This is a genomic window from Proteus vulgaris, assembly GCF_016239305.1.
Classification (GTDB): Bacteria; Pseudomonadota; Gammaproteobacteria; order Enterobacterales; family Enterobacteriaceae; genus Proteus; species Proteus vulgaris_C.
The window spans coordinates 1-115,343 of record NZ_JAEHOQ010000003.1; the positions used below are offsets into that span (position 1 = coordinate 1).

Annotated in this window: 93 protein-coding genes and 1 tRNA gene (1 of these 94 running past the window's edge); 28 read left to right on the forward strand and 66 right to left on the reverse strand. The window is 38.7% G+C overall.

Annotation, left to right across the window (positions count from 1 at the left end; genetic code table 11):
• The first annotated feature begins 230 nt into the window (after nt 1-230).
• A complete protein-coding gene (locus tag JEP40_RS02740) occupies nt 231-815 on the forward strand; it encodes a common pilus major fimbrillin subunit EcpA (RefSeq protein ID WP_198622360.1) in 585 nt (194 codons plus the stop codon).
• Between the two features lie 78 nt (nt 816-893).
• On the opposite strand, the gene JEP40_RS02745 is transcribed toward JEP40_RS02740, so the two are convergent.
• The 3 genes from JEP40_RS02745 to JEP40_RS02755 are packed head-to-tail and all read right to left on the reverse strand — an operon-like array spanning nt 894 to nt 5,871.
• A complete protein-coding gene (locus tag JEP40_RS02745; RefSeq protein ID WP_198622361.1) occupies nt 894-2,171 on the reverse strand; it encodes a sigma-54-dependent transcriptional regulator in 1,278 nt (425 codons plus the stop codon).
• Entirely contained in the window at nt 2,149-4,524 is a 2,376-nt protein-coding gene (locus JEP40_RS02750) for an ATP-binding protein (RefSeq protein ID WP_198622362.1), read from the reverse strand. Before JEP40_RS02750 ends, JEP40_RS02745 begins: the two co-directional genes overlap by 23 nt.
• Nucleotides 4,525-4,581: 57 nt before the next feature.
• On the reverse strand, nt 4,582-5,871 hold the full coding sequence (locus tag JEP40_RS02755; RefSeq protein WP_198622363.1) for an ABC transporter substrate-binding protein: 1,290 nt from the start codon (nt 5,869-5,871) through the stop codon (nt 4,582-4,584).
• A 312-nt stretch (nt 5,872-6,183) separates the two neighbouring features.
• On the opposite strand from JEP40_RS02755, the gene JEP40_RS02760 reads away from it, so the two are divergent.
• Both JEP40_RS02760 and pyk read left to right on the forward strand, forming a co-directional pair.
• Nucleotides 6,184-7,521 carry an MFS transporter gene (locus JEP40_RS02760; protein WP_198622364.1) on the forward strand — a complete coding sequence of 446 codons (1,338 nt, stop codon included), beginning with the start codon at nt 6,184-6,186 and terminating at the stop codon, nt 7,519-7,521.
• Between the two features lie 65 nt (nt 7,522-7,586).
• Nucleotides 7,587-9,038, forward strand: a complete 1,452-nt coding sequence (gene pyk, locus JEP40_RS02765) for a pyruvate kinase (RefSeq protein WP_198622365.1) — start codon at nt 7,587-7,589, stop codon at nt 9,036-9,038.
• Nucleotides 9,039-9,147: 109 nt separating this feature from the next.
• Here the strand turns inward: pyk and JEP40_RS02770 are convergent, their stop codons facing one another.
• On the reverse strand, nt 9,148-9,549 hold the full coding sequence (locus JEP40_RS02770) for a hypothetical protein (RefSeq protein ID WP_198622366.1): 402 nt from the start codon (nt 9,547-9,549) through the stop codon (nt 9,148-9,150).
• A gap of 270 nt (nt 9,550-9,819) precedes the next feature.
• On the opposite strand from JEP40_RS02770, the gene JEP40_RS02775 reads away from it, so the two are divergent.
• From JEP40_RS02775 to JEP40_RS02790, 4 genes are all read left to right on the forward strand, one after another.
• Nucleotides 9,820-11,007, forward strand: coding sequence for an ROK family transcriptional regulator (locus JEP40_RS02775; protein ID WP_332873033.1), 1,188 nt, complete (start codon nt 9,820-9,822; stop codon nt 11,005-11,007).
• Nucleotides 11,008-11,046: 39 nt separating this feature from the next.
• Entirely contained in the window at nt 11,047-12,345 is a 1,299-nt protein-coding gene (locus JEP40_RS02780; RefSeq protein WP_198622367.1) for a hypothetical protein, read from the forward strand.
• 27 nt (nt 12,346-12,372) lie between these two features.
• Nucleotides 12,373-13,533, forward strand: a complete 1,161-nt coding sequence (locus JEP40_RS02785) for an MFS transporter (protein WP_072064354.1) — start codon at nt 12,373-12,375, stop codon at nt 13,531-13,533.
• 157 nt (nt 13,534-13,690) lie between these two features.
• Nucleotides 13,691-13,957 (forward strand): DksA/TraR family C4-type zinc finger protein, encoded by a 267-nt coding sequence (locus JEP40_RS02790; protein WP_198622368.1) that lies wholly within the window; start codon nt 13,691-13,693, stop codon nt 13,955-13,957.
• A 96-nt stretch (nt 13,958-14,053) separates the two neighbouring features.
• Here JEP40_RS02790 and JEP40_RS02795 read toward each other — a convergent pair whose 3' ends face one another.
• Complete coding sequence (locus JEP40_RS02795; RefSeq protein ID WP_198622369.1) at nt 14,054-15,790, reverse strand: pyridoxal phosphate-dependent decarboxylase family protein; 1,737 nt, start codon at nt 15,788-15,790, stop codon at nt 14,054-14,056.
• Between the two features lie 694 nt (nt 15,791-16,484).
• Between JEP40_RS02795 and JEP40_RS02800 the strand changes: the two genes are divergently transcribed.
• Entirely contained in the window at nt 16,485-16,934 is a 450-nt protein-coding gene (locus tag JEP40_RS02800) for a hypothetical protein (protein WP_198622370.1), read from the forward strand.
• 86 nt (nt 16,935-17,020) lie between these two features.
• Here the strand turns inward: JEP40_RS02800 and deoD are convergent, their stop codons facing one another.
• The 11 genes from deoD to JEP40_RS02855 form a co-directional block, all read right to left on the reverse strand.
• Nucleotides 17,021-17,737 carry a purine-nucleoside phosphorylase gene (deoD, locus tag JEP40_RS02805; RefSeq protein ID WP_036934279.1) on the reverse strand — a complete coding sequence of 239 codons (717 nt, stop codon included), beginning with the start codon at nt 17,735-17,737 and terminating at the stop codon, nt 17,021-17,023.
• A 77-nt stretch (nt 17,738-17,814) separates the two neighbouring features.
• Complete coding sequence (gene deoB, locus JEP40_RS02810; protein ID WP_072069000.1) at nt 17,815-19,041, reverse strand: phosphopentomutase; 1,227 nt, start codon at nt 19,039-19,041, stop codon at nt 17,815-17,817.
• 66 nt (nt 19,042-19,107) lie between these two features.
• On the reverse strand, nt 19,108-20,430 hold the full coding sequence (deoA, locus tag JEP40_RS02815) for a thymidine phosphorylase (RefSeq protein ID WP_198622371.1): 1,323 nt from the start codon (nt 20,428-20,430) through the stop codon (nt 19,108-19,110).
• 67 nt (nt 20,431-20,497) lie between these two features.
• Nucleotides 20,498-21,277 (reverse strand): deoxyribose-phosphate aldolase, encoded by a 780-nt coding sequence (deoC, locus tag JEP40_RS02820; RefSeq protein ID WP_198622372.1) that lies wholly within the window; start codon nt 21,275-21,277, stop codon nt 20,498-20,500.
• A 520-nt stretch (nt 21,278-21,797) separates the two neighbouring features.
• Nucleotides 21,798-23,099, reverse strand: coding sequence for a NupC/NupG family nucleoside CNT transporter (locus JEP40_RS02825; RefSeq protein WP_198622373.1), 1,302 nt, complete (start codon nt 23,097-23,099; stop codon nt 21,798-21,800).
• Between the two features lie 353 nt (nt 23,100-23,452).
• A complete protein-coding gene (locus JEP40_RS02830; RefSeq protein ID WP_198622374.1) occupies nt 23,453-24,235 on the reverse strand; it encodes a TatD family hydrolase in 783 nt (260 codons plus the stop codon).
• Between the two features lie 2 nt (nt 24,236-24,237).
• The gene (locus tag JEP40_RS02835) at nt 24,238-25,293 is read right to left on the reverse strand and encodes a patatin-like phospholipase family protein (RefSeq protein WP_198622375.1); all 1,056 of its coding nucleotides are present in this window, start codon (nt 25,291-25,293) and stop codon (nt 24,238-24,240) included.
• 128 nt (nt 25,294-25,421) lie between these two features.
• Nucleotides 25,422-25,766: a BON domain-containing protein gene (locus JEP40_RS02840; RefSeq protein ID WP_198622376.1), complete on the reverse strand. Its 345-nt coding sequence runs from the start codon at nt 25,764-25,766 to the stop codon at nt 25,422-25,424.
• Between the two features lie 709 nt (nt 25,767-26,475).
• A complete protein-coding gene (prfC, locus tag JEP40_RS02845) occupies nt 26,476-28,065 on the reverse strand; it encodes a peptide chain release factor 3 (protein ID WP_072069007.1) in 1,590 nt (529 codons plus the stop codon).
• Nucleotides 28,066-28,768: 703 nt separating this feature from the next.
• Nucleotides 28,769-29,215, reverse strand: coding sequence for a ribosomal protein S18-alanine N-acetyltransferase (rimI, locus tag JEP40_RS02850; RefSeq protein ID WP_198622377.1), 447 nt, complete (start codon nt 29,213-29,215; stop codon nt 28,769-28,771).
• Complete coding sequence (locus tag JEP40_RS02855) at nt 29,184-29,594, reverse strand: DNA polymerase III subunit psi (RefSeq protein ID WP_198622378.1); 411 nt, start codon at nt 29,592-29,594, stop codon at nt 29,184-29,186. The genes rimI and JEP40_RS02855 overlap by 32 nt, the downstream gene beginning before the upstream one ends.
• Before the next feature lie 129 nt (nt 29,595-29,723).
• Between JEP40_RS02855 and rsmC the strand changes: the two genes are divergently transcribed.
• Nucleotides 29,724-30,740: a 16S rRNA (guanine(1207)-N(2))-methyltransferase RsmC gene (rsmC, locus tag JEP40_RS02860; protein ID WP_198622379.1), complete on the forward strand. Its 1,017-nt coding sequence runs from the start codon at nt 29,724-29,726 to the stop codon at nt 30,738-30,740.
• A 178-nt stretch (nt 30,741-30,918) separates the two neighbouring features.
• Here rsmC and JEP40_RS02865 read toward each other — a convergent pair whose 3' ends face one another.
• The 9 genes from JEP40_RS02865 to serB all read right to left on the reverse strand — a co-directional run bounded on the left by JEP40_RS02865 (nt 30,919) and on the right by serB (nt 43,000).
• Complete coding sequence (locus JEP40_RS02865) at nt 30,919-31,182, reverse strand: DUF1435 family protein (protein WP_198622380.1); 264 nt, start codon at nt 31,180-31,182, stop codon at nt 30,919-30,921.
• A gap of 191 nt (nt 31,183-31,373) precedes the next feature.
• Complete coding sequence (locus JEP40_RS02870; RefSeq protein WP_198622381.1) at nt 31,374-31,922, reverse strand: GNAT family N-acetyltransferase; 549 nt, start codon at nt 31,920-31,922, stop codon at nt 31,374-31,376.
• Nucleotides 31,923-31,924: 2 nt separating this feature from the next.
• Entirely contained in the window at nt 31,925-33,556 is a 1,632-nt protein-coding gene (locus JEP40_RS02875; protein ID WP_198622382.1) for a Na/Pi cotransporter family protein, read from the reverse strand.
• Nucleotides 33,557-33,973: 417 nt separating this feature from the next.
• Nucleotides 33,974-35,413, reverse strand: a complete 1,440-nt coding sequence (gene phoA, locus JEP40_RS02880) for an alkaline phosphatase (RefSeq protein WP_198622383.1) — start codon at nt 35,411-35,413, stop codon at nt 33,974-33,976.
• Nucleotides 35,414-35,614: 201 nt separating this feature from the next.
• Complete coding sequence (locus JEP40_RS02885) at nt 35,615-37,144, reverse strand: alpha/beta hydrolase-fold protein (protein WP_232799137.1); 1,530 nt, start codon at nt 37,142-37,144, stop codon at nt 35,615-35,617.
• A 661-nt stretch (nt 37,145-37,805) separates the two neighbouring features.
• Nucleotides 37,806-38,945 carry an ElyC/SanA/YdcF family protein gene (locus tag JEP40_RS02890; protein WP_198622384.1) on the reverse strand — a complete coding sequence of 380 codons (1,140 nt, stop codon included), beginning with the start codon at nt 38,943-38,945 and terminating at the stop codon, nt 37,806-37,808.
• A gap of 385 nt (nt 38,946-39,330) precedes the next feature.
• Nucleotides 39,331-40,575 carry a multifunctional transcriptional regulator/nicotinamide-nucleotide adenylyltransferase/ribosylnicotinamide kinase NadR gene (gene nadR / locus JEP40_RS02895; protein WP_198622385.1) on the reverse strand — a complete coding sequence of 415 codons (1,245 nt, stop codon included), beginning with the start codon at nt 40,573-40,575 and terminating at the stop codon, nt 39,331-39,333.
• A gap of 11 nt (nt 40,576-40,586) precedes the next feature.
• Nucleotides 40,587-41,978 (reverse strand): DNA repair protein RadA, encoded by a 1,392-nt coding sequence (radA, locus tag JEP40_RS02900; protein WP_198622386.1) that lies wholly within the window; start codon nt 41,976-41,978, stop codon nt 40,587-40,589.
• Nucleotides 41,979-42,022: 44 nt separating this feature from the next.
• Nucleotides 42,023-43,000 carry a phosphoserine phosphatase gene (serB, locus tag JEP40_RS02905; protein WP_198622387.1) on the reverse strand — a complete coding sequence of 326 codons (978 nt, stop codon included), beginning with the start codon at nt 42,998-43,000 and terminating at the stop codon, nt 42,023-42,025.
• 109 nt (nt 43,001-43,109) lie between these two features.
• Here serB and JEP40_RS02910 point away from each other — a divergent pair, with 109 nt between their 5' ends.
• The 4 genes from JEP40_RS02910 to JEP40_RS02925 all read left to right on the forward strand — a co-directional run bounded on the left by JEP40_RS02910 (nt 43,110) and on the right by JEP40_RS02925 (nt 49,963).
• Nucleotides 43,110-43,826, forward strand: a complete 717-nt coding sequence (locus tag JEP40_RS02910) for a YtjB family periplasmic protein (protein ID WP_198622388.1) — start codon at nt 43,110-43,112, stop codon at nt 43,824-43,826.
• A gap of 237 nt (nt 43,827-44,063) precedes the next feature.
• Complete coding sequence (locus JEP40_RS02915) at nt 44,064-45,605, forward strand: YjjI family glycine radical enzyme (protein WP_198622389.1); 1,542 nt, start codon at nt 44,064-44,066, stop codon at nt 45,603-45,605.
• Nucleotides 45,577-46,443, forward strand: coding sequence for a YjjW family glycine radical enzyme activase (locus JEP40_RS02920; RefSeq protein ID WP_198622390.1), 867 nt, complete (start codon nt 45,577-45,579; stop codon nt 46,441-46,443). Before JEP40_RS02915 ends, JEP40_RS02920 begins: the two co-directional genes overlap by 29 nt.
• Nucleotides 46,444-46,588: 145 nt before the next feature.
• On the forward strand, nt 46,589-49,963 hold the full coding sequence (locus tag JEP40_RS02925) for an autotransporter domain-containing protein (RefSeq protein WP_198622391.1): 3,375 nt from the start codon (nt 46,589-46,591) through the stop codon (nt 49,961-49,963).
• A gap of 60 nt (nt 49,964-50,023) precedes the next feature.
• Here the strand turns inward: JEP40_RS02925 and JEP40_RS02930 are convergent, their stop codons facing one another.
• The 20 genes from JEP40_RS02930 to efp all read right to left on the reverse strand — a co-directional run bounded on the left by JEP40_RS02930 (nt 50,024) and on the right by efp (nt 71,094).
• Entirely contained in the window at nt 50,024-50,626 is a 603-nt protein-coding gene (locus JEP40_RS02930; RefSeq protein ID WP_198622392.1) for an ATP-binding cassette domain-containing protein, read from the reverse strand.
• 53 nt (nt 50,627-50,679) lie between these two features.
• The gene (locus tag JEP40_RS02935) at nt 50,680-51,483 is read right to left on the reverse strand and encodes an ATP-binding cassette domain-containing protein (protein ID WP_198622393.1); all 804 of its coding nucleotides are present in this window, start codon (nt 51,481-51,483) and stop codon (nt 50,680-50,682) included.
• On the reverse strand, nt 51,477-52,289 hold the full coding sequence (locus JEP40_RS02940; RefSeq protein ID WP_198622394.1) for an ABC transporter permease: 813 nt from the start codon (nt 52,287-52,289) through the stop codon (nt 51,477-51,479). The genes JEP40_RS02935 and JEP40_RS02940 overlap by 7 nt, the downstream gene beginning before the upstream one ends.
• The gene (locus JEP40_RS02945) at nt 52,286-53,269 is read right to left on the reverse strand and encodes an ABC transporter permease (protein WP_198622395.1); all 984 of its coding nucleotides are present in this window, start codon (nt 53,267-53,269) and stop codon (nt 52,286-52,288) included. Before JEP40_RS02945 ends, JEP40_RS02940 begins: the two co-directional genes overlap by 4 nt.
• Entirely contained in the window at nt 53,254-54,837 is a 1,584-nt protein-coding gene (locus JEP40_RS02950) for an ABC transporter substrate-binding protein (RefSeq protein ID WP_198622396.1), read from the reverse strand. Before JEP40_RS02950 ends, JEP40_RS02945 begins: the two co-directional genes overlap by 16 nt.
• A gap of 402 nt (nt 54,838-55,239) precedes the next feature.
• Nucleotides 55,240-56,229, reverse strand: coding sequence for a glycosyltransferase (locus tag JEP40_RS02955; RefSeq protein ID WP_198622397.1), 990 nt, complete (start codon nt 56,227-56,229; stop codon nt 55,240-55,242).
• Between the two features lie 437 nt (nt 56,230-56,666).
• Complete coding sequence (gene hycI / locus JEP40_RS02960; protein ID WP_198622398.1) at nt 56,667-57,167, reverse strand: hydrogenase maturation peptidase HycI; 501 nt, start codon at nt 57,165-57,167, stop codon at nt 56,667-56,669.
• Nucleotides 57,164-57,574 (reverse strand): formate hydrogenlyase maturation HycH family protein, encoded by a 411-nt coding sequence (locus tag JEP40_RS02965; protein ID WP_198622399.1) that lies wholly within the window; start codon nt 57,572-57,574, stop codon nt 57,164-57,166. Before JEP40_RS02965 ends, hycI begins: the two co-directional genes overlap by 4 nt.
• On the reverse strand, nt 57,567-58,349 hold the full coding sequence (locus tag JEP40_RS02970) for an NADH-quinone oxidoreductase subunit B family protein (protein WP_198622400.1): 783 nt from the start codon (nt 58,347-58,349) through the stop codon (nt 57,567-57,569). The genes JEP40_RS02965 and JEP40_RS02970 overlap by 8 nt, the downstream gene beginning before the upstream one ends.
• On the reverse strand, nt 58,346-58,900 hold the full coding sequence (gene hyfH, locus JEP40_RS02975; protein WP_036934329.1) for a hydrogenase 4 subunit H: 555 nt from the start codon (nt 58,898-58,900) through the stop codon (nt 58,346-58,348). Before hyfH ends, JEP40_RS02970 begins: the two co-directional genes overlap by 4 nt.
• 11 nt (nt 58,901-58,911) lie before the next feature.
• A complete protein-coding gene (locus JEP40_RS02980) occupies nt 58,912-60,645 on the reverse strand; it encodes an NADH-quinone oxidoreductase subunit C (RefSeq protein WP_198622401.1) in 1,734 nt (577 codons plus the stop codon).
• A 1-nt stretch (nt 60,646) separates the two neighbouring features.
• Nucleotides 60,647-62,215, reverse strand: coding sequence for a hydrogenase 4 subunit F (locus JEP40_RS02985; protein WP_198622402.1), 1,569 nt, complete (start codon nt 62,213-62,215; stop codon nt 60,647-60,649).
• A gap of 4 nt (nt 62,216-62,219) precedes the next feature.
• Nucleotides 62,220-62,870, reverse strand: a complete 651-nt coding sequence (gene hyfE, locus JEP40_RS02990; RefSeq protein WP_196567300.1) for a hydrogenase 4 membrane subunit — start codon at nt 62,868-62,870, stop codon at nt 62,220-62,222.
• Between the two features lie 12 nt (nt 62,871-62,882).
• Nucleotides 62,883-64,334 carry a hydrogenase 4 subunit D gene (locus JEP40_RS02995; protein WP_269814748.1) on the reverse strand — a complete coding sequence of 484 codons (1,452 nt, stop codon included), beginning with the start codon at nt 64,332-64,334 and terminating at the stop codon, nt 62,883-62,885.
• 6 nt (nt 64,335-64,340) lie between these two features.
• Nucleotides 64,341-65,291, reverse strand: a complete 951-nt coding sequence (locus JEP40_RS03000; protein WP_036934336.1) for a respiratory chain complex I subunit 1 family protein — start codon at nt 65,289-65,291, stop codon at nt 64,341-64,343.
• A 12-nt stretch (nt 65,292-65,303) separates the two neighbouring features.
• Nucleotides 65,304-67,319, reverse strand: a complete 2,016-nt coding sequence (gene hyfB / locus JEP40_RS03005; protein WP_198622404.1) for a hydrogenase 4 subunit B — start codon at nt 67,317-67,319, stop codon at nt 65,304-65,306.
• A 1-nt stretch (nt 67,320) separates the two neighbouring features.
• Nucleotides 67,321-67,941, reverse strand: coding sequence for a 4Fe-4S dicluster domain-containing protein (locus JEP40_RS03010; protein WP_072069038.1), 621 nt, complete (start codon nt 67,939-67,941; stop codon nt 67,321-67,323).
• A gap of 322 nt (nt 67,942-68,263) precedes the next feature.
• Nucleotides 68,264-69,160, reverse strand: a complete 897-nt coding sequence (locus tag JEP40_RS03015; protein ID WP_198622405.1) for a pirin family protein — start codon at nt 69,158-69,160, stop codon at nt 68,264-68,266.
• Between the two features lie 160 nt (nt 69,161-69,320).
• On the reverse strand, nt 69,321-69,797 hold the full coding sequence (locus tag JEP40_RS03020) for an RpiB/LacA/LacB family sugar-phosphate isomerase (RefSeq protein ID WP_198622406.1): 477 nt from the start codon (nt 69,795-69,797) through the stop codon (nt 69,321-69,323).
• A 730-nt stretch (nt 69,798-70,527) separates the two neighbouring features.
• Nucleotides 70,528-71,094 carry an elongation factor P gene (gene efp, locus JEP40_RS03025; RefSeq protein ID WP_006536168.1) on the reverse strand — a complete coding sequence of 189 codons (567 nt, stop codon included), beginning with the start codon at nt 71,092-71,094 and terminating at the stop codon, nt 70,528-70,530.
• Between the two features lie 44 nt (nt 71,095-71,138).
• On the opposite strand from efp, the gene epmB reads away from it, so the two are divergent.
• Nucleotides 71,139-72,167 (forward strand): EF-P beta-lysylation protein EpmB, encoded by a 1,029-nt coding sequence (gene epmB, locus JEP40_RS03030; protein WP_198622407.1) that lies wholly within the window; start codon nt 71,139-71,141, stop codon nt 72,165-72,167.
• A gap of 222 nt (nt 72,168-72,389) precedes the next feature.
• Complete coding sequence (locus tag JEP40_RS03035) at nt 72,390-73,028, forward strand: NAD(P)H-binding protein (RefSeq protein ID WP_198622408.1); 639 nt, start codon at nt 72,390-72,392, stop codon at nt 73,026-73,028.
• Between the two features lie 103 nt (nt 73,029-73,131).
• Here JEP40_RS03035 and JEP40_RS03040 read toward each other — a convergent pair whose 3' ends face one another.
• The 5 genes from JEP40_RS03040 to JEP40_RS03060 all read right to left on the reverse strand — a co-directional run bounded on the left by JEP40_RS03040 (nt 73,132) and on the right by JEP40_RS03060 (nt 78,292).
• The gene (locus tag JEP40_RS03040) at nt 73,132-73,476 is read right to left on the reverse strand and encodes a DUF4156 domain-containing protein (RefSeq protein ID WP_023582946.1); all 345 of its coding nucleotides are present in this window, start codon (nt 73,474-73,476) and stop codon (nt 73,132-73,134) included.
• 326 nt (nt 73,477-73,802) lie between these two features.
• On the reverse strand, nt 73,803-75,434 hold the full coding sequence (locus JEP40_RS03045; RefSeq protein ID WP_198622409.1) for a Na+/H+ antiporter: 1,632 nt from the start codon (nt 75,432-75,434) through the stop codon (nt 73,803-73,805).
• 189 nt (nt 75,435-75,623) lie between these two features.
• Nucleotides 75,624-77,270 carry a chaperonin GroEL gene (gene groL, locus JEP40_RS03050; RefSeq protein ID WP_198622410.1) on the reverse strand — a complete coding sequence of 549 codons (1,647 nt, stop codon included), beginning with the start codon at nt 77,268-77,270 and terminating at the stop codon, nt 75,624-75,626.
• Between the two features lie 52 nt (nt 77,271-77,322).
• The gene (locus JEP40_RS03055) at nt 77,323-77,616 is read right to left on the reverse strand and encodes a co-chaperone GroES (RefSeq protein ID WP_036914050.1); all 294 of its coding nucleotides are present in this window, start codon (nt 77,614-77,616) and stop codon (nt 77,323-77,325) included.
• 169 nt (nt 77,617-77,785) lie between these two features.
• Nucleotides 77,786-78,292: an FxsA family protein gene (locus JEP40_RS03060; RefSeq protein ID WP_198622411.1), complete on the reverse strand. Its 507-nt coding sequence runs from the start codon at nt 78,290-78,292 to the stop codon at nt 77,786-77,788.
• 374 nt (nt 78,293-78,666) lie between these two features.
• Between JEP40_RS03060 and aspA the strand changes: the two genes are divergently transcribed.
• The 10 genes from aspA (at nt 78,667) to JEP40_RS03110 (ending at nt 94,045) form a co-directional block, all read left to right on the forward strand.
• Nucleotides 78,667-80,091 (forward strand): aspartate ammonia-lyase, encoded by a 1,425-nt coding sequence (aspA, locus tag JEP40_RS03065; RefSeq protein ID WP_198622412.1) that lies wholly within the window; start codon nt 78,667-78,669, stop codon nt 80,089-80,091.
• A 158-nt stretch (nt 80,092-80,249) separates the two neighbouring features.
• Nucleotides 80,250-81,575, forward strand: a complete 1,326-nt coding sequence (locus JEP40_RS03070; protein ID WP_198622413.1) for an anaerobic C4-dicarboxylate transporter — start codon at nt 80,250-80,252, stop codon at nt 81,573-81,575.
• 183 nt (nt 81,576-81,758) lie between these two features.
• Nucleotides 81,759-82,331 (forward strand): division control transcriptional repressor DicD, encoded by a 573-nt coding sequence (gene dicD / locus JEP40_RS03075; protein ID WP_198622414.1) that lies wholly within the window; start codon nt 81,759-81,761, stop codon nt 82,329-82,331.
• A 296-nt stretch (nt 82,332-82,627) separates the two neighbouring features.
• A tRNA-Phe gene (locus tag JEP40_RS03080) sits at nt 82,628-82,703 on the forward strand.
• Between the two features lie 190 nt (nt 82,704-82,893).
• Entirely contained in the window at nt 82,894-83,112 is a 219-nt protein-coding gene (locus JEP40_RS03085) for a hypothetical protein (RefSeq protein WP_198622415.1), read from the forward strand.
• Between the two features lie 378 nt (nt 83,113-83,490).
• Entirely contained in the window at nt 83,491-84,138 is a 648-nt protein-coding gene (locus tag JEP40_RS03090) for a CPBP family intramembrane glutamic endopeptidase (protein WP_198622416.1), read from the forward strand.
• A 303-nt stretch (nt 84,139-84,441) separates the two neighbouring features.
• Nucleotides 84,442-85,071, forward strand: a complete 630-nt coding sequence (locus JEP40_RS03095) for an OB-fold-containig protein (protein ID WP_198622417.1) — start codon at nt 84,442-84,444, stop codon at nt 85,069-85,071.
• Between the two features lie 86 nt (nt 85,072-85,157).
• Nucleotides 85,158-87,353, forward strand: a complete 2,196-nt coding sequence (locus JEP40_RS03100) for a flotillin family protein (protein ID WP_198622418.1) — start codon at nt 85,158-85,160, stop codon at nt 87,351-87,353.
• Nucleotides 87,354-87,438: 85 nt separating this feature from the next.
• Nucleotides 87,439-92,373, forward strand: a complete 4,935-nt coding sequence (locus JEP40_RS03105) for a DNA repair ATPase (RefSeq protein ID WP_198622419.1) — start codon at nt 87,439-87,441, stop codon at nt 92,371-92,373.
• Nucleotides 92,374-93,079: 706 nt separating this feature from the next.
• Complete coding sequence (locus tag JEP40_RS03110; RefSeq protein ID WP_198622420.1) at nt 93,080-94,045, forward strand: helix-turn-helix domain-containing protein; 966 nt, start codon at nt 93,080-93,082, stop codon at nt 94,043-94,045.
• A gap of 142 nt (nt 94,046-94,187) precedes the next feature.
• Here JEP40_RS03110 and JEP40_RS03115 read toward each other — a convergent pair whose 3' ends face one another.
• The 11 genes from JEP40_RS03115 to JEP40_RS03165 all read right to left on the reverse strand — a co-directional run bounded on the left by JEP40_RS03115 (nt 94,188) and on the right by JEP40_RS03165 (nt 106,412).
• Nucleotides 94,188-94,472, reverse strand: coding sequence for a ferredoxin (locus JEP40_RS03115; protein WP_060556296.1), 285 nt, complete (start codon nt 94,470-94,472; stop codon nt 94,188-94,190).
• A complete protein-coding gene (locus JEP40_RS03120; protein ID WP_198622421.1) occupies nt 94,469-95,755 on the reverse strand; it encodes an FAD-dependent oxidoreductase in 1,287 nt (428 codons plus the stop codon). Before JEP40_RS03120 ends, JEP40_RS03115 begins: the two co-directional genes overlap by 4 nt.
• A 63-nt stretch (nt 95,756-95,818) precedes the next feature.
• Nucleotides 95,819-96,760 (reverse strand): FAD-binding protein, encoded by a 942-nt coding sequence (locus tag JEP40_RS03125; RefSeq protein WP_198622422.1) that lies wholly within the window; start codon nt 96,758-96,760, stop codon nt 95,819-95,821.
• An 11-nt stretch (nt 96,761-96,771) separates the two neighbouring features.
• A complete protein-coding gene (gene fixA / locus JEP40_RS03130) occupies nt 96,772-97,548 on the reverse strand; it encodes a putative electron transfer flavoprotein FixA (protein WP_198622423.1) in 777 nt (258 codons plus the stop codon).
• Between the two features lie 54 nt (nt 97,549-97,602).
• Nucleotides 97,603-98,742 carry an acyl-CoA dehydrogenase family protein gene (locus tag JEP40_RS03135; protein ID WP_198622424.1) on the reverse strand — a complete coding sequence of 380 codons (1,140 nt, stop codon included), beginning with the start codon at nt 98,740-98,742 and terminating at the stop codon, nt 97,603-97,605.
• A 95-nt stretch (nt 98,743-98,837) separates the two neighbouring features.
• Nucleotides 98,838-100,157, reverse strand: coding sequence for a GntP family permease (locus JEP40_RS03140; RefSeq protein WP_072069069.1), 1,320 nt, complete (start codon nt 100,155-100,157; stop codon nt 98,838-98,840).
• A gap of 80 nt (nt 100,158-100,237) precedes the next feature.
• Nucleotides 100,238-101,371, reverse strand: coding sequence for a 2-hydroxyacyl-CoA dehydratase subunit D (locus JEP40_RS03145; protein WP_198622425.1), 1,134 nt, complete (start codon nt 101,369-101,371; stop codon nt 100,238-100,240).
• Nucleotides 101,371-102,612, reverse strand: coding sequence for a 2-hydroxyacyl-CoA dehydratase subunit D (locus JEP40_RS03150; RefSeq protein WP_109408355.1), 1,242 nt, complete (start codon nt 102,610-102,612; stop codon nt 101,371-101,373). The genes JEP40_RS03145 and JEP40_RS03150 overlap by 1 nt, the downstream gene beginning before the upstream one ends.
• Nucleotides 102,609-103,436 (reverse strand): acyl-CoA dehydratase activase, encoded by an 828-nt coding sequence (locus JEP40_RS03155; RefSeq protein WP_109408356.1) that lies wholly within the window; start codon nt 103,434-103,436, stop codon nt 102,609-102,611. Before JEP40_RS03155 ends, JEP40_RS03150 begins: the two co-directional genes overlap by 4 nt.
• 36 nt (nt 103,437-103,472) lie before the next feature.
• Nucleotides 103,473-104,708 (reverse strand): CaiB/BaiF CoA transferase family protein, encoded by a 1,236-nt coding sequence (locus JEP40_RS03160; RefSeq protein WP_109400052.1) that lies wholly within the window; start codon nt 104,706-104,708, stop codon nt 103,473-103,475.
• Nucleotides 104,709-104,774: 66 nt separating this feature from the next.
• Nucleotides 104,775-106,412, reverse strand: a complete 1,638-nt coding sequence (locus tag JEP40_RS03165; protein WP_198622426.1) for an AMP-binding protein — start codon at nt 106,410-106,412, stop codon at nt 104,775-104,777.
• 499 nt (nt 106,413-106,911) lie between these two features.
• Here JEP40_RS03165 and JEP40_RS03170 point away from each other — a divergent pair, with 499 nt between their 5' ends.
• Together JEP40_RS03170 and JEP40_RS03175 are read left to right on the forward strand one after the other, a co-directional pair.
• The gene (locus tag JEP40_RS03170) at nt 106,912-108,069 is read left to right on the forward strand and encodes an AAA family ATPase (protein ID WP_198622427.1); all 1,158 of its coding nucleotides are present in this window, start codon (nt 106,912-106,914) and stop codon (nt 108,067-108,069) included.
• A 3-nt stretch (nt 108,070-108,072) separates the two neighbouring features.
• Nucleotides 108,073-108,813 carry a hypothetical protein gene (locus tag JEP40_RS03175; protein WP_198622428.1) on the forward strand — a complete coding sequence of 247 codons (741 nt, stop codon included), beginning with the start codon at nt 108,073-108,075 and terminating at the stop codon, nt 108,811-108,813.
• Between the two features lie 43 nt (nt 108,814-108,856).
• On the opposite strand, the gene JEP40_RS03180 is transcribed toward JEP40_RS03175, so the two are convergent.
• The 5 genes from JEP40_RS03180 to JEP40_RS03200 all read right to left on the reverse strand — a co-directional run bounded on the left by JEP40_RS03180 (nt 108,857) and on the right by JEP40_RS03200 (nt 113,622).
• Nucleotides 108,857-110,179 carry an MFS transporter gene (locus tag JEP40_RS03180; RefSeq protein ID WP_198622429.1) on the reverse strand — a complete coding sequence of 441 codons (1,323 nt, stop codon included), beginning with the start codon at nt 110,177-110,179 and terminating at the stop codon, nt 108,857-108,859.
• Between the two features lie 85 nt (nt 110,180-110,264).
• Nucleotides 110,265-110,552 (reverse strand): ferredoxin-like protein FixX, encoded by a 288-nt coding sequence (gene fixX, locus JEP40_RS03185; protein ID WP_023582978.1) that lies wholly within the window; start codon nt 110,550-110,552, stop codon nt 110,265-110,267.
• The gene (fixC, locus tag JEP40_RS03190; protein ID WP_198622430.1) at nt 110,549-111,841 is read right to left on the reverse strand and encodes an FAD-dependent oxidoreductase FixC; all 1,293 of its coding nucleotides are present in this window, start codon (nt 111,839-111,841) and stop codon (nt 110,549-110,551) included. Before fixC ends, fixX begins: the two co-directional genes overlap by 4 nt.
• Before the next feature lie 57 nt (nt 111,842-111,898).
• Nucleotides 111,899-112,837 carry an FAD-binding protein gene (locus tag JEP40_RS03195; protein ID WP_198622431.1) on the reverse strand — a complete coding sequence of 313 codons (939 nt, stop codon included), beginning with the start codon at nt 112,835-112,837 and terminating at the stop codon, nt 111,899-111,901.
• A gap of 11 nt (nt 112,838-112,848) precedes the next feature.
• A complete protein-coding gene (locus JEP40_RS03200) occupies nt 112,849-113,622 on the reverse strand; it encodes an electron transfer flavoprotein FixA (protein ID WP_198622432.1) in 774 nt (257 codons plus the stop codon).
• A 600-nt stretch (nt 113,623-114,222) separates the two neighbouring features.
• Here JEP40_RS03200 and caiT point away from each other — a divergent pair.
• Nucleotides 114,223-115,343, forward strand: partial view of an L-carnitine/gamma-butyrobetaine antiporter gene (gene caiT, locus JEP40_RS03205; RefSeq protein ID WP_072069078.1) — the 5' portion only. Its footprint extends 394 nt past the window's final position; 1,121 of the gene's 1,515 nt are visible here — the first part of the coding sequence; its start codon is at nt 114,223-114,225; the stop codon falls past the right edge of the window.

A 115,343-nucleotide genomic window follows, 5' to 3' on the forward strand; every position in this document is an offset into this window, starting at 1 on the left:
GCAACCACATGATAATAAATAAATTTACATTATTAACGATAAATTTATTTTTATTACATTTTATTCCTATTTTTTTATGACGTTTTTAATAAAATATTTTTTCAACTTATTCTATAATTTATCTAATGAGTCATCTTTTTTAGATAATCGGAATTTTATTTATAAACTCATGAAAAAGACTTTTTAGCCGATATTGCTATTAACGTCGATTTACTCTGTAGGAATAAACCATGAAAAAACACCACGTATTACTAAGCTTATTACTGACAGCATTTACCACGACTGCAACTTACGCAAACAACAATGCTTCTATACAAACTGTTGCAAATTGGCATGCTACAGCAGTGAAGAAACCACAGAGTGAATTAGGCGTAACACCATTAAATGCCCTACATTTTGAAGTAACAGAAAATAACCGCTTTAATACACAAGGTGGGACTTTTGATATCACCGTTAAAGATGCCGAAGGGGCAACGGACTTTAAATTAACTTCGAAAATTATTAGTAATGAACTTAAAAATGCGACTGATAATTCTGTATTAACAGTAAAAGCAGACTGGAATGGTAAAACATTATCAAATAATCAAGAAACCGTTATTCTTGATAATCAAAAAGGTATTCATCATGGACTGGTGGCTGGGAATAAAGAGTCAGAGAAAAGTGAGCTAAAAAGTCTTCAAAGTGCATTTTTATTTAACGTCATCAATGGCTCTCAAAATATTGCATCATTGCCAGAGGGGTTATGGGAAGGCGCTTTGCGTATTGAATTTACCAGTAAGTGGTCAGGGGATTTTGTAACACTAGCTTCAAGATAATTCAATCGATGTATCTTAAAAGAAAAAATGCGAAAGAGCGCCTGTATGGCGCTTCTTTGTTATTTAATAGAACCTAAATCAAACTTTTGGTTTATAGCTATCTTTATCAAGATCGTGCTTTTTCATTCGTAAATACAGCTTCTTACGTGGAATACCTAAATAATCAGCCACATCACTGACACGACCCGCAAATAAATATAACGCATCTTCAATTAATCGACGCTCATATTCATCGACTAAGTTATCCAAAGGGCCTTCAGGGGGAATAATGGCTCTGTGTTGCTCACTATCCACCATTTTAACAATACCTACCGCATATAATTCAGCTACATTTCGTAACTCTCGAATATTACCCGGCCAATCATAACGTTTTAAAATATCAAGATAATTACGGTCAATCTTCGGCACCGCAATACCAAGTCGTTGTGCACTTTGTCTCAAGAAAGCTCTAAATAACGGAATAATATCAGGGCGTCTTGCACTTAATGGAGGTAATGAAAACGTGATTTGCGAAAAATAGTAATAGAATTCAGGAATTAATCGCCCCTCTGTGACCAGTTGCTGTGTATTATTTTCTAAAATCGCGATGGTTCTAAAATGACGCTTTCCTTGACGTTCCATATCTAACAAATAAGAGCTTAGCCAACGTTGCGCTTCTGATGATAAATCATAAGGAGAACGTAAAATTAATGTTCCGACTTCATCGGCTTCAATTTGAGCAATAACCTGTTTGATATCAGATAAATTTTGGCAATCTATCGTTTGAATCGTTTTATCACTATGAGGGCTTAACTCATGCAAGAGTTGAGCAAGAAGGTGGCGTCCCGTTCCCATCTCACCTTCTATCATTAAGTCTTTATCGATATCGGCAATTTGTTGTACTTGCTCTCTAATCGCAGTGATTTGTGCGCTGTCGCCCACTAGTCGCTCTTGTGTGGTACTGATTACCGCATTTCTAAGGGCAAGAATAGACTGTCGTTCTTTATGTGCTTTTGCCACTAATTCTAAAAATACTGGCGGATTAATTGGCTTTTCAATAAAGTCATAAGCCCCTTTTTTTACTGCCTCAACAGCCAGCGGTATATCACCATGTCCAGTGATCATAATAACTGGGATACGAGGGTCAATGTGTTTAATACGTTCAAGCACTTCCATACCATTCATTGCTGGCATATAAATATCAAGCACAACAGCGCCCTGCCACTCTGGTGTTAAAAGGCTGAGTGCTTTTTCAGGCGAATCAGTCACTCTGGCAACCATACCCGCGAGGTTAAGCAAATGACGATAAGATTCAAGAATATCTTCATCATCATCAATTAATAGAACATCAATATCAGGCATGAGTGATTGTGTCATCAGTAAACTCCAAAACAACCATAGCGCCACCGTTTAACGCTGAGGCCAAATAAATTTCATAACCAAACCGTTGCATAATAGAACGGCAAATGGATAACCCTAACCCAAGCCCCACATCTTTTGTTGTGGTAAACGGGGTAAATAGCTTTGGTAAAACAGCAGAGTTGAATCCTTTTCCGCTATCCGCTATCCCCACTAATTTTCTTTTAGGATCAGTAGATAAGAGATCAATAGTGATCTGACTTTCACCAATACCCGCAATGGCATCCATCGCATTAACAAATAAATTAACCAAGACTTGCTCGATTTGTGTTGGGTCGGCACAAATGGTTAATTCATCAGGAATATTATTCGTAATGATGCACTGCTCTCGTTTGGAACGAGACTCTACCAGTACCATCGCACTTTCCACCAGCTCTTTTAATGGTGCTGATACAAAACTAATTTCAGATGATGATTTACGGGAGAAATTACGTAATGCCGTAATAATTCGATTCATTCGCGCACAAAGCTTTTCAATACGCTCTATGGAATCAGGCAATTGATCGTATTTTTCCATCTGTATGGTTAATTTTGCACTATACAAATAGGTATTAATTGCAGAAAGAGGTTGATTAAGTTCATGTGCAAGGCTTGTCATCGCTTGCCCAACAACAGCCATTTTTGCGGCTTGTACCAATTCTTCTTGCGTTTGAATTAAGTGCTTTTGTGCTTGTTCACGACGCACAATCTCTTCATTTAATTGCTGATTTTTATCCTGCAAATCTTGTGTTTTTAATGCCACTAGCCTTTGAAGTTCTAATCGACTTAACTCTTGGCGTGTAATGTCCGTGATAGTAACAATATATTTGTGCTCATCTTTATGCGGATATTCACGAATATTAAATTGTAAGAAATGAGGCTCACCCGCTTTTAGCATTCGAATAGTACATTCACTCTGCCCTAAACGATAAAGCTGACTTGTTGAGCTAAATTGCGCTTTAAGCATTGTGCTGGCTTCACCACTAAACAGCAACCAAAGAGGTTTATTACTTTGCTCTTTTCCAGTGCCTAATAACATCGCTGCACTTGGATTAACTGTTTCCATTCTTCCATCGTGGTGACAGGTAATTAAACTCGCATCTGTATTATTGATAAGATTTAATGCATTACTGGCTTCAACTTCTTTCATTTGACGCCAAAAACGGCGAAGTCGCCGACTTAATAAACCAATTTCATCTTGCCCTTCAATCAGTACAGGCTCGGTTAAATTACCTTTGGCAACATGCGCTAAATCATCACTTAGTTTATTCAATCTTGCGATAAGTCTTCTATCAATTAAGATTTTCATCACAATAATACTGAGCAATAAAGAAGCGACAATAATCGCTACAATAACAATTTTTCCCGTTGCCATCAGTTTACGGGTATTGCCATTGAGTTTATTTAGTACTTCACTGGTCGCCAAAACATTACCACTTACTGCGTTATCAAACTGAGATAACTTTTCATTTAATTCAGGGGTTAATGCTTTAAGCTTTTTTTCGTTTTCTACATCATCAATCAGTGTTTGATAGATATCACCGTCATAACGAGTGATCGCGATAATCTCTTGTAATACCTGACGATGAGCAATGGTTGACGGGTAGCTTTTTAACTTCTGATTTAACGAAATAATTTCATCAATTTTGACACTGATATAGTGAAAAGCGACATCAATATCACGGCTATAACGTTGATGAGCAATTTCTTCAACTAAACCAATTAATTCATTCTCAGTGGTAAATAATTCTTGTAATAACGTTGATTCTAATAACAGCTGTAGACTATTTTCCTGTACGTTTTTTTCATTAAGCATTTGACTGACATGCCACTCAATTTCATTAAGTAGCGGTTTAATATCTTCACCAACCGCGTCATGCATCCATGCCAATTGTCCCAATAATTGAGCAAGACGATTCTCTAACTCGCGTCGTTTATCCAGTAGTACATCCTGTTGATTAATAAGCTCTGATAGTTCATCAACAAGTTGAGTATAAAAATCACGTTGCGGTGTTTGTTCAATAGGGAATTTACGTAAATTATCTAATAACTGATGGATTTCCTGCTGTTGTTGCTCTGAAATTGATTTTCTCTGTGTCTGCTCTCGCTCTTTTAATAGCATTTGTAAATTGGTGCTATAACGCTCCATATTATAGCTGGTGGTTAACATAGGCAAAGACTCTCCCACTGACGCATTAATTTGTGTCGCCAGTTTTCCCCACATAAAAAAGATAACCACACCAATCAATAAGGTGAGTAAAGAACTAAAGATAAACGCCATATACAGGCGTCTACCTAGTTTACCAAATTGTTTAGGCGCTAATAATTTCATCCGTAATACCTTTCATAAAAACAGCGTTTCCTGCTGTATATTTGAACCACAAGGCGGTTAGGGTGATTTTGTCTCTTTCAATAAAACCAGTGCTTGTTCAAGCCTTTCAGCTTCTAATGTACGCCATTGATACAACACAGCTAATGCTTGATCAGAATATTCTCGCTGATCAGCTTCTTTCATAAATAACGCTTGTAATGTGGGTGAATTGGCCTCTTTTTCGCTAATAAGCACTGAACTTGCTATTTTTCGTGCTTTGCTGATCGCAGAAATTCGTTCTGGGGTTTTATTTTCCTGTTTTTCTGCTTCGTGGATATCATTCCAAACTTGGCGCATTAAAGGAAAATTATGCGTGATCATTTGATCAAATAATGCATTAACCACTTCACTACGACGATAAGCTTCATTGCTGTTTAAAATAAATTCTGTGTTATTAGCAAGTTCATCGTTATTCCCTAAGATCTCTTTACTTAATGGGATCTTTGCCATATCACTTTTATAAATAATTTCTTGCCCTTCATCCGATAAAAGAAAGGCAATAAATTTGGCTGCTGTGTCTCTTTTACTGCTTTCTGCCACAATGGCAACATAAGCTGGTAAAATGATCGACTTATCAAAATAGCTAAACTCGACAAAATCAAACCGTTTTTGATGGTTAAACGCGTAGTTATCAATAATTGGCCCAGCGCCAACAATACCTCTGGCGATAGCATCACTGACACGCGAACTACGTGCTGAAATAGAAGAAAGATTACCACTGGTTTCCAGTAAGATCTGCCATCCTCGCTCCCAGCCATACTCTTGTAGTACATTCTCCACCATCAACTGCATCGTGCCAGAGTTTGCTGGCGTCGTCATGGTTAAGTGCCCTTGGTAAATAGGATCACTTAAATCAATCCAGCTTTTCGGTGCAGGAAGCCCCAATTTTTGCAAGTATTGTGTATTACTCATAATACCAATGCCGGAATAGCCAACAGTGGTTATTTTATCGTTCAAGATATCACTGTGACGCATCAGCCATTTTGGCGTTTCATAATTGACTGGTAATCGCGCCAGTAGCCCTTCTCTATCTAAATGATGAAAGAAATTAGCTGATGACGACATCACAATATCAACAGGTTGCGTGGGATATTGTTTCATCATACGTGTTGCTATCGCGACACGGCGATAAACCACTTGCACTTTAGTATCAGGATAACGTGCGCTAAAAGCTTCTGTGAGTGGTCTCATTGGTGTATCTGAAAGCGTCGTCAATATAACAAGTGGCTGCTCATCACTACGTACCGGAGTGATAAACAGCCAGCTAAACAATAAACAGACGAGGCTAAGTGTTATTTTTATTCTCATGACGTACCCCTGGTTTTGTTTTGAATAAACATAAAAATGTGTCGAACTTCAAACTTCTGATATTTAGCAATATTTATTATTTTGGGCTAATGAGTCCTTAATGACCCATTTACAACAATGATACAACGATATCTTCACTCATTTTTAAACCAACGCCTAATAGCGATGTTACAAATTTGACTCACCGATTCAGCAGAATGTGTCATCGATGACTCAAATTCCGTGTTTTGCACCAAGATGACCTAAATGAATAGCATCAGCTCTGAAAACCAAAATCAGCTTCAGACATGAATAATATTCGGAGTCATCTCTATGCTAAGTTTCTTTAAAACCAGAAAGGATCTGCCGCTAATAGAAGCGTCAAGTGAAAAGATCCGCGCAATATATAAAAAGCACCAATGGCAGGTCTTCTTTGGTCTTGTTCTTGGTTATGCCATGTTCTATGTGGTTCGTATGGCACTCGGTGTGGTGAAAAAACCTATGCTGGATGCAGGTATCGTAACCACCGCTGAACTCGGTTTAATGGGTTCTGCGTTCTTCTTTACCTACGCATTTGGTAAGTTTTCTAACGGCTTCTTGTCAGATTATGCCAATATTGGACGCTTTATGTCCATCTCGCTGATTGCCTCTTCCTTTGTTTGTATCTTCATGGGAATGTCAACGGCAAGCCTGTTCTTTATCCTGTTATGGGGTATTAACGGTTGGTTCCAATCTGTTGGTTCAGCGCCTTCTTGTGTCTCTATCTTCCAATGGTTCTCACCAAAACAACGCGGTACGGTTTATTCCATCTGGGGTGGCTCGCGTAATATCGGTGAAGCGATTACATGGATCTTGACTGCAACTATAGTGAGCTTCTTCGGCTGGCGTGCAGGTTTTATCGGTGCCGGTATCGCAGGTATCGCCGCTGGTATCATCTTACTGATGGTCTTAAAAGACCGTCCTCGTACTTATGGCTTACCTGATCCAGCAACTGCGTATGGCGAAGAGTCAGAAGCCGTTAAATCAAGTGATCCTAAAGAAACACGTCGCGCTCAGTTATTCGTACTAAAACAACCAACAGTATGGATCATCGCTGCGGCTTGTGCGGCTATGTATATCTCTCGCTACGCAATCAGTTCATGGGCCGTTCTTTACCTACAAGGTTCAAAAGGTTACTCACTGATTGATGCGGGTTTCGCAATGTCGACTTACCCAATCGCAGGTTTCTTCGGCGCAATCTTAGCGGGTATGGCTTCTGACAAACTGTTTAATGCTAACCGCCATATTCCAACACTGATTTATGGTATCGCCAACATCGCTGGTTTTGCACTGATGTTCTGGGGTCCACAAAGCCGTGTTATGGATGCAGTTGCATTAAGTATGGTTGGTTTTGCAATGGGTGGTCTGGTTGTGTTCTTAGCAGGTTTAACCGCTTGTGACCTGATGCCGAAAAACGCAGTAGGTGCAGTAAAAGGCTTTATCGGTCTGTTCGCTTACATTGCAGCATCAGCCCAAGAACTGATTTCAGCATCACTGATCAAAGTGACTCAAGTTGGCGATATCACTAACTACGACTTCACCACAGTACAGTATTTCTGGATAGGTTCTGCCATCGTTTCCATGATTTTAGCGACGCTAGTCTGGAATGCGAAAAAAGTAACCATGGATTAATGAATTAATTAAGTTGTTATCAAGGGATACCGTTAGGTATCCCTCTTTAAAAAGAGAATGTCATTATGCGTAAGACAAAAATTGTTGCGACTCTTGGCCCAGCTAGCTGTTCAGAACAGATGATTGAAAAGCTGATTATGGCAGGTGCTAACGTATTTCGTTTAAACTTTTCACACGGTACTCGCGAACAACATCAGGCCACTGCCGCAACTATCCGTCAGGTCGCAGAAAAACATCGTGTATTTATCGGGATCTTAGCTGACCTGCAAGGCCCGAAAATTCGTATCGCTAACTTTAAAAATGATTCAATTCAATTAAAACAAGGCGATAGCTTTATTCTAAATGCAGATTTAGACAGCACATTAGGCGACGAGCAACAAGTTGGATTGGACTACCCACAACTTGTTCAGGAAGTCACACCAGGGAATATTCTGTTACTTGATGATGGCAATATTCAATTACAAGTCAGTGCCGTAAATAATAATAAAATAGAGACTGTCGTTACTGTTGGTGGAAAATTATCTAACCGTAAAGGGATTAACTTACTCGGTGGTGGTTTATCTGCACCAGCATTAACAGACAAAGATAAACAAGACATACACACAGCAGCCGCTATTCAAGCAGATTACATTGCCGTTTCCTTCCCACGTAATGGTGCGGATATTGAATATGCCCGTGGTTTAGTGATAGCAGCAGGAAGTCACGCCAAAATCGTTGCTAAAGTTGAACGCGCTGAAGTAGTTTCTTGTGAAGAAAACATGGATGACATCATTAAAGCATCCGATGTCATTATGGTAGCACGAGGCGATCTCGCAGTTGAAATCGGTGATGCAAGCTTACCAGGCGCACAAAAGCAACTTATTGCACGTTGTCGCGCATTAGGTTGCCCTGTTATTACTGCAACCCAAATGATGGAATCGATGATTGAAAGCCCAATGCCAACCCGCGCAGAAGTGATGGATATCGCGAATGCCGTTGGTGATGGTACTGATGCGGTGATGCTTTCCGCTGAAACTGCGGCAGGAAAATATCCGGTGGAAGCCGTTAGTGCAATGGCACGTGTTGCTGAAGGGGCTGAGCGCTCTTTTGCGGCTAATGCTGAAAACCCATGGCAATCACCGTCTTACTACTCACAAACGGGTCGTTGGATTGCGCTAGCAGCCGCGACAACGGCTTTCCATGACGACAAACATTTAAGCGTTGCCGCATTAACAGAAAATGGCAAATCAGTGACCTTATTGTCGCGCTTTATGCCAAACAACAACGTATATGCATTAACAGATAATCCAGCACTTGCAGGTCAATTGACTGTATTACGTGGTGTAACACCTGTTGCTTATCAACGTCAAAATAACCATGACTGTGATGAAAGCATTATGCAAAAACTACAAGCAGAAGGATTATTAACAGACATAAATTCACTCTTAATTACCCGTTTATCAACCTTTGAAAAAACCGGTGAAAGCGATTGTTGCCATCTTGTTCCTGTAAAACAAGTTGAAGTTGCAACTGCTTGAGTGTCTTCCATCAAGGGGCTTATGAGAGAGGCAACCTGAAGTAAATAACAAGAAAAAGAGCACACCAAATCATTTTAGCCACAAGGATTGTGGCTATTTTTCTTTCTATCTATTTATCGCAAGGATAAGCATCTTGTAATGCGGCAATATAAACTAACTCTATTGATGTATCTTTATATTTTTGCTTAGCAATGGGGTATTTATCAAGATAAGCATCAATATGTTTTGCCATAAAATCGCCGTTTTGTATAACTTTTTTAGGTGGGCAATAGAGTGGTTTAAAATCATTACCTTCATTGTGCAATCTTACTGACACTGCATAAAAATTAAATCCATTCGCAATACCGTTTAGATAAGCTTGTGTCACCGATTCTAATTGTTTATTAGAAGGATGATCTAAGGCTAATAATCGTTTTACCTCAAGATAGCCGCTTAATGTAACCGCTTGAGAATAAAGCGGAAACAGTAATAACATTCCTAATAAGCTTTTTAATAATATTCCTTTTCTCATTCTGATTTCTCTCTAGTCAATATATGTTTATTTCATTTTAGTCGGTTTATTGAATTAAGAATATGTGTAGAAAATATCTTTTAGTGAGTCACTTCGTAAAAAGAAAATGCATCAAATTGTGATCGCAAACGCATTTAGGATGGTTTCTAAACTAATTAGTCGTTTTATACTTTACAAAGTAAATAAAACGGTGCATAACTATCAAACACAGACGATTTTATATAAAAAAAACATCTTTTAGTTTTGTTTCTAAACAAATGGAGTAGTAACGTGACACCGAACGTACCCAATACATTACGGCAAATGAATGCCTCGCTTGTATTAAATGTCATTCGTCATCAAGGTCCTTTGTCACGGGCTCAGATAGCCAAAATTAGCGGAATTACAAAAGCGACGGTGTCTGAAATTATTAACGATCTCCTTGAAGAAAAAATCGTTTATGAAAGCGGTGTCAGTTCGCCAGCAGGGCAAGGTAGAAAAGGTATTTTAGTTAACTTCGATCCTCAACACAGTTTAGGTGTCAGCATTGACTTAGGTGGTACCAAAATCGCTTATGCGGTTTTTAACTTAGATGCCGAATTGTTGTATGAATATCAAGAGCCTACCTTTGATACTGACGATCGTGAGTACTTTATTACGCAATTTGCACAAAGTATTGAAAATGTGATCGAAAAAAGCGGCGTAGACCGTCAAAAGATCAATGTTATCGGTGTCGCCACACCAGGGATCATCGATATCAAAAATGGTGTTGTACTAGAAGGCTCTCCTAATTTGCCTCAATGGGATAATTTACCTTTAGCACAACAGCTTACAGAAAAACTCAATGTACCCGTTGTTCTCGAAAATGATATTCGTGCAGCACTTGTGGGTGAAATGTGGAAAGGTCGATGCCGTCATACGCACAGTTGTGCGCTGGTTGGTATCGGTACAGGTTTAGGCTCTGCCTTGCTGATGGATGGAAAGGTTATTCGTGGCGCAAATAATGCCGCCGGTGAAATCGGCTATATGATGTTTGCTCGTGACCATCTTTTTCGAAATTGGCGCAATAAAGGATGCTTTGAGAGTTTCTGTTCCGGTTCAGGTTTAAGTGAACGTATGGCGAGCTTACGAGGGGAAAATCTTAGTGCTATTGAGATTATTCAAGCCTCACAGCAAGGCGATCCTCTGGCTCAATCATTAGTTGAGGAAATGGCAGATTATCTTGCTATCGGCATAATGAACTTAGTTGCCATTGCAAATCTGGAAAAAGTGGTATTAACAGGCGGGATCACTCGCTCTGCTGACACCTTTTTACCGCGTGTTCAGGCAAATTTAGATAGACATTTATTTGCGAACACCAAAGTGAATATCGAGCTGTCTGAATTATGGGAAAAAGGACCGCTTTATGGCATTGCTATTCTCGCCTTGGCTACGGTTTATCCATCAATTCAATTTATGCCCGAGATCCAACTGAGATAACCCTAATAAAAAAGTACCTAAACGAGATGGGAGCAACTCATGGCAGGAATACATCTTCACCCACATGATATTTTAGATGAAGGCATGCCCGCTATACTTCAACGCCTTGATGGTATGAAGCATGTCGAACATTTATTTGTCGAAATTAATACGATTTTTGAACGTAACCCTTACCCTGTTGGTAATTTACCTCATAACCCTATTCATAATGTAGTTATGGGAACAGGTACACTGCACATCAATACTCATACTGATTTTCCTCGTCTGAGCCAACGTATTGATTCAACAATTTTAGCGGGCGCCGATCCGCTAATGACGATAAAAAAAGCCACTGATGGCGGAAAATATAAAGTCATTCCATGGGCTAATATTCTTAATGGCGATTTCACAGGGGATGTAGAAAACAATCAGGTTGTGGATTTTAAAGGTCGTCCGCAAGCACATTGGCTCTGCCCTAACGCCCCTGATGTCGCTCAATTATGGCAAAAGACATTCACAGCATTAAAACAAAACTACGGTTACGATACCTTTTTAATTGACCGAATTCGTTTTCCTGATTGGGCTGGTGAAGAAGTGAATCCCGCAGGATTATTTACCTGTTTTTGCCCTCACTGTGAAAAGAAAATGGTACAGCAAGGTTTACCCGTTAATGAAATCAAACATCGCCTTACGGCTTTAGCTGATTCATTGAAACAAGGGGATTTCGAAACCCCTGTTACCGCATTAAAAGAAGAGCCTTTGTTAAAAGCGTGGCAAACATTTCGCCAACAAAGTGTGACTCAATTGGTTGAAAAATTACTGTCTGATGCCAAACAAACTGCGGGTGGTATTACGTTATGGCTTGATCTATGGCCACCAGCTTATAGTTGGATCTTAGGTCAGGACTATCATGAATTAACCCGTTATTCTTCAACACTTAAACACTTTCCTTATCATAAATTAGGGGGCGGAGCTGATGTTCAAGGATTAATTAATCATTTTGCCCAGGATAGTGAAAGCCAAGAACGTGCATTTACTGCGTTCAAACGCTTATTTGAATTACCTTATGATATTTCATACGAAACCTTTAAACAGCAAGGTTTTCCTATTCACTTTGTTGCAGAACAAAATAATAAAGTTCGCCAGCTTTCACAGCCAAATACCTTTATTTATAGCGGTATTCAAATGTGGAATTTACCTGCCTCTCAATTAATTGAAGCCGTTATTGCAGCAGAAGAAAGTGCTTGTGATGACTTGCTTTATTATTGCTATGGATGGGCAACACAAGAATTATTTGATGCAATTGGTGAACATAATACACCTAATAATAACGCCTATAACAACACGATTAAAGAATAATACACCGCGGAAAATCAGGATCAAATTATGGCTAAACAACAAAAATGGAAAGTCTTTTTCCTTCTGTTTGTCACGATGTTTTTACTCGGTGGCATTCAAAATACGAAAGGGCTTATTCTAGAACAAGTTCAACATGATATTTCATTAAATATGAGCCAAGTTGGCTCATTAATTACCTTTTTCCAAATCGGTTTTTTAATTGCCAGTTTATTAACAGGCTATTTTACCGATAAGAAAGGGTTAAAAGTCATGATGTTTATTGGCTCACTGATGATGGCTGTTGGTTTAACAGGAACCAGCCTTGCTTTTAACGTGATGCTATTTTTTGGCTTTTATCTGGTTATTGGGTTAGGTATTGGCTCGATGCTTGTCTCTATCGTTACCGTTATTCCGACTTTCTATAAAGAGAAAGCGGGCATGATGTTTAACGTCTCCAATGCAATGTTTGGTGTAGGGATGATTGTCACTCCGCTAATTTTACAATATCTATTTTCACACTCTATTTCATGGCGCACTTTTTATGTGGGCGTTGCCGTTATTGTTGCGGTCATTATTCTAGTCTTAAGTACATTAAAAATAGAAAACAGCGCACAAGTCGATATGAAATTCAGTGACTTTTTAGAGTTACTGACACAAAAATCACTATTATTAGTTATCTTATTTATTACGCTGTATGTTGCTGCTGAAGCCGCTTTCTTAAACTTCTTCCCTATTTTCTATACCTCTATGGATATTGGAAATATGAGTAGCGCACAAAAAGCAGAAACAGCGGCTTATGTGATTTCAAGTTTTGCTTTCTTATTTACTATTGGTCGTTTTATTGGTGGCTTTATTAACCTTGCATTGGGTGATCGCAAAACGCTTATTCTGTTTTCACTGTTCTCTCTTATAGCCATTATTGTAAGCCGTATCTTTGTGCAAGATGTTGTTTATCTGTTTATGGTATTTGGTTTTGCATTATCAGTGCTGTTTCCAACAGCCGCCGCCGTTGCCACAAAATTAACCAGCAAAAGTGGCTCGGTGATGGGATTGATTTATGTTGCTTCTGGATTAGGTGGAGCGTTAGCAGGTTCATTAATTGGCCAAGTATCAGAAAGCTATAATGTTTCTGTTGGCTTTAACCTGATTATTGTATTCGTCGCTCTCTTCTTTATTATTTCTCTGTTTATTAGAGAACAAAAACAATAACAACAACCGTTATGCCTCTGAAATTTGCCCCTCTATATGAGGGGTTTTTTATTTCGATCACGATAGTCTAAAGTACATTTTCCTTTTTATTTTGTTGATTTTTTCGCCACCGCCCTAATAATAGTATCTATATTCACTGTTAAAATAGGAGAATATGATGGCGAGTGGATGGGCTAATGATAGTGCTGTTCAAGAGCAAATAGATGCCACCATTGATGATGCAATTGCAAGAGCTCGCAATCAAATGGCGCAAGGTGAAAGTGCACAGTTTTGTGATGAATGCGGTGAGCCAATCTCTCCGGCTCGGCAAAAAGCCGTTCCTGGTGTACGTTATTGTTTAAACTGCCAAGAGGCAATTGATAAAAAGAATAATGCCTTTAGTGGGTATAATCGCCGTGGTAGTAAAGATAGCCAACTCAGATAATCAGCAATTATTATCATATAAAATAAAAACTGTACCTTAATATGAATTTCTTCGATTAAAGTACAGTTTGTTTTATTTAATCAGACAATGAGTTAATTAGATTTTTTCAGCCTTTTTTGAGCTCATATTTTGGCTCATCTCGGTTAAAATTTTCATAAAATGATCAATATGTGCACGTTCAGTATTTGGATTCATAAATACTGCTTTTTCACCTGGAAGATAAACGTAACGGTTATTTTTCGCATATTTAGAGCAGGCAATAGAATCTACCCAGTTAGTAAATAATCCTTCTCTACCACGTTGTAAGAAAAGTTTTCTATGCCACTGCGTGTTATGAACCATAAAGTCATATGCTTCTTTATCTGTAGAGCACGTTAACTCTAAATCAAAGGCAACATTAGGATCTTTCACTAAGTTTGGATCATACAATTTAAAGCCAACACTTGGCCCTTGGTTTTGCGGTACGATCACTTTTGCATTCCCCATCTCTAACAACTGATGGCGCATGTAGTTCGCATTTTGCAAACAGTGAGCAATAATGGTTTGGTAACCTTCGATCCCCATATAGTGCATTGCAGAATAAGCACCAAAGATACCCACACCACTACGTGTACATTCAATAGTAGATTGTAAGTGAGTCTGCCCTTCTAATTCATGCTCAAAATAGGTGAAGTTTTCTGGATCGTTTTCCAGTGCCACGAAATCATTACCATTTTTCACCAATACTAAACTTGAGGTGTAAGGCACATAGCCCCATTTGTGAAAGTCGATAGTAATGGAGTCGGCATATTTCAGATGTTTAAATTTCTCAACGTTCTGACGTAAGCCTTCTAAGGTGACGTCATTAATTGCCAGTGGATTACTGCTGAAGTCATATTCTAAGAAGAAGATAATCGGCCAACCCACAGCAGCATCAACGTGAACATGTGGCTTAACAGGGATCTCGAACTCTTCACATAAGCGGTCACGTAACTCACAAACCCCTTTCACATCATCCACACCAAAGGTATCTGTTGTTCCTGTGGTTAACATGATAGTTGGTACTTTGCATTTAACAGTGAAGCAGGCTCTTAATTCGCGTTCTAAGTGCTCTAGATTAATAGTATTATCTTCTGACACTTTGATACGGATAGTTTTGTTATCTACATCAACCCCCAACAGCGCAAGGTTAGTCATGTTTGAATAGTGACCGCCTTGAGAGTTAATGATGCGATAATCTTGATCTGCCGCCATACCTAAATGTTTAGAATTAGGCATCGATTTACGTAATCCAAAGAGATAACCATATAAGTTACACATGGTGCCTCCCTGCGTGAATACGCCAGAGGCAATATCAGGATCGTATCCCACTAATTTAGCAACTTTTTTTATCGTCACTTTTTCTAGTGCATCCGCAACACCAGAATATTCGCAATAAACCATATTAGGGTTGCCCATTACCCCTAAAATTGAACCATAAACACCTGGGTCGCTTGGCATTGCAATGACATTTTCAACAGCGAGTGGATTTTCCCAGTTTTTACACAATGTCGAAACTAACATTAGTAGTTCATTAGGATCGTTTTCGGGGTAATTAATATTTTGTTGGATTTGCGTATCCGCCATTAAACGATCAAATAGCTGTTGCCCATTTGAGTAACGTTGTAATTGGTCATTATCGTTAGTTGTTGTTTTCCTAAACTGTGTAATTGATTGGATTGTTTTATCCTGAAATATCGGCCAATACTTCGGATCTCGGCTGAAAAAGTGAGCAATAACGTCGTGGTATTTCTTCTCAAATTCCGCGTTTAGAATGTTAGCAGAAGATAGACCTAATAAATCTTGATTTTTCACTATATTCTCCAAATAGAAACCGATAAAAATTTAATTTAGTTGCATAGCAATACTATACATTTTCTAATTAAATTAGTTAGTGTTCTATGCGATAACATCTATCTCACAGACCATAACAGGTTTAATAATAATTTTATTAATATCAATAGATTAAGTTAATACGGAAAGTTAAATTTACAGATGCAAACTTTTCATTAATATGCTTATGTGACTGAGATCACAATGAAAATAGGACTATAAATAGAAACAATCACTAACAATACTATTAACTATTTGAAATATAATCAAAATATAATAATAACCGGCTAACCATATGATATTATTGAACTCTAATTTTAATTAATTGTATTAATCTGTTATTTCCGCAATTAGTACAGATAAAATTATATTAAGTTTAGTTACCATCAATAAAATCAGACTAAAATACTAATATATTTTCAACAATCAGCAAATTAATTTTAATTCCAACCATTGTTAGGTACAAAATATGGGTTAAGGTTAAAAGAGAGGGTAGTCACTAGTGAAAATATAAAAAAGAAAATTATCACAGATAATAATGCTACAAATAACAAAAATGTTGGTTAAAAACAAAAAATAGTCACCTTGCTAAATAATCAGAATATTTACTCTACATTTTTTGCTTTTTTTGCCGATACTTAAAGTAATAAAGTAGGTAATTAACGGAGAAGACAATATGAAAGCACGTATCGCTGTTGCTACTGTATTCGTATTATTATCCGCAAGTGTCTATGCTGAAGAATTTACCTGCCAACTTGAAAATGGTAAGTATGTCAGTGTATTTGCCGAACATGGGACCCCTCCAGTGTATCGTTATGGCACACTTGCTAAAACAGAAATCACACTACCTGTTCCTCAACAACCTAATAATAATGTCTTTTATGGGCATCAGATGTTTGTTGCTGGAGCATCGACTTATATTCGATTTAAGAATGGAAATTATAGTTACGTTGTTTATGACGGTGAAGGTAGAGGATGGAGCTTTAATGGCGTGATTGTTTATAAAGACAATAATATTATTAGCAAAAAAGAGTGTAAAGATCCGTTAACGCCAAACCTGGATAATCTAAAAAACTACGCGATTAAAATGGACCCTTATTTAGAAAATTATATTTATGCTCCTTAGTCTCTAATTTAATTAAGCATGTAGACATAAAAAAACCCAATTTAAAAATTGGGTTTTTATTATTTTTAAACAACGAGATGTATTGATTAGTCTTCTAATAACAGAACAGATTCTAATGCAATTTCAATCATTTCGTTAAAGGTAGTTTGACGCTCTTCTGCTGTAGTCTGTGTCCCTTTTTTGATGTGGTCAGATACAGTACAGATAGTCAGTGCTTTTGCACCGTATTCGGCTGCAACACCGTAAATACCTGCTGCTTCCATTTCAACACCTAGGATGCCGTATTTTTCCATTACATCAAACATTTCTGGATCTGGAGAATAGAACAGATCAGCAGAGAAGATATTACCTACGCGAACTTTAATGTCTTTCGCTTTTGCCGCATCAACAGCATTTTGAACTAATTGGTAATCTGCAATAGCCGCGAAATCTTGGTCTTTGAAACGTAGACGGTTAACTTTAGAGTCTGTACAAGCACCCATACCGATAACAACATCACGTAATTCAACATCTGGTAACACTGCACCACATGAACCCACACGAATAATCACTTTTACGCCAAAATCAGTAATTAATTCTTTTGCGTAAATTGAGCAGGAAGGAATACCCATACCGTGGCCCATTACAGAAACTTTACGGCCTTTATACGTACCTGTAAAACCTAACATACCACGAACATTGTTTACTTGACGGACATCTTGTAAAAAAGTTTCAGCGATGTATTTAGCGCGAAGCGGGTCGCCCGGCATTAAAACGACATCAGCAAAATCGCCCATTTCTGCGTTAATATGAGGGGTAGCCATAATTCTTCCTTTTAATTGATCTTTTTACTATTCAAATATCATTCGGTAGGCATATTGCTATACCTACCGAAGTTAAATTAAAACATTGCTTTACCATAATCGACCGGAGATAAACCGAAGTATTTCACAACAGTTTGGCCGATATCAGCGAAAGTTTCACGATGACCTAATGAACCAGGTTTAACTTTAGGACCATAAACCAGAACAGGAATGTGCTCACGAGTATGATCAGAACCAGGCCAAGTTGGGTCACAACCGTGGTCTGCTGTTAAGATAAGAATGTCATCTTCTTTTACCAATTCCATTAGTTCTGGTAAACGACGGTCGAATAATTCAAGTGCTTCACCATAACCGACAACATCACGGCGGTGGCCGTAAGAAGAGTCGAAGTCAACAAAGTTGGTAAAGACGATAGTGTTATCGCCCGCGAGTTTCATTTCTTCAAGTGTCGCATCAAACAGTGCATCAATACCTGTTGCTTTCACTTTTTTAGTGATACCTACGTTTGCGTAGATGTCAGCAATTTTACCGATAGAAACAACATGGCCTTGTTTTTCATCAACCAGTTTTTTCAACATAGTTGGTGCTGGTGGCTCTACTGCTAAATCATGACGGTTACCTGTACGGGCGAAGTTACCTGGTTTATCACCAATAAATGGACGCGCAATAACACGACCAATGTTGTAATCGCCTTTGTTTAGTTCGTCACGAGCAATTTCACACAGCTCATATAATTCGTCTAAACCGTAAGTTTCTTCATGACATGCAATTTGGAATACAGAGTCAGCAGAAGTATAGAAAATCGGTTTGCCGGTTTTCATATGTTCTTCGCCAAGTTCATCCAGAATAACCGTACCAGAAGCGTGACAGTTACCTAAGTACCCTGGTAATTTTGCACGTTTAACGATGTTTTCTAGCAGTTCTTGTGGGAATGAGTTTTTCAGCTCTTTAAAGTATCCCCAATCGAAAAGCACAGGAACACCCGCAATTTCCCAGTGGCCTGACGGAGTGTCTTTACCAGAAGAGATTTCACTCGCGTAGCCATAAGCACCGATGATATCTGCGTTTTTATCTAAACCAATAGGGAATTTACCTGTTGATTCTTCAGCGGCTTTACCTAAACCTAAACGGCAAAGATTTGGCAAATGAAGTGGGCCTTTACGACCTTCTTTATCTGCTTTACCGTCAGCAAACGCTTGTGCGATATGCCCTAAAGTATCTGAACCTTGGTCACCGAATTTCTCTGCATCACCAGCAGCACCGATACCGAAGGAATCTAATACCATGATATGTACACGTTTCATAATTCTCTCTCCTGTGTCATTCTCCGTAGACCACGGATATGTCACTTATAAATCGTAATTGAGTTCTTATTCGCTGATTTGACGGTACACCATTGGTGAGGCTTCACATTTGCTATCACCAATTACCATCGCTTTACGGACTTCAGCCGCAGCTTCTTGCCATGATTTTTCACTGTTAGCATGGATCATCGCTAATGGAGTGTCTTTATTGATTTCAGCACCAAGCGCTACGATGTCGCTTAATCCCACACTATAATCAATTGCATCAGTGGCTTTACGACGACCACCACCTAATGTCACAACAGACATACCTAATGCACGTGTATCCATTGCTGTGATAAAACCAGTTTTCTCAGCAAATACAGGTTTACTTAATACCGCAGTTGGCAGGTATTTATTGTAGTTTTCAACAAAATCAGATGGGCCTTTCTGTGCCGCAACCATACGACCAAAGACTTCTGCCGCTTTACCGTTATCCAACACATCTTGCAGTTTTTGACGAGCTTGTTGACGTGAGTCCGCTAAACGGCCTGATACTAACATTTCAACACACAGCGCCATAGTGACTTCAAATAGACGAGGATTACGGTATTCACCTGTTAAGAATTGAACTGCTTCACGAACTTCAACAGCATTACCTGCGCTAGAAGCCAGAACTTCGTTCATATCCGTTAACAGTGCTGTAGTTTGACAGCCTGCGCCGTTTGCTACTTGAACAATAGACTCTGCCAGCTCTTCAGATTTCTGATAAGTTGGCATAAAGGCACCCGATCCCACTTTAACGTCCATCACTAATGCATCTAAGCCTTCGGCTAATTTTTTACCTAAAATAGAGGCGGTGATAAGAGGGATTGAATCAACTGTAGCAGTAATATCACGGGTAGCATAAAAGCGTTTATCAGCAGGTGCTAATGAATTAGTCTGTCCGATAATAGCAACACCCACGTTACGAATAATATCGCGGAATTTCTCATCATCAGGGAAGATATCAAAACCTGGAATAGCTTCGAGTTTATCTAATGTTCCGCCTGTATGACCTAATCCACGACCTGAAATCATAGGAACATAACCGCCACACGCGGCAACCATTGGCCCTAACATCAGTGAAGTGACATCACCTACACCACCGGTTGAGTGTTTATCAACAATTGGACCGTTTAAATTTAGGCTTTTCCAGTTCAATACTGTACCGGAATCACGCATAGCTAATGTCAGAGCAACACGCTCAGGCATCGTCATATCGTGGAAATAAATAGTCATTGCTAATGCAGCAATCTGACCTTCAGAAACAGTATTATCTCTGACGCCATTAATGAAAAAACGAATTTCTTCCTCTGTTAAAGGATGACCATCACGTTTTTTACGAATAATCTCTTGGGCAAGAAACACTGCAACCTCCTGGCTTTATAGCATTGATAACGCCCACTATAAAACGTGGGCGTATTACACGAATGGATTAGTAACCACTAGACGATTTTTGCTCGCCATGACCTAAAGTGGCTAATAAATTACCTAACAAGCTTGATGCGCCAAAACGGAAGTGACGGGCATCAACCCAGTTGTCACCCATAATGCGGTTAGCTAATGCTAGATATTGAGCAGCTTCTTCAGCGGTACGAACACCACCTGCAGGTTTAAAACCAACTTCTTTGCCAACACCCATATCGTGGATCACTTGGATCATTAACTCAGCGCTTTCCAGTGTTGCATTTACAGGTACTTTACCTGTGGAAGTTTTAATAAAGTCAGCACCCGCTTTGATTGAAATTTCAGAGGCTTTACGGATAAGAGCAGGATCTTTCAGCTCACCCGTTTCAATGATGACTTTCAATAAAGAACCTGCTTCTGCGCAAGCTTCTTTACATGCTTTAACGATATCAAAACCGATTTGCTCGTTACCTGCCATTAATGCACGGTAAGGGAAAACTACGTCAACCTCATCTGCGCCATAAGCTAATGCCGCATTGGTTTCTGCTAATGCGATATCTAAATCATCATTACCATGAGGGAAGTTAGTTACGGTTGCGATACGGATTTCTGGTGTACCCTGTTCGCGTAACACTTTACGTGCTAACGGAATAAAGCGTGGGTAGATACAAATAGCGGCTGTATTGCCTTCTGGGCTTTTAGCCTGATGACATAACGCAGTCACTTTTGCATCAGTGTCATCATCATTTAATGTAGTTAAATCCATCAAAGACAGCGCAAGGCGCGCTGCAGCGGTTAAATCTGTCATAAAACTCTCCAACGATGTTTCTTAAGCCCTTTTGGGCATACGCTTAAGGTTAGCGATTAAATTTGTTGGCGAGCGGACTTGGTTCCTTGAAGATGTTGTTGTAACTAGTGCTACAACGACAGCTGAGCTCCCTCTCACCGCGCTATGCTCACTTCGGCGACCCGTCATTGAGCCTTCGCCATTCCATGAAGTTTCAGCACATCTTATTTGAACACGCTAAGGAACAATTAGATGTGCTTTACGTCACACTAATCAAATGTAACTTGCAAGCAATAACATAAAAACGTGATAGATATCACAATTAGGTCATTTTCTGGTTTAATGTTACTTGAATACCGTTTTTAAGTCGTCTTTATAACGCAAAAAAAGTGTAATACGCATTAAATGACAACCTTTGTGACCATATTCAATACAATCTGCGAAATATCTCACACAATAAAAGTAGTTAACATTACAGCAGAAAACAAACATAAAAGAGCAGATAGGTAAAATACCCATCTGCTCTTTACAACTAAATCAATTAAGCGGCAACAACTGCCATTGCCGTTAATGCAAAGAAGAATCCTGCAATTGTTGCGCTCATTAAGTTAGAGAGTGTACCAGCTAGTACGGCCTTCATTCCTAAACGAGCCACATCTTTACGACGGTTTGGTGCCATTCCACCTAAACCACCTAGCAGTACAGCAACAGAAGAGAGGTTAGCAAAACCACATAATGCAAAGGAGATAATAACCTTCGTTTGGGCAGATAGCACCACTAATCCAGAGCCTGCGACTAATGCATCTTCTTTCAGGTATTTACTAAATTCAGAATAAGCATAGAACTCATTGATAACAATTTTTTGTCCAATAAATGAGCCTGCAATGGTCGCTTCACTCCAAGGTACACCAATCAGGAAGGCAATTGGTGCAAACACCCAACCTAACACTAGTTCTAATGAGAAATTCTCATAACCAAACCAGCCACCAATACCACCAAGGATACCATTAACTAATGCGATCAATGCAACGAAAGCAAGTAACATGGCACCTACGTTTAGGGCAAGCTGTAAGCCTGAAGATGCGCCGGCAGCTGCAGCATCGATAATATTGGCAGGCTTTTCGTCATCCGCCATTTTATCAAGTGCATCTTTTTGATCATCTGGCGTTTCTGTTTCAGGGATCAACAACTTAGCAAAGAGTAAACCACCTGGAGCCGCCATAAAGGATGCGGTGATCAAATACTCCAACGGCACGCCCATGCTAGCATATCCAGCAAGTACTGAACCCGCAACAGAGGCTAAGCCACCACACATAACAGCAAAGAGTTCAGAGGTCGTCATTCTTGCAATATAAGGGCGAACAACAAGTGGCGCTTCTGTTTGTCCAACGAAAATATTTGCCGTGGCAGACATAGATTCAGTTCGTGATGTGCCAAGTACTTTTTGTAAGCCACCACCAAGAATTTTAATGACAATTTGCATAATGCCAAGGTAATACAGCACTGCAATTAGAGAAGAGAAGAACACGATAACAGGCAGTACACGTAAGGCGAATACGAAACCGCCACCACCAAACAACTCGAACATTTTATCTGATACTAGGCCTGCGAATAGGAAACTCATCCCATTATTGCCATAATCAATAACATTTTTAACGGCATCAGAAACCGCAAGAAGTACCTCGCGACCACCGTCAGAATAAAGAACAAATGCACCTAAGCCAATTTGAATAAGGAATGCGCCACCAACTGTACGTAGTCTAATTGCACGTCGATTGCTGGAAAACAGAATGGCTATCAATATTAATGTTACCATTCCGACCAAGCTCATAATGAGTTGCATTGAAGGATCCCTGTTCATATAAAAATTTAATGGATTATCAATAACGCTCTAGTCAGAGCTTATTGACTCTTTTTGCCGGATAATTATACCTAGTCTAAGAAAAGAACCCTCAACATCCATCACAAATAGGATCTGAAAAAAGTAACAAAAAGGTCGTAAATGAGAAGTAGATCACATAAAAAGAGCGGAAAACGCATTTATTGAATAGGTTGAATAAAGAGAAAATATCATATGATTAACAAACCCTGCATCCAATCTTAGACAATAAAGTTAAATAAACACCTTATTCATATAAATACGATTAAATTGAGATGAGTTTTTAATCTTAGGATGAATTAAATTCAATTCAACAACTAGGCATTATCTTTTAACCGAAATAATTGTAGGCTATTAAGATAGAGTTGCTGTGCAATTACCTCAGATGGTTCTTGACGCAACTCACAGAGTTGGGAAAAAACATATTGAATACGTTCAGGCCGATTAGGCTCACCTTGGAAACCACTCACTGGCATATCAGGTGCATCTGTTTCTAGTAATAGCGATTCGAGTGGTAATGAAGCCATTGCTCGACGTGTCTTTTGTGCGCGTTCATAAGTAATCGTGCCACCAACACCAATAAAATAACCTTGCTGAATAAATTTTTCAGCTTGTTGCTGGCTTCCGGCAAAACCATGTACAACCCCTTTACGAGGAACATCATAACGACGTAACAGCGCACTTAACTTATCGTGAGTTTTACGTGAGTGTAAAATAACGGGCAAATCAAACCTAGCCGCCAATTTAAGTTGTGCAATTAAAAAACGTTCCTGCTTTTCTAGTTGAGGATTATCCATATAGTCATCCAGCCCAATTTCCCCTACAGCAACACAACGAGGATCTATTTTTAATTTCTGTTCTAATTCAATGAGATGTTGTTCTGTATGCTCTTCAATATATAAAGGGTGTAATCCTAATGCACTATATAATTGAGGATATTCATTTGATAACTCAGTCACTACATCAAAATTCCAACGAGCAACGGCTGGAATAATGATTTTTTCAACTTGCGCTTGATGTGCTAAAGATAAGCTATCCGCAATATCATTATAAAAAACAGGAAAGTCAAAATGACAGTGAGTATCAATAAATTTATTCATTCCTAAACCTGCCTTACATCAGGGTGAACACTTCTTGTTCCTTGTTGAATAATAGAAGCATCCTCCGCTTTATCCGCCTTTGCTTCTTGCTCAAATAAACTAAAGATTTTTTTATCGTGCTGTTTGAATTTTTTCTTAGAAAAATGCTGGCCTATTGTTGCTAAAAAATAGCGTCCACAGCGCCTACCCACATGATAGTCATGATTTAATGCATTTAAACGACTCCCTAATGCACTCGATTGCAATGTCGTTGGCGGATAGATTTCAATAACAACAACATCTTCTGGAGGCGATTGAATAAATTTAAGTGTTTCGGTATAGGTTTCAATGTGAACTTGAGCCATTGCCATAAAACGTTGCAAACGGCTATTTTCGAACCATTTCCCCATACGATCGACCCACTCTGTTGTATATTGGTATTCAGAAGGGACGGTGCGCACAACAACAATAGTACGACAGCCTCGTCGATAAGCTTCCCTGACAGGAATAGCATCACTTATTCCACCGTCATGATAGACAACATCATGAAATAAAACACCATTACGGTAAAAAGCAGGAATTGCGCTAGATGCTTTGATGATATCAAGCCAAGTTAGCTCATCCGGTTGAAAATAATTTGCTTGGAAATTATCAGAACGACTGGCTACCATATAAAATTCGCGGCCAGTGTCAAAACGCCGTAATGCTGTTGGCATATCAAGAGGCATTTCTTTTGCCGTCATTTCTATATACCAATCTAAATCTAATAAATTACCGCCACGGACAAATCGGATAGGATTAAAAAATTGATTATTAGTTGTATAACGATTAATAATTTTACGCGCATAGCCACGCTGACCACAGGCAAAAGCGGACAAATTTTGTGCACCCGCAGACACCCCAAGCAAAATATCGAAGGGATCGAATTGTGAACGCATAAATTCATCAAGAACACCTGCGGTAAAGATCCCACGTTGACCTCCGCCTTCACAGACTAAAGCCACTTTACCTTGTGGTAGAGATGATTGAAATTCGAGTGCTGTAATATTATTTAATGTGACAGGTATATACTTCCCCATAATGTCTCCTTTATACAACTTAACAAAGGATACCCGCACATTTTTTCGGCGTCATTCTTTTTACGTATTCATACAAATAAAATTTGTGATTTTCTTATTTTTAACCCGTTAAAGTAACGTATCTTAATTTAAGATCGAATATTTACTGAAGAATCAACGCTTTTTACGCCCTCTACTTTTTCAATAATTTGCATAATTTGCGCTTCTTGTTCTTTATTCTTCACAAAGCCAGTCATAAATACATGACCAAATTCTGTACGAATAGAAAGCGATTCACTATCAATACTTTCGATCGGTAATAATGTATTTTTAATTTTTGTAGAAATAGCCGTATCACTGATAGCGTAGCCTGTATTATTCGTTCCACTATTAATTTCGCTATACCATGATGTTTCAGCTGATGCTCCCATACTAATAAAAGCAAGCCCCATGGACATGAATAATGCTAATTTAAACGTTTTATATTGTTTCATTGCTCTCCCCTTAATCACAATAATTGAGTTAGGAAATATGTGTGTTTTAATATCTTTATTTTTATGAAGTACTACAAAATTTTAACAATCTAAGCTATTACACTAATAAGCTATTTGAGTTAAATAAAGCAAAAAATAGCAAATAAAGACTAATCCTAGTAATTTTATTCTAATAATAACAAATAAAACTATAAAAAATTTTACATATGTTTATAAATAAGTGTAAAAACGGGCATCATGTTAACAGAAAAAAAAAAGAGTAATTCCAAGTTAAGAAGGGCTTTTAGGCAGGATATTCAGGGTATATAAAACGAATTTGATAAAGAAATAGAGTATTTCACAGAGCATTATTGTTAATTAATACGCGATGACACGAAGAAACAAAAAAGCCACATTAAAAAATGCGGCCTTTTCATTAAGTTAAATACTCTAAATAATTCAAGATGTAGCTAGGCTACAAGTAAATGAGTCGCTAGGAGCATACATCAGTATGTGACTAGTGCGAATGAACGCAGTCAACAACGCTACACCCTGAAGTATGACTATACTCTTACTCTAAAGAGTTCAAGGTATGACAGCACTCTTACTCTAAATAATTCAAGATGTAGCTAGGCGACAAGCGAATGAGTCGCTAGGAGCATACATCAGTATGTGACTAGTGCGAATGAACGCAGTCAACAACGCTACACCTTGAAGTATGACGAGTATATTAGTGTTCTCGAGTCTGATGAAATTCAACATCAGGATAACGCTCACGCGTTAAGTTCAAGTTAACCATCGTTGGTGCGATATACGTTAAGTTATCACCACCATCTAGTGCCAAGTTTTGTTCATTTTTACGTTTAAATTCTTCGAGTTTTTTCTCGTTATCACACTCAACCCAGCGTGCCGTTGAAACGTTAACGGATTCATAAATCGCTTCTACGTTATATTCACTCTTAAGTCTTGCAACAACCACATCAAACTGAAGTACACCGACAGCACCGACGATTAAATCGTTATTCGCCAATGGCCTAAAGACTTGTACGGCACCTTCTTCTGATAACTGTACCAATCCTTTAAGTAGCTGTTTCTGTTTTAACGGATCACGTAGACGAATACGGCGGAATAACTCTGGCGCAAAGTTCGGAATACCCGTAAATTTCAGAATTTCACCTTGAGTAAAAGTATCACCAATTTGAATGGTACCGTGGTTATGAAGACCAATAATATCCCCAGGGTAAGCATGTTCAACATGAGAACGGTCGCCCGCCATAAAGGTTAGTGCATCTGAAATCACTACATCTTTTTTGATTCGGACTTGATGTAATTTCATACCTTTATCATACATACCAGATACAACACGTAAAAAGGCTACACGGTCGCGGTGTTTAGGATCCATATTTGCTTGGATCTTAAAAACAAAGCCGGTGAACGTTTCTTCATTAGCTGTAACTTGGCGCATATCTGTTTGGCGAGGCATTGGTGCTGGCGCCCATTTTACAAGGCCATCGAGCATATGGTTAACACCAAAATTACCTAATGCTGTACCAAAGAACACTGGAGTTAATTCACCTGCTAAAAAGGCTTCATGATCAAACTCATGAGATGCACCTAATACTAACTCTAATTCGTCACGTAATTGGCTTGCTAAATCATCACCTATCGCCTCATCAAGCTCTGGGTTATCTAATCCTTTGATAACGCGAGAATCTTGGATAGTGTGACCTTGACCTGTTTGATAAAGATAAGTTTCATCTTTCAGAATGTGATAAACCCCTTTAAAGAGCTTTCCACAACCAATAGGCCAAGTAACAGGACTGCAGGCAATTTTCAGCTCAGTTTCAACTTCGTCCATGACTTCCATTGGATCACGAATATCACGGTCGAGTTTATTCATAAAAGTCAGAATTGGCGTGTCACGTAAACGTGTTACTTCCATTAACTTACGTGTACGATCTTCGACCCCTTTAGAGGAGTCTATTACCATTAAACAGCAGTCAACAGCTGTTAAAGTACGATAAGTATCTTCAGAGAAGTCTTCGTGCCCTGGGGTATCGAGTAAGTTAACTAGACAATCCGCATAAGGGAATTGCATAACTGATGTTGTAATAGAAATACCACGTTGTTTTTCCATTTCCATCCAGTCAGATTTTGCATGCTGATTTGAACCACGCCCTTTTACGGTTCCTGCGCGTTGAATAGCTTGTCCGAACAACAACACTTTTTCAGTGATGGTTGTTTTACCCGCATCGGGGTGAGAAATAATGGCAAAAGTTCTACGACGAGCAACTTCTTGCTGAAAAATAGGATTAGACATCAATGGTGATCTTCTAGTTGATAGACGAGTGAATGCAAAGCACTGATATATTTATATAACTAATAATTAAAGTGACTATAAAGACATTCAACCCGCAAGTTAATCTTAATTGGCGCTTATTTTCGCCTATCTTGTCTGTATAAACAATCAATGGTTACTATTTTATCTGCTTGAGGGAGTGATGCCTAGTATTTGAAAAAATTAATCGTAGCTATTTACACCATAGAGACGAAAATCTATCTCAGACCTTGTATGACCAACACATTATTTTCATTGATACTCAAAAAGAGTAGCTATTTGCTAAAAAAATTTACAAGTTTCATTTATGGCCTACCATAATACGAAGATTAAGCCTATTTATTTTCGGTTAAAATCGGGATTGAATATAATATTTAAAATAATATGCACATTTATTTTAAATTTAATTCGTTATATTTAGAGACTAGTCACTTTATTAAAAAAAAACCAAATACTCGATTTATTTATTTTATATATCATTCACTATTTTAACACCGTTATAATCACATTAACTTTACAATAAAAGTATGACTAAAGTGAAATTAGCTTAATTAATTTCCATTAAGTAAAAATAAAGATAAATTTTAAATAAAATTAATAAAAAACAAACCTCAACCACTCTATATAAAATAAAAAAAAACGCCCAAAATAAGGCGCTTTAAATTTAACTTAAATAAATATTTAGTTAGAAGGAAATAGGATAGGCCATGATAATCGCATCTTCATTTCCCGTTTTTGTTGGGTAATAGTTTTTGCGTTTCGAAACGAAATTAAATCCTATAGATTCATAGAGATTGAACGCTTTTTCATTAGATTCTCGCACCTCTAACCACAAGGTGATGATATTTTTTTTCTCAAGTTTTTCAATTAGTTCTAATAAAAGTGCCTTACCATAACCTTTTCCCTGATAATCAGGATGGATTGCGATATTAAAAAGTGTTGCCTCATCTAATATTAATTGCGTAATTGCAAAACCTACAATAATATTATCAATGCAAATTTTCAGATTAAAATAATGACTTCCTTGGTTACTATAAAATGTTTCTTCACTCCAAGGGAATGAATGACTTAATTTTTCTATTTGCCATGCTAAAGGTAAATCAGCAGGGTTTAAGGGGGAAATGGTCTTCATATTGATAGATTTGTTTCCAAAGATCGCGTTTTGCATCGGCATCAATATATAATTGATGCAATGAAGGGCTTCTCAAAGAAGTATATTCAGAGGGAAGAATGAGATCAGTGCCTAATAACCAGCAGGGAAGATCAAATGATTCTGTGAGCATGCTCACATCATCTGTTGTAATACAATAGATTTCGTTTTTATCTATCCCCATGGCGCTAAAAATATCAGAGAAAAGCCCGTTATTTAGATCAACGGTATCATCAGTAATGATAAGTAAACGTGTTGTACCCGGAAATTGAACAGAATGCTCGCCTTTTAACACAGCAGGCTTACGAAGTACCCACTGACGAATTCCTAGTTGGGATAACATTCTGTCTTTACGGCTCATTATGCTTACCTATCAAGTGTAGAACAACGGTACATAGTATCAGAGGGCATAAACTACGCCAATAAATAGCGTCGGTTTCTTTATATCTGATATCATGCGTCTCATGTTTTTTAAGGAGTAATAATCATAATGTCCTCACTGTCCCCTGCTAGCGAAGTTATTCTTCGTCACCTAGATCATTTCGCAGACAGGCATGTACTTATTGCAGGTGATCTTCAAGATACTTTCGCATCACAGATCCAGGCGAAAAGTGTCAGAGCATATACAAACCAATATCACCAATGGTTACCATTACTAAAATCAATGGGTGATAACGCACTCTTCGGTTTAGTTGCAGATCAATCCTTTGTAAAATATTGCAATACCTTGATCTATTTTTGGCCTAAAAATAAAAACGAAGCCACTTTCCAACTACGTAGCCTTTGCTCTAATTTACAAGTGGGTACTGAAATCTTTATCGTTGGTGAAAACCGTAGCGGTGTTAAAAGTGCAACCGAACTAATGAACGGTATCGCTAAACTTAAAAAAATAGATTCAGCACGCCGTTGTAGCTTATTTTTTGGTACACAAACATATCAAACACTGTTTGACCGTAATAACTGGTGGCAAACTTATCGCCATGACGATTTAACCGTAATGACATTACCTGGTGTCTTTAGCCAAAACGCATTAGATGAAGGTAGCCGTTTATTACTTTCAACTTTTAATGATGCAATGGTTGGCGATTTACTGGATATGGCATGTGGCTGTGGTGTTCTTGCTACAGTATTAGGCAAGAAAAACCCAATGCTGAAACTCACCTTATGTGACGTAAATGCAGCTGCAATTTCTTCCAGTATTGCGACATTAAATGTGAATGAATTAGAAGGTCGAGTAATTGCGAGTAATGTCTATTCTGCCGTTGAAGAAACTTATGATTGGATAATCTCAAATCCACCTTTCCATGATGGTTTAGGTACAAGCTATGAAGCCGCTGAAGATATTATTCGCCTTGCACCAAATTACCTGAAAAAAGGCGGTAAATTACGCATTGTAGCGAATTCCTTTATCCCTTATCCAGACATATTGGATCATGTATTTGGCTCTCATGAAGTGCTTGCATCAACAGGTAAATTTAAAGTTTACCAAGCCACGAAAAAAGATTAATCACAAGCCCTGTTGAAAAGCAGGGCTTTGTTTTTGGAGCTAATTTTAATTGATAATTCAAGGTGTTAGCATTCTTACGGACGTGGGGGTTCAAGTCCCTCTCTTCGCACCACTCAATTAACCTTTCTTTTCCTTATGATAATCCCCTGTTAACAATCCTTTTATTGCTCTCTATTCATTAGCCATAATATGTGACTAACAATGTCATTAAGCTATAAGTCAACACAACACCCGCAGGGATCATCACCCACATCTGTAATTTCTTATGGAATAACATCAATGTTGATAGCAACATTGAAACAACTAAAACTAACGTAAATGCAGATGTTCCAGCAATAGAATGCATAATAACTGTGAGTAAAGAAGAAACAGCTAACATTTCCCATAAACTGATACGAGATGTCCAAGAAGCGATTGGAGATAAGCGTGTTGATTTAGCCATAATAACTCACCATTAATGATAATGATTTTCATTATTATATATAACACCAATGCTAAATCAACTTATATAAAGAAAAAAACCTCTCTATATCCTTAATTTTTAAAGGGTTAAAGCATTTTCTAAAATATAAAAAACGCCTTCTCATTCTCACGAAAAGGCGTTTGATTTTATTATGTTATCAATAAACGAAATTATGCGTTATTTGGTTTTATAAAATAAAAGACCAAATGAATATCTTCTGGCTCTCTTTCATAAAGTTCAGGATCAGGAATATCAATTAAGCGACACCCTAAATGCTGATAAAAATTCACACTATTTTCAGAAGGTGTTGATGAGATATATAATCCATCCGCACCGTTTTCCTTCGCATATTTCACACAATAGTCAAAGAGTATTCGTGCTAAACCTTGCCCGCGTTGCTGGTGACTAACATGTAAAAAAGAGAGTTGAAGTAGACTACCATTCTTACCGCGCTTTTTCGGATCAACACTTGCCGCTGCGACCAATTGATCATGTTCGAAAACGCCCCAAAAAGGCGCTCCTCGATCAAAGCTTTCAAGTAAAACTGGGGTGTAATGTTCGGCCTCACCTTCTGGCCAACCTTTCATATCAAAGCGCTGCTCTGATAAAAGCAACTTTCCTTCTTTCAATACATATAGCTTTTCAATAAGCTCAGTTCTATCGATTTCCCAAACTTGTGGAATTTCATTTCGTGTTAATTGACGAATAACATTTTTCATTATTAAAGATTAACCTGTTCTGATGATGATTCACTTCGTTCTAGTGCGTGGTAAGCCACTGCACAGAATAAGGAATTCAACCGTTTCATATCACCAAGCAAACTGGTATGCAGAGAACTGGTTTCAATGCTTTGCATATTATGCAAATGAAGACGTTCTACATGTGCAAACGAGTAACGTTGGTTGAGTAAACGGAAACGATGTTTTGCTCGACGTAACTTACGAGCATGTTCCATGTTGCCGGAAACAAATACCGACATCGCCAGATTCAGATTACTTTGCAGACGCTCAAGGAGTGTCTGTAATTCACGACGCCCTTCCTCCGATAAAAATAAGTGATGGTTTAAACCTTTACTCACCACTTCAACTGACATACGCGCAATAATAGCGGATGATTGTTGTAAATTCATCGCTGTATCAATAATTTCTGCCCAACGACGAGAATCTTCAGTTCCCAGATCATGCTGTTGAATTTGTGCCATGTACAATTTAATACTGCTATGGAGTAATTCAACCTCTTCTTCTAACTGACTAATTTCCCTTTTCTGCTGACGATCACCTTCCATTAATGCAGTAAAACGTTGCAACATTTGTTCTACAACATCACCTAATCGTAGTGATTCTCTAACCGCATTAGCGATAGCTAGAGATGGAGTATCAATAGCAGATTGATCCAAATAACGAGGTGCAACTTCAGATCCTGTGGCTGGTAATTCAGGAATAAGTCGCTGACATAATTTTGCCATTATACCGACAAAAGGGATCATCAATACACAGCGTGCAAGATTATAGATAACATGAAAATAGATAACGACTTCTGCTGGAGAGAAACCGTATTGCTGAATTTTATCCGCAATTAAGGTTATCCAAGGTAAAACCAGAAACGCACCAATCAATTTAAAAAATAGGCTTCCTAATACAACTTGGCGAGAAACAACATTTTGTCCGCGGCTACTCATTAATGCTAGCAAACCACTACCAATATTAGAACCAATCACAATGCATAAGCTGATATACAAAGGCATTAACCCTGTTGCACTTAATGTCGCAGTTAATAATACAGCAGCAAGGCTTGAATAACTCACCATGGCAAACAAAGCACCCACTAAGAGTGCTAAAACAGTGTCTCCACTTAATGATGTAAAAATAGCTTGTACAGCGCTCGCATGGGTAATTGGCTCTGCAGATGTCACGATAAGTTGCAAAGCGAGAATAATTAAACCAAGGCCAATTCCTACACGCCCAAGTTGCCCAACACGCTCTTTTTTACGACTTAAAAAAGTAATTACACCAATAAGAATAAGAAGTGGAGATAACCAAGAGAGATCAAACGTCAGCACTCGCGCCATAAGTGCAGTACCTACATCTGCACCTAACATAATAACAAGTGCAGGTGTAATCGAAATAAGCCCTTGCGTCACAAAAGAGATAACTAAAAGCGCCGTCGCATTACTGCTTTGAACTAATGCCGTTACCCCCACCCCTGCAAGGAAGGCGTTGGATTTTTTATTAATACTCTTACCTAAGATCCGACGCAAATCAGAGCCAAAGACGCGCATTATCCCTGTACGAACAATATGTGTTCCCCAGACAAGAAGAGCGACTGATGAGAGTAAATGAAGCAGTGTCAGCATAGAAATAATAACCTTATTTTTATCGTTGTTTGTTTGACTCTGTTCTCCTTCAATCTCATAAAAAGAGAAAGACCATGAGCAGATAACATATCTGAGAAAAGATTTTTTATTGGTAATGCCTAAATAACGTAGAGAGTTATTAGACAAAAAGATATTGCAACTTAAGTGCAATAATCAATGAAGAAATTGAGAATATTACATGGATTTATTTGTAAATTCTGTTGATTATAACAGAAAATGTGTAACTTTCAAAATCAGACTGTAAATAACCCATTGATTTATTATCATTTTATTTCTTTATTTATTTTTAATAAAAAAACGCGACTAGAGGGTATCTCTCTAAGTCGCGTAAAAATACAACAATTTAGTAAGGCAATTCGACTACAAGTTCAGACAGACTATAGAATTAACGTAAATTTATTTCAGGCCCATTGCATCGCGCATTGTAAAGAACAAGTCTGTTTGGTCAGTTAATCCAACCACATTAGCCGCATGCGGACCATAAGCAGCAACACGTAACTGAGCCCCTGTATGCTCTTGAGACTCTTCTTCTGAGTTACCGTAATTCACCACCATAACCGCACCGTCTTTGGTGATAAGTGCTTGTGTTAACCCACTTGATTTCACATCAGCTTCAATAATCTGGCTTGAATGGGCATGGTCAGCGGTAACAATAATCAGCGTATCACCATTTTGTTTAGCAAAATCCAAACCGATTTGTACAGCTTCATCTAACGCAACGGTTTCACCAATTTGTCCGCAAGGATTAGCATTATGATCTTGCTTATCAATAGAGGCACTTTCGACTTGTAAGAAGAAGCCATTTTCATTGGTTTTCAATACATCGATGGCTTTTTTAGTCATTTGTGCCAATGTTGGCGCATTAGGATCGAGTTTAGAGTTAGGTTTGCACTCTAATGGCGGATTATTGATATTGCCATGATAAACGGCTTTAGGGCCTTCCCACGCAACGTCCATATTACCTTCATGGAATAAACCTAATACCGGTTTATCCTGATTTGCCAAGGTAATTGCGTCTAACGATTTTGCATCTTTGACGATTTGATAACCGCGCTCAATCGCTTGTTGTTCTAACGTTTTACCTTTGTATTCGCCTACAGCTGCAGTTTGAGCAAAACTTTTTGCACCACCCCCTAATGTGATATCCGCGCGAGTGACTAACAACTGCTCAGAGATGGAACCTTTACCGCCATTTTCTAATGCATTAGTTGAACATTTTTCTAAGGTTTCAACAGGGCCATAGCATTTACGCCCAGTGACATGAGAAAATAGTGCGGCAGGTGTCGCATCTTGAATTTCAGATGTAGTCACGTTTCCCGTAGCCTTTCCATTGGCTTTTGCTAATTCTAAAATGGTTTGGTGATCCTTACCAAATACATCAATCCCTAATGCACCATTATACGTTTTCACACCAGAAGCCCATGCTGTTGCTGAAGCTGCCGAATCTGTTACATAGTTAGGTTTTTGCGTTTTTCTGTCTAATGAATAGTGTGTATATTGACCTGTCATTGGTAACGCATCAATACCTTTAAAAAAGCCACCCGCACCTTCAGCGTAGTTACGTGCAACAGTGATTTCAGAATCCCCCATACCATCACCAATAAAGAGGATCACATTTTTCGCTTGGTTATTATTTAAAGCGGCTTTTAATGCCTCAGTTTGATCTTGAGTCATACGGCGAGCACCGCCAAATTCCGTGATATTACCTTTTGCTGCACGATCTTGTGCCAAAATTGCATCAGCAGCAACGGGAGCTGCAAAAGAAGAAAAACTCGCACCAGCCAATAGCGTTGTTACAATAACGGATAAAATAGAACGTTGGTAACGATGAGACATAGCTTTTTCCTTGCACTCTAAAATAAAAAACAGGGTTAATGTTTTAAGTCAGAAAAAGCTTACGGCAGTTAAATGACAAAGAAATGAAGAGTAAAAGCGATTTTGATGACAGCTTTATGACAAATTGGTGACAAGAATGAAGCTTATACAATGCATTCTCGTGTATAAGCTTCTCTTATATTAAGATCTGATCCTAAAATATTAATTTTCTTGTGTTAATGCTTTTGCACCCAAATACAGTGTTTCACACCAAGAAATATAATCATGCCCACTGGCCATTTCGAGTGATTGAACAGGATAGCCTTTTTGTTCTAAAACCTGTTTCAAGTGGCGATTATTATTTAAAATCCCGCCTTTATCTCCACGGCTTTCAAACAGTCCTGCTTCTAAGAAAAACTGTAATGGTTTTTTATCCGCTTGCTCAAATTGTCGGATTAGCCATTCAGGCTCTTCATTTTCAGGTGCCCACCAATAAGAGCCAGACATACTCAACACTTTACCAAAGCGATCAGGACGATTAAATGCGACCCATGAAGACGCTAACCCACCATAACTTGAGCCTGATACAATCGTTTCTTCTCCTGATATGTGAATACCTTTTTCTTTTTCTAGCCAAACAAATAATTCATCTGCCAAGAAACGGTAAAAGTCAGGATTTGGGGGTAATTCAACACTACGGCGATCACTATCAATACTATCAACAAATAGGATCATCATAGGTGACAATTTTCCTTCTTCGATCTGTTTATCAAAAAACTTATCAATGCCATATTGACGACGATAAGTTTGACCATCAAATAATACGAGGATCCGTGGTGTTTCCATTTTTTTGGCTGGCAGGTAAAGTGCAATTTCACGATCATTATTTAAGATCTCACTGTGAAAGCGAACAATCTCTGTCTTGCCTTTCATTGCTCTATCAAGAATATCAGGCAATTGGCATTCACGTTTACTGTCTAACGACAATAAAGAAAAGTGATTATAGATATCCTCAGATTGACTTGGTGAATTTTGGGAATTAAATGGATCGGCTTGTGCCGTGGTTAAAATCGCGCGACGTTGTTCAAAAGGCTCTGAATTTTCAATAATAGGGACATCAGGCGCTAATTTATATTGCATTAATGTGTCGTTAGGCACGATATAACTACGATACCAAATATCACTATTCGCTAAATGCGTTAACGGATCATGATTACCATCAGGTGATCCCAATAAATAAACATTCTTTTTGGCACCTTGCCATAGAAAAGTGACTCTCTTTTTATCATTATCATAAGGCTCGATCAGAGGAGCCCCTTCTCGGCGTATTTGTTGCCAAAATGCCTGAATATTTTTTTGATCAAGTTGTTTAGCGAGCGTTTGTAAACGGGGGCTAGTTGGTGCAATACCAGCATCTTTATCTAAAGGTTGATAAGGTTGTGTTGTTAGCATAAATTGCCACTGTTTTTTAGCTTCACCTTGTGCAACTAATTGATAATTAGCGGTTTCAGGTAATAAAAAACGCACCTTCTGCTGCCCATCAGCAGGAATATCTTTTAATAAACTACGAATATGAGTGCCATCTTGTTTCTCTAACCGCAGGTTTTGTATCCCTTTTACGTTTAATTCAACATAACGTTGGCTTTCTAAATGAGCAACAAAACATAACATATTGTTGTTATCAAACTGGCCTGTCATTTCTTTATTTTCGGTCACTGTTAAGCAATTAGCGAAGCTGGGGAAAGAGGCCATCAACGCACATATCATCAGAGGAATTCTCACTTTATTATTCTCGTTATGAACTATTGTGATAGACAATAGTAATGATAATTGTTATCAATTCAATTAAATAATTCAAATAAAGATACAAAATATAATCATCAATCACACTACTGAATAATTTTCTTTTTTCTATTGCACATTCACTAAACTAAATAATAACAAAGGATGTTTTTAAGCACACTTTTAGAAGGGGGGGATTATGATAAAAACACATTTTATACGTGTATTTTCCATCAGTTACATTGTGTTAATTATGTTTTTTTGACGGGATGTTTTACCTCTGAACTATGGAAAAACAATCCTTCTAAAGTAAGTGAAGACGTTAAATATGAAGTGGATTCAGACACCATTTATGTATCATTTTAATATAACGATTTTGAATTAGAACGAGACACCCTATTTAAACGTACACCAAAATATATTGATATCCCTAAATCGGGTATTGGTTTAGTCGGTGAAAAATATATTTATCTTGTGTTAGATGGAGGATCTAATCTAGAACAAATGAATGATGTTATTCAAAAAGTTCCATTGATAAAATTTAAAAGCATAAGTTGTTAGCTTACGGCAAATAGAAACCCAATTTAGAAGTTTATTCATATCATTAGGTTTCTATTCTAGCTTAATTAAATTAACGCTCTTCTAATGGATAGCTACGGAAGCTCCATAAACCTAATGCTTTTAAGCCATCACGATAGATACCTTGTATATCTGATTTGCTCGCCTTTTGTAATTCAGCTAATGGCTTATCAGGTGCAACAACCGTTAAGTAAGTAATATCACTTGGACCACTTTGCCAGCTTGCAAGCGTGAAAATCGCATCTGCACGACGGACATGGCTACCAGAACTAATAATCACTGCGGTTTTAATACGATGTTTGGTTAATGCATAACGGCTAAATAATGCATTCTCGACCGTTGTACGGGCATAGTTTTCTTGGAAAATACGCTCTGGTGCAATACCGTTTTTCACCAGCCAATCCGCCATTAATTTACCTTCCGTTTGATGTGCTTTTGGCACGCCACCCGTAACGACAATCATGGCATCAGGTAATTGTTTAGCCACTTCTAAGGTTTTATTTAAGCGTTCAATTAAAATCTTATTCATTGTGCCATCGGGATTTAATGCATAACCCAATGTCACTATCGCATTGTTATCTTTGGTTTTATTCAGTTTTGCTAAATCCGCCGAAGTTAATTTATCACTTAACGGCATTTTACTGACACGATCAATCTCTGCAAAAAAACGGCTAATCTCTTCAGCTTTAGCTGGATTTAATGACTTCAATTTATTGAAATACGCTTCACTTTCTTTGTCTTTACCTTCAAAACGAGCCCATGAAGTGACATAAATTAGCGCATCAATATCATCAGGAGCCGCTTCTAAAATCTGTTTATAAATAGTAATCGCGCGAGGAACATCATTGTTATAGATATAAGCACTCGCGGTGCTAAATAATAAATCGAGGCGGTAAGGTTCTAATTTATAAGCTTGTTGCAGTTTTTGCGCCACTATTTCCATATTTGATGGCAGTTTTCCCGTAAACCCTGCATCTGACACTCGTGCTGGTGATTTAAAGGCATCTAACGCATCTTGGATCAAGCTATCAACTGTTTGACGCTGAGAAACATATTGCTGATAACTATTATCTGGCTGATGAACTTTTTGGTAAGCCAATGCAGTTGATGAGACGGTAAAACCTAAAGCAGCAATCGCTAACGAAATGACCGTTTTCTTAATACGATGTGAAACACGGGAAGGTTGCGCCATTATCTTGTCCTTTTATGAAAAATAGTCTGCTTCTTCATCTGAGCGAATGAAGATAAAGTGTGTGACTCCTCACACCTAATGGCAAAAGAAATACACACCGATAAATCTATACCTGATATCTATCATAAAGATCCCTGAATTAATTTTCAGTAACCTTTTTCACCTTATTGAAAAAAATAGCATTATTGCGTAGATAGCTTATTTGACAGATTTTTTTATATATTTTTATCTTTTGGTAAGTGATTTTGTTCTGATAGTGCATCAGTGGCAAAGAATAATAAATAAAAGGAATTTACTTCGAGAGGTAAGTGTTGAGTTTTGAGATCAGTGATTATTTTTATTCTTAAATATAAAACGCCCCTTAAGGCGTTTTATATTTATGTATTCACTCAATATGCTTTGATTGCATCATCAATAATTCTCTGACTAATTCAACGCAACTTAAGAAGCGCTCATCATAATCAGGTGAGTTAACTTTGATATACTCAATATTGTTTTTATCTAGCATTTCCATCAGTAAAGTTTGGAAGAGTCGACGATCTTTATCACTGCCTAAACTGCGTAAACCATCCGCTACCCATGGCGTGTTATTTTCTAAAACAATCACTAAATCAAAACGGTACTCATCAATAAGTGCCTGTACGAAAGGGTGTTCTTTACCTTCATAACGTAAGCAAAATGCTTGGGTAGTGACAAAATCCGTATCAATAAAAGCTACCTTGTTGGCATATTTAACAGCAAAATCAATATATTGAGCATGTCCCAATGCAATTTTATCGTAGTCCGAATATTGTAGTGCCATCTCGTCTCCACCTAAATGAGAGAAAACATAATCGCGACCATACTCCCATGCACTGGTTGTATTGAAAATATTGGCAAGCTTATTGACTAATGTTGATTTACCGCTAGATTCACCGCCTAAAATAGCCACAGTGCGCACAAAGAAGGGTTTAACTTCTGTTGGAATATATTCCCAATATTTAAAAGGTGCTTGGCGAATTTGACTGCCACTGATATTCATAAATGAGCGTTCTGGATCAATCAATACCGTTTCAATCCCTAAGAAAGCATTATATTGATCCGCATCATCACGTTCACTGGTATAGATAAAATCAGGTGCAATTTGTTTTTCACGCAAAAAAGTTTTTATTCCTTCACTCCACATTTCCCAGCCATGAGGTTGTGGCTCAATACCATGTTCATCAAACTCATGAATACGAATATTTTTTTGATATTTAAAAGTTTGTAATAACCAGCGTAATCTGTCACTGACAGTCGGTTGCTGTGACATCGCACTGTTAATAAATAGATTTTTATCGCGAGGTTCGTCATGACAGAGGATCACGTGTAGTTCATCAACTTGGCTACAAGCACGTTGAATTAAATAAATATGCCCTGTATGAAGAGGATAGAACTTACCAAAAATCACACCAATTGTTTTCTTTTTAACGGGATATTCTAACCCCAAGAATTGGTGTAATGCCGACATTTTTTGCGCACTGGGACTCTTGATTTTATTATTAATCAATTGGCTAAGATAGCCTTTTGTCATATCACTTTCATCAGCAACGTGTTGTAAAGTATATCCATTTTTTCTGATAGCCTGTTTGATATAATCAAAAGGTCCCATAATTAGCTCCTTTAGAGGTCTTCTAAATCATCAAGAACAGATAATGCATCTGACAGTTTTTTCACACCATACACTTTCATATCTGGTGGATTTTTCTTTGGCATATTTGCACTCGGTACAATGGCTCGTTTAAAACCATGTTTTGCCGCTTCTGCAATACGCTCTTGCCCACTAGGTACAGGTCGAATTTCACCCGCAAGGCCAACTTCACCAAATATCACTAAATCACGTGGTAAAGGACGATTACGAAAACTTGATACTAATGATAATAACAAGGCTAAATCAGCACTAGTTTCTGTGACTTTAACCCCTCCCACCACATTGACAAAAACGTCTTGATCAGACATTTGTAATCCGCCATGGCGGTGTAAAACAGCAAGTAGAATAGCAAGACGATTTTGCTCTAATCCCACAGCCACACGGCGCGGATTTGATAGCATTGAATGATCAACTAACGCTTGGATCTCAACCAATAAAGGTCTTGTTCCTTCCCATACCACCATCACAGAACTGCCTGATGTGATTTCATCCCCTCGACTTAAAAAGATAGCAGAAGGATTACTCACCTCTCGTAATCCTTGCTCTGTCATTGCAAAGACACCCAATTCATTAACAGCACCAAAACGGTTTTTATGACTACGTAAAGTACGAAAACGAGAGTCTGTTTCGCCATCAAGCATAACAGAGCAATCAATACAGTGTTCCAGCACTTTCGGTCCCGCTAATGTGCCATCTTTTGTTACATGTCCCACCATAATAATGGCAACATCATTGGTTTTAGCAAAGCGAGTTAGATAAGCAGCCGTTTCACGAACCTGAGCAACACTACCCGGTGAAGATTGAATATCCGCCATATGCATCACTTGAATAGAGTCAATCACCATTAATTTGGGATTTTCTTGTGAAGCAATTAAACAAATTTGCTCAATACTGGTTTCTGACAACATATTCAGTTCAGCGGTTGGTAAACCTAATCGATGTGCTCGCATCGCAACTTGTTGGAGTGACTCCTCACCGGTGACATACAACGTTTTCATTTCTGTTGCTAAACGGCACATGGTTTGTAGCAATAATGTACTCTTACCTGCCCCAGGACTACCCCCAATTAAAATTGCACTTCCAGGAACCACACCGCCACCTAATACACGATCAAACTCTTTAAATCCGGTGGAAAAACGAGGTAGTGCTTCAAGACTAATATCAGATAATTTTTGTACTCGACTAACCCCTTTAGCATCACCCGCAAAGCCACTAAAACGCTCATTACGGGAGGAAGGGGCCGCAGCAAGACGAATTTCTGTAATTGTATTCCACGCATGGCAAGCCGAACATTGCCCTTGCCAACGAGGATAATCTGCACCACATTCATTACATACAAAGGCTCTTTTTGCTGCTTTTGCCACACTTCTCTCCCTACGATAACAATTCTAAAAAAACGCGTTTAGCACTAACGCTCTTCGTGTTTTAAACCACCACTTAAAATACACATCACACCCATTAAATCGGCATGGCGAATAGCAACTTTTGCCTGAGCATACACTTTTGGTTTTGCATGGTAGGCAATACCCAACCCTGCTTTTCTCAACATTTTAAGATCATTTGCGCCATCACCAATGGCTATGGTTTGCTCCATTGGGATCTCTAAATCTTTAGCTAAACGCACGAGCACTTGTGCTTTATATTTTGCATCAACAATAGTACCTTTAACTTTACCTGTTAGCTTGCCATCTTTAATTTCAAGATGATTAGCAACAGCAGACACTAATCGTAATTTTTGTTTTAAATTGTCCGCAAAGTACGTAAAACCACCCGACGCAATAGCAATATGCCAATCCATTGACTGAAGTTTGCGCACTAAGCTGGTTAATCCTGGCATTAGCGGTAAATCATCCATCACTTTTTGCAAAATAGAAGCATCGGCACCTTTAAGTTCAGCAACACGGAGTTTTAAGCTTTCACTGAAATCCATTTCACCTTGCATAGCGCGCTCTGTTATTGCCGCAACTTTATCCCCCACTCCTGCAAGTTTGGCGATTTCATCAATACACTCAATTTGAATAGCCGTTGAGTCCATATCCATGACTAAAAGTCCAGGAGAACGTAAACGAGGAATTTCACCTAGTGGAACGACATCTAGGCCACATTCATCAGATAAACGGCGAATCCTACGGGTTAGACTGCCGGCGATACGCACCACTTGGTAATCATCAATACGCCATGAAGAAACCACAACAATGGCTACGCCTAATTTATGTTGGAACTCGCTTATTCTTTTCTTATCAAGTTCGCGACCATAAAGTAACCATCCGCTATCACCAGCACGATAATCCAGTGGCATCACCTCTTCACCACTGAGTGATAACGGCAGACCTGGCCATTTACGGATTTCATCCGGTAAATAGCAATAGGTCAGACTATTTGACATACTTATTCTCCTGTTTTCCCCTGTCTGAACAAAATAATCGTTATTCAGCCTATTCTATCTCTGACTCATCTGGCAACATGCACATACTTGCTTACGCAAAAGGATGAACATGCTTAAAGACAAACTAAAATTCAAACTACAAAAAACGGCGATTATACTGATTTGTATCGCACTATTGGCATTTCTTATGCAGGGCGCGTCTTATTTTAGCCGTGCTAATCAGCATGCCCGTATTACCCAGTTTGAAGAGCTTGCAAAAACGCTGGCAGAACAAGTTGCGTTCTCTTTATCCACTTATCTGGATGACAGTAGCAAAGATAACGTAAATCCCCTCATTATGGCTAATTTAAATCATCTAACTCACAATAGTCGGGTGCTTGATGCCAGTCTTTATTTAGAAGATGGTACACAAATAGCGCATAGTGGTGAAAATGTCACTGTTAAAGAGCGATTAGCACTGGAAGGGCAAAAAAGTGGAGGTTCTTTTAATCACCAACTTGTTGTTCCCGTACCGGGCAAAGATAAACCGAAGGGTTTTTTAAGGCTGACATTAGATACTCACCAGTTGGTCACGGAATCAAGCCAAGTCGATAACACAACAAATTTATTACGCGTGATGCTGTTAGTTGCGCTCGCCATTGGCTTTTTACTTTCTCACAACCTTCTTCAGTTAACACCTGTTCATTGGCAACAATCTCCTTATTTATTAACGGCCAATTTACCACCTCGTACTGAAAAAGAAGGGGCTGAAGAGCTCGATAGTGATGAAGAGAAAGGATCTACTGAGGAAGATAACAGCGCAGAGAATAAAACAGAGAAGTCATAATTTTTATTCTATTGAGAAGTTACTAAGTGAGTTGAGTTATTCATTAGCTGAACTCGCTTTTTTATTTCTAATTAGCCATAACTCAATTTAGATATATCTAATTTATACGTATTTTTGTGCTATTTCCTTAATCTTTAAAGGGGTTTTGTTTAAAGTCACGGTAAATTCTAACCAAGTCATTAACCTAAAAAGATAGGTTTTAAATCTTTTTCTGGCTCTTTGAGTACTGAGGTGGTTATGACTGAACAATCTGTTATCCAACGTTGTCGACAAATCGTAGAAAACCCAACCCTTTCCCCGGAACAAAAACGTCATTTTCTTGCATTAGAAGCTGAAAATATGCTGCCTTATCCCTCACTTCCTGTGGATGCAACAAAAGCACTTAATGAACGGGTTATCTGTGATATGTATGAAGGTCACGCCCCTTATAAACCGCGTTATGTATTACCTGATTACGCGAAGTTTTTAGCACAGGGGTCTCGTTATTTAGAACTCGAACCCGCCCAAGACTTTGATGATGCCTTAAACATGCTGACTATTCTTTATCATCATGTTCCTTCTGTAACCTCTATGCCTGTTTATTTAGGGCGTCTCGATAAAGTCTTACTGCCTTATGTGGGCGAGCTCACCGAAGAACAGCTTTATCCTAAATTGAAACGCTTCTGGCGCTATCTCGACAGAACGCTACCAGATGCCTTTATGCACGCCAATATTGGCCCTGAAGACTCTGTTCTTACACGTTTAATACTTAAAATAGATGTTGAGCTTCAACAAGTCGCACCTAACCTTACGTTTATTTATGATGCGAATTCAACACCATCAGACCTACTTCATCAAGCAATCACCAATATTTGCCATAGTAGTAAGCCACATATTGCCAATGGTACCTTGCAAGATGCGGTATTTGGCAAAGATGAATATGGCATTGTCAGTTGTTATAACTCTTTGCCTCAAAGTGGTGGTGGTAGCACCTTAGTGCGTATAAATCTTAAAGAAGTTGCACAGCGCAGCCAAGATAGTCACGATTTTTTTGATAAAACATTACCATTTTATATGCAAAAACAGATAGAGGTTATTGATGCACGTTGTGAATATCTCTATGAAAAATCGAACTTCTTTCAACAAAGCTTCTTAGTAGAAGAAGGGCTTATCTCACCTGATCGTTTTGCGCCAATGTTTGGTATTTACGGCATGGCAGAAGCCGTAGCACTTCTACTTGAAAAAGAAGGCAAGCAAGTCGCTTATGGTGATAATGATTCTGCCAACAAACTTAGCTATATGATCAGCGAAAAATTAGCACAATTTGTCGCTGATACACCTGTTAAATATGGTTGGAAGCATCGAGCCATGCTACACGCACAATCGGGTATTAGTTCTGATATTGGAACAACCCCTGCGACCCGCATTCCTTATGGTAAAGAGCCAGATCCTGTTACCCATTTAATGACGGTTGCTCCTCACCATCAATTTTATACCTCAGGAATTAGCGATATTTTAACTGTTGATGAAACAATCAAACAAAATCCTGATGCGTTAATGCAACTCTGCTTAGGGGCATTTTCCTCCGGATTAAGAGAATTTACCGCCAATGTGGGTGGTAATGATTTGGTGCGTGTTACTGGTTATATGGTGCGCTTATCTGATTTGAAAAAATACAAAGAAGAAGGCTCTCGCCTAAATACCACTTGGCTAGGTGATGAAGCCACTGCAAATTGTCATATTGCTGAACGTAAACCACGAGTTATTAGTCATGAACAGCAAATGCGTTTCGATAAATAAGATACTTCCCTTTTCTTGTGTAGATGGTCCGGGCAATCGCCTGGCCATCTTCCTGCAAGGGTGTAATCTGCGCTGTAAAAATTGCCACAATCCCTACACCATAGGGATCTGTGACAATTGTGGTGACTGTATTCCGACTTGCCCACAGCAAGCACTTTCATTGCAAAACGGAGTTATAAGTTGGAACTCTGACAGTTGTGAGCAATGTGATACTTGTATTCAGCAATGCCCGCGTCAATCAAGTCCGATGACATTGACCTACACGGTTGATGAACTAATGGCTATTACACGCAAATATGCAGCATTTATTAATGGTATAACAGTAAGCGGTGGTGAATCCACGTTACAACTTCCTTTTTTGATTAATTATTTTAAAGCAATCAAAGAAGCACCTGATCTTAAACACCTTACTTGTTTAATCGACAGTAATGGCACACTTTCCCTTAGTGGCTGGCAAAAAATCGCCCCCTTTATGGATGGCGCCATGATCGATTTAAAAAGTTGGAATGAAGATACTCATATTTATTTAACTGGCCGAGGTAATCAGCGTATAAAAGAATCAATCAAATGGTTAGCTAATAATAAATTACTTACAGAATTACGCCTTTTATATATTCCAGAAAAAACAGATTATTTAGAAAATATTGAATTACTTTCCCAGTTTATTAATTCACTTGATGAATCAATAAATATTCGTATAAATGCTTTTCATCAACACGGTGTTTATGGCGAAGCCGGTCAATGGCGCTCTGCTAAGCAAGAAGAAGTTGAATTATTAAAAAAAGAACTTAATAAAAAACATATTTATTTAATAAAAACACCAAATACATACGTATAACAAATATTAATTTAAATAATTACCAATTAATTATATTAAATACAACAAAATCTAATTACATTTATTACACCTTCTCTATATTGACAACTATAAATTATCTATTTAACCTTCGACTTCCTGCCAATTTAATACGGAAGAACATCTTATGAAGATATATATAGATAAATTAAAGCTCGCAATTATTATAGCGTTAACCATTTCACCTTCCTATAGTTATTCCGAACAAAAAGTAAATGATTTAACATCATCTGATTATATTGATTTTAATTTTACAGAAATAGACCGTAATAATCTAAGAGATTTTAAAAGTAATGAACATAGACATGGCGCAATGGATTTCAGAAATACGCCAAATTTCTTCTCATCAAAATACAAAAACATCATTATTATATCGGATAAAAAAAATAGCAAAATAAGCTATAATTTAGGAAATGATTTTGAGCCACTATCAATTGATGGCATCAATAGTCTAGATATATTATCAATATCAAATGATGGCCGTTATGCAATTGGTAGTGGCTATTCTACAGGTGAATTTATACTTTTTACTTATGATACTTACCTAAAAACAAAAAAAATAATATCTGATAAAATATTAGATAGTGATGATTATTACTTCACTACACAAGATGGACAATATTCTCTCTATTCAACCTATGATACAGAAATACTCACACGTACAAACGATATTCCTTTTAATAAAAAAAACTTTTTTATCTATGATAATATCAATAATAAATCTATACCTTTAAATGATATAGATAATACTCAATTAAAAAATCATAAAGAAAAAAATAGGTTTTCTACTTATAGAAATTTAAAGCTATCACAAGAAGCAACTCCATTATTTTCAAATATTCTCGGTGCTACATTAGATAACCGATATTTTCATGGTCTATCCACAAGAACGCCTAAAAACGAAGCGGAAAAAAGAGCAAATAAAGATATAAAAATAGCCTTTATTTATGATAATGAAAATAAAAAAATAAACTTTATATCTACTTCTGAATATGGAAGTTCAAGAATAAATGCAATCTCTAAAAATAATATTGCTGTTGGCTGGTACGAAGAAAGAAAAAAATACAATAATAAAGAACCACGAATTCTTCGTAGGGCTTACTATTATAATATGAATGATAAAGAAATCTCACAAATAAAAGATATTTCCACATGGACTCTTTATAATAATTCAGAAGCAACAGATATTTCAGAAGATGGCAATATCATTATTGGTTGGGTATCTAATACTAGCAACCAGGATCGCTATAAACTTTTTGACATGGGTGGTATAAGACAAGCTTTTGTTTATCAGAAAAAAGAAAATAATACGATGATACTTCCATCTCTTAATACAAATAAAGGTTCATCAGAAGCTCATTCAATATCAAGAGATGGCAATACTATTTTTGGGGTCTCACAAAAAAATGAAGGTTCATGGCGTACCGTTGCTTGGCATTTAAATAATAATATTAATAAAGTTGATCAAGAAAAAGAAAGAATTAATATCCATCTTGATACTATTTTAGAAAATAAAGATATTGATTTAGCTCAAAAAAACTTTAATAGAATAAAAAATGAACTGAAAAAAAATGATGAGCTTTATAAAACATATGAATCTAACCTAACCAATGAGCTACAAAAATCGACTGTTCAATATGAAGAAGCCTTAAAAGAAAGAAAAAGAATTGAAGACATCATTGACCAAGGTGGTGCAGAGGCTTGGAATAAATACTCAGATCAATATGAAGAATATGAAGATAAAGAAAAATTTTATAATGCACAAAAAACACAATTACAAGCTGACATAGCATTATTAAATCAAAGTCAATTAGCTCAACAATTACAAATAACCCAATATGAATATGATAAAAATAAAAATATACTTGATAAACTTCAGCAAGATAAACCGGCTGATACTAAAGAGCCTGTTAACCCAGTTAATGTAATAGAACCTGTTAAACCGGTTGATACTAAAGAGCCTATTAACCCAGTTAATGTAATAGAACCTGCTAAACCGGTTGATGCTAAAGAGCCTGTTAACCCAGTTAATGTAATAGAACCTGTTAAACCGGTTGATACCAAAGAGCCTGTTAAACCAACTGATACTAAAGAGCCTATTAACCCAGTTAATGTAATAGAACCTGCTAAACCGGTTAATGCTAAAGAGCCTGTTAACCCAGTTAATGTAATAGAACCTGTTAAACCGGTTGATACCAAAGAGCCTGTTAAACCAACTGATACTAAAGAGCCTATTAAACCAACTGATACTAAAGAGCCTATTAAACCGGCTGATACTAAAGAGCCCGTTAAACCAGCTGATACCAAAGAGCCTGTTAAACCGGTTGATACCAAAGAGCCTGTTAAACCGGCTGATACTAAAGAGCCCGTTAAACCAGCTGATACCAAAGAGCCTGTTAAACCGGTTGATACCAAAGAGCCTGTTAAACCGGTTGATACCAAAGAGCCTGTTAAACCGGTTGATACCAAAGAGCCTGTTAAACCGGTTGATACTAAGGATCCCGTTAAACCAGTTGATATCCCAAAAATACCAGCACTAGTGGTAAGTAAACCAATTGATATCGAAAATACATATCGTTCAATACAAGAGACTGCAAATAGCGCTTATCAATTTATTAATTTACAACAAGGTAGACTACGTTATATTGCCTCTGCAACATGTAATGTAGGCACAGAAAAAGCTTGTATTAGTGGCTTTACGCATTACCAGTATCTTGATAAAGCAAAAGGGACACAGACAGGCCTTAGTGGTGCTTATCGTTTCGATCTCAATAAAACACCTTTAGTTGTCGGTTTAGCGATTGATACTGATATTCACTCTTCTTTACCTAAAGGCTATCAATATCAAGGTTATCCACTACCATTAATCGGTTTTCGTGTTGATCTCGCGCCTTCACTGAATAAAACGATAGATAACAATGCATTACATCTATCACTAAAAGGGGCTTATTTAGATAGAAAAATATCAATCGAAAGACAAGCATTAGAAAATACGGAAGCAGGAAAAGGCAACACAAGGATCTCTGGTTATCACATTGATTTACAAGGATATTATTCATACACTGTATCAAATAAATTTATACTCACTCCATTTGCTGGGCTTACTTTTAATCAAATCTCACGTTCAGCTTATAGTGAAATACAAAACGCTGAATTTATAGCGCATTACGATGCGCTCAAAACGTATTCACTATTAGCTAAAATGGGATTAGGAGTAGACTCTTTATTAGGTGCCTCATTTATACTCAATACTAAAGCTGGTTTGCTCTGGAATTTATCACACCATCAAGGTGATTTCCGTAGCCACATTGACTACTTAGGTCAGCAAAATATTGATTATTCTGAAAAGAAAAAACAGCTAAAACAGCGCCCATTTGCCAGTGTAGGATTAACTTATCAGTTTGATAAACACGCATCCTTGAATACTTCTGCTAATTGGGAAATGACAACCTATCGTTATCATGACCTGCAATTAGGAATGAGCTATACCTATCGTTTCTAATTATTTTTTGTTCTCACGCTTCTTATCCATAAGGATAGGAAGCGTTTTTTTTAGAAACTATTAAGCATTATCTACCCACCAAACTCGTGTAGATACTTTCTCAAGCAGTGCTTTATTGTGACTAAAGATAATTAAACTTAAAGGACGTTTTTGACTTTCATCTATTAATACTTGCCAAATATCAGCTTGGATCTTCGCGTCTAATTGTGCCGTGACTTCATCTGCAATCAATATTTTCGTACGAGGATCTAACGCGCGTAATAATGCAATACGCGCCAATTCTCCGCCAGATAATTCATTAGGTCGACGTGTTAACCATTCTGATTTTATTCTTAATTTTTCAAACCAACTTTTATCTGGCGACCAAGCATCACGAACACTATCTCCTGTTGTTCGAAATGGATTAAAGCATTTATCAGGATGCTGAGGGACTAATTGAATAGGACAATAACCTTTTTCAGGTAATGGTTTGTCATTAACCAGAATTGAGCCTTGAGTTGGTGCTTGCCACTGCGCTAGAACACGACCTAATGTCGTTTTTCCTGTACCGCTTGGCGCTGAAATACCCAGCCTTTCTCCTGCTTCTAACGAAAAGGAGAGATCTTGCCATAACATCTTACCTGCTTGCTGAACAGATAATTGTTTTAACTCTAAAAGTGGCATAAAGATAACTCCGGCAATAACAAATTAAAGATATAAAAATAAAATTTATTAAATCAATATGATAATGGGTTCAGTGATGTTTCTGTTTGGCTTAGAAATTGTTGTTCAGGTAATGCATTCCAGAGTGTTTTTAACCATTCACTACCTTCATGGCGATTAAGCACCGTGGCAGGGATAACTTCATTGACCTCCCCCTGATTAAGCACCGCTATCGTATCTGCGAAACGTGCAGCAAGGGCTAAGTCATGTGTTACCCAAAGCACAGATTTACCCTGATTGCATAACTCTCTTAAATGCCCTAGTAACAGACATGCGTGCTCATCATCAAGCCATGAGGTAATTTCATCAGCCAATATATATTGTGCATTAGAGAGTGTTGCATTACAGGCCAATACACGTTTTGCCATACCACCTGAAAGTTTAGCCGGATACGTTTTAACTAACGAGCCTGATAGATGATAAAGCCCCAATTGCTGCACAATATCATCTGATGTAACTTCAGCACCACTCAAATGCGCTGAGCGACTTAATTGTTCACCGATACAAATTAAAGGATTAAGCGCCGTCACCCCCTGAGGAATATAGCAAAAAGTATTTCCTCGATAAGCAATGAGTTCTCTCTCACTCAATGTATGCCCATTAAGTTTAATTGAGCCACGAACTCGCATATTAGCAGGTAAAAGCCCCAACGCACTTTGAAGTAATAAGCTTTTACCTTCGCCACTTCCCCCCACTAATGCCAACATTTTACCTGGTTTAATATCCAGAGAGATTGATTTTAGCAACGGTTGCCAATTTCGTTTTCCCAACCAACGAAATTGTGCAATATCAATGGAAAGCTGCTCAAAACTTAACATCCCGCCCCTCTTAACCATAATTGTTGCATTGCCTTAGCAAATTGATCGAAAATCAACACTAAACACATCAGAATAAATCCAGGAAACACTACCATCCACCAAGAGCCCGTACTTAAATAACGTAATGCATCAGATAGCAATAAACCTAAAGAAGGCTCATGAGCCGCTTGTCCAAAACCTAAAAAACTTAACGCTGCACTATGTAATACCGCATGAGGAAACATCAATAACGTTCCTACAATCCACTGTGGTAATAACATAGGAATATAGTGTTTTTTTACACATTCAAAAGGTGAATTACCAATACGACGTGATAACATGACGTAATCCGCCTCTCGAATACGCTGAATTTCACCACGTAAAATTAATGCAAGTTTAGGCCAATGAGTTAATGCCACAGCCCAAATCACCCCTTGTTGCCCACCACCTAGGGTAAAACAAATCAAAATCAGTAGTAATAAATGAGGTAATGCTAAAAGCGCATCAACAACACCTCTAACAAAGAAATCACAATAACGATTAATTGACGAAATACCCGCGAAAATTAAAGCAATAGCGCCACTAACAACCGCACTTGTCACACCAATATTTAAACTGCTTAGCATCCCTTGAAAACAACGCAACCACAAAGAACGGCCTAAATTATCAGTACCGAACCAATATTGATCTGACGGAGCCTGATTTCTAGCCAAAAAATCCATTACGATATCAGTATGAGAAACAGAAAAACCATATGCAACTAACCCTATTAACGCGAGGGTGACTAACAAAAGTCGTAGCAAAGGCTTGTTCGGATCGTAAATCATGAGTCTCGTAAAATTCCTTTATTAATACGTCTTAATAATGTGTTAGAAATACTATTACCAAAGAAAATCAAAATAGTGCTGAAAACAACAATTCCCATTAAAAGAGGAATATCGCCTCGTAATCCTGCATCAACAGTCGCTTGTCCTAAGCCCGGATAAGCAAATACTTTTTCAGCCAGAAGAGAACCACCAAGTAATTCACCAATTGATGCAAACTGTAAGCAAAGTGCGGGCGTAATGGCATGACGTAGAACATGAAATAGCATCATAGCCCAACCTTTATCACCTTGAGCCTTCGCAAAATGGATAAACTCACTGCCCATCACTTCAGCAACTTTCGCGCGAGTATGCAGTGCGATATTTCCTGTACCTAATAATCCAAGAGCAATCATAGGTAAGATAAGATGAGAAAAACGCTGGCTTAATGTTGCTGTTTCGGCACTACTTCCCATTGGCCATGCACAGCAAATTGGAGCCCAGTGCAAAGTGACAGAAAACAGTGATAACAGCAGTAATCCTACCCAGAATGTCGGTAACGAGGCTAACAAATAAGAGAGTATAGAAATAATTCTATCCGGCCAACGATTAAGATATCGACCAGCCACTAATCCCATTATCACGCCAATCACACCAGAAAAGACCCAAGCTGAAAAAAGTAAAATAAAGGAAGGTCCTGCACGCTCACGAATTACATCAATAACAGGCATGTTATACAACATAGAATAGCCAAAATCCCCTTGAATGATTTGACTAAACCAAAGCCAAAATCGCATCCATAAAGGTTGGTCAATCCCCCAACGCGCTGCAATTAAAGGATATTGTTCAGGAGGAACATTCAGGAGATCACTGCCAATATAGGCCTTAATAGGATCTATCGGTGAAAAACTTAATAAAATAAAAACACCTGCTGTTGTCACCAACAGCAGGCAGAGTAATCGCAGGAAAAAACCTGCACTTTGACGTATTACTGACAAGTCCACTTCCAAGTATCTACGCTATTTAATAATGACCAGGAGCCATGAATTTCAGGAGTTCCTGTACCCAAATCAACACAAGGGTTAGTTAGATAAGTATGTTGCACATTCATCAGCCAAGCCCAAGCGGCATCACCTTTTACACCAACGCCATTTTTACCATCCCATTCCACTGCTTTCCAATGAGGAACGGCTTCTTGCCATGTATGAGCATCGAGTGCTGCTTGCAGGTGTTTTTCGACCTCAGGATTTTTGTAATAACCTGGATTATAATAACCAACGCCTGCCGCATTTTCGCTGTAATGATGATACAACTCCATAGGATCAAGACTTCCCCAACCAAATAAAGTTGGATTTGAGTGCATATAACGCTCTACGGTATCCCAACTCCCTGATTTAAGATCCATTTGAATGCCAAGAGGCTGTACTAACGCACGAACTGACTCCGCTAAATCGCGACGTGTTGCATCACCGCTGGTATACCACAAGGTTAATTTAGCTTCTAAGCCGTCTTTTTCACGAATACCATTTTTATTGAGCTTCCAACCTGCATCTTCAAGAATTTGTTTTGCCTTTTCAACATCACCATCTTTAAATGCTGCATCAGTTTGATCCCAAGGCAGTCCTTTTACACCGGTATAAGCGGGAACTGCATAGCCATCAAGTACTTGCTCTGACAGCAATTTACGGTCAAGGGCATAATTGATGGCTTTACGAATAGCGATATCAGCCGTGATATCATTACCAATATCATAGCCTTGTGCATTCTTCTCACCTGATTTTACCATTGGGAAAACAATACCGCGGTTTTCAACACTTGGTCTTTCCCATAATTTTGTATTAGGTAAGTTTTTAGCAATAGCCGCCGTTGCTGGCGGAATACGAACTATGCCTAATTGCCCACTTTGAGCAGCGGCAAAGGCCGCATCTTCATCAAGAAAAACAAAAATGAGCTTTTCAAAATCGTTTTTCTGCCCCGCATAATAAGGGTTAGCCTCAACAATTAATTGCTGACCCGGTTGGAAACTGACCATACGATAAGGACCGGCACCAATTGGCTTTTGTGCATAAGTTTTTTCATCATACTTATCAGCAGAAACAATGCCTAACGAGCCTAATACATTAACAAACGTACTCTGTGGTGCTTTTAAGGTAATAGTGACATGTAAATCGTCATCTGCTTTTGCAGAAAGAAAATTCCCCATATCTACTTTACCGCCACTTGCAGCCGCATTGTTATAAGTAAACACAATATCTTTTGCCGTTAGTGGTAAACCATCGGAGAATTTTAAATCGGGTTTTAATGTTAATTTCCATGTTTTGCCATCTTCACTTGGCTGGTAGTCACTTAACATATTGCTATACCAAGAGAGATCCGCATTTTGCTTTAACAATGGGCTATGAAGAAGTAAATAGCTACCATGGCTCCACCCCAACATTGGGTCAAAACCTTCTGTTGGCTCTTCACCAATAGCCAATTTTAACGTTTGAGCCGATGTTGCAAAAGGAACGCTTAGTGCGGCTAAGCAAGTTAAAGTTACTAATGATTGCCGCCAACCAAACCGAATAGACATAAAACATTCTCCGATTTTTTAGATACGACTTATCACCAGTCTCTAATCTTATTAGAAAAGAGGCTGAAATAAGATAAATAACAATGATAATTATGATGCTCTACAATTATTGCAGATAAAGAATAAATCAGTGGCACCATAATAAATTTTTTTATTCAACTACTCGAATAATATTCGACAGTTTATTGATTTCACATAAACTTTTATTAAGCAACAATACTCATTATGGCAAACTTCTAGCAAGTGCACAGTATTTTTCTAATAAATAAGTTATATATTTATCATTGAATTTATCAGTGAGCGTAAAACGAAATAAAGTGACTTTTTAACGAAATTAGATTATCTCATTTCATTTAATATGCACTAAAAATAAAGAAGGCACATTATTGTGCCTTCTTGTAATTATGAGTTTAATATTTTCTTTAATTTAAAATAGCGCCTACCTAAGCGCCAACGTAATCTAAAATCTTTTGCATTCTGCCAGATAAGTGTCCAAATTCCCCTATCAAAAAGCTCTTTAACTATTTGTTTTTTAACTTCAATAGATTGAATAGAACCGATTGAATGAATAATTCCTAAACCTTCTTTTGCTATTTGCCAATAGCAGGCATTAATATTTTTAGCGACATCCTTATGCTTTTGATTAATAGCATCAAGCATCTCTAATATTTTCATGTAATTATGAATAGTTCGAACATGAATAGTATCATTAGGTGTTACATGAGAAACAGACTCAGAGTGAATAAAATAGTCGTAATAACGCTCATCAATATATTTAACACGTTTGGCTGTTAATAATGCCTCCGTTGTCCATGGAATATCTTGATGATGTAAGCCTGGCTCAAAATAATAACCATGAGCAAGTAAAAACTCACGCCGATAAATATTTAACCAAGTTACATGTAAGAATTTTTTAGAGTTTAATGCTATTTTTAACCATTGTGGCCCCGTTAAAACATCCGTTGAATGTAATCGGTTAGATGGGAAGATAGGACGTGACGGACGCCCATCAGAATAAACATAATTACCATTGCAAGTCGCAATATCTAAGTCATCTGTAAGGGCGATTTCGAGTAATCGAGGATACATTCTGGCATCAATAACATCGTCAATATCCGGAAAAGCGACGTATTTTCCACGGGCAACATGAAAGCCAGTATTACGGGCAACAGAAACACCTTGGTTTTCTTGTGTCAAAATAGTGACATCAGGGAATTTATCTTTCCATTCATAAAGTAATTTCAAGGAATTATCTTTAGAACCATCATCAACAAGAATAAGCTCCCAATTTTGTAGTTTTTGCGCTTGTAAATAATTGAAAAATTCAGATAAAAATTTCTCACCATTATAAACGGCAACCACAATACTTAATTGAGGTACAAAAGAAGACATAATCAACCTTTCATTCTTTGTAATAGGTAACTTTCGCTCTGAGAATACCGCTTAAGGATAGCAAAGATACCAAGCTGAATATGGAGCTATTCTTGCTATTTTCTTGTTATGCTTAAGTGAAAAAGTTACTTTTCTGCTAATTCGAAGTAAAAATCATTATTAATAAGGAATTAGTATAGTTAACTTTTGAAACTTCCGATGAAGAAAAGGTTAAGCAAGGTTGTTTTTTAAAAGAAACTACTAAAGGAAAAATTAAGGTTTACACAGAAAAAACATGCTATCAGTCGTTATGTTATGTATTAATGAGTAATATAAGTATCATTAATACTCCTTTTCATAGTTAATGAGTAGTGTAGGTGTCATTAACGAAAAACATCCGCATAGCGGATGTTTTAGTCTTTATCTATATCAATAATATTTGGATACTTGTTATATTTTTATTCTTCGATATCTTCTTCATCACAAACTTCAAGTTCTGGAAAATAATCAACTCTCCAAGAGTTGATCCCTTGATAAACTTCATCAACGGCATTTTTTACGGCTTCGGTCATCGGGTAGTAAAAACCGACTAAATCGGGTTGGATCCCTAGAAAAGTGATATCAGGAATATCATCTTTTAATTGATCAATAAGAAAATTCAGCGGCATATTATGAGTGCTCATAATAAACATTTCCGCTATATAATCAGGATCTATCACCCTGATCTCACCCGGGTTTAAACCAATGTCAGCGGCATCAACAATGACAACACATTGCGGTTGTAGCTCTCTTACTTGGTAAGAAACATTCTCAGGCGCACTTCCCCCATTGATAACAATCCATCCATCAATTGGGTTTGCTTCCATTAACTCAGCAAGCAGAGGGCCTGCACCATCATCACCCATCATACTGTTGCCGACCGTCAATACCACTTTAGGTGCTGTCATTGTGTCACTCATGGCTTTCTCTTCACTATCAAATAAATGGCAGGTTCTGCGTGGATCTCACCCAATAGTTTAATCAGCGTTTGACTCCATTCACTAAAAATAGGATCGTCACTTTTTGTGATAGGATCAAATGCCAAAGCTAACAAGTGAGTATGCTCTGAATTAATGTTTATTTCGCCAAATGTCAGTAATCCGTGCATTTTGCGCTTAGCTTCACCTTCAGGTAATAAATTAATCCATTCTTTATATTTTTCTAAAGGACAGACTAACTCTGTTTTTAAACAGTCAATCATTCCCACATGGTGGCCAATTGCGAGCGAGTAATACATCACCTGTTGCGCTTGTTCAGGAATATCATCATCGCTATCTACAAACTTTTGTCTTAATGACCAAAAGTAAACTTTAGCGTCATCAGGCATATACACCTCCTTGGCTTAAAGAGTAGACCAAGCGTTTTACAATCTCTGATAAACGAGGATCGTTAGCTTGTCGTAACCATTCATCAACACGACCACTCACTTCTTGAATTGTGGCACCTTCAAGTAATGTCAGGAAGTGATCGCTGATTTGTCTTCCTTGGTAATAGCCAGCAAGACGACGCGCTTCACGCTCAATCATCACGCGAGCATCAAGAGGAATAGAAGGCAAAATAAGTGAGGCTTTTTCATTCTCAACTTCTATATGTGATTCACCTTTTAATTTCTGATCAAGCAAACCTAAGGCAACAGCAAAACCATAAATAGTTGCTGCCGGTGTTGGAGGACAACCAGGGATCCACACATCAATAGGCACGATAGATTCGCTTCCCCCCCATACGCAATACAGATCGTGGAAAATACCGCCACCACAACCACAAGCGCCGTAAGAAATACAGATTTTTGGATCTGGCGCTGATTCATAAGCACGTAATGCAGGAACACGCATCTGGCGCGTTACTGCGCCAGTGAATAATAAAATATCAGCGTGACGAGGTGAGGCTACCACTTTAATACCAAAACGTTCAGCATCAAAAACTGGTGTAATTGCGGAGAAAATTTCAATCTCACAACCATTACAACCACCACAGTCAACACGATAAACATAAGCTGAACGCTGAATATCTTTCAACAATGTTTGCTTTAGCTTTTGTACCTGTTCATCAAGAGTGATAGGTTGGCTAACATGATGATTAATGGGAATTTCTGGTAGACTCATTTTATTGTACTCCCGATCTCGCCCATACTAATATTTTCACGGCCATCAGATAATAAATTATGTTTACGCTTACATTCAGGACAGGTTTCAAATTGTGGTCGCATTGCTTCCACGGTATTTTCATCCCAACCTGATTGCACTAATAATGCCATCGCATATTCAACCGACTTTTTAGGGGTAAATGGCTGATGGCACTCACGGCAATTCAATAATTTAAACGTTCCTTTAATATAAAGGTCTGATTTTTTCGTCACTGCTGTTTCAAACATATCCGATAAAACAATCGCTCTTGTTGGGCAAACTTCTTCACAGCGACCACAGTAAATACAACGACCAATAAACAATTGCCAGTGACGCTCACCTGTTTCTAGATTGGTTTCCATCGTTAATGCATTGGCAGGGCAAGCCGCAGTACAAGCACCACAAACAATACATTGCTGTGGATCATATTCAGGCTTTCCTCTAAAACCATCCGGTAAATCCAGTGGCTTAAATGGATATTTTGTTGTTGCTTCGCCTGTTTTGATTATGGTTTTAAACAATTTTAACATCGTTCATTCCCTCACTTGAGCGGCGAATTTTTACGTTCGATGCTATAACGTTCAATTTCTTTATAAGAAACTGTTTTAGATTTACGTTTTTTCACATCGACAAGCGTTACCCTGTCAGTACAGGAATAGCAAGGGTCAAGGCTACCGATAATCAATGGCGCATCGGATACGGTATTTCCTTGCAACATATAACGTAATACAGGCCAGTTAGCATAAGTAGCTGCACGGCAACGCCAGCGGAATAATTTTTGGTTATCACCCAACATACTCCAGTGAACATCTTCACCGCGTGGTGCTTCTGTAAAGCCCAGTGCAAATTTATAAGGTTGATAAGTAAAGCCTTCCGTTAATAACGGGCCTTCTGGCAGATTATCTAAGGCATATTCAATCATTGCCATTGAATCTAAGACTTCTTTAATACGCACCATCACACGAGAGAATACGTCACCACCTTCATAACTAAAAAGAGTCAGTGGGAGATTGCCATAATCGGCAAATGGATGGTCAAAACGCACATCACGTTTAAAGCCACTTGCTCTTATCATCGGGCCTACAGGGCTAAAATCACGAGCAACTTTTTTGTCTAAAATACCCACACCAACCGTACGCTGTTCCATATTAGGTGCAGTGAGAAGAATATCGACAAGTTCAGTAACTTCACGACGCATTTCTCTTACTAATTGAATAGTTTTAAGGCGCTGATCTTTTAAGATATCGCGACGAATACCACCAATTAAGTTTAAGCCATAGGTTTTACGTGCACCGGTGAGCATTTCTGCAATCTGCATTGATTTTTCACGAATACGGAAGAATTGCATAAAACCAGTATCAAAACCTGTAAAGTGGCTTGCTAACCCAATATTTAATAAATGGCTATGAAGGCGCTCAACTTCTAATAAGATTGAACGAATAGTATGCGCACGACGAGGCACTTCAATGCCTAATGCATTCTCAACAGAAGTCACATAGGCCACGCTGTGAGTAAAACCACAAATACCACAAACGCGGTCAGATAAAAATGTTACTTCGTTATAACCCATACGGGTTTCAGCCAGCTTTTCCATACCACGGTGAACATAGAACATGCGGTAATCTGCATCGACAATATTTTCACCGTCGACAAATAAGCGGAAATGCCCAGGTTCATCCGAAGTAATGTGCATTGGGCCGATTGGTACAACACGCGCATCTTGCTTACCTTCGTTCACAAAAGGATAAGTTTCAACTTCAGTTGCTGGTGCTGGACGTTGACGATAATCCATCGCATCTTTACGCAGTGGATACATCTCTTCAGGCCAGTCATCCGGAAGCACTAAACGACGCTCATCTGGTAAACCAACTGGAATAAGGCCATACATATCACGAATTTCACGTTCACCCCAAACAGCGGCAGGCACTCGCGGTGTTACAGACGGGAACTCTAGCGTAATTGGACTAACATGGGCTTTAACTACAACCCAGCATTTTTCACCCTCTTCCATTGATAATGCGTAGTACACGGCATAATCCCCGTTTAAACTACGTTCGTCATTACCAAATAACACCGGTAACCAACCGCCTAAGCCGTAATACAAATATTCCACCACTTCAGGAAGTGATTCTGTTTTTACTGTTATCGTCAATTGATCAGCGGTTTGTCGCTCTTCATCAAGAACAGCTGATGGGAATTTTTCACGAACTTTGGCAACATAATCTCCACCTAGCTCTTTTCCCTCTTTTCTACTGACATAATTTTGGTAGCTCACGTTACATCTCCTGAACTGATGTGGATTGATTGCTGATTAAAGTTGTTGGCCATGCATAATTTGGTGATTCATTTTTATCAATATTCATCACGATATTAGCGGCATTTTCTAACAGCTCGCTGACAGGCTTAGGAATGTGAGTTCCCATTAACAACATAAGGGCAATCAAAATGACCATTGGTAATGTGGTTAAGATCCCCAGTTCACCTTTAGCAACAACATCAGGTTTTGGACCAAAGACGGTTTTCGCCACCATACGAACTAATCCACCTAATACTATGGTTAATAACAATAATAGTAGAATAGTTAAACCTATGTGCTGAGAAGCTAAACCTGCCACAACAATCATAAATTCACTGATAAAGACGTTGAAAGGAGGCATCCCCCCTAACGCTAACGCGCCACCAGCAAAAAGAGCCGCACTTAATGGCATCACTTTAAACATGCCTTTAACGACATTTAAATCACGTGTGCCGTATTTCAATAACACGTTACCAGAGCCACAGAACAACAGTGCTTTCGCTAAACTGTGGTTTAAGGTGTGGAATAAAGCCGCCAAAATCCCAATTGGCCCACCAATCCCTAATGCCACTGCGATTAATCCCATGTTTTCAACACTGGAATACGCTAAAAGACGTTTCATATCGCGCTGAATAAGAATAAAGAAAGCCGCGATAGCAACAGAGAGAAAGCCAAATATTAACAGCAAGTTACGTGTAAATTCAGTGCCAATAGCAGCATCAATAATGATGTAATAACGAATGATGATTAACAGCGCACAATTCAGTAACACTGCCGATAACAAGGCGCTGACAGGGCTTGGTGCTTCACTATGCGCATCTGGTAACCAAGCATGCATTGGGAATAACCCCGTTTTGGTACCAAAACCGATTAAAATAAAGACAAAAGCTAAATGCATCAGAGTTGGATCTAACTGGTCTGTATATTTCAACACTTCAGTCCAGAAGATGGCCTGATCTGGATCAGGCATAAAGCTTGCAGCATTGGCATAAACCAAAATAGTACCGAAAAGACCGAACGCGACACCGACACTACAGATGATGATGTACTTCCACGCTGCTTCCAAAGAGGAGCGTTGACCATAAATTCCCACTAAGAATGCAGAGCTTAGGGTTGTTGCTTCAATGGCTGCCCACATTAAGATCAAGTTATTACTGGTGATCGCTAATAACATGGTGAATAAAAACAGGTGGAAGAAACCATAGTAATTACACAAAGTGCGCACAGAGATTTCACCCTCATCCACTTCGTGACTCATATAGCCAATAGAATAAAGCCCCGTTAAAAAGCCGATAATACCTAAGATGGCTAGGAATAATGCGCCTAAGCTATCAACGTGAACCCAATTAGCAGCCGCCAATATTTCGCCATGAGACATGACATCTGCCACGGTTCCTAATGCAGCAACTAATAAGACGCTGATACCAATGGCATGAACGCCTGTCACAATAGGACGTGCACCCGCTTTTAATAATGGACTTAGAAACGCCAGTATTGAAAATACCAACGGCGCAAACATTAAAATTGTTAACATGGTTGTTTGGTTCATCTCCTCACCCCTTCAGCGCGGTCAGTTGATCCACGTTCAGTGTGTTGAGCGTGCGGTAAATCTTACGAGCCAATACTGCCATCACAATCACAGCAAAGATGGCGTCAGTGGCGATACCAATTTCGACCAGTTCTGGTGCTCTCCACGCCAATAATGCCAGTGTTAAGTGAGAGCCGTTTTCCATTAAGCAGTAACCAAAAGCTTGTTTTAGGATATTGCGTTGAGTCACGATGCAAAGCAGACCCAGCATAAAGTGTCCTAAAGAAACCGCGAGTGCAGGTTTCAAATCAACAACCATTGGTATTTGAATTGGCTCAACCACAAACCAGCTTAGAATAACGATAACAGCCGCCAGCAACATTAATATTGCGGGGCTAATAACACTGATATTCGCACTAGGATCAGATAACTTACGAAATGCAAATCCTAAAATAAGTGGAACAAGCAGAACTTTAGTAAAGAAGGCGGTAATTGCCCACAGAGTTAGTTGGTGTGCATCTAACGTATTAGCCAAGGTGACAAAAATCATCACCAAGACGAAAGATTGCAATGCATAGAACCAACATGAAGCAATTGGCTTTTTCGCGCCAATTACCAGTAGCGAAGTTATCATCATTAACCCCGCCAAATTGTTTACGATAAGTGCTCCAGTCATGATTTATCTCCCTTATCCTAGCCAAGTGACTGCGATAACACTGGATGCAAAGGACATAATAATCAGTATTCCAATCACAATTTGCATTGCCATAGGAACAGGTTGTCCTTCCTCAACTTCTTTACTTGGCTTGCCCGGTACAACACGGCCAAACCAGTAGATAAACCAAGTGAAGCTAGCAACAGACTCAATTAGCACTAGCACCATAATTGGTGTCATCACCCAGAAAATACTCGACAATTCAAAACCTGCGGCAAAAATTGGGAATTTACTAAAGAAGCCATTAAGTGGTGGAACCCCTGCAATTGCCAACGCAGCAACACAAAAACCCACACCCAATAATGGATATTTATTAATTAGCCCTTTTAAGCGAGGCAACATGCGAGTACCGCAGCTATAACTCAATGCACCGGCAACTAAGAAGAACAAGCTTTTGGCAAAGGCGTGGTTAAAGATATAAGCTATACCGCCTTCAAACGCTTCGCGCGGTCCAAAGATAGAGATAGATAATGCGAGGAAGATATAAGAGAGCTGAGTAATCGTTGACCATGCTAATAAGCGTTTCATATCTTTTTGTGGCAGATACATCATAAAGCCATAAATCAGTGTGATTACTGCCATGGTAATACCTACCCATCCAATAAGATGAGGAACATCACCATCTGCCGACATAATCGCACGAGCAAAGATATAAACACCGACTTTTACCATTGATGCTGCGTGTAAGTAAGCACTTACAGGAGTTGGTGCTTCCATCGCATCAGGTAACCAAGCTTGTAGTGGTAGTTGAGCTGACTTACCCCAAGCTGCAAAGAGGATACCGCCAAACACAATCAGTTTGGTTGGTTCGTCTAAAGTTGCAATTGCGGTTAACTCAAATGTTCCTGTACTGACAAACAAGGTTGCTGCTGCGAGATAAAGACCAATTGAAGCAACGTGAGTGATCAATAAGGCTTTCATTGCTGAACGGAGTGATTTCTCAGATTGGTAGTAACCGATTAACCCCCAAGAACAGCCCCCTGTGATTTCGAAAAACAGGAGTTGACCTAAAATAGTTGATGAAAGCACTAAGCCTGCCATCGCCCCAATAAAGATCAATAAGAAAGCATAATAGCGACGAGTTCCTTCATGAGGATGCTCACGGTTGCCATTAGTCAGATAACCTGTGGAGTATAAACTCACCAGTAATCCTAAGAACACAACAGCGAAAGCAATCAAGGTACTCACACGGTCAATGGTAAAACCAAAGAGCGCGATATCACCATATTGTACTAGCGTAATTGTAGTATCGACTTTACCTTCAGCGAGGAACTGCCAACCTAAAGCAACCGTTCCTAACGTGGCTAATAAAGCGAACAGTGTACATAACCACTTCGCCATCCGATTTGGCATTAAGGACGTAATCAACGCCCCTGCAAATGGGATGAGTAAGGTCGCAAGAGCTATATTTTCCATTGTAATCATCGCTCCTTATAGACCGGTTAAATAGAAAACAAGAGCCAGTGCCGCAACACCGAATCCTAACCATGTCACATGGTGAGTCAGCAAGAAGCGACCACGCGCTAAACTGTTTTCAACCAATGACGCTAATACAAACACCACTAACAATTTCACTGCCATTAAAACCAACGCAATGATCAATGCAATAAAAGTGAATTCTGTTGCTTTACCGAAAGGAATAAAGATAGCTAAGAACAGTTCAGCCACCACGACTTGTTTTAAGCCAAGGCCGAGTTTCACCATGGCAAAACCAGAGCCTGAATACTCAGTTAATGGTCCTTCTTGTAACTCTTGTTCCGCTTCAGCAACGTCAAATGGCATTTTGCCCATTTCGATAAATGCTGCAAAAGCACAAGCTAATAAGGCTAACAGTGTGGCAGTAGGTGATACCCAACCTTGAGCCAGTGTTGCACTTATGGTGCCAACGTTGGTTGAACCCACAATTAAAGCCACCACAATCAGCGACAACACTAAAATTGGCTCAACTAACACACCCAGTGTTAATTCACGGCTAGCACCAATACCAGCAAATGGACTTCCTGAATCCAGACCAGATAAAGAGAAGAAGAAACGATAAAGTGCAAACAGATAAATCAGTGCAATAAGATCGGCCGCCCCCGCAAACAGTGACGTTGCAGTAAAGACAGGCAGAGCCATAGCAACCACTAACATACTTCCAAGTAATACATACGGCATCACTTGGAAGATCACACCAGATTGCTCTGGCGCTACTGATTGACGTTTAAATAACTTAAAGATATCTCGATAATCTTGCAAAATTCCGGGGCCTCGACGTGAATGCATCTTGGCGCGAATTGTGCGCGAAATACCTGTACATAATGGGGTTATCGCGAGCAAAAAGAGTGCTTGAATGAGTGCGAATATTCCCATCATTAACGTAGGTGCTTCTTGGAAAGTCATAAGTCCCTCTCCTTACGCTGCGATGACTAAAAGCAAGATGACCAGCGCTGCGACAACGTAGAGACAATAAAGTCTGAAATCCCCGCCTTGTAGGCATTGGATACGTTTTGCAAAGCGTTGGATACCACGAACCAGAGGATAAATAATGCGTTCATCCCAGAATGGTTCAACCTTTTCAGCACCGAGCTGTGTTTTATTAAAACCACGAGACAGCAATGGAGATGGATCAAGTTGTTTACGCATACGATAAAGCGGTGCAAACATGCTACGTAATGCTTGAGTAAAACCACCTGCTGACACTGCCATATCTTTTTCCCATACATAACCACACGCCCAAGGATCACCTTTACGACGAGACGCAGGTTGATTGCCTTTTAGGCCGAGATAAATCAGGAATGGAATAAGTGGTAAGGCAATTAATAAAACAAATGTTAATGCTGGAGAGAACATTGCTTGTGATGCGGTATCAGGAACAAGCATTGTGCCTTGAGTCACGGTTAATGCACTGGTTTCGCTAAGTGACATTGCAATGTTTGCAATAATTGGCGCAACAAAAGCAGCCCCCACACCTAACACAACACAGAAAAGTGCTAATAAACCCATTGCAATCGTCATTGGTAAAGGCACTTCTTTCGCTTTTGTTGCTTGCTCGCTACGCGGGCCACCACAGAAGCTAACACCATAGACTTTAACGAAACACATTGCCGCTAATGCCCCTGTAATTGCCAACATAATAATGGCAATTGGACCACTTAAGCGCATCACAAAGTTACCTTCGTAACTCATCGAGAAGAGAGACTGATAGGTATACCACTCACTAACAAAACCATTTAATGGTGGTAGTGCTGAAATCGCCATACAACCAATTAAGAAGGCTGTTGCGGTATAAGGCATTAGTTTTGCTAAGCCCCCCATCTTATCCATATCACGAGTGTGAATTTGGTTAATAATGGCACCCGCACCAAGGAATAATAATCCTTTGAACACAGCATGGTTTAATAAGTGATATAAAGCACCTAACAGGCCAAGTGCAGCTATAACAGGATGATCGGTTGCCATTCCTACCATGCCAACACCCACACCCATTAAAATGATGCCGATATTTTCAACGGTGTGCCATGCGAGTAAGCGTTTTAAATCATGCTCTGCTAAGGCGTACATAACACCTAATACAGAAGAAACTGCACCAAACCCAAGAACAACAATACCCCACCACATTTCTGTGGCCCCTAATAAATCGATACCGACTTTGATTATCCCAAAGATACCAATTTTAACCATTACACCTGACATTAATGCCGATGCGTGTGAAGGTGCTGCGGGGTGAGCTTTTGGTAACCAACTGTGTAATGGCAACATACCGGCTTTGGCACCAAAACCAAAGAAACCCAGTAAAAACACCACAGAGGCCATTGCAGGAGAAAGAGAAAGTTGACGGAATGAATCAAAATCAAGGCTACCACTTTCACGCCACATCAAGAAGAAGGCAATCATGATTAACACGGAGCCTGCGTGAGCGATAAAAAAGTAGAGCAAACCAGCGTGAATAGATTCATCATCTTGATCAGCAATAACTAAGAACCAAGAGGCCAGTGACATCATTTCGAACAGGATAATAAAGTAGAACGCATTATCCATCACGACTAAACCTACCATGGAAGCAATAAACAGATTCATAAAGAATCCCATGCTCCATGCGCCACGCCCTTTATATTCTTGCACATAAGCAAGAGAATAAAGCGCACACACGCTAACCAGTAATGAAATGACGAACACCATAAAGGCGCCTAACATATCCATACGTACCACGAAGGCTGAAAATTCAAATGGGCCTGCCGCGGTAAAAGTGGCGATTTCACCACCGAAAATAACTGGTAATGCACTTAAAACACCCAATACACCACCGATGATTGCGCTGATCCCCGAAATAAGGATTGCCAACCCTTCCTGTTTCTTTAAAAACAGTGCAATAACGCCACCAACAACATACAGGATGACTGACCACAGCAGTAACTGAAGAGGTTCCATATTACTTCCGCTCCTGTGTCAAAGTAGATAAATCGTCAAGACTCGTAATAGGTTCCATCACAGAATCTAAGCGACGCGTTTTCATTTGCTCTTCAAGTTTGTCCTCTTCAACTAGATGCAGCGCATCTGTCGGACACACCTTGACACAAGCAGGGCCTTCATCAGAGAAAGCGCACAAATCACATTTCACTGCAATTGCGCGAATACCCACATTCCATGCAAGAAATGGGTTGGTTGTTGGAAGACTTGCCGGCACATCAGCCAACATCTCTTCAGGAACAAAATGTTCAAAGACAGCCGGTAAGTTAACGGGTTTGCTACCTGATGGTGTAATTGCCCCAAAGGGACAAACCAGACCACATAACTTACAGCCAATACACAGGCTCTCATTAAGAAAAATCATATTATCTTCATGAGTAATGGCATTGACTGGGCACACGCGAGCACAAGGAGCATCCTCACAGTGCCGACAAAGCATCGGGGCTGTCTGATCCTCCACTTTTACCACTGTAAGACGCGGATGCGCCTGTAATCCCACAGCTTGGTGAACTTCCGAACAAGCTGCCATACAGGTATTACACCCTATGCATCGTTGTGGCTCTGCAATTACAAAGCGATTCATTCGCCACATCCTCCGAGAAAAACGTTTAACAGCATTACTGTCGTCAATTTTTCTTTAGATAAAGCATATTTCATGCCAAGAGAGGATTTATTTTATTTTCATTTAAAATCAATGCGTTAAAAAACAAAAAGAAAACAAAAAATGACGTGTCGACAATTATGACGTTGACAATAGGTGATGGGTGATAAACAACAATTTCGTCGTCACTATGATTAGGTGCCAAACAATGGTGGAGGACAAAGAAAAAAATAGCTGAATTATCTTTAGATAACTCAGCTAAGTTTAAACATGTAATATTAATACTTACGTTTGTAACATAAAATTAAGGCATTAAAGGCGATACCAGTGGTGTTCTTTCATCATTAACCACTTTACCAAAACGCTCACTGCCTGCATTCCAATCGGTGATTGCTTGTTGAATTTCTTCTTTGCTACGACCAATAAAATTCCACCACATCAAAATTTTTTCATTTAAAGGTTCGCCACCTAAAAAGAGGATTTGGGTATTATCACTAAGTTCAATCGTTAATGACTCAGAGTTTTGTATCCCAATATAAGCAAGTTCATTCGCAACAAAGGTTTCCCCTTCTATTGTCATATCTCCTGTTAAGACAAAAAGCCCATATTCATATTTAGGATTTAATGACAAAGGAATGTGAGTGGCATGTTTTGCTATAATATCCATGCCAACCATGGGTAATAAACATAATACGGGAGAGTTATGGCTTTGATAATCACCGATTAATAACGTGAAGTCAGCGCCATTGGCTTGCCATTTAGGCAGATCAGGATAGTGATCAAAGCGCGGTGGCATATTTCTTTTATCGCTTGGTAGCACTATCCATAATTGTGCCAGATGGACTTCTTTTTTATCACCGTGACTATCTTCTGAATGGCTAATGCCGTGACCTGCTGTCATTAAATTAACTTGTTGAGGCCGAATAACTTGCTGAAAACCTAGGCTATCACGATGTAAAATTTCCCCTTCTAACATCCAAGTAAAGGTTTGCAAGCCAATATGAGGATGTGGCGAAATGGCTAATTTATCGACAGTATCATTAAAAACGGTGGGGCCTAAATGATCAAGAAAACACCAAGGACCAACTAAGCGTTGTTTTTTATCAGGTAAAGCACGATAAGTTTCAATCCCTCCAACATCACGAGTTTTAGAGGTAATACGTAATGGGGCATTTACTGCATCAGAGTGTTGATGTTCCATTATTCACCTACTTTTAATTTATTTTTAAGTCATAAGAATGCTTTATTTATTATCTAGTATAGATACTAAACCCTTATCAATTTAATAAGCAAAACATATCACTTAAGTAAAAAAATAAGCCTGAAAATTCAGGCTTATGAAAGTAAATAATAAAAATGAGTTAAATTTTATAAATTTTCTTTTCTATTTGTTTCATTGAATTTAAGCCTGATTGTAAATCTTCCGGTGTGGCTTGTGTAAACCCTTCTGTAAAGGTTGCTGATAAATAGGCATCAACCATCATTTTAGCTTTAAAAGGTGTTATTAATAAGCCTCCCATAGCCATCATATTACAGTTATTTATTATCTTACAAAAACGGGCTGTAGTGACACTTTCACACACACCACAATAAACATTTTTATGTTTATTCGCACTAATACTCACGCCCATTCCTGTACCACAGAAAACAAAACCTATATATTCAGGGTGTTCAGAAATAATCGAACCAACTTTATCACCTACATCACAATAGCCAATAGGGCCTGATTCTGTGAGATCTTTTATTGTGTAATTTTTTCCTAACAAATACGATTTAATCGTATTTTTAAGTTCAAACCCTGAAGGATCAGCACCCATAATAATCGTTCTATTTTCCATATAGCCTCCTAAATTAAGCCAAGCACTATTGGTAAATATAAACCATTGATAATATTTAAATTTAAAACAAACCTAAAGATTATTATTTATATTTAACCTAAATAAAGTATAGATTAAAATTCTATTATCTGTGCTTCAGCGTCAGGAATTTACAAAAAAAGAAGAAATAAAGAAATGGAAACTTATTTCATAAATAAGGTAATTAACCTAGAAAACAAGCTAATTTTATTATGCTATAAATTGAAGTGACAAAAAAATAAAAGAGATATATCAAAGTAAGTGTCTATATTGAAAGGGTTTCCCTAGTACAACTAAAATATAAAATAAAGATCAATAATATTACAGGATTAATGTTTTTATCTATACTCTTCAATATCTCTTAAAGGAAAGTCAAAAAACTTAAAATAAATATTGCTGTGGATTATCTTTACCAAAACAACCTACACATTCATTCTAAGAAAATGGTTATTTTTTACCAATTCCAATATTGAATAGCGCATTCAGTTTTGGCATTTTAAATATAATGAGGGATAAATAAATTAGGAACAAAATAATAACATAAAAAATTAAATAATGCAGTAATACAAATTAATCAGTTTTTTAGAAAGAAAATAGTATAATTTATTCAATTTTTATAAATTAAAATAAAAAAATACCGCAGATAGTTAACATTATCTGCGGTAATTAATTATTGTACTTAACGTTGCACTCAGTAAAATAATCTACGCGATTATTTTACGCGTGATACGTATTCGCCTGAACGAGTATCAACTTTAATGACTTCGCCGATTTGTACAAACAGTGGTACTTTAACTACTGCACCAGTGCTTAATGTTGCCGGTTTACCACCTGTACCTGCGGTGTCACCTTTCAGGCCTGGATCAGTATCAACGATTTCTAATTCAACAAAGTTTGGTGGAATAACAGCGATAGGACGATTATCCCACAGTGTTACGATACACTCAGCTTGATCGATCAACCATTTAGCGTTATCGCCAACAGCTTTTTCGTCTGCTGCTAATTGTTCGAAAGTTTCGTTGTTCATGAAATGCCAGAACTCACCGTCGTTGTACAGGTAAGTTAAGTTGATATCCATGACATCAGCACCTTCTGCCGAATCAGTAGATTTAAATGTTTTTTCCAGTAATTTGTTAGAGATCAGTTTACGCAGACGCACACGAGCAAATGCCTGACCTTTACCTGGTTTAACAAATTCACATTCAGTAATGACGGCTGGCTCGCCATCTAACATGATTTTAAGACCTGAACGAAAATCGTTGGTATTATAAGAAGCCATGAATATCCTCTAACTTTTTTAATTTAAAATGGCATAGCCAAAAAATGGCACACATTGTAACTCATAATCACCCCACCAGAGAAGTCTGGTTAACACAACTCGCGCAGGCAATCAGTGATCCTGTTGAATTACTCCAACTTTTAGCATTGGAACATCACGCTGATCTCCAAAAAGGGGCTCAGGCGCGACGGCTTTTTCCGCTACGGGTTCCCCGTGAATTCGTTGCACGCATGAAAAAAGGCGATCCTAACGATCCATTACTTTTACAAGTATTAACTGCAAATGCTGAATTTACCATAACACCGGGATTTTCTACGGATCCGTTAGATGAGCAACAAAATGCGGTGCCAGGTTTATTACATAAATATCAGAATCGTGCATTGCTTCTGGTCAAAGGTGGTTGCGCTGTCAATTGTCGCTACTGTTTTCGTCGTCATTTTCCCTATGAAGATAACAAAGGAAACAAAGCGAATTGGCAAAAGGCAATAGAGTATATCAAAAATAACCCAAAACTCGATGAAATCATCTTCTCTGGGGGCGATCCTCTTATGGCGAAAGATGATGAGCTTGATTGGTTAATAACACAACTAGAAGCAATCCCTCATCTTAAGCGTTTACGCATCCATTCTCGCTTACCAGTAGTTATCCCTGCTCGCGTCACTGATGCACTATGTCAGCGCTTACAACAATCCCGTTTGCAAAATATCATGGTACTGCATACCAATCATGCTAATGAAATTGATGACGCATTGAGAGAAGCGTGTTTAAAGCTAAAAAAAGCCAATGTCACGTTATTAAATCAAGGCGTGTTATTGCGAGGGGTTAATGACAGCGCTGAAGTTCTCGCCGAGTTAAGTCGCGCCCTATTTGATGCAGGTGTTATGCCTTATTACTTGCATGTTCTAGATAAAGTACAAGGTGCGGCTCACTTTATGGTGCCAGACAGTGAAGCTAGAGAGATTATGAAAGGACTTATGAGCTTAGTATCAGGTTATATGGTGCCTAAACTCACGCGTGAAATTGGTGGCGAACCAAGTAAGACGTTACTTGATTTAGGGTTGCGCCAAGAGTGATCTTTGATGCTAACCGATACTATTTACATTTGGATAATATAATTAACCCAGCATAATCATACAAAAGTGACTACACTATAGAGATAGGTTTGGTGGTAATTTTCATAAAAATCATTTATCTAATTAAGTTATGTTCACTTTCTTTCATTATGAAAAAGCACCTTCTTTGGTGCTTTTTGTCTTTGAAATCAGTGAACACTTAAATAGTATTAAGGAGAAAATATGAACATAATGGTAATCGGTGCAAAAGGACGAGTTGGACATAAACTAGTTGGAATATTATTAGCTAATGGGCACCATGTCATCGGAACTACCAGAAAAATCTCACACTCATCTAAAATCAAAGATTCACATTATCGTGAAATTGAACTAGATATCACAAAACCTTTGTCTTCCCTTTCTCATACATTCCCTGAACATTTAGATGCCATCTATTTTACAACGGGCTCTAGAGGGGAAGATCTATTACAGGTTGATCTACATGGTGCCGTAAAAACCATGCAAATTGCCATGGAGAAAGGTATAAAAAGATATATCATGCTTAGTGCAGTAAATTCTTTATTACCTAATAAATGGACCACATTAGTTGATTATTTTACTGCTAAATATTTTGCGGATCTCTATTTGATCAATCAGACCAACCTCGATTACACAATAATTCAAGCTGGTTATTTAACTGAACACTCAGGAACACATAAGATCTGCACAAAAAAAGAAGAAATACCCGCTGATGGCGAAATATCTATTGATAATGTAGCATTAACGCTTGCTGAAATTTTAGACAAAAAGAATACCTTTAAAAAATGTATTCCAATATTAGATGGTGGTATTGAGATAAAAGATGCTATTGAGCAGATCTAAATACTCAATAGAGTTGACCCTAATCATAAGAAACAAACCTGACCCCAAAGAAAAGAAATATTGAGGTCAGGTCTTGGTTCTTAAAAAGTAACCACGTATTTAATTACTGACACTTATAAACTTGCCCACTCATTTTGCTATCTAATGGAGCAAAGCTATCAACAAAGCTACCTGCGCCAGTACCAACGTTAAAAATAACATTACCACCCATTGCAGCTGCTTTATTACGTAAGTCGTTAGCAGCACCTCGCAGTGATTGGCTTTCAGTACGGGAACCTGATAACCAGTTATTTTGAACACCTGTCACTGTTCCTAATAATTGGCATTCACTGCCTGGTTGCGTATCAGTGATTTGTACCTGTGAGCCCGCAGTGCTTAATGTGTTTGTTGCAGAACAGCCTGCTAATAACAACGCTGCAGCAGCTCCCAATAACAATTTAATTCGCATGATCCCCTCATTTATTTGAGTGTCCGTTTAGTCAAGACAACAATATACCTTGCCATCCCTCTTATGCGCAAAAATAAATCATTATTACTATCTCACATTAGCCAATAGCCTTAAGATATTATTTTTGCTTTAAACTTATTTTAACGTACAAATTCGGCTTTGAGATAGACAAAGCAACAATACCTCTATTCTACACCGCTTTTATGCTTTTAAAATGATCTGCCTTATTTTCAAACTATACAGTGCGAGAATGAACACACTATTTGTTCATTTTTTTAAAAATCGTCAGACAATCAATCATCATCTGACGATTATATTGAGCTAAATTAATTCAAATGATGATTCAGCGCTTCTTCTTTTAAATCCAACTCATGACGTAAGCGATGATAAATATGTTCACTAATATGACGAGACTTGCGCAACTGTTGCAATGCATCACGTTCAACTTTTAATGCACTACGAGATAATTTACGCTCCATACTAAACAAGCGTTTAAGATCAAGCGCACCTTCTTGTACACTATCTTCGCTATCAAGGCGACGACTGTAGATCTCTAATAAGTGAGAGCCTGCTTCTATGCGTAGCGACATTTCATCCAAGTCTTCGCAAGGTTGATTCATTAATTCATTGATATGTGCAATTGCCGCTTCATTTAAGGCTAAACGTGTACGAATTTCATCATCTTCATACGGTAAATCTTCTGATAGCCCTTTGGTTAAAATCGGCAATGCGATTGTTGCGATTAATAATGAGCAAAGAATAACTCCCATAGCAATAAAGATAGCAAGATCACGTGTTGGGAAAGGTGAGCCGTCAGTCATTAATAAAGGGAGTGTTAAAATACCAGCTAATGTAATTGCCCCTCTCACCCCGGCAGTCGCCATAATCGCCATTAAACGCAGATCATGGCGAGATAAGCGTTTGTTAGGTGAGCGGAAAACGGTGAGTGACATTGATACCCATACCCATGTAAAACGCAGTATGGCGAGACCCACAGTGATCACGATAATGTAACCTAAAACAGCCCAAGGATTAGTAGCCCCAGCGGATTGCGTCACTTCAGGTAAAATTTTCCACATTGCAGGAAGTTGTTCACCTAATAAAATAAAAATCATGCCGTTAAGTGCAACTTGAACCGTATCCCAAACCGCTTTACTTTGCATACGTGTGGCTGCTTGCATACGGCCAACAATTTTTTCGTAGTGCATTGTAATACCTGCAACCACTGCAGCTAAGATCCCAGACACATGGAAATGCTCTGCTAATAGATAGGCAAAAAATGGCATTAACAAGCTAATCAAAATTTGGATTGCCGGATCTTCACCAGTGCGTCTCACCAAAAACTGATTAAACCGCCCAATAATACCCGCCACAATTAAACCAATTGCCGCCCCTCCTAAAGCCACAACTAAAAACTGTCCTGTGGCTGAAGCAATAGAAAACGATCCCGTTAATGCAGCGGCAACTGCAAAGCTAAAACAAACTAAACCTGTTGCGTCATTAAGTAGCGATTCCCCTTCTAAAATATGCGTCATACGAGAAGGAAGTGGCGAATTTACAGTCATTGCAGATACGGAAACAGGATCGGTTGGAGACAAAATTGCCGCTAGAGCAAATGCAATCGCAAGCGAAATAGAAGGAATAAGCCAGTGAATAAAAAAGCCCATGCCAATGACAGTAACAACCACTAAACCGATCGCCAATGACATAATAGGTTTAATTTCTTGAAATAGTGCCTCTTTAGGGATACGCCAACCATCTAAAAATAGAAGTGGTGGAATAAAGAGGAACAAGAAAAGATGTGGATCAAAAGCTACCTCAAAACCAAAAATCGACAAACAAGCCCCCACAGCTATTTGGATCAATGGCAGAGGAATTTTTTCTGATAGTAATCGTGAGATAAACACACTCACAATCACAGCAAAAAGAAAGATAAGTACAATCGCGACGACAGACATGGTGGAACACCCCAATTTATTTAATTATTTTTAAACGATGCAGTAAAAGCGATCTGTTGTCTCGTTGTAAAGAAATAAGTTGCTTCTAATTATATAAAAAATCAATTATCTGATAATTCTGAAATAAAACAGCATAAAAAAACCCGAGCTTAAGCTCGGGTTTTTCGTGTAAAACAGTTGGCTGATGAATTACATCATGCCGCCCATTCCACCCATGCCGCCCATACCACCAGCGCCACCTAAATCCATTTTGTCATCTTTAGGTGAATCAGTGATCATCGCTTCTGTTGTGATCATCAGACCTGCGATAGATGCAGCAAATTGCAGTGCAGAACGAGTAACTTTAGTTGGATCTAAGATACCCATATCAATCATATCGCCGTAAGCATCAGTTGCAGCGTTATAACCGTAGTTACCTTCACCCGCTTTTACGTTGTTTACAACAACAGATGGTTCTTCACCTGCGTTAGCAACGATTTGACGCATTGGAGATTCCATTGCACGTAATGCAACGCGGATACCCACTGTTTGTTCTTCGTTATCACCAACCATCTCACGCAGAGCGTTAGCAACACGAACCAGTGCAGTACCACCACCAGCAACAACGCCTTCTTCAACTGCTGCACGAGTTGCATGCAGAGCATCGTCAACACGAGCGCGTTTTTCTTTCATTTCAACTTCAGTTGCTGCACCGACTTTAATTACTGCAACACCGCCAGCTAATTTAGCAACGCGTTCTTGTAATTTTTCACGGTCATAATCTGAAGTTGCATCTTCGATTTGTTGACGGATTTGAGCTACACGACCGCTGATTGCGTCTTGATCACCTAAACCATCAATGATTGTGGTAGTATCTTTGTTGATAACAACGCGTTTTGCTTGACCTAAGTCTTCTAACGTTGCTTTTTCTAACTCCATGCCGATTTCTTCAGAAATTACAGCACCGTTAGTTAACGTTGCGATATCTTGTAGCATTGCTTTACGGCGATCACCAAAACCAGGTGCTTTAACCGCAGCAACTTTAACGATACCACGCATGTTATTCACAACTAAGGTTGCCAATGCTTCGCCTTCAACATCTTCTGCAATGATAAGCAGAGGTTTGTTAGCTTTAGCAACACCTTCTAACACAGGCAGTAATTCACGGATGTTTGATACTTTTTTATCAACTAACAGAATGAATGGGTTTTCTAATTCTGCTGTACCTGTTTCTGGTTTGTTGATGAAGTAAGGAGACAGATAACCGCGGTCAAACTGCATACCTTCAACAACATCTAGCTCATCTTCTAAGCCAGTACCTTCTTCAACAGTGATAACACCTTCTTTACCGACTTTATCCATCGCTTGCGCGATCAGAGTACCAACGGTTTCATCAGCGTTCGCTGAAATGGTACCAACTTGAGCAATTGCTTTAGTATCTGAACATGGAACAGACAGTTTTTTCAGTTCTTCGACAGCAGCAATAACCGCTTTGTCGATACCACGTTTCAGATCCATTGGGTTCATGCCTGCGGCAACTGCTTTTAAGCCTTCGGCAATGATTGATTGTGCTAATACTGTTGCAGTTGTAGTACCATCCCCTGCCGCATCATTGGCTTTAGAAGCAACTTCTTTCACCATCTGCGCACCCATGTTCTCAAATTTATCTTCGAGTTCAATTTCGCGCGCTACAGATACACCATCTTTAGTAATAACAGGTGCACCGAAAGATTTATCTAAAACAACGTTACGACCTTTAGGGCCTAAAGTTACTTTAACTGCATCTGCAAGAACATTAACACCACGTAACATTTTATTACGAGCATCTACACCGAATTTGACGTCTTTAGCTGCCATCGTATATTTCCTTTGAATTCGTTCAGTTTAAGAAGATCTTAAAAGAGAAAAATTATTCTTCTACAATTGCTAAAATGTCGCTTTCAGACATGATAAGCACGTCTTCGTTATCAATTTTTTCTGTTTTAACGCCATAACCATCGTTAAAAATTACGATATCGCCAACTTTAACATCCAGTGGTTTAACGTCGCCGTTTTCCATAATACGGCCTTGACCCACGGCTAAGATTTCGCCACGAGTAGATTTACCCGCCGCAGTGCCAGTGAGGACGATACCGCCAGCTGATTTAGCTTCGACTTCTTTACGTTTAACAATAACACGGTCATGTAATGGACGAATCTTCATTAATAGTGCTCCTATAAAAAAGTCCATATCAGGATTAAGGTTGATACCAGTGCCTAAGATGAACCAGTACCATGACGATACAAGTGGGGGCATCCGGTAAAACTTCAAGGGGAGAAGTGTGTTTTTTTTTCAAATTTCCCCCTTTTTAGTTGATTATGCTTTGGGTCAATTATTTTTTATCAGAAAAATGGTCGTTATCCTGATCTTCACCCTTATTATTCAGTTGGTTACTTGGTGAATCTTCTTTGCGCTGATACTCACCTTCAAAAGTGGTGCCATTTTGGCTAGAAGAGAACCCACTTTGTCCATGACTACCTGAATAAACACGAATACGAGAAATTAATTTTGTCACTAATAGTGCTTGTAACGGTGGCAGTAACAACAGTAAACCTAAGAAGTCAGTAAAGAAACCTGGGATTAATAGAAAAATACCCGCCAATATCAACGAAACACTTTTCACCATTTCAGTAGCAGGCACTTCTCCCATTGCTAATTTTTGTTGCATTGAAGCAATATTTTTTACGCCCTGATTTTTTACCAACGAGACACCAACACAAGAAGTCAGCACCACAAGGAATAGTGTTGTAAGCACGCCAATCGAAGATGCCACATTGACGAAAATAACAGCTTCTACATAGATAAGAAGACAGATAACAATTAATGGGAGCCAACGCACTTGGTTCTCCTTTTTATAAAAAAAGATTCATATTATTAATAGAAAGGAGTGTGAACTACATCTAAGGTGATGGTTTACAAACTCGCTTTTTGTTAGTTTATCTACATAATAATGGGGAGCATAACACTCCTTTTCAAGGGGCGTTAAAAAGAGAAGTAGAACTGTAAAATCCATGAGATAGATCACAAAAAGAAAATATTTAAACGTTATTTACGTATAAAGTGATCCAGCTTAAAGGTATTTGTTTACAACCCGAATATGATCGTGCCAGTACCAAGCAAAACGGTAAGTTATATTACATTATTAACCGTTAACGATATATTTTATTAACAAGCGCATAACTAGACAGTTAAAATTTTAATAAGAAGGTTCTCATGTCAAATAAAACTCGTATCGAAGAAGACCTGTTAGGTAAAAGAGAAGTTCCTGCTGATGCTTATTATGGCGTCCACACTTTACGTGCAATTGAAAACTTCTACATCAGTGATCGTACCATCAATGATGTTCCAGAATTCATTCGCGGTATGGTAATGGTGAAAAAAGCTGCTGCATTAGCAAACAAAGAACTTCACACTATTCCTCGTGAAATCGCTGATACGATTATCAAAGCCTGTGACGTAGTATTAGAAACAGGTAAACACATGGATCAATTCCCAGTTGATGTATTCCAAGGCGGTGCTGGTACTTCATTAAATATGAATACCAATGAAGTTATCGCAAACATCGGTCTGGAATTAATGGGCCATCAAAAAGGTGAATACCAATACCTGAACCCGAATGACCACGTCAATAAGAGCCAATCAACAAACGACGCTTATCCTTGTGGTTTCCGTGTAGCGGTTTATAACTCTGTTATCAAATTAACTGAATCTATCGAACTGCTGAAAGCAGGTTTTGATAGAAAAGCAGTTGAGTTCAAAGACATCCTGAAAATGGGTCGTACTCAATTACAAGATGCTGTACCAATGACTTTAGGTCAAGAATTCCACGCTTTCTCTGTACTGATGAAAGAAGAAATCAAAAACCTGAAACGCACTGCTGAGTTACTGTTAGAAATGAACTTAGGTGCAACAGCTATCGGTACTGGTCTGAATACAGCACCTGGTTACCAAAAACTGTCTGTTGAAAAACTGGCAGAAGTAACTGGTTTAGCGTGTGTTCCAGCAGAAGACTTAATTGAAGCAACTTCTGACTGTGGTGCTTATGTAATGGTTCACGGCGCATTAAAACGCTTAGCTGTGAAAATGTCTAAAATCTGTAATGACTTACGTTTACTGTCCTCTGGTCCTCGTGCAGGTCTGAAAGAAATCAATCTTCCAGAACTACAAGCAGGTTCTTCAATCATGCCAGCTAAAGTAAACCCAGTAATTCCAGAAGTTGTTAACCAAGCTTGCTTTAAAGTTATCGGTAATGACACTTGTGTAACTATGGCTGCTGAAGCAGGTCAATTACAATTAAACGTAATGGAACCAGCAATCGGCCAAGCAATGTTCGAATCAATCTCTCTGTTAAGTAACGCTTGCCGTAACTTAGTAGAAAAATGTGTTGATGGTATCACTGCGAATAAAGAAATCTGTGAACACTTCGTATTTAGCTCAATCGGTATCGTTACTTATCTGAACCCATTCATTGGTCACCATAATGGCGACATCGTTGGTAAGATTTGTGCAGAAACTGGTAAGAGCGTACGTGAAGTTGTTCTAGAACGCGGTTTATTAACCGAAGAACAACTGGATGATATCTTCTCTATCGAGAACTTAAAAAACCCGGCTTACAAAGCAAAACGCTTCGATGATTAATAATTATGTTTTATAACATGACACTGTTAAACATAAGAATGAGCTCTTAAAAATACAAGGCACGGACTCTTTAAGAGACGTGCCTTTTTACTTGATTGTAAAAACAAAAATTTAACTTATCTTTCTCATTTTTTTAATTATCTCAAGGAGTAAACGCTATGTTAGCCGTAGAATTGATTATCGTTCTGCTGGCCATTTTCCTCGGTGCGAGACTGGGGGGAATTGGTATCGGGTTTGCCGGTGGTTTAGGGGTTTTAGTTTTAGCTGCTATCGGTGTTAAACCTGGTTCAATCCCTTTTGATGTTATCTCCATCATTATGGCTGTTATTGCCGCAATCTCTGCGATGCAGGTTGCTGGTGGTTTGGATTACCTTGTTGGCCAAACTGAAAAACTGTTAAGACGTAATCCAAAATACATCACAATTCTTGCGCCAATTGTGACTTATTTCTTAACTCTCTTTGCAGGTACAGGGAACATCTCTTTAGCAACACTGCCTGTTATTGCAGAAGTTGCAAAAGAACAAGGTATCAAACCTTGCCGTCCTTTATCAACAGGTGTTGTAGCAGCTCAAATCGGTATTACTGCATCTCCTATCTCTGCTGCAGTTGTTTACATGGCATCAGTCATGGAAAACCCAGCTATGGTCGGTGAAGGTAATACTGTAAGCTACATCACTCTGCTGTCTATCTTATTACCAGCGACTTTCCTTGCTATCATTCTGATGTCATTTATTGTGTCTTGGGTATTTAACTCAAAATTGTCTGATGATGCTGTCTATCGTGAGCGTTTAGAACAAGGTCTGGTTGAGTTACGTGGTAGCCAAGAACGTAGGGAAACATTATCAGGTGCTAAATCATCTGTAATGCTGTTCTTACTAGGTGTTGTCTGTGTTGTTACTTATGCAATCATCAACAGCCCAAGCTTAGGTATTGTGAAAGAACCGTTAATGAACACCACTAACGCAATTCTTATCATCATGCTGAGTGTTGCAACTCTTATCACTATTTTCTGTAAAGTTAAAACTGACACCATCCTCAACTCAAGTACTTTTAAAGCAGGTATGAGTGCATGTATCTGTATTCTGGGTGTTGCATGGTTAGGTGATACTTTCGTTTCAAGTAACATTGATTGGATCAAACTGACTGCGGGTGATTTAATCACTGGCCATCCTTGGTTATTAGCCGTTATCTTCTTCTTCTGTTCTGCACTGTTATATTCACAAGCAGCAACAGCAAAAGCATTAATGCCAATGGCTTTAGCTCTAGGTGTATCTCCATTAACTGCAATTGCATCTTTCTCTGCGGTTTCTGGTCTGTTCATCCTGCCAACTTACCCAACATTGGTTGCGGCAGTTCAAATGGATGACACAGGTACAACCCGTATCGGTAAATTAGTCTTCAACCACCCATTCTTTATCCCTGGTACAATTGGCGTGGTATTAGCTGTCGGATTTGGTTTCCTCTTCGGCAGTATGATCCTGTAGTTTGAAGTAAAAAATTAAAACATTGCAAAAAAGCGCCCAGCGCTTACAAGAAATAAAAAACAAGAAAATACCCCGTCGCGAGATGGGGTATTTTCATTTTACCCTGTCACCTCTTGCTTTCATTTTTAGTTAAAGTCTGCTAATTATGATGTTTTCACGACAACGTGATTTAAGGAGATTTCCGTGCAACGTGAAGCGTTATTAGACCACGTACTTATCCAGTTAGAGCAATACGGCTTAGCGGCAACTTTACCGCAGCTTCTTCAAGATTCGGGTATCAATGAATCTCAACTTCACCCATTTTGGCCAGATAGAGACGCATTGATTTTTGATTGTCTTCGCCACCACGGACAACAAATTGATATTTGGCAACGTCAAGTGATGCTAGATGAAGAACTGACTATCGAACAAAAGTTACTTGCCCGTTATGATCAGCTCGCCATGCGTTTAGAGAAAAACCGTTTTCCCGGTTGTTTATTCGTTGCAGCTTGTAGCGCATACCCTGATGAACACGCCCAAATCCACCAATTAAGCCAACGCCAAAAACAAAGCTCATTTGATTACTCTAGAACGCTGCTACGCGAGCTAGATATTGAAGACAGCGAGTTAGTTGCTAAACAGATGGAACTCATCTTAGAAGGCTGTTTAAGCCGTTTAATGGTGAATCATCATGCTGATGATATTATTACAGCAAAATTATTGGCAGAAGATATTCTTAAGATTGCTCAATGCCGTAAGAATGGTGCATTAAGTTAGTTTTGAGTGTTGGAAAACAAGAAAAATGATCTGTTTTTTCGCTTGTGCTCAATTTCTATCTGTTGAGTAGTAAAAAACAAATTTAATCATCAAAATAAGAGAAAGTTTTCTCTTTGATATACTAAAAAGTGAATATCTTTACTGATTGTTATTTAAGCATTTTTTACTAAAAAATTGCTTGTGATGAAAATTTAAACTCCAATAGAATAAAAAGAAAGCAAACGAACTTATTTTTGCATTTTTTATTAAAAAGACGTTGACGCATCACGCTGAATACGGTTTAATGCGCCTCGTTAGCCCGAATAGCTCAGTCGGTAGAGCAGGGGATTGAAAATCCCCGTGTCCTTGGTTCGATTCCGAGTTCGGGCACCATCTTTAGAAAAACCAGCCTTAGGGCTGGTTTTTTGCTTTCATAGACTAAACTAATTGTTATTCTTACTAAACACCGCTTCCCTTTTCTACCTACCTCATTCCTATCTATTAGCCATTAGAAAGTAGGTCAAAATAAATAATATGCTAGTTCAGATATATTTGTATCATATGAGGATCAGGAAGATAGTTTATGAAAAATGGAATTGAAGGCTTAATGTTAAAAAATGGATTTACGCCAAAAGATATTCACAGAATAAAAAATTCTCAAAAAGATCAGGTAGTAGTATTCAAACTGAAATATTTAATCTGGGAAATATTTGTTTTAGACTCATCTTTCTATTTTTTATTATCATATTTACACTATTCTTGGCTATTTATCTTAATTCAGATAACACTCATGCTAGTTTAATAATGACATTTTTAATTACCATCGCTATCGTTCTTTCCTCTTCCACACCAATATTAAGATACAAATCTTTTGCATTTATAAAAAACGCAAAGGAAAATAATTAGCTGCCATTATCATCTCTTAAATATCATAGGTCGAACACTTTGTGTGTTTATTAATCATCTCTTCAAAAAGAGTGAAAAACAACTTACTCATCGATAACTAAAAGCATAATTGAAAACAATAGACCAACTCCTGCATAAACCAAACTCCCAAGTATTTTCTCATATCTTAATAATTCAAATATTCCTTCATACTCTTTTCTTACAAAACCTTTATAATTTGAATCATGATAAGAATAGAACTACCTCATCGGTATAATCTCAAGGAACAACAAAAATGGAATTTCCCAAAGACCGGATCTCTCACTCCTTTATCTGCATACTTGCCTTTATAGGCTATTTTTTTTCCTCATTTAGTCTATTGCTGACGCCAGCTCCCGCAGCATTGTTTCAATCACCTTATATCATCTCATTAATCAGTTTTTTTATTTACCTCCCCTACTGCCTAATCATTTGGTTTGCCTATCAAAAACATATTAAATTAATGCCGTTAGGTCACCTTCAATGGAGCACACTAAAAGCCCCCTTTTTAGCCTTAGTGGGATTATATTTTATTAGTCTATTTTTAGGCTCTGAAGATGATTCATGGGTTACAGAAATTGAGTCTATTTCAGGCTTTGCCTTCTTCTTATTTGCACTCTCAGTTATCTTTATTGCTCCAATTACTGAAGAAGTCATTTTTAGAGGTTTTCTACTAAATGCAGGTATGTGGTATGGCAATATAGGTAAATGGGTAGCTATTATTATCTCGTCACTTCTATTTGCAGTGATGCACACTCAATATGAGTCAATCACTACGTTTATCCTTATTTTTGTTGTGGGTGTTGTGTTTTGCCAAATCAGAATAGGAACTCGTTCATTAATCGCACCGATAGTGCTACATGGAATACACAACACAATCAGTGTCGTTTTTTTAATGTTATAGAGTTTTTATTTAATAAATTTCTATTTTTTATAATAAAACACTTACTCAATTAATAAGAAATGATATTTAACAGATGAAAATATTTTTATTATTTTTTAGAGAATGATCTGATTTTATACGCAATAATACCGAATATTATTCATTATTATCTAAATAAGTTATATTAACTTCCATAAAAAATAAAATGAAAAAATTAATAGGGAATGTGATTATAACTACATGCTTTTTTAGCATATTAAAGTATGATAAGAGATATTAATATGATAAGGATATTACCATCTTCTTAAATTAAGAGAACTCTTTATGAATTTGTTTTTCCAAAATAGCCTAGCTTTTCCGAGCATTATTTTTAGTGCATTACTTATTATTATCTTTTTTTATTGGCTTTGTGCTGCTTTTGGATTATTAGATATTGATTTATTTAATATTGATAGTGAATTGGATGTTGATGCAACAGGTTTCGCAGGTTGGTTAACAAAATTAGGATTAGCCGGTATTCCAGTTACGATTATTTTAACCTTCTTTACCCTTATTGGCTGGTTTATCAGTTACTTTACTAACTATTGGATTATCAGCACTATTGAAACAGATTTTATTCATTATTTAGTTGGCTTTGTTGCTTTAATCATTATCTCTTTTATTTCTCTTAATCTTACTGCGGTATGTTTAAAACCCATTCGTAAAAAGCTCATGTCGCGTAATAAGCCTAAATCAGTACACCAATTGATAGGTAAATTAGCCATAATACGATCAGCGAATGTAGCGGAAAACAAAGGTGAAGCAGTTTTAGAGGATGGAGGTGCGGGTTTAATTTTACAAGTTAGAGCACCAGAACAAGAAAATATTAAACGAGGAGACAACGTTATTATTATTAGCTATGACGCGTCTACTCACAGTTATCAAGTCGTAACGGAAGATGAATTTCATCGCTAGTATCCACATTGGATGAAATGCAATTTAGTTAACAGACAAACACGATTAAAAATGACGACATCGTCTGAACCTATGGAGAAAAAAGTATGGATTTGGCTTTCGTTATGCCTTTCTTAACTATCGTTGGCTTCGCAATTCTAATTATTTTAGGGTTATTTGGATTATTTAAAGCTTTCTATATAAAAGTGCCACAAGGTACAGCCTTAATTGTCAATGACATGACCTCACAACCTAAAGTCCATTTTACGGGGGCATTAGTTTATCCTGTTATCTACAAAAAAGAGTTTATGCGTATTTCTCTTTTAACGTTAGAGGTTGATCGTCGTGGTAAAGATGGTTTGATTTGCCAAGATAACTTACGTGCTGATATTACCGTTGCATTTTATTTACGTGTAAATGAAACCACTGAAGACGTATTAAAAGTCGCAAAAGCCATTGGTGTTGATAGAGCGTCAGATCATCAAGCAGTCAGCACCCTATTTAGTGCTAAATTCTCAGAGGCATTAAAAACAGTAGGTAAACAGTTTGAATTATCAAAACTCTTTGAAGATCGCCAAAATTTCCGTGATCGCATTGTGGATGTCATTGGCAAAGATCTTAATGGCTATGCGTTAGAAGACGTCGCTATCGACTATTTAGAACAAACACCCAAATCAGCCCTTGATCCAAACAATATTTTTGACTCTGAAGGTATCCGCAAAATTACGGAAATTACCGCAATCCATAATATTGAAACCAACCAAAAAGAGCGCGACCAAGAACTTGCTATCCAGAAGAAAAACGTTGAAACGCGAGAGGCAAGTCTGGCTTTAGAACGTCAACAAGCGGATGCTGAAGCACGTCAAAAACGTGAAATCGATAATATTCGCTCACGTGAAACATCAGAAACCTTACGAGTTCAAGAAGAAGAGCGTCTTAAAGCCGAACAAGCACGTATTCAAACTCAACAAGAGATTGAAATTCGTGAAGAAAATCGCATGCGTGAAGTGGAAGTTGCACAACAAAATCGTACTCGTGCAGTCACCATTGAACAAGAGCGAGTTAATCGTGCTCGTGAATTAGAAATTGTTGCTCGTGAGCGTGAAGTTGAATTGCAACGTATTGAGAAAGAAAAGGCGTTAGAAGAAGAACGCAAAAATATCTCAAATGTGATTCGTGAACGTGTCGCCGTAGAAAAAACGGTCGCTCAAGAAGAAGAGCGCATTAAAGAAGTACGCGAAATCTCAGAAGCGGAACGTATGCGCCAAGTCACCATCATAAATGCACAAGCAGAAGCAGAAGAATCTTTAGTTCGTCAAGTGAAAAGAGCCGAAGCCGATGAATCCAGTGCTAAACATAAAGCTGAAGAAATCAGCACCATGGCGAAAGCTGAATTAGAAGCCTCTGTAAAACAATCCGAAGCGAAAAAACGTTTAGCTGAAGGTATTGAAGCAGAGCATGCAGCATTAGGCCTTGCCGAAGCTCGAGTGCGCCAAGCGACAGCAGAAGCAGAAGAGAAAGAAGGTCTTGTGCTGGCTAACATCACTGCTGAAAAACTATTAGCTGAAGCACGAGGCATGAAAGAAAAAGGCTTAACTGAAGCACAAGTGATGGAAGCAAAAGCACAAGCCCAGCAACAACAAGGCCTTGCAGAAGCGAAAATTTTAGAAGAGAAATTAGTCGCTCAAGCGCGTGGTGAAGAACAACAAGCCAATGCTAAAGAGAAATTAGGTCTTGCTGATGCGAAAATTCTTGAAGAGAAACTAGCGGCACAGGCGCGTGGTGAAGGTCAATTAGGATCAGCACAAGCCGAAGTTATTCGCCAACGCTTGAAAGCAGAAGCTGATGGTTTAACAGATAAATTCAAATCTATGGATCACCTCAGTGATACGGCGCGTGCACATGAAGAATTCCGTATGAGTCTTGAAAAACAATTTGAACAAGCGATGGCATCTATTGAAGCCAACAAAGAAATTGCACGCGAACAAGCCGATGTATTGGCTGCAGCTCTGAGCAAAACCAATATTGAAATTGTGGGCGGTGATGGCAACTTCTTTAATACCTTCTCTAAAGCATTAAGTTTAGGTAAAGCAGTCGATGGCTTTATGGATAAAAGCAGTTTTGCCAAAGAGAACGTTGAAAAGCTGATTAACCGCACTCAACAAGATAAAAAACTCGATGTCGCCTCTTTATTAAAAAATCCAGAAATCCAAGATTTAATTAATGGATTTATGGCAACAAAAGGCGCCAATCAGCTGATTAAAGATGTAACAACTAAATCAGACTCCTCTAAAGAAGAATAATGCTATTTAGGAGGCGAAAGACATAGGGACATCTCTATGTCTTTTATCTTGTTTTATCGTTTAAGCCAAGGAAATCCGTTATACCATGTCTGAAATTCTGGATACGAATCGCGAGCAGGAAATACTCGATAGCGCTGTTGCACAAGGTGGCGCGTATGAAATTTTACGCAAACGCCTAACAGAACAAGGCCAACAACTTCATCAAAAAGCCACTGAGTTAAATCAACATCGCTTAGATGAATTTGGTCAAAGCCAAATGGATATTATTGGTCGTATCCGTATTCGTACTGAAAATAACTGCCAAGCCAGAGATATTGTGCGTGTTGGTGAATGGTTACTGTTTGGTTATAACGTTTTCCTTGGATTAAAACGTGAAATTCATCTTGAAGATGTCTTTTCACTTTATCGTTTAACTGAAAATGAGGGCGAGTTTGACGTTGAGGCCGTCCCTTATGAAGAGACTTTTTTAAACGATAATCGTTTTATTCAGGATTTTACTGAGCTTTATACTTATTACAAAAATACACAACTTCTACAACTTGTTGAGCGTGATGGAAAACTGCTTGCCAGTTTTCAAATTGGTGCGCGAATTACTGATGTGCGAGTTTTCCGATGGGCTATCTCAAGTGATAAAAAACGTATCGATTATATTGATAATCGGGGTGAAAGAGATATTGCCCTCCCTCCTGCTTACGATTTCGAATGGACGAAAACCCAACGTGAAAATACGGTCAATGGTCGTTTTCCCCATATCAATATTCTTGATACCGTTTTTGTCGAAACAACAGGCGGTGATTTAACCGTTAAATGTGAAAACAACACCGAAGATGGATTAGGGATCTATCGTGAAGCCGTATTAGATAAAAACCAATCTCTCGATGATGCCCAAATTGAATATGCTCAAACAGGCAGTTTAATTTTATTAAAAATCTTACCGTATCGAGAAGAGAACTGGCGTTATTTGGTCTACAACATTTTGACGCAAACCGTACAACGCATTGATGCAATTGGACAAGCTTGCGTTCAATTACCTGAAGATCATGGCATTATTTTCCCCGGTGGCTATTACCTGCAAAATGGTGAATACAAAACCTTTGATCAACCAATGGAAGGGATGTATTTCCGCCGTCTACGCCGTTCGCCTAATGGCGAAGACGTGTTATATGTTTTCTACTCTCCTTCACAAGGTCGCCTTGCACTTTTCAATTACAATATGATTGAGCGTAAACTTGCTGTGCCTTTAGTTGGTCATGGCTATGCGATGCTAGAAGACGGAAAAATGGTGCTGTTTGAAGGTGAAGGCGAAGAAGCAACACGTGTTCATCCAATGCAAGTTTGGCAAACCCCCTTCTATTCTGAAGAATTTGCCGATAAACAACCTCCTCGTAATGGTTTTTATGGCCGAATTGGTAATGCTGATTTAGTACGAGGTATTTCTGAAATTTTGCATGTGGCAAAAGAAATTGAAGGTAATCAAATCTCTATTGCTCGCTATGAACAACTTAGCTTACAACCTAAAAACTTATTAGATCTCTATTATTGGTTTAATGATGATCACTGTTTAGGAATTGGTAAATTATTAAAAGATATCGCTCAAACCAGTGAACTAGTGCTTGATGAATATGAAAAAGTGGAAAGTATTCGTCAGCAATCTGCTAAATCAATGCTTGAAGCCGTTAATCGCCAAAAATCATTACTGGCCTTAACCCTCCCTGATAGTTGGACAGATATTCAACAATTTGTTGATAGCTTAAATTTATTAAATGCTCATCGTGGACATCTGATTTCCTTGCGTGAATTCCGCTATATGGATTTAACCAAGCTTAGCACCATGGAAACAGAAATTACCGAAACACAACAACGTGTTTCACAAGCGACCGCACTTTTCCTTGCTAGTGATAAAGCACTACAACCGTTTAAAGCTCAACTAGTTACCTTTGAAAACCTCATTGAAAAAGCCCAAAACAGCGCACAACTAGATGTACCAATGAATGACATGGAAAAAATGTCTGCTGATTTGGATATGCTTTCTAACTTAATGGCATCTTTGACGTTCCAAGACGTTACCCAACAAACGCACATTATCGATGCAATCTCACAAATCTATGCTCAGCTCAACCAATCTCGCGCTCGACTACAACAAAAACGCAAATCACAAAGTAGTGTCGAAAGCGTAGCTCAATTTGGTGCTCAATTTCGCTTATTTAGCCAAGGGATCACCAATGCCCTATCCCTTGCAACCGACCCAGAACGTTGTGACGATCAGCTTTCGCGTCTTTTGGTTCAATTAGAAGAGTTAGAAAGTCAATTTAGCCATCACGATGAGTTTCTTGATGATATTCTGGCTAAACGTGAAGAATTAGTAGAAACCTTTGAGTCACACAAACAAGTGTTGCTTGATGATCGCCAACGTCGATCACAAAGCCTATTAACAGCAGCTAACCGCTTGCTAGAAAATCTGCAACGTCGAACCTCTCGATTACAGTCACAAGATGAGTTAAATGCCTTTTTTGCATCAGATCCTTTATCACTGAAAACACGAGAGATCATTGATAAGCTAAGAGAAATTAATGATAACGTCAAAGCTGATGATATTGATGCACGCTTAAAATCCTCTCGTGATCAGGCTATTCGTATTCTGCGGGATAAAACCGATATTTTTGAAGACGGTGGCAATGTCATTAAATTAGGGCCTCGCCATCGCTTTAGCGTTAATACGCAAGAACTTGATCTCACTATTTTACCTAAAGAAGATAAGCTCTGGTTATACCTGACAGGGACGGATTATCAAGAACCGATTGAAAATACAGAACTTGCTCAATTACAGCCTTATTGGAATGCCTCACTTGAATCTGAATCGGACACCGTTTATCGTGCAGAGTATCTCGCTTATTCCATTATTTATGCAGCAGCAAAACGTCAAGATGGTCTTGATTACGAAACGCTAAAAGAAGCACTCACTCTTCCAGAAAAACTTGAAAAACTCGTGCGTGATTTCGCAACCCCGCGTTATAAAGAAGGCTATGAAAAAGGGATCCACGATCACGATGCGATCGCTATATTGAAAAAGCTGATCCCTATTGGTGAAAGCGCTGATCTTCTACGCTATAACCCAACCGCTCGTGCAATAGCGGCGTTATTTTGGGAAACTAAACAAAATGAGCAATATCCTGCTCTGTGGCCTGAACGTGCAAGAACCGCACTGAATATTCAGCAATTATTCCATACAGACGATGCGTTAACCGATTTGCAAGCTGAAATAGAAGCTGATATTCGCTTATTCCTTCATGATAATCCGATTGAGTGCGAACACTATGTTCCGATGCAAGCCTCTGAATATTTAAGCTTTACCTTGGCGAGAACACCCATTGAATTGGTTTATAGCAAATATGCTAAAGAGCTAGTGGTTGCATTACAAAGTCGATTAGAAGAAGCTCATATGTGGATAGACTTTAATCGCTCACAACAGAATTTAGGTACGCGATACGCACAGCGTTGGGCACTGATCCAAAATTGGCTACAAGGGCTGTGCTCTCTGCCTGATTATGCCGAACTCGCACCTTATATTCCGGGCGCTATTGCTATCATCATTTTAGATAAAGTTGCATCAGCGCGTTATAGCGAAGCTGATTTATACTTTACAGTAACGGATTTATTAGGCTCTCATCCAACTATTGAAAACCAAGCATTATCACTCAGTTTAGATGACTATTTCAGTCGAATGCGCGGGCAAAGAAAGAACTTTATTCCTGCGTTTCGACAGTACCTCACATTACGCCAAAAAATAGTCAGCGATGAACGTGAACGCTTAAAACTGCATGAATTTAAAGCCAAACCATTAAGCTCTTTTGTCCGTAATAAGCTGATTAACGATGTCTATTTACCGATTATTGGCGACAATATGGCAAAACAAATTGGTGCTTTAGGTGAAGGGAAGCGTACCGATTTAATGGGATTATTATTAATGATTTCCCCACCGGGTTACGGTAAAACCACATTAATGGAATACGCTGCCGCACGTTTAGGTCTTATTTTTATGAAGATCAATGGCCCTGCATTAGGACATAACGTGCTATCACTCGATCCAGAACAAGCGCCTAATGCAACAGCAAGACAAGAGCTGGAAAAACTCAACTTAGCATTAGAAATGGGTAATAACGTTATGCTGTATGTGGATGATATTCAGCATACTCACCCTGAATTCTTACAAAAATTCATTTCGCTCTGTGATGGAACAAGACGTATCGAAGGGGTATGGAAAGGAAAAACCAAAACCTATGATATGCGGGGTAAAAAATTCTGTGTCGTCATGGCAGGTAACCCTTACACCGAATCAGGTGAAGTCTTTCGTATTCCTGATATGTTGGCTAACCGAGCTGATATTTATAACTTAGGTGAAGTATTAGGTGGTATGGATGATGCTTTTGCCCTAAGTTATATCGAAAATAGCTTAACCTCAAATGCGGTATTAGCACCGCTTGCACTGCGTGATCTTAACGATCTCTATATTTTAGTGGATAAGGCAATGGGGAAATCCGTCTCTACTAACACATTAAGTTACCCTTATTCTGATGCTGAAATTAATGAAATTGTGATGGTGCTTAAACACTTAATTACGCTACGCAATGTCATTTTAAAAGTAAATCAGCAATATATCGCCAGTGCGGCACAATCAGATAAATATCGCACAGAGCCCGCATTCCGTTTGCAAGGCAGTTACCGCAATATGAATAAATTAAGTGAAAAAGTCTCTGCGGTAATGAATGATGAAGAGATTGAACGCTTACTCGACGATCATTATCTTGGCGAGGCACAATTGCTGACGACTGGAGCCGAAGAGAATTTATTAAAACTCTCTGAATTACGTGGAAAGCTAACTGAAAAAGACGCTATTCGTTGGCAACAAATAAAGAAAGACTTTATGCGTAATAAAGCATTAGGCGGTGATAATGCCGATATTGGCGATCGTGTAGTATCACAGTTAGCCAATTTAGTAGAAAGTGTGCAAGGTCTACGCTAAAGATAAAAAAATAGTTATATTTAGCCCACTTATTTTAGTGGGCTAAAAACGACATAGATAATGTTTTATAAATCGAGCAACCTATTTCACGTTCACGATATTGACTTGTTCATAACAAATGAAAAAATATTATCGTGAACGTCGTTAAGATTAAATATATTTACTATTAATACATCATGATATCAAAGGAAAAGTTGTTGTAATATATATAATGAATACTATTAATACTTAATTTTATAAAAATTTAATTTTATTTCATATAATTAACAATGCTATGATTAACAATAAATAACAATATTATTTAACAAACGATTATACCCCGTACATAAAATCCATATTAACTCACACTCTGAAAAGAATGAAATAAATAAGATATTAATAATAATCACTCTTAATCTATTTATGAGATCTCTCTCTAAAGATAGGAAATTAACTTAGGATTAATAGCATAGAAATGATAGCATCAAAAATGCTATAAATTAATTATATTATTCATATGACTTTAATTTAAATAAATTAAAAAGTTTTAAATATATTACCTTCAATTTATTAACAAAAAAGATAAAAAGTATCTTCGCTAATAATTATTTAAATGTACTTTTTAAAGTTATATAAAATATTATTCTATTTCCGTCTAGTTTAAGTCGTTTTTATACTAGATTGATGGCAACACAACAAAAATACTTTCAATAAAAGTGGGCGTACTATGAAAAGCATGTTTACGACTCGGGAACTCCCTGACGTAGATCGGTTTTCCGTATTCAGGGATACAATAAAAGACCGCTTTTTATCGTCTTATGAATGCAATGAAGTCGAATTGCCTCCTCATTCTCGATTTTATGCCAATATTGTCGAGCAGAAGGTGACTAATATTCGCTTTATTCAGCTAGAGTCTAATGGGCACTGGGCAAATAGCCGTCCTTTGACCCATAAACTGAGCTTAGAAGAACATTTTCAAATTGAGATACAACGTTCAGGAACCAGCCATCTGACTCAAGATGGGAGAACCGCATTTCTACGACAAGGTGATTTTTGTATTTTTGATATGGCAAGACCCGTATCCTGGTCTTTTGATAACGACTACTCATTATTTAAAATTCTGATCCCAAGAGAGAAACTAGCATCACGTTTAGGTAATACGCAAAACCTCACTGCAAGAGCAATACGCGGTAATAGTATTACAGGATCTCTCGTTTATAGTTTTGTGATGCGCTATATCCCTTTTTTAGATTCAATGCCACCACAACATGCTCAGCAACTTGCTGATATTTTACTGAATTTAATTACCTCAGCATTTAGCGAATTCAGTATTGCGACACCACCTCAAAGCTTAGGAAGATCAACACTGTTTTATTTTGCTCAACACTATCTTGAGCAACATCTTTCCGATCCCGATTTAAGTGTTAATGAATGTGCTAGTGCCTGTGGGATCTCAGTACGCTATTTACAGATGCTATTTAAAGAACAAAATACGTCTGTACTTCGTTGGATCTACCAAAAGCGTCTTGAGAATTATAAAACAGCGCTAATTAACCCGCTTTTAGCCGAGAAAAATATTACACAACTAGCTTATGAATGTGGATTTAATGATATTTCTAATTTAAGCCGAAAATTTAAATCTGAATTTTTTATGACACCATCTGAGTATCGAAAAATACACTCGTTGAGATAAGTTCTAAAATAAAATTATGGGTTATATAAAGATCATTACCAGCATTATGGTTCATATATGAATCAATATATACCCAGAATACTCTTTCCCCCTCTAGTTTATATTTTGGAGGTTACACTAGAGGAGAAAAGAGTTTATTTTATCAGCCGTAACGAAACTCAATGCCTAATGTGCCACACGGATATTCCCATTTCTTTAAAATCGTCTCGCCACATAACACTCGGCAAGTACCACACTCTAAACATCCTGCATAATCAAAAAGATATTGCCCTTTTTCATCTTTTTTATATAAACCAGCGGGGCATGCTTTCATTAAGATTTCAAATTGTGCAGGATCGATATCATCCTTTAAGACAATATGTGGATTTTCTTCATCCACATTAAATTTATTGACGCCTAATTTAACGTCTACGTTTACTTGACTCATAAAGAACGTACTCCTTTAAAGCCATCTTTAATTAAATTCATCACACCGACTTTCTTCACTTGAGACAGTATTTTCTTACGTACTGGTTTTTCTGGGCCATTAATTACGAATAAATCATGCATTACATTAGCGGCCATTTGCGGGTAATCCGTGAAGAATCTGGTGTTATCAAGGAAAGCAGGTAAATCTTTATATAGCTTCATATCTTTCATGACAAAACTGTCATTTAATAAAGATTGATAACAACTCAGCTCTTTTTGACTGTAGCTGTTTTGTTCTTTCGCCATTAATACCGCTTTTGCAGCAGCTTCGCCTGAAGCAATCGCCAGATCCATCCCTCTTACGGTATAACCCACATTGAGACAAAAACCAGCGGCATCTCCCGCCACTAATACACCATCTTTCACTAATTCAGACACCATATTCATGCCACCTTCCGGCACCATATGTGCTGAATATTCTAATAATTTGCTATCTTTGATAAGGGGAGCAACAACAGGATGTTGTTTAAAATCTTCTAATAATTGAGGAACCGTTTTTTCAAACTTATCGACGTTATGTAACCCTAAAACCAGGCCTAAAGAAACGGTATTTTTATTGGTATATAAAAAACCACCGCCTAAGTATCCCCCTGATGGCGCGCCCGCAAAAAGCCAAGCTAACCCTTCATCATTTGTGCAACCAAATCGGTCTTCCATTTGTTGAGGGGTAAATTCAAGTAACTCTTTAACACCGACAGCAACAGTATGAGGATTTACTTTCTGCGTCATACCTAATTGCTTCGCTAACAGTGAATTCACACCATCAGCTAAAATCACGACATGAGCTTCAATTTCATCATCACCGGCTTTAACGCCACATACTTTGCCATCTTTTACTAATACTTCATCGACACGAACGCCCGTGATCACTTGCGCACCAGCATCTTCCGCTTTTTCCATTAGCCACTGATCAAACGAAGAACGTAATACAGTATAAGAGCGCGCGGCTTCCTCTTCTTGCTGAGTATGCTGATAATCTAACGTAACGCCATCTGTCGGCGTCAACATGGAGATTTTTTCACGCGTTACAAGGCGCTCAACTGGGGCTTCTTCGGCAAAGTTGGGGATAATTTTTTCAAGGCTGTGTGCGTATAAACGTCCACCTGTCATATTTTTACTGCCAGCGAAATTACCTCGCTCAACCACTAATACATCACATCCTGCTTGCGCTAAAACATAGGCAGCAGTACCACCAGCAAGTCCACCACCCACAATAATGGCGTCAAAAATATCGTCTGACATACTTTTCTATCCTTTTATTATGTGTGGTCGCTTAGTACACATTCACTAAGCGACCGACGGGGATTAACCGCCAAGTTTTGCTGTTAATGCAGGTAACACTTTGTAGAGGTCGCCGACAATCCCGTAGTCCACCATGTTGAAGATAGGTGCATTTTTATCTTTGTTGATACCAACAATAATTTTTGCTCTATCTACACCGACCATATGTTGAATTTGTCCTGAAATACCGACAGCAACATAAACATCAGCACCTAAGGTCACGCCTGAAACACCGATGTAGCGATCGTGTTCCATCCAGCCTTCACCTTCAGCAATAGGCCGTGAACAACCCACTTCACCTCGCAGGGCTTTCGCTAATGCTGACGCAAGTGCGATATCATCCGCCTTGCCAAAGCCACGTCCAACACCAACAACACAATGTGCTTTACCTAAATCAACGCTACTACCTTGTTTTGGCTTACGAGCTAACACTTTTAATGTATGCGCAGGGACGACAAAGGTACCTTGTACCACTGAGGCATTGGGAGCATCTGTAATGGCTTCCACATCTAATGCACTACCCACAGTAGCAATAGCATACGATGAGCGAATTTCTGCTTTAGCATGTGCTAAACCACCATAAACTTGGTGTGTTGCTATCACGGTATTGTTTTCAACGGTCAGGCTTAATGCATCACTAACAACCCCCGCTTTTAACGTAACACCAAGGCGAGCCGCAATGGCTTTTGCTCGTTTTGATGATGCTAATAAAACCAATGCATTAGCACCTGCTTCTTTAATAATTTCAGCAAAAGAGATCGCATAATCTTCAGCAATCACACCTTCTTGTGGTGCAAAGCAATAGACACAATCAGCACCAAGACTGACACATTCACGAGTGCTTTCATCATCACCGATAAATAACACATTCACTTTTTCACCAAGACCGCGAGCAAACGCTATCAGCTTCGCTAAATCATCCGCTTTCTCGGCATAAACAAAGGTAGTAGGTAGTAAACTAGCCATTTTTAATCTCCTTATTGATTAACCGCTTGGCGTAAATGCTGAGCAAATGTGGCAATATTTTCATCTGAATCACCTTCTAAAATAATGCCAAGACGATCTGTCTGCTCTGGTGCGCACACTTGTGTTTGCACTACAGTCAGTGCTGAAATATCAACACCGATATCTCCTAATCCAAGTTTCTCAACTGGTTTTTTATTGGCCGCTAAAATGGCTTTCATTGAGGGTAATTTGGGGGTGTTAATGCTTGATGTCACGCAGACAACGGCTGGTAATGTCAGCTCTAGCTCTTCAGTGATATTTTCTAAATCGCGTTCAACAATAATTTTGTCACCTTCAACGGTAATTTTGTTAACGGCATTAACACAAGGTAAACCTAAGTATTCACCTACCGCTAAACCCGTTTGTTGAGCGTATAAGTCACCAGAACCTTCACCGAAAACTAATAAATCAAAACCCACTTTTTGTGCAGCTTGCGCAATAATATTGGCGGTATCTGTTGAATAAAGAGCATTACACGCATCATCAGCAACAAGTGTTAATGCATCAGGGCCTCGCGATAAAATATCTTTTTTGATTTTCGCGTTTTCTACCATTGCACTGGTGCCTACACTCAACGCGGTTACGCTGCTATCACCAAGAGCTGTTGCAATCTCTACGGCAGTTTCAATCGCATTTAAATCATATAAGCTAATTTTTAAACCCGCATTATCCGTTGCGAGTGTACGATCAGGCCGCGTTGTGATGTCTTGTTCGTCATGAACAACCTTACAGCAGGCAATAAGTTTCATAATTCACATTCTCCGTTTTGCTCAATGGAGCAAATTAATAAAATCCCAATGTCATTACGCTAAAATATGTTTAGCGATCACCATGCGTTGCACTTCGCTTGTGCCTTCAAAAATTTCGGTGAGTTTTGCTTCACGCATTAGGCGTTCAACAGGATAAGATTTGGTGTAACCCATACCGCCATGGAGTTGAACGGCTTTTTGAGTCACATAGGTTGCTGTTTCAGAAGCATATAATTTGGCTTGCGCTGATTCTCGGGTATAAGGAAGTCCAGCAATTTTTGCCGCAGCTGCGCGATACACCAACATGCGAGCACAATCTACACGAGTAGCCATATCCACTAACATCCATTGCACACCTTGATTGGCTGCAATAGGTTTTCCAAATTGAATACGCTCTTTGGTGTAATCAATCGTGGCATCTAATGCACTTTGTGCGATACCTAACGCAATAGCAGAACAGCTTAAACGGCCACCATCTAAGGTCTCCATGGCAATGCTAAAACCTTTGCCTTCGGCACCTAAACGTGCGCTAACAGGTACAACACAGTCACTAAAACTGACAGAACAAGTTTCAGAGCCATTCATACCCATTTTTTCTTCAGGTAAACCAATGCTGATCCCAGGGTTATCACGCTCAACTAAAAATGCAGTGATCCCTTTAACCCCCGCACTTTTATCCGTCATGGCAAATACGATAAAGAATGCACCTTGAGGCGCTGCGGTGATCCACAATTTAGAGCCATTGATCACATAATTATCACCTTGACGAACAGCGGTTGTTTGTTGGGCTGCTGCATCACAACCCGCACTTGGTTCGGATAAACAGAAGCAACCAATTTGTTCACCTGAAACCACTCCCGGTAAAATACGTGCTTTGGTTTCTTCATCAGCGTATTTTTGAATAACAGGGCCAGTTAATGAACACTGTGAACCCATGATCATGGCGTGTGCAGCGCTGACTTTTGCCATTTCTTCTGTTGCTAATACATAGCTAATTGCATCCGCTTCTGTTCCACCATAATTTTCATCAATATTGAAACCAAAGAGTCCTAATTCAGCCATAGGTGTAACGCTTTCACTTGGAAAACGGTGTTCTTTATCGATTTCGCCTGCAATAGGTTTAATATCGTTTTCAACAAACTCTCTGACCATATCGCGGATCAGGACTTGTTCTTCTGTTAGCTGAAAATCCATGTTTATCTTCCTCTGTGAATATATAGGGTTATCTCTATGGCGTGCGATTTCACATTTATCGTCTTATCGCACGCATTAATGGGTTAACGTTATTCCTACATCGTCGCTATGGATGCAGGTAAGAAGGTGTACAGCAGCAACATAAACATCATGGCTAACAGTGGGATAGCGAGAGTTAACGTTCCTACAGGGCCATAGCCCTCTTTATGGCTGACACCACAGACGCTAAAGACAGTAATAATCAATCCGTTAAATGGTGGAGTTGTACTCATTGATGCCATTGTGGCCACTCGGTGTAAGGAGCCTTGATCAACTACGGTTGCAGGGAACATTGCCGCAATCATTGGCATAGCAATACTTAACGCACCGGAGCCTGAGCCACTGATAAATACCAAGGCGCCGACTGAAATTGCAGTAACAACAAGTGGATTAAGACCAGATTGAGCAATCGCTTGGAATGATTCTTTGAACGCAGGTAAGGTCATCACTAATGCCCCAAACCCAACAATAACCGCCGTGTTAAAGAGGGAGGTCACCCCTTCCATCGTCCCAGCAGCTAAATTAGGTACGAGCTTTTTCCAATCGAGATAGCGTAAGTACACAATCAAGGCGGCGATAATCGCGCAGAACAAGGCAATAGCTGGATCCCATTTCAGAATATTCAGCACGACCAGCAAAATAAGCATAGGGAGTAATGCAACGAGTACATTTGGTAATTGACGATCTTTTTTACCTTCTTCAGCTTTTGCTGTTTTTTCGTCTTCAACCCAACCTTCACCTTTTGCTTTTACACGTTTAAATAACCAGGTGAGATAAATAATGACTAAGGTGACTTGGAACAACGCTGTCAACATACCTGGCACTAAACCCGCAGTAGCTGACGTACCTAAGAATTTCATGGGGATAAGGTTTTGGATCTGCGGTGATCCGGGCATTATCATCACAAACGTACCTGCACCGGCAAAATAGACAGCAGGAATAAGTCTGCGAGGAAGGTTTGCTTTGCGAAATAAACTCACCATCATCGAATAAACGGTAAACAGTGCAACAAATACTGAAACACCGCCGTAGGCTAAAATGGCACAAGCTGCAACTAACGAAGGAATAACGGCTCTTTCACCAAATTTACCAATAATAAAAGAGGCAACACTATCAGCAGCGCCACTGATAGCGGTTAATTTGCCAAAAATCGCACCGAGTACGAAAATGAAGAAGAAGCTGCCAAAATAACCACCTAATCCACCGGTATACACTTGTAACAGTGCATCGACAGGATTAAGCATATCTGGTGATACAAGCCATGCAGTCACAGCAAGAAATAGGCTGGTAGTAAAGACAGAAATGAAGATATGTATGCCTTTCATACACATGATCATCAATATCGCTAGCCCAATGATTAAACAAATAATACCCATGATTGCCCCACTTATATGTGTTAGGGTTCAATTGACCTGTGCTATCCACACAGGCCTTTTGTGACTATTGATTAATGTTGTTAAGCAGAAAGCACATCAGCAAAAGTTTGCAATGCAGTTCTAGCTTGTTCATACGTTTTGGTTTGCTGATCGATTTCGATAATGATGGAAGGAATGCCTTCTCTATCGAGAAATTTCTTCACAATCGGGGCATCGAATTCTTCAGGATCACAGAATTTTGTTAGCAAATAGATAACGCCATCAGCGCCAGTGTTTTTCACCATATCGGCGATTAAACGACCGCGTTTTTTCTCCGGATCATATAAAAGTGAACACCCTTCAAGCAGGGCGATTTGCTCTGCCATTGCTTCATAAGGTGCGTTATTTTCTGGAATATCTTGGCGAAACTGACGAGACTCATGTGCGACTTCATCAGCCACAATGGCCATCTTGTTATCCGCTAAGATTTGTAAAATAGAAGGGCTATCTGCAATAATGCCTGTCACGACAACTTTGTGCCCTTTCCACGGTTCGGGAGATAAGGTCTTGCATTGCGCAACAATGGCTTCAACGGCTTTTGTATGTTCAACCACATCCATAAAATAACCACTTTTGATCACAGTATTACGGCGTTGTGGTGTGATTAAGTTTGGATGAAGTGCTGCCATCTCTGAAAACTCGCGTAACGCGGCGCGACGCAGATTAAACAGATGAATCGCATTTTTTAGTGCATCATCTGTAACAGGTTGACCTGAAATTTCCCCTAATTGCAGTGCAATTTTTTTGTATTGTTCAGTTAAGAAAGCAATACCCGCAGGGGTTTTACGATTTTGTGGATGTACCAGTTGGATAAAAGGCACTTGTGGCACACCCGCTTTCCAGTTTTGCCCTAAGCATTTTAAGGTGTCGCACAAAGAAGGAATTAAAGCTGCTGACAGTTTATTCAGCGCACCATCCAATCCCATCTCAAGAGAAGAAAGCACTAGCGCACAATAGAAAGGAGGAAAATATTTCTTTGCTTCTGAGATCTCACGTCCTTCGGCACCCCAAATACCAAAAGGCACCATACCTGCCGCATAGACAATTTCATTCGGAGTATATTCAGGGAAACAACCAATCACCTTTTTACCACTACGAATAAAACCTTCTAATTGCGCAACGGGGTTATCTACCACCGCTTGCAGCTCATCAAATCTATCCGTTAATGTTTTCATTAGATGTCTCCCTTTTTCATATCGGCTTTATTCGCAGCCATAATTTCCGTTAATGCTTCAACACGGGTGACATACTGCGCTTCAGAGAAAACACGAGGATCAGCTTGGTCGCCATCAAAAGTCACTGTAGGGATCTTAAGTTCATGGCGAATACGGCGCTCAATTTCGGGCATAATGCCACTCCAGAGCTTACAACTGCGATTAACGTGAATAATGGCACCATCAACTTTATTCTGACGGCTAACGTTAATACGCATATCGGCTGCACGCTCAACAGAGACACAGTTAGGGACATAAGAGTAAGCACGCATCATCTCGTCACTGTTTTGATAAATGACACCAAATGCAGTGGCGTAAACAGTAGCGGTAACGTTGATGCCTTGCTCTTTTAACGGGGTAGATGTGGCACGCAAATAAGGCCAACAGGCAATACCTTCAAAGAGAACACGGTATTTTTCTTCACCGCGGTAAGTCGATTTTTTCTCTTTGATATTTTGCTCCATCTCTTCACACAGTTGCTCAAAAGCCAGTGCTGCTTCCAATTTACCGCGTGCGCAAACAGCAACCGCCATATGGTTAAACAGATCAAAACCATTCATTGGAGACGGTTCATATTGGCAATATTCTGCTGCTTTTAGCCATGCACGCCCTGTGCGTTGTGAGATTTCACAGACTTCTTTAAATTTCTCTTCGGAGAAGACTTTGCCAGTGACTTTTTCAAGTTGTTTAATCGCATCATCAAATTGCGCTTGAACATATTTCACAGTCACATCATCGGTGTCATAATCATTTTTATAAGGAATATCGATAAGGATCATCGGGATATTCAATTCATATGCGATATTTTCATACCACTTGATCATGCAGTTACAGATATTGTTACAGCACAGCAAGAAGTCAGGCTGAGGCATATCCATCTCTTCACACTGTTTAATATCCATGTAAGAGAGGCTGATACGAGCATAAGCACAGATATCATTGGAATATCCCATGCTTTCTGCGTGCTCACACATTTTTAAACCCGCACCTTTTGCCGCAATTGCAGCGGCTTGGTTTTCAGGATAAACCACACATAAACCTAATGTTTCAGCAATCTCTTGTGGGAAGTTAGAGGCACACCAGCCTATTTTTTCACCGCTATTTTTAGCATCCCACGCACGCTGATAAGCATCAGCAGCGATTTTTTGCAGTCGTTTTTTCGCAGGAATATAATCCGGCGCATTCATATCTACATTGCTCATTTTGATGTTCCTATTGTTAACGCATCGTCTTCCAGTTGATGGCGGTACGCTTCAAAGGCATAAATGGCGGCACCTATCGCCCCGTTATATTGTGATAAAGGTGAGGTGGCGATAGAGGCGTTCAACTCTTCGCTAACATAACGAACAACTTCAAAATTACTGGCGACACCGCCTGTCATCACGACAGGTGCTTCAACACCTACTCGTTTTGCAAGACCCGCAATACGACTAGCCACAGAGCGATGAATACCATTAATAACGTCGGGTATTGTTTCGTTATTCGCGAGATGAGAAATTACTTCTGATTCAGAGAACACAGTACAGGTTGAGCTAATCGTGACTTTTTTAGTGGACTTAGCGCCCTCTTGAGCGAGATCAGAAATCTTGGTTTCTAATACTCTCGACATGACATCTAAAAAGCGTCCTGTACCGGCGGCGCACTTGTCATTCATCACAAAGTTTAATAAACGGCCAGCACCATCCATATGAAGTGCTTTAACGTCTTGACCGCCGATATCAATCACGGTTTTTACGCCCGGAAAAAGAAAGTGCGCGCCTTTAGCATGACAGCTCAGTTCGCTCACTTCTTTATTGGCTTCTTTCAGAGAATTGCGGCCATAACCTGTTGCACAGATCCAACTGATCTGACTGAGATCGCCACCAAACTGGCTTAATACTTCAGCGATCGCTTTTTCAGGCCCTGAGGTTCCTGCACCCACTGATGCCAGTGATTTGGCGACAATTGCGTCACCATTTTTCATGATGATGCATTTTGATGCAGACGATCCGATATCAACGCCCATTGTGAAAATGTCTTGTTGCATGCCTTTGCTCTCCTGAAAATTAAAAAAATAAGTGGATTATTCTTTCCATGTCATCACGTCTTTATTGGCTTCAAGGCTGGCAATTTCTTCTGCGCTATACCCTAATTCAGCTAATACAGACGGTGTGTCTTCACCTAACAAAGGACCACGACGATATTCAGGTAAACCACTCTCTAAGAAATCAATAGGTGGACGAACTAAGGCTTTTTCACTGCCATTTTTGTATTTCATGTTGTAGAAGGTGTTGATTGCCCAAGCCTGTTTGTCTTCCAACACTTCTTCCCATGTTTGCGCAATACTGAATGGGATATCATTTTTGGTGAAAATATCGGCCCATTCTGATGCTGTTTTCTGCTCAACTTGTTGCCAAATCAGGTCATATAATTCCGGAGAGCGATTATTTTTCGCCACTTCTTGTAGGCGTGTATAACGAGCGTCTTCAGCTAAATCTGGACGACCAATACAAGAAATAAAGGTTGGGTAGTAAGCGTCATAAACTGGCATACAGACTTGGATAAAACGGTCATCTTTGGTTTTATAAGCCAGAATAAATGGGCTGGTAGTATTGCGACGATCGATTGGATACGGCTGACCATAATCTGGGTATTGCGCCGCTTGGATCATGATTGCTTGGGTATAAATTGAGGTATGCAGTAAGTTAGTTGAAACATACTCACCTTGGCCGATATTTTTAGCGCGAATATAAGCGGCTAACACACCTGAAACCAAGCCTAATGCACACTGGTGATCGCCAAGACCCGGGATCACGTTCATCGGTACTGTGCCTTTTTGGTACAACGAGCCTAAAATACCGCCACGCGCAAAGAAGGCAGTGTAGTCAAATCCGGGTAGATCTTTATCTGGACCTTCATCACCATAACCCGTCACGCTGGCGTAAACTAACTTTGGAAAGCGTTGTTTTAACGTTTCATAATCTAACCCTGCACGTTCTCTTGCACCAGGGCGCCAATTAGTTAAGAAAATGTCGGCTTTTTCTAACAGTTCAAACAGAATTTTTTTACCTGCTTCTGTTTTCGTATTCAACACGATGCCACGTTTATTGGCGTTTTCTAAATCAAAACTGGTGTTTTCATGTTGATCTAATGGACGACCTTCTGTTGGTGCGGTATAGCGTAAGTTATCGCCACTTGGAGATTCGATTTTAATTACATTCGCCCCCATATCAGCTAAAATACGACCCGCTGCGGGTACTGCGATAAAGGTCGCCAACTCAACTACAGTGACACCTTCCAGTGCTTTACGACTTGTCATTTTTTCTCCTAATTATTTTTAGACTTCATACTGCTGTTGTCAGAATGTGGATAAATCCGTTGTCACTTAACCCGCTACTTTGGTTTCTTCATCCTTGATTGAAACGCCATAACCCAATTGCAATTTCAGGGCTTGCACATCAATTTTTCCGCAAGGGGTATGAGGAAACTGCGTAAAGAAATGGAGTTCTTTGGGGATTTTGTAGCGAGCCAGTCGCTCTTGTAGAAATGCACGTAATTCGCTTTCATTTAGGGCGTAGCCTTTTTGCACACAAATAGTGGCAATCACTTCCTCACCTAAATCTACAGAAGGAATACCGAATGCTTTCGTCGCGTCAACACCGGGATATTCCGCAATGGCCTCTTCTATTTCACAAAGGCTGATATTTTCACCACCACGGACCACAATCTCTTTCATGCGATAGGCGTAGTGATAATTTCCTTGTTCATCGACATAGCCAATATCCCCTGTATGTAACCAGCCGTCTTCATCTAGTGCTTCTTTGGTTTTATCCGGGGCATTGTCATAACCCATCATCACATGAAAACCACGGGTACAAATTTCACCCCAAACACCCACAGGAACAGGTTTACCCGTTTTCGGACTAATGATTTTCATTTCAACAAAAGGTAATGGTTTACCGATAGAACTGCGTTTTATTGGTAAAGCATCGTTTGGTAATGTTTGAGTACAACAAGGGGAGGCTTCTGTTTGACCATAAGAGACAGTGATCCCTTTCATCCCTAGAGTATTTTCAATGTCATCAATTAACGTAGGAGGGAAACTCGCCCCAGCAATAATGCCTTTATCGAGGCTAGATAAATCGTAGTGAGAAAACTGCTCGTGTTTCATTAAGCGACTAAAAATCGTTGGCACACCATGCATAACAGTACAACGATAATCTTGAACCACTTTCAAAACATCTTCTGCACAATAATTATCAAGAAGAACTAATTGGCATCCTGTTGTTAACGCAAAAAAGAGACAAGAAGAGAGCCCAAAACAGTGGAATAGAGGAACAGCAAGGCAAATGACATCGTTATGCGTTACACCTAATCGCTGTGCTGACAGCATGGCATTATTAATCACATTATATTGACTTAACATGACACCTTTAGGCATTGCTGTGCTACCTGATGTCATTTGAATTGTCAGCAAGTCTTTCACACTCACTAATGCAACAGCATGCTGATAGTCTTTATCTGATATTTTTTGGCTAATTGCTTTTAATTGAGATAGTGAGACACTTTTTTCTGCCGATTTATTTCCCATGCTAATAAATAGCTGAGGTAATACCTCTTTATTTTCAGTTATTTTTTTAGCAAGACAATTAATTACTTCAATAAAGTCATTACTTTTAAACCCATCAGAAAAACATAATGCTTTAATACCTGTTAATCGACATAAATCTAATAACTCTCTTTTTTTAAAATGAAAGTTAATACAAACAACCGGAACACCAATTTGAGCAGCCGCAAGAAAACAAATTATCCACTCTTTACTATTAGCAGACCAAATACCTAAACGATCGCCTTTTTTTAACCCTATCGCTAAAAAACCACGCGCAACACTTTCTACTTCTTGTTGTAATTGTTGCCAAGTCAGTGTTTTTTTACTTTGGTTTTCAATCAAGGCTGTTTGTGAAGCATATCGCTTTACAATATTGTTTAGACATTCTTTAACTGTCATTTCTAATAAGGTCATAAATACCTACTCAACCGCTTTTTTGCTGGTGTTTGCGTCTGTAATGACCTTATTCTGGGTAGGGGGAATTATTCATTCTTGGTAAATAACGAACTGTTTTTCGTCATTTGAATAGTATGAGAGAGATCTGTGATTGAGGTCTAGATTTGGTGAGTTAATCAGGTTTATTAATTGAGAAGAAATTTGTGTAAATGAAGTTAATTTGAAATATGGATGTAAGTTAATTGTTTGTTTTAAAAGACTAGATGCTTAATTATCTCTATTAGATTAGTATTCATATCTTTAAAAATAAAACAGTGTTGATAATGATATTATTGTGCTTTTATGTGAAGAATTTGTATACTCCTTTTGACTTAAAAAAGAAAAATCGCCTCCATTATCCTTAAAATAATGAGCCTTAATTGGGCAAAATAAAGAGGACTTAAACATTGAACATCATCAGCAAAAGATATGATTAACCTTTCAATATAAATAATGAAAATAGACTTAAGGATTAAAAATGATTACACGAATTTATATTGATAACTTCAAATCATTACTCGATTTTGAACTTCATTTATCACCTTTTACCTGTCTGATTGGCTTAAATGGAGCTGGTAAAAGTACCGTTTTACAAGCCATGGATTTTTCAAGCGCCTTAATGCTTGGAAAAGTAAAAAAATGGTTAGAAGAACGACGTTGGGTACCTAAAGAACTTAATTCAGGTTTAGTTACACGAAAAAATATTCAAATACAAATTGATGTTGTTGTAAATAATATTAAGTATAGATGGCAGGCTTCATTTAATCGACAAATGTTATGTTGTACAAATGAACGTATTACACGATTAAATAATAATGAAATAGAAGAAGAAATATTATTTATTTTAAAAGATGGTCGCTATCATATTGGTCAAAAACAAGAAAGTGTTTCATTTGAATATGAAGGCTCTATTCTTTCCCAATTAAAAGATGAAGTTTTAGGTGATGAAATAAAAAAAATAAAAGAACGCTTATGTGCTTTACGCTCTCTTGATTTATTATCACCTCAATCGTTGCGTCAAAAAGTGCGAAAAACAGAGCGACAAGATATCGGCATGGAAGGAAAGCAACTTTCTGCATTTTTACATCAGCTCAATACCCAACAAAAAAGTATCCTTCTTAAACAGTTACAAGAGTATTATCCGCAAGTTACCGAAATTAAAACAGCGGTACAACGCTCTGGTTGGATACAATTAAAAATCAGTGAGAAATTTATTGTTAACGAAAAAGAGATTAGCTTAATCACCGAAGCTCGCCATATTAATGATGGAATGTTGAGGTTACTTGCCATTTTAGCGCAACAATTTAGTGATTTAGAAACGCTGCTTTTTGATGAAATCGAAAATGGTATTAACCCAGAAATTACTGAAAAAATCGTTGATGCGCTTGTTGCCTCACCTAAACAAATTATCGTCACAACACACAGCCCAATGGTTTTAAATTACCTAGAAGATGATGTTGCAAAAAAAGCTGTTGTACTGATTTATAGAAGAAAAAATGGTGAAGTGGGCGCAGTCAAATTCTTTGATTTAGCATCGGCTAATAAAAAACTAAATACTCTTGCGCCCGGTGACGCTATGTTAGATCTCTATTTAATTGATATGGCGAAAGAAGCTGACTCTTTATTAGGAAAATAACACATGCTAACGAGCTTATTAGTCACAGGTGAAGGCCCAACAGATATGGGTGTTCCTAATAACCAGCAAAATATTTGTACAGGAAATGAGTATAATATTGGGGCAATGGCAATTATTGCAGTCAAAGTGTTACAACACTATTTGCCGGACTGGAATAGTGATAATTTAAGCTTTGATCACCCTGAAAGCTGGATAACTTATATTGGTGGAAATAAATTAGCAGAATTAGCGAAAGATAAACAAATTTTCAAACCCAGCAAAAAATTATCTAAAGGTTTTATTGAACACGCTCATAGAGCTGCCGTAATGACAAAATATGCTTATGATAATGAGTATCAATTGGGGATCTATTTTCATGATGCAGATAAAGAACCCACCTCTAAGTTTATTGATGCCATAACGTTAGGCGCTAATAGTCTTGATGATGGCGCAGATTATCCACCGATAGTTGCCATGATCCCAAAACCCACCTCTGAAGCTTGGTTTATTTGTGCTAAAAAAGAAAATCCTCATAGTCACTGCGCACAATTAGAAACTGAACTATCAGGTAATGATAGTGCATTACCTCAAAATTCCCCTAAGCGTGTTTTAGCATCCCTTCTTAACGTACCAGATTGTACAACCCCCATTCAGTTAGATTTAGCAAGAGAATGTGATATTGAACAATTAGATATGCCGAGTTTTAATCAGTTTAAAGTGAGTTTATCTCAGGCAATAACTAAAATATGTGGCTGTTCTCGATGATTTAAATAGAGACTGTTTTTCAATCTCTATTCAATTAAAGGTGTTATTTACTCCGTCGCATTGGCATCGTTGAGGTTTGATTCAGTGTTAATCCTTTGGTTTCTGGTGCAAACAACACAGAGACTATCATGCCGAATAAAGAAATCGCGGCACCTACTAGCATCGTCGTATTAATCCCATAAGTAGCGATAAAAGCAGGGAGCGCACAAGTTGAAATAACCGTACCAATACGGCTTATCGACATAATGACACCTACCGCCGATGCACGAATATCTGTTGGGAATAATTCATTAGGATAAAGCCATTGTAAGATACCAGGGCCACCAGAAAAGAAAGCGTAAGTCGCAAACGCTAAGATAACAAATAAGATAGGTAAATCAGGGAAAACGCCTAACACTAATAGTGCCAATGTCATCATGGCAAAACTACCAATCAATAACGGGCGTCGCCCTGTTTGATTTAACCAAAACATGGCGGGAATACACCCAAACATGAAGAATAGGCTAATCACCACATTGCCCAGTGCAGCACTCCTTCCCGCATCCCATCCTAATAAACCCACAATCTGAGGTCCAAAGGTATAAATGGCAAACATAGGAATAACTTGGCAAGTCCAAATAACCGCAACAAAAAGTACGAAAGAAAAATGACGTTTATTAAATAACTCGATAAAACGGGTTGTTTTGGCATTTTCAGCTTCAAAAACAACAGGTTCACCAAAGAGTTTTATCATCATTTCATTACACTCTTTAATTCGCCCTTTGCGTATTAACCACAGCGGGGATTCAGGCAAATCAAAACGACCAATTAAAATAATGACGCAAGGGATAAAGGCACTACCCAACATCCAACGCCAGCCATCTTCAATATCATATAAAAGATAACCAACTAAGTTGGCGCAAGTTGCCCCGATATACCACATTGCAGCAATAAAACCGACAGCAAAAGCACGTTGTTTTTTATTGGAAAACTCCGTGATCATCGAAGTCGCAATAGGATAATCAGCACCAATCACAATCCCAATAAGGAATCGCATCACCAATAAACCCACTGGTGTTGATACAAACATCGTTGCAATCGAAATAAGCCCAATAGCCACAATATCAACAAGGAACATTTTGCGACGACCGACTTTGTCACAAATATAACCAAAGAGTGACGTACCAATAAAAAGCCCTGCTAATGTTGCGGCACCAAGCAGACCTATCCATTGTGTATCAAGCTGTAATAACGGCGTGAGTTGCTCTAACGCCACACCGATAATCACTAACACATAGCCGTCAAGAAATGGACCTCCACTCCCCCATAACATCACTCGACGATGTACAGAGGTAAAACGAATATCATCAAAGTTTCTGGGTTGCATGACTGCGTCCTGGTATTTTTCTAAATAAAACAAAAAAGAAAAGCTCCCAGGCCGGAGACAGCGCTGGGAGAAAAGTAGCGATACATCATCCGTAACGATATTCCACACCAAAAGTTCCGCGTGGGTATTCCCATTTTTCAAGCGCACTATCTAAACCAAGAATTCGACACGTTCCACACTCTAAGCACCCTGCATAATCAAAACTGATGGTGCCATCTTCTTGTTTTTTATAAAGGCCCGCAGGACAAGCTTTGACTAAAGTTTCCAATACCTGCATATCAGGTTGCTCTTTAACGACAATATGTGGATTTTCTTCATCGACATTAAATTTATTGATGCCTAGTTTGACATCGACATTTACGGGAGAACTCATATTGCTTTTACTCCTTTGATCCCATCTTTGATAAGATTCATCCAGCCCACTTTTTTGGTATGGCGCATCATGGTTTTACGCATGGGTACGGGAGCTTTCCCCGTAACGGTAAAGAGATCTTTCGCGATACCAACGACCATTTCAGGATAAGCAGTGAACATACGAGGATTATCAAGTAGATCAGGCATACGCTGATATGCTTTCATATCGCGTAACGGGCCATCTTCTAAATGTTTGAGATATTCATTAAGTGATTGTTTACTAAAATCGTTTTTTTCCATAGCAGAAAGCACAGTTTTTGCAGCCGCTTCACCAGATGCCATGGCTAAATCCATACCACGGATAGTAAAGCCAAGATTCATACACATCCCTGCTGCATCACCGGCAATTAATACACCATCGCGCACTAATTCGTTTTGCATTCTTAAACCCGCTTCTGGGACAACATGCGCACCGTATTCCACCATTTTTCCGCCTTCAATGAGTGGCGCAACAACGGGATGCTGTTTAAAATCTTCCAGCATTTGTGGTACTGATTTTTTCGCATCTTTAATATGGTGCAGCCCACAAACAAGACCTAAAGAAAGTGTCGTTTTATTGGTATATAAAAAACCGCCTCCCATTAATCCGTCGGTAGGTGATCCTGCAAATAACCAAGCTGCACCTTCGTTATCTTTTAGGTTAAAGCGATCTTTAATGACTCTTTCAGGCAATTCGATGATCTCTTTTACGCCCACCGCTACATTTTCAGCAGCAACACGTTTTGTCATCCCTAACTGTTCAGCCAAAATAGAATTCACGCCATCTGCTAAAATAACAGCTTTGGCTTCTAACACATCACCATCAGCTTCCACACCGACAATCTTGCCATCACGCTCGACGAGCTTATCAACTCGAATACCGGTAATACATTGCGCCCCCGCATTTTCGGCTTGTTCCATTAGCCATTGATCAAACTCACCACGTAATACAGACCAAGAGGCAGTTTTTGGGTTATTCCCTTCGGCATTTTGGTAATCAATTGTCATTGCGCCGGTTTCAGTCATAAATGACAATTTTTCATGAGTAATAACGCGTTCAACTGGTGCATTTTGTGCAAAATCAGGAATGATGCGTTCAAGGGTATGTGCATACATACGACCACCAGTTACATTTTTCCCGCCAGCGTAGTTACCTCTTTCTATTAGCAATACTTGTGCGCCTTCCCTTGCCAAAACAAGTGCAGCTACAGATCCTGCTAATCCTGCGCCAACAATAATGGCATCGAAAATATCTTCGGAATCGGACATAACATCTCCAGAATTTGCGATAAACAGCAGAGAAGTTTCCTTCTCTGCTTAAATAAATCAGTTAGATAATTGACGAGTTAATGCAGGTAAGATCTTCATTAAATCACCGACAATGCCGTAGTCAGCGAATTGGAAGATAGGTGCATTTTTGTCTTTATTAATAGCCACTATGGTTTGTGCTCCATTAGCCCCGACCATATGTTGAATTTGTCCTGAAATACCGGCAGCTAAATAGAGTTCCGGTTTCAGCATCAGGTTAGAAATACCGACATAGCGCTCGTGTTCCATCCATTTTTCGTTTTCAGCAACAGGACGAGAACAGGCGATTTCAGCCCCAATGGCTTTCGCTAACTCTTCTGCAATAGCGATATTTTCTTTGCTACCAATGCCTCGACCGACACTGACAACAAAGCGCGCTTTATCTAAATCAACAGCATTAATTGCGCGTGGTTGAACTGAATTACAAACAATAGTTTGAGCTGGCGCAATCCATGCCACTTTTTGTGCATTACCTGTAGCACCTGTTTCTGGTGCAACATCAAAAGCCCCCACGCTTGCAGTCACTACGCAATAAGGGGTTTTCAGGGTTTCATCACCAAAGGCAAGACCACCGTAAACCATGTGTTTTGTTACTAATGCATCACCGTCTGCTTTTAAAGATTGTGCGTCATTAGAAACAACTGCCTCTAAACGATGACCTAAGCGTGCTGCGAATAATTTGCCACGACGTGTATTAGGTAATAGCACTAAACCTGCATCACCTTTTTGTTTGATGGTTTCCACCATACTTTGTGCATAATCTTCAATAATGCGATCGTCTGGTTTGCCTTCTAATTGGAAAACAGCTGTTGCACCTAATTTAAAGGCTGTAGCGCTTTGTTCATCATTCAGTGTAAATACATTAATAGTTTGACCTAATGAAGAAGCGCCACCCATTAATTCTGGTAAACGGGAAAGTGCATCACTAAATACCCAAATAGTTGAAAACTGGCTCATAACTCCCCCTATTACTTAAGAATTTTACGTAAATGTTCTGCCAACTCAGCAATCTGATCATCACCATCACCTTCAATAATGATGCGTTGACGAACTTTTTGTTTTGGTGCCGCGATTTTTTGCTCCGAACGCGCAGCAATAGCATCAAAGCCAAGATCGGCGATACTCCATTGTTGAACTGGTTTTTTGGCAGCACCAAGAATGGCTTTCATCGAAGGAATTTGAGGTGTGTTAATATCAGTAGATACCGCAATTACAGCAGGTAATGGAATTGTCAGTGTTTCAATCTCATTTTCTAATTCACGTTCAACCGTAATTGAATCATTAGAGAGAGAAACAATGTTATTAATACCATTGATTGCAGGAATATTTAAGAATTCCCCCACCAGCAAGCTAACTTGTTGTGAACTCAGATCTGCGGAGCCATCACCGCAAAGAATTAAGTCGTAACCTTTTTTAGTCGCAGCAGCAGCCAATGCAACTGCCGTTTGATAAGGCAAAGAGGCTTCAAATTGGTCATCAACCACAACCACTAATTCGTCAGCACCGCGAGAAAGAACGTCTTTACGTGCTTTTGCATTAGTCAGTGCTTTACCACCAACACTCATTGCCGTGATTTGAATGCCATCAGTTTGAGTCTTAAGCTGATTAGCAGCTTCAATCGCATTTAAATCATATTGGCTGATTTTGGTATTAGCACGAGAAAAATCTAGCGAACTATCTGCGCTATTTACCGTAATATCCTGCTCATCGGGAACACTCTTATAACATGTAATAATATTCATTACATCTCCTGAAATTAATAAATAATGTCATTTACTCTGGCAATGTAATATAGAATTAACATAATTAAGTGATTAAAAAATTAAACCTAGGTCACCAATATTGAACATTATTAAATAAAGAAGAGATAGCGTTCAATATTGCCAAATACATCACCAATATTGAAATTAGTTTTAATTGAAGTGTTCAACTTTCAATATTGCTACTTCGATCAACAATATTGAACATAATAAATATAACGGTATTTAACATTCAATATTGCCACTCAGATCAACAATATTGAAAGATAGAATATAACAAGCCGATTACATAGAAGACGATATCAATAATTATCAATAAGTTATAATGAAAATAAAACGTTATAAAACGTAACATAAAATCGACAAAAAGAATAGTGTGAAGTGAATAACAGAATAGATTTCTTATAATATCCATCATTCTTCATCATTAATGGATTTGTAGATTAGCCAATGACTTTATTTTTCTATTATGATGAATCACCAATAGACAAAATATTCATAAATAAACTTAATTGTTTTATTAGTTATTAGGAATTAATACTACTTAAACTTCTGCGCTAAATATATTTGGAAAATTTACCTATGAGCAAAGATAATAAAAAGGCAGGAATAGAACCGAAGGTTTTTTTTCCGCCATTGATCATTGTTGGTATTTTATGTTGGTTAACGGTACGCGATCTTGATGCTTCAAATGAAGTGATTAATGCCGTATTCAGCTATGTTACCAATGTCTGGGGTTGGGCCTTTGAATGGTACATGGTTATCATGTTCGGAGGTTGGTTTTGGTTAGTCTTCGGTCGTTATGCCAATAAACGCCTTGGGGAAGACAAACCTGAGTTTAGTACCGCAAGCTGGATCTTTATGATGTTTGCGTCTTGTACATCAGCCGCCGTCCTTTTCTGGGGTTCGATTGAAATATACTACTACATTTCAAGCCCACCTTTTGGAATGGAAGGTTATTCAACTCAAGCTAAAGAAATTGGCCTTGCTTACAGCTTATTCCACTGGGGTCCTCTGCCTTGGGCAACTTATAGTTTCCTTTCTGTTGCGTTCGCTTACTTTTTCTTTGTTCGCAAAATGGAAGTTATCCGTCCAAGTAGCACCTTAACGCCATTAATCGGCGAAAAACACGTTAATGGGATCGTCGGAACCATTATTGATAACTTCTATCTCGTGGCCTTAATTTTAGCCATGGGGACTAGCCTTGGTTTAGCAACGCCGTTAGTCACTGAATGTATTCAATATTTGTTTGGTATTCCTCATACCTTGCAATTAGACGCCATTATTATCTCTTGCTGGATCTTATTAAACGCAATTTGCGTGGCATTTGGTCTGCAAAAAGGGGTGAAGATCGCCAGTGACATTCGTACTTACCTTAGCTTTTTAATGCTGGGCTGGGTGTTTATCGTTGGTGGTGCGAGCTTTATCGTCAATTACTTTACCGATTCTGTTGGTACATTGATGATGTATATGCCTCGTATGCTGTTCTATACAGACCCTATCGGTAAAGGTGGATTCCCTCAAGGTTGGACAGTCTTTTATTGGGCATGGTGGGTTATTTACGCCATCCAAATGAGTATCTTCTTAGCCCGTATCTCTAAAGGCCGTACTGTTCGTGAACTGTGTTTAGGGATGGTTTCAGGCTTAACCGCAGGAACTTGGTTAATTTGGACAATTCTTGGTGGTAATACCTTACAACTGAT

Bases quoted from the DNA above. Each gene is read 5' to 3' on its own strand.
- JEP40_RS02740 (WP_198622360.1), top strand. From the start codon at position 231: ATGAAAAAACACCACGTATTACTAAGCTTATTACTGACAGCATTTACC.
- JEP40_RS02745 (WP_198622361.1), bottom strand. From the start codon at position 2,171: ATGACACAATCACTCATGCCTGATATTGATGTTCTATTAATTGATGAT.
- JEP40_RS02750 (WP_198622362.1), bottom strand. From the start codon at position 4,524: ATGAAATTATTAGCGCCTAAACAATTTGGTAAACTAGGTAGACGCCTG.
- JEP40_RS02755 (WP_198622363.1), bottom strand. From the start codon at position 5,871: ATGAGAATAAAAATAACACTTAGCCTCGTCTGTTTATTGTTTAGCTGG.
- JEP40_RS02760 (WP_198622364.1), top strand. From the start codon at position 6,184: ATGCTAAGTTTCTTTAAAACCAGAAAGGATCTGCCGCTAATAGAAGCG.
- pyk (WP_198622365.1), top strand. From the start codon at position 7,587: ATGCGTAAGACAAAAATTGTTGCGACTCTTGGCCCAGCTAGCTGTTCA.
- JEP40_RS02770 (WP_198622366.1), bottom strand. From the start codon at position 9,549: ATGAGAAAAGGAATATTATTAAAAAGCTTATTAGGAATGTTATTACTG.
- JEP40_RS02780 (WP_198622367.1), top strand. From the start codon at position 11,047: ATGGCAGGAATACATCTTCACCCACATGATATTTTAGATGAAGGCATG.
- JEP40_RS02785 (WP_072064354.1), top strand. From the start codon at position 12,373: ATGGCTAAACAACAAAAATGGAAAGTCTTTTTCCTTCTGTTTGTCACG.
- JEP40_RS02790 (WP_198622368.1), top strand. From the start codon at position 13,691: ATGGCGAGTGGATGGGCTAATGATAGTGCTGTTCAAGAGCAAATAGAT.
- JEP40_RS02800 (WP_198622370.1), top strand. From the start codon at position 16,485: ATGAAAGCACGTATCGCTGTTGCTACTGTATTCGTATTATTATCCGCA.
- deoD (WP_036934279.1), bottom strand. From the start codon at position 17,737: ATGGCTACCCCTCATATTAACGCAGAAATGGGCGATTTTGCTGATGTC.
- deoB (WP_072069000.1), bottom strand. From the start codon at position 19,041: ATGAAACGTGTACATATCATGGTATTAGATTCCTTCGGTATCGGTGCT.
- deoC (WP_198622372.1), bottom strand. From the start codon at position 21,277: ATGACAGATTTAACCGCTGCAGCGCGCCTTGCGCTGTCTTTGATGGAT.
- JEP40_RS02825 (WP_198622373.1), bottom strand. From the start codon at position 23,099: ATGCAACTCATTATGAGCTTGGTCGGAATGGTAACATTAATATTGATA.
- JEP40_RS02830 (WP_198622374.1), bottom strand. From the start codon at position 24,235: ATGAATAAATTTATTGATACTCACTGTCATTTTGACTTTCCTGTTTTT.
- JEP40_RS02835 (WP_198622375.1), bottom strand. From the start codon at position 25,293: ATGGGGAAGTATATACCTGTCACATTAAATAATATTACAGCACTCGAA.
- JEP40_RS02840 (WP_198622376.1), bottom strand. From the start codon at position 25,766: ATGAAACAATATAAAACGTTTAAATTAGCATTATTCATGTCCATGGGG.
- prfC (WP_072069007.1), bottom strand. From the start codon at position 28,065: ATGTCTAATCCTATTTTTCAGCAAGAAGTTGCTCGTCGTAGAACTTTT.
- rimI (WP_198622377.1), bottom strand. From the start codon at position 29,215: ATGAAGACCATTTCCCCCTTAAACCCTGCTGATTTACCTTTAGCATGG.
- JEP40_RS02855 (WP_198622378.1), bottom strand. From the start codon at position 29,594: ATGAGCCGTAAAGACAGAATGTTATCCCAACTAGGAATTCGTCAGTGG.
- rsmC (WP_198622379.1), top strand. From the start codon at position 29,724: ATGTCCTCACTGTCCCCTGCTAGCGAAGTTATTCTTCGTCACCTAGAT.
- JEP40_RS02865 (WP_198622380.1), bottom strand. From the start codon at position 31,182: ATGGCTAAATCAACACGCTTATCTCCAATCGCTTCTTGGACATCTCGT.
- JEP40_RS02870 (WP_198622381.1), bottom strand. From the start codon at position 31,922: ATGAAAAATGTTATTCGTCAATTAACACGAAATGAAATTCCACAAGTT.
- JEP40_RS02875 (WP_198622382.1), bottom strand. From the start codon at position 33,556: ATGCTGACACTGCTTCATTTACTCTCATCAGTCGCTCTTCTTGTCTGG.
- phoA (WP_198622383.1), bottom strand. From the start codon at position 35,413: ATGTCTCATCGTTACCAACGTTCTATTTTATCCGTTATTGTAACAACG.
- JEP40_RS02885 (WP_232799137.1), bottom strand. From the start codon at position 37,144: ATGGCCTCTTTCCCCAGCTTCGCTAATTGCTTAACAGTGACCGAAAAT.
- JEP40_RS02890 (WP_198622384.1), bottom strand. From the start codon at position 38,945: ATGGCGCAACCTTCCCGTGTTTCACATCGTATTAAGAAAACGGTCATT.
- nadR (WP_198622385.1), bottom strand. From the start codon at position 40,575: ATGGGACCTTTTGATTATATCAAACAGGCTATCAGAAAAAATGGATAT.
- serB (WP_198622387.1), bottom strand. From the start codon at position 43,000: ATGTCAAATAGTCTGACCTATTGCTATTTACCGGATGAAATCCGTAAA.
- JEP40_RS02910 (WP_198622388.1), top strand. From the start codon at position 43,110: ATGCTTAAAGACAAACTAAAATTCAAACTACAAAAAACGGCGATTATA.
- JEP40_RS02915 (WP_198622389.1), top strand. From the start codon at position 44,064: ATGACTGAACAATCTGTTATCCAACGTTGTCGACAAATCGTAGAAAAC.
- JEP40_RS02920 (WP_198622390.1), top strand. From the start codon at position 45,577: ATGAACAGCAAATGCGTTTCGATAAATAAGATACTTCCCTTTTCTTGT.
- JEP40_RS02925 (WP_198622391.1), top strand. From the start codon at position 46,589: ATGAAGATATATATAGATAAATTAAAGCTCGCAATTATTATAGCGTTA.
- JEP40_RS02930 (WP_198622392.1), bottom strand. From the start codon at position 50,626: ATGCCACTTTTAGAGTTAAAACAATTATCTGTTCAGCAAGCAGGTAAG.
- JEP40_RS02935 (WP_198622393.1), bottom strand. From the start codon at position 51,483: ATGTTAAGTTTTGAGCAGCTTTCCATTGATATTGCACAATTTCGTTGG.
- JEP40_RS02940 (WP_198622394.1), bottom strand. From the start codon at position 52,289: ATGATTTACGATCCGAACAAGCCTTTGCTACGACTTTTGTTAGTCACC.
- JEP40_RS02950 (WP_198622396.1), bottom strand. From the start codon at position 54,837: ATGTCTATTCGGTTTGGTTGGCGGCAATCATTAGTAACTTTAACTTGC.
- JEP40_RS02955 (WP_198622397.1), bottom strand. From the start codon at position 56,229: ATGTCTTCTTTTGTACCTCAATTAAGTATTGTGGTTGCCGTTTATAAT.
- hycI (WP_198622398.1), bottom strand. From the start codon at position 57,167: ATGAGTGACACAATGACAGCACCTAAAGTGGTATTGACGGTCGGCAAC.
- JEP40_RS02965 (WP_198622399.1), bottom strand. From the start codon at position 57,574: ATGCCTGATGACGCTAAAGTTTACTTTTGGTCATTAAGACAAAAGTTT.
- JEP40_RS02970 (WP_198622400.1), bottom strand. From the start codon at position 58,349: ATGAGTCTACCAGAAATTCCCATTAATCATCATGTTAGCCAACCTATC.
- hyfH (WP_036934329.1), bottom strand. From the start codon at position 58,900: ATGTTAAAATTGTTTAAAACCATAATCAAAACAGGCGAAGCAACAACA.
- JEP40_RS02985 (WP_198622402.1), bottom strand. From the start codon at position 62,215: ATGAACCAAACAACCATGTTAACAATTTTAATGTTTGCGCCGTTGGTA.
- hyfE (WP_196567300.1), bottom strand. From the start codon at position 62,870: ATGACTGGAGCACTTATCGTAAACAATTTGGCGGGGTTAATGATGATA.
- JEP40_RS02995 (WP_269814748.1), bottom strand. From the start codon at position 64,334: ATGATTACAATGGAAAATATAGCTCTTGCGACCTTACTCATCCCATTT.
- JEP40_RS03000 (WP_036934336.1), bottom strand. From the start codon at position 65,291: ATGACTTTCCAAGAAGCACCTACGTTAATGATGGGAATATTCGCACTC.
- hyfB (WP_198622404.1), bottom strand. From the start codon at position 67,319: ATGGAACCTCTTCAGTTACTGCTGTGGTCAGTCATCCTGTATGTTGTT.
- JEP40_RS03010 (WP_072069038.1), bottom strand. From the start codon at position 67,941: ATGAATCGCTTTGTAATTGCAGAGCCACAACGATGCATAGGGTGTAAT.
- JEP40_RS03015 (WP_198622405.1), bottom strand. From the start codon at position 69,160: ATGGAACATCAACACTCTGATGCAGTAAATGCCCCATTACGTATTACC.
- JEP40_RS03020 (WP_198622406.1), bottom strand. From the start codon at position 69,797: ATGGAAAATAGAACGATTATTATGGGTGCTGATCCTTCAGGGTTTGAA.
- efp (WP_006536168.1), bottom strand. From the start codon at position 71,094: ATGGCTTCTTATAATACCAACGATTTTCGTTCAGGTCTTAAAATCATG.
- epmB (WP_198622407.1), top strand. From the start codon at position 71,139: ATGGCACACATTGTAACTCATAATCACCCCACCAGAGAAGTCTGGTTA.
- JEP40_RS03035 (WP_198622408.1), top strand. From the start codon at position 72,390: ATGAACATAATGGTAATCGGTGCAAAAGGACGAGTTGGACATAAACTA.
- JEP40_RS03040 (WP_023582946.1), bottom strand. From the start codon at position 73,476: ATGCGAATTAAATTGTTATTGGGAGCTGCTGCAGCGTTGTTATTAGCA.
- JEP40_RS03045 (WP_198622409.1), bottom strand. From the start codon at position 75,434: ATGTCTGTCGTCGCGATTGTACTTATCTTTCTTTTTGCTGTGATTGTG.
- groL (WP_198622410.1), bottom strand. From the start codon at position 77,270: ATGGCAGCTAAAGACGTCAAATTCGGTGTAGATGCTCGTAATAAAATG.
- JEP40_RS03055 (WP_036914050.1), bottom strand. From the start codon at position 77,616: ATGAAGATTCGTCCATTACATGACCGTGTTATTGTTAAACGTAAAGAA.
- aspA (WP_198622412.1), top strand. From the start codon at position 78,667: ATGTCAAATAAAACTCGTATCGAAGAAGACCTGTTAGGTAAAAGAGAA.
- JEP40_RS03070 (WP_198622413.1), top strand. From the start codon at position 80,250: ATGTTAGCCGTAGAATTGATTATCGTTCTGCTGGCCATTTTCCTCGGT.
- JEP40_RS03085 (WP_198622415.1), top strand. From the start codon at position 82,894: ATGAAAAATGGAATTGAAGGCTTAATGTTAAAAAATGGATTTACGCCA.
- JEP40_RS03090 (WP_198622416.1), top strand. From the start codon at position 83,491: ATGGAATTTCCCAAAGACCGGATCTCTCACTCCTTTATCTGCATACTT.
- JEP40_RS03095 (WP_198622417.1), top strand. From the start codon at position 84,442: ATGAATTTGTTTTTCCAAAATAGCCTAGCTTTTCCGAGCATTATTTTT.
- JEP40_RS03100 (WP_198622418.1), top strand. From the start codon at position 85,158: ATGGATTTGGCTTTCGTTATGCCTTTCTTAACTATCGTTGGCTTCGCA.
- JEP40_RS03105 (WP_198622419.1), top strand. From the start codon at position 87,439: ATGTCTGAAATTCTGGATACGAATCGCGAGCAGGAAATACTCGATAGC.
- JEP40_RS03110 (WP_198622420.1), top strand. From the start codon at position 93,080: ATGAAAAGCATGTTTACGACTCGGGAACTCCCTGACGTAGATCGGTTT.
- JEP40_RS03115 (WP_060556296.1), bottom strand. From the start codon at position 94,472: ATGAGTCAAGTAAACGTAGACGTTAAATTAGGCGTCAATAAATTTAAT.
- JEP40_RS03120 (WP_198622421.1), bottom strand. From the start codon at position 95,755: ATGTCAGACGATATTTTTGACGCCATTATTGTGGGTGGTGGACTTGCT.
- JEP40_RS03125 (WP_198622422.1), bottom strand. From the start codon at position 96,760: ATGGCTAGTTTACTACCTACTACCTTTGTTTATGCCGAGAAAGCGGAT.
- fixA (WP_198622423.1), bottom strand. From the start codon at position 97,548: ATGAAACTTATTGCCTGCTGTAAGGTTGTTCATGACGAACAAGACATC.
- JEP40_RS03135 (WP_198622424.1), bottom strand. From the start codon at position 98,742: ATGGATTTTCAGCTAACAGAAGAACAAGTCCTGATCCGCGATATGGTC.
- JEP40_RS03140 (WP_072069069.1), bottom strand. From the start codon at position 100,157: ATGGGTATTATTTGTTTAATCATTGGGCTAGCGATATTGATGATCATG.
- JEP40_RS03145 (WP_198622425.1), bottom strand. From the start codon at position 101,371: ATGAAAACATTAACGGATAGATTTGATGAGCTGCAAGCGGTGGTAGAT.
- JEP40_RS03150 (WP_109408355.1), bottom strand. From the start codon at position 102,612: ATGAGCAATGTAGATATGAATGCGCCGGATTATATTCCTGCGAAAAAA.
- JEP40_RS03155 (WP_109408356.1), bottom strand. From the start codon at position 103,436: ATGCAACAAGACATTTTCACAATGGGCGTTGATATCGGATCGTCTGCA.
- JEP40_RS03160 (WP_109400052.1), bottom strand. From the start codon at position 104,708: ATGACAAGTCGTAAAGCACTGGAAGGTGTCACTGTAGTTGAGTTGGCG.
- JEP40_RS03165 (WP_198622426.1), bottom strand. From the start codon at position 106,412: ATGACCTTATTAGAAATGACAGTTAAAGAATGTCTAAACAATATTGTA.
- JEP40_RS03170 (WP_198622427.1), top strand. From the start codon at position 106,912: ATGATTACACGAATTTATATTGATAACTTCAAATCATTACTCGATTTT.
- JEP40_RS03175 (WP_198622428.1), top strand. From the start codon at position 108,073: ATGCTAACGAGCTTATTAGTCACAGGTGAAGGCCCAACAGATATGGGT.
- JEP40_RS03180 (WP_198622429.1), bottom strand. From the start codon at position 110,179: ATGCAACCCAGAAACTTTGATGATATTCGTTTTACCTCTGTACATCGT.
- fixX (WP_023582978.1), bottom strand. From the start codon at position 110,552: ATGAGTTCTCCCGTAAATGTCGATGTCAAACTAGGCATCAATAAATTT.
- fixC (WP_198622430.1), bottom strand. From the start codon at position 111,841: ATGTCCGATTCCGAAGATATTTTCGATGCCATTATTGTTGGCGCAGGA.
- JEP40_RS03195 (WP_198622431.1), bottom strand. From the start codon at position 112,837: ATGAGCCAGTTTTCAACTATTTGGGTATTTAGTGATGCACTTTCCCGT.
- JEP40_RS03200 (WP_198622432.1), bottom strand. From the start codon at position 113,622: ATGAATATTATTACATGTTATAAGAGTGTTCCCGATGAGCAGGATATT.